This window comes from Paenibacillus sp. Y859, assembly GCF_056786405.1.
The window spans coordinates 1-115,343 of sequence record NZ_JBXCIZ010000005.1; the positions used below are offsets into that span (position 1 = coordinate 1).

Consider the following 115,343-nt stretch of genomic DNA (forward strand, 5'->3'; position numbering starts at 1 on the left):
GCCAGCTCTGCTCAAGTTGTGGCTACAAAAACATAGATGTTAAAAATCTCAGACTACGTGAATGGGACTGCCCAGAGTGCCATACCCATCATCAAAGAGATATTAACGCAGGAATCAATATTAAAAATGAAGCCATCAGGCTTCTAACCGCAGGGACTGTGGGGCTAGCCTAATTCAAAACCGACCGTTAGGTTGGTGTTCGTAGGAATCTCCCACTTCAAACAGACCGTAAGGTCGGTTAAGTGGTGAGTAGTTCAATATTAGGACGGATTGTTAAACTGATTTTAATACACCACGCCAAGTTGAAAAATCATGTTTAGTGTAACTTAAAGAATGGAAAAATACAAAGTTAGTAGTGAACATCTCAGACTTATAAGTATGGACTAAGATACACTAAATAGTAACTGAGATGCCTTACAAAATTACAACTAATGCTGATTATAGAGGAAAGAAAAACAGGCCTCGGTAAGATGGCCTGTTTTCTCAAAATATAAGAAAGTATAAGTTTCACTTGATACTCTTTTCCTTTTGTGAAATGCACTCAAACGATAGTTCGATAGCTTGATAGTTTAGCCGTTCATGACGCTGCCGCCATTGGCTCCAAGAACCTGTCCAGTGTAAATGCTACCATCGTCTGAAGTAAGGAATAGAATGGATCTAGCGATTTCTTGCGGGAATGCTAGTCTATTTAATAATTGGCGTGAATCGTTCCTATCATGGGTATCTTCAAGAGAGGATCGAACGTCGGTGAAAGTACCACCAGGTGCGACAGCATTAACTAATACGTATGGGGCTAGTTCTCTTGCAAGTGATTTAGTAAATGCTGTAATGCCGCCTTTGGCCGCTGCGTAATGTGCCAGTTCAGCACCTCCCTGACCGGCGAGATCGGACGTAACATTAATGATTCGTCCAGACTTCTGCTCCGACATTATGCGAGCTGCTTCACGAGAAGTGTAGAATGTACCATACATATGTATTTTGATCATTCGATCCCATTGCTCGTCTGTCATCTCTTTGACTGTTACCGTTTGAGCAATTCCAGCATTATTAACTAGAATATCCAATCTTCCGAATATGTTGTCGATCGCTGCGAACAAATCCTTTACTTGAACGGGATCGCTAACATCCGCATGAAATATTTCTGCTTGAACTCCATAAGTTTCTGCTTGATGTTTAACATCCAACGCTTCTTTGTCGTCACCGAAATAGTTAATCATGACATGGATACCTGCCTTAGCGAATTCCAAGACAACGGCTTTCCCGATCCCTCTACTTCCACCTGTAACTAAAGCACATTTGACGGTTGATTCAATAGCCATTGTGTAATTTCTCCTTTATGATGAAAATGATGAAGTTAATATACCAAATAATAGAATAAAAAACTATAGTGTTTTGTGTTTTAATGTTGAATGGCATTAGTGAATGCTCGTATCCTGAATGAGTTGAATGACTTGATCAATTGTATTCGTATGATCGTATTGAGCCATAGTTTCAATGATTTGAGCCTGTTTAGAGACAAGTACATGAAGTGAGATCATAAATGATTCATTGGTTAACTCTTCTTCTAATAGAAGCTCAGCATATCCAGCTTTTTTAAAAGATTGAGCATTTAAAATTTGGTCACCACGACTCGCCGCCTTCGATAATGGGATTAAGAGCATCGGTTTGCGAAGTGCTAGAAATTCAAAGATCGAATTAGAACCTGCTCTTGTTATGACAATATCTGCGGAGGCAATGACATCTGGAAGCTCATTATGGATATACTCAAATTGTTGATATCCATCTATACGAATAGAAGCGTCTACTTGGTTCTTTCCACAAATATGCACCACTTGGAACTGATCAAGAAGAAAGGTTAGATTGTTACGAATCGTCTCATTGATCTTTCTCGCTCCTAAGCTACCGCCCATAATGAGAACGACTGGCTTGCTGTTGGTGAACTGAAGGAATTGTAATCCACGGGTAGCATCGCCAGCTCGCAGCTCATCACGAATAATAGCCCCGACATAAGTGGCTTTGTCACTCTTGATATGATCTATCGTCTCAGGGAAAGTTACGCATACCTTCGTAGCTAAAGGAAGTGCGATTCGATTAGCGAGCCCGGGAGTAAGGTCGGATTCATGAATAACAATCGGAACCTTGTTTAATTTAGCGCCGATCACGACAGGGACAGATACAAATCCACCCTTGGAGAACACGACATCAGGCTTGATTTTTCGTATTAATTGAGTTGCTTCAAACACACCTTTGACGATGCGGAAAGGATCTTTGAAATTCTCCACACTCATATAACGTCGAAGTTTGCCTGTTGAAATACTATGATACTCGACATGATCGATGTTCTTGATCAGCTCAGACTCAATACCCTTTATCGAGCCTATATATGAAACATCCCATCCTTGTTCCACAAATCGTGGAATAAGCGCTACATTAACTGTGACATGACCTGCTGATCCGCCACCTGTAAATAAAATACGTTTGGACATATGTTTAACCTCGCAATGTTCTGGTTACTTATGTTGCGTAAACCAGTTAATATAACGCCTATTCTATAAAGGATCTACCTGAACCATCGCTTGTTTTCCACTGAGTTGAATCCCGGTATGCTTGCTGCCCACTTCTGTAAGGTCCTTAAGTAGTAGCTCTAGCAACTCTTTTGCTTTGGGACCTTCTTTACCTTGTATACGTACGACGAGTACGACTGCTTTTCCTGATTTCAAAAGCTTATGAGCCTGATTCTTCTTCGTATCGTAATCATGGTCTTCGATTTGGGGAGTAAGACGAATTTCCTTTACCTTGGTATTGGGATCTAGTTTGCGGTCTTTTTGTTTAGATTGCTGTACTTCCTGTTTAGCAGCTCCGGCTCCCATTAACCGACAGGGTGGGGGGCTACTCAAGAGAGAAGTGCAGATTAGATCGACTTTGAGCTTTTTGGCCATTGCTAGAGCATCGACAGTAGAGACAATGCCTAAGTCCTCGCCATGAATTCCGGTTAACTGAACTTCGGAGGCTTTAATCTTTTCGTTCTTGATCATATATGAACACCTGGACTTTCGCATGGGATAATGATCCAATGTTAGCGTGTGGGAGGAGAAATATCAACTGTTCTACGCTAGAAATAGGTTGTTATACAACGCTATAAGGTGTGCAACAAAAAAAGAGATAAAAATTACTTTTACTCAGCCTTGCGTTTAATCAATCCACATGTTACAATGATCTCAGTTAGGAAATATTGATCGCTTTCACGTATTGAAAAGCGGCTTCAAGTTATATTGGAACTCTTTTCAATGTGTGAAACTTTTTTATATGTAAGTGTAAAAAAAGATCAGCATTAAATTAAACTTTTTGGAGGAATTACAAATGCAAACAGGTACAGTAAAATGGTTTAACGCAGACAAAGGTTTCGGTTTCATCGAAGTTGAAGGCGGAAGCGACGTTTTCGTTCACTTCTCAGCTATCACTGGCGACGGGTTCAAGACTTTGGACGAAGGACAACGTGTTCAGTTCAACGTAGTTGAAGGAAACCGCGGACCACAAGCAGAAAACGTAGTTAAGCTTTAATACAAACAAGACTGCCCTTAACGTCTGTTAAGGGCAGTTTTTTTAATACTATCAGACATATGACGTTAAGGTATGATCTATCTTGCGGATGCCACTTTTTTTTGGGTTCGGTATCCGTCTTTACTTGTTTGGTTTTTTAAAGTCTAATGAGGAGGTTGAGTATGAACTATCGCAAAAAATCGTTAGAGGAAATTCCAGAGGAAAATACTTCAATTTGGGCCTGTACAGATGAGAATTGTAAGGGATGGATGCGTGATAATTTCGCATTCGAACATGAACCGACTTGTCGGTTGTGCAACTCCCCTATGGTTCGAGATGACAAGATGCTTCCTATACTTAACAATTCCAATGGTGACTTGAAGGCAATCAAGAAGGGCGTTCAAATCGAATAAGGTAATACGAACGAGAAACAGACCGTAATCCATATGGATTACGGTCTGTTTTGTGCTTATGATATAAAGAGATATCTTCTGAAGTTATTGCTTTTTATTCCTAAGGGATCTAAGTAAGGCGATGATTGAAAGAACTAAGGCGGCAATAGATATAACTAGTGTCATGATATCCATGGTCGAGGTGGAACTCGTTGAACTGGAAGTGTCCGATGTGTTAGTAGTAGGTTCTTGATCTGCTTCCGATGGAGTGGTAGGTGCTGCTGTACTGTGATCATGTTCATTTGCTGCGCTGTTATTAGTTTCCTCGGATGATGTAGCAGATGTAATTAAGGTGATGGCATGAGGTAAATCGGAGCCTTCCTCGCCCGTCCATTCTACAATACTTCCATCTGAATAGTATTGATAAGCGTCCCATGCTATCGATGCATCCTCTTTCGGATTCACGGCTACGAAGTCAAATGTTTGAAATTCTCCGGCTGAGATCCCTTCCCCTGTAGCGGTCCAAGTAATGGAACTAACTTTGCCTGAAGCGTCTTTCTCGGTACTAGTCTGCCAATCGGGTGTGGGCTGATATTGTTTGAACTCTACTTCAGCTGGAATCTTCAGCGATACTTTCGTAGTTGCAATATCCTTTTCAACGGGTACTTTAATGGTATAAGTTTCCCAAGCACCAGGGGTGGATGTCGTTGGTTTCACGGTGACATGAGCACTTGCGATACCAGCGAATAGCATTGAGCTTGCAACAACTGAGATGAATAAGATAGATAATTTAGACTTTTTAAACAAGATAAATTCCTTCTTTCGTGATTAGATTGTGGTTGAACTATTTAGTACCTACTCTGATGGTGAAGTCTGTATCCCAAGCGTCCAGCGATGCTGATAGGATATGGACTTGAATATTCCATCGCCCAGCCATGCTGATTAGATCTTTTGCCATAAATGTAGAATTGGGTTCGTGGGGAACGATGATCTCATACTTACCCATGTCCATATCTAGTGAGGTGAGCGTAAGTTTCACTTGTTGAATATTGTGGATACCTTGACCTTTAGCATCCCGAACATATATTTCAAACTGATTATTGCCGACAATATTAGGGCTAATGCGGAGTGAAATCACTTCTCCGTTGTCTAAAGTATTCGATACATGAACAGGACCTGGTGTAGATGTAGCTGTAGGTAAATTGGTTAAAATAGCTGCAAGTACAAGTGTGATGACACCCATGCTTAATTCGATCCATACACTACGTCCAATGGGCTTGTTCCTTCTTCCACGAAGGAAATTGATTGCTGCAAGTACTAGCATAATGAGTACAAGACCACATTTGAGCAACAGTACTTGACCATATAACGTATTAAATAACGAATATAGTGTAGGTACATACTTTAGGCTGGCATAGATTCCACTCAGTATGACGATGGCGACAAGTCCGAATCCCCAACAGGAGAACGTGCGAATAACACGGAAAATGGTCCCTTTGCGTTCCTCGGTAGAAGTGGGAAGTGAAGCCTCACCCGGAAGAACAATAGCTAGCGCAAGTAATGAACCGATCCATACGCATATGGCGGCTAAGTGAAGGAAGTTCATTGTTATGGACAGAGCCTTCAACTCAGAAGCAGCTGGATGACCTATGAATGATTTGGATAAGAGAATACCCAGTGCGAGAGACAGAGCTAAGGAATAACCAATGATTCTCAAGCGACTTCCCCCTGATGTCCGATGGGCAGCATAGATTACCCCTCCTAGAACAACTGCTAATCCCAATTGGATCAACCATATGAGACCGAAGTTCGTCTGGAACATTTGAGTGAACCATGGAGTTATCCATAATTCAGTCCACTGAATACGTGCATCAATCGTCGCTTGTAGTGGCAGACTTAGCAGAATGCTCACAAGTATACCGCCATAGGTTATCCATAATAACGTACGGCTACGCTGGGGCAATGGGAGTGCTCCTTTGGGATTCGCAGGATACATAAAGCGATAGAAGCAGAGAATGCCCATGAAGAAGGACATGCTTAAGTAAAGTAGCCACCGAATTGTAATCAAGTCTAATCCAGGAAAGGTGCTTGTGGATTTCGCAGAAGGGATATTAATAGAACTATTATCGCCTCCAACTTGAAAAGGAATACTACCTTCAATGCGATGACCATCCCCTGAAATCACATTCCACGTAATGAGATACACATCATCTGGCAGATTAGGTCTGACATTACCTTCAAGAATATTCATTTGGCTATCTGGAATGTAGCTATCCTCAAGATCAACCCGTTCTCCAGCTGAATTCATGACTTGAATGTCGTGAAATGCAGGTTGGATAGATTCATTGAACTGAAGCGTAATCTTTGAGGGTGACTGACGGACGACTTCGTTCGCAGCGGGTGTTGATTTCTGAAGATACGCATGCGCATAGGTGAAGGTTGGATATAGCAACAAGCATAGAAAGGATAGGACTATTCCAAGTCCAAGTACTTTGTGGAGAATTCTCAATGTGCGTTCACCTTTGACTGTATAGTATTTTACTCATCCTATCATGGGGGTGTTTAAATTGTAATGACTCCAATGGGCTATATGTAATTTGGAAAAGTCATTGTAGCTCTTATGGATGAATGATATCATTAGCGGCGGATATAAAAATAATAATTAGAATAACTATGTCCAATTGAACTTAGGAGTAGAGAAATTTGGCATCTTTAAAAAGCAATGACACCTATTCTCTGTATAATTTAGCATGGCCAATTATGTTGGAAATGTCTCTGCAATTTATGATTGGGACAGTTGATACAATTATGGTGAGCAAAATATCAGATGAAGCTGTTGCGGCAGTAGGGATTTGCAATCAGTTTTTTGCAGCTTTGTTCGTATTGTTCGCGATGATTAGTAGTGGATCAGGTATATTAGTTGCTCAGAAGCTTGGATCGGGCAATGAGTTAGAAGCTCGCAAGGCGGCGTCTTTGGCTTTTTCATTTAATGTCATGATTGGAATTGTAGTCAGTCTAGTTATACATTTCAATACAGATGCAATACTCGCTCTACTGCAGGTACCTATGGAAATTAGACCTTTGGCACAGCAATATCTTTATATCGTAGGAAGTGGTGCACTTATGATGGCACTCCTTCAAACTTGTAGTACGATTATTCGGAATACAGGTAATACAAAAGCAACGATGATGATTGCTGTAGGGATGAATTTAATACATATATTATTTAATTATGTATTTATATTTGGTGCATTTGGATTTCCTGAATTGGGTATGGTGGGAGTGGGTATCTCAACCGTTCTAAGTAGGTCTATTGCTGTGATTATGCTGTTTATAATTTTATTGAATAGCTTTAGTTCGCGCCTTACGTTCGGTGAGTTTGTGAAATGGAATAAGAAGATTGTGAAAGAGATAGCGAAGATAGGTATACCTCTTTCCTTAAGTGGGGGCTCTTATTCGATTACTCAGCTAGTCATTGCCTCATTAATAGGGACGATGGGTGCTATGGAATTAGCAACACGCTCATATCTGACAACTGTGGAGTCATTTGCCTTTCTATTTGGGATGGCTATAGCGATGGCTGTTCAGATTCGTACTGCGCATCTGTATGGTTCAGGGAAACGTGAAGAAGCCTACTCAGATGCGTGGAAGGCTGTCAAATGGGGAATCTTGCTTGTGGTAGTGAATACGTTAATTCTCGTCATATGTGGTAAATATATATTGGGCTGGTTCACGTCGGACGAGTCGATTATAGCAACCGGTGTATTTCTATTGATCGTTAATATTGTTCTTCAACCGGGTAAGATGATTAATATGACGATGGGTAATGCTCTGAATGCAGTGGGACAAACCCGTTATGTTATGACAATAAGCGTCATCTCAATGTGGATTGTATCTGTTGGATTAGCTTATTTATTAGGAATTGTGTTAGAGATGGGACTATTTGGTGTATATATCGCAATGATTGCAGATGAATATCTACGTGGAATTCTGGTCGCTTTAAGGTGGAGGAAGAGGAAGGGACATATGAGGGATATTTCTGTTCAGTCTCCTGAGGGAATAGCGTTTTAAGGGCTGAGTAGCTACGCTTAGGTAGGAACATGGCGCATAGGGGAGGATATGTATGGCTCAGTCGGGTCAGCTCCTCTGCTCAAGCCTTAGCCTGATTTTCAAGGGGATAATCATTTTCAGTAAGTTTTCAATAATGTTCATAGTTCTTTATACTTAATGAAGGACTTCATCTGCAAGTTCAAAGACAAGTCAGGAGTGATTTAGTTAATGAACCATGCTATGTTGGAACGTCGTAGTGAGATACTGAAGAGGAATATCCACCAAATGATCATCCAAGATAACCAATCTGGAATTAGTGATCAGCAAAGTATGATTATGCAACATATGATTAAGGAGCTTCATCAAACGGTCTATGAGATGAATGCAGCTGATAAAGACTGAAATGATATCACTTCTAGGATAGACTGTAGTATATGTGAAATGGAGTGAAGTGAATAACCCGTTGCACGGATATTTCCGTACAGCGGGTTATTTATGTTGTCAAAGAGGAATATTAGTTGGGAAAATGAGCAACTTTACATACCCTTGGGGGGTATGGTAAGGTAGTGTAAGGAATAATATATGTTCTATATATGAATAGGGGGAGAACACCCATGGCGGATCATAAATTAGACGGTTCAGTTGAAGAGTTAAGCTCATCTGATTCTGGTACGGTTGCTAACCAGTGTCATACAGACACTCATTCAAGGAAGAGTCATCACTCGGAACAGACGAAGAAGCAACTAGTGACTCGCTTGAATCGCATTGAAGGTCAGATTCGTGGAGTTAAAGGAATGATCGAGAAAGATACGTATTGTGATGATGTTCTGAACCAGATTGCAGCGATTCAATCGGCTATGAATGGCGTGGGCAAGCTATTATTGGAAGGACATATGAAGAGTTGTGTTGTGGAACGTATTGAAGCGGGAGAGCATGATGTCATTGATGAACTATTGATTACAGTCAATAAATTAATGAGATAAGCAAAAGATGCAGCAATCTGGCAAGGTCATCGCCTTGGTTGGAGATAGTATTAATGATAACAATACAAGGAGCGGTGCTTATGAATGCCACGATATCTCAGTTGTTAAATCATCGGTCGATCCGACGATTTACAGATCAGCCAGTTACTGAGGAGCAATTGAAACTCATCGTTTCTAGCGCACAAATGGCCTCTACTTCAAGTAATGTGCAAGCTTATAGTGTTATTGCAATAACAGAGCCGGAATTGAAGAGAAGGCTCGCTACACTTGCAGGAAATCAATCCTATGTGGAGCAATGTCCTGTATTCCTAGTTTGGTGTGCAGATTTATATCGCCTGCAGCAATTGACGGCACCGCAATTAGTTGATCAACCATCCTATGAAGATTCTATGGAGAACCTCATTGTAGCCACAACAGATGTGGCCCTAGCGGCTCAGAATGCAGCGGTGGCTGCAGAGTCGATGGGGCTTGGAATTGTATATATTGGTGGTGTACGCAATCATATTGCAGAGGTCTCTGATCTACTTGGCCTACCAGAATTGGTATATCCTGTATTCGGCATGTGTGTTGGATATCCGGATCAAGATACCGGCATACGACCTCGCTTACCTATGGATGCCGTGCTCCACAGAAATAGATATTCCAAAGAACAGATCGTAGAGCAGGTGAAGGCCTATGATGAAACCACGAAGCAATATATGTTAGAAAGAACAACTGGGAAGAACGATACTCCGTGGTCACAAATGATGGCTAATCGCTTGGCGCAGCCAAGTCGATTGCATATGAAGGAATTTCTGTTGAGTAAAGGGTTTATGAAAAAGTAAGCTATGACACACACAGACGCTTTGCCGTCCTTGCAAGAGGGATGGCAAAGCGTCTTTATTATTAGCTAGAAACTCTTTAGATCCCATAAAATCTCTTAGTATTGGAGTAGATCACGCTACGGGCTGATTCTACGCTAATATGATGGATTTGACTCCAAGCTTCAATGACATCAGACACCATCCGTGGATGGGTCATTTGTCCAGAGAAGGGTCCTTCAAAGGGCCAGGGTCCATCGGTTTCCGCCATGACCTGCTCTTTCGGATAGAGGCGGGCTAATTCTTGAATTTCAGCTTCATAAAGAATATCTGGCGTGAAGGATATATAATAACCGTTATTCGCCATACGCTCTATAGTATCCGCGGAACCTTTGAACCAGTGAAAATGCGCTTGGGTTACGCCATACTTTTCAAGTAAGTTACATGCTATATTTGCATCGTCATATACGGCATGTAGTATAATGGGCTTATCGTATATGGCGGCGAAAGAAATAAATTGTTCCAGCAGGGCGATGTAAGGTGTTTGGTCAAAAGGTTGTCCAGTTTCCTGCGCTTCTAGCTGTGAATAATAGGGAAGACCAACTTCCCCTACAGCGATCATGTCATGATGATGATCCTTCATCCATGACAACAGTTCGGCAACCTCTTCTGATGTCGGCAGAGGTTGCTCAGGATGGAATCCAAAGGCAGGATGAACGAGAGTAGGATGTAATTTAGCAATCTCCAGATTGCGGATGCTGGATTGGAGATTCATGGATACAGCGATAACCCCAGTCACACCATCATTGGACAACTCTGCAAGGTGCAATGCTTGCTCCTCACTATAGGAATCAAGGTGAATATGGGCATCAATGATTGGAATGTAAGTTGGAATGTTCATGATAAATGACCTCCTAAGAGAAATATTGAAATGGAGTCGGTCTGTATTTATGACAAATATGATAGATCAAGCGATTGATTGGCTTTTAAACTTTACAGGATTAGAGGGGATTGCCATTATCCTTCTAACGCTCATACTAGCGATTATTCAGAACTTTCTAGGTATCTTTCCATTTGCTACATTGATTGTGCTTCACATATCGATACTAGGAGTTAAGGCGGGATTGATGGCTAGCTGGCTAGTAGGCTCAGTGGCCGCGATCGTTGTGTTTATTATCTGCAAATATTTCTTTCATGATTGGTTTAACCAAAGATGGGGCAAGCGGCTAAAGAGATACGAGAAATGGCAGTATGGCTTTGATAAATATGGAGCATGGGCGATTATATTTCTTCGTACTTTACCCGTCATGCCCAACAACATCATCGCTTTTATGTCTGCTTTATCACCCATCAAGGTGTCTACGTATACCTGGTCCTCTATTGTAGGAGTACTCTCGCATATATGGTTATTCGGTATCATTAGTTCCTCGCTCGTTTTCCCCGACATGGACTTGCGAAAGTTGATCATATCATATGTCATTTTTTGTAGTGCCCTTATTATGGCTTTTGTAGTTACTCATTATAGAAGCTTAAGCAAAATACGTGGACAGAGATAGGGATGCGAATAGTTCGTAAATCCTATCTTTTTTGCTCTTCTTTCATCAACTGCGACAATTCCCGTTTCAGCTTTAGAAAGGTAGGATCATCAGTAAGCTCTTCTCGTCGTGGTCGAGGGAGCGGTACATCTACAACTTGCAATACAGATCCAGGTCGATTGGAGAATACATAAATGCGGTCGGATAGTAGCAAGGCCTCCTCGATATTGTGAGTGATGAATAAGACAGAGCGCTGATTCTCTTCCCAAATATTAAGGAGCCAACGTTGCATATCACTTCGGGTCAAGGCATCCAAGGCACTGAAGGGTTCATCTAGGCATATTAGTTCTTCTGGGCTGAGAAGTGCTCGCAGGAATGCAACTCGTTGTTGCATGCCACCAGATAGTGTATGGGGATATGCCTGTTCGAATCCGGACAGCCCCACCTTAGCAATCCACTCCCGAGCTTCCTTACGAGCGTCTTTCTTGGAAGTGCCCTTTATTTCTTGTGCAAGAATGACATTATCTTCAATGGTCCGCCAAGGAAATAGAGCAGGTTGTTGCGGCATGAAGCTAATGTGGCCTCGTTCTCCTGTGACCTCGCGTCCTTTCATCCATACTTCGCCAGAATCGGGTTGTACTAATCCTCCAATAGTATGGAACAGCGTACTTTTTCCACATCCTGAAGGTCCGACGATAGAGACAAATTCTCCATGTTCCACGGTAAGGGAAACACCATTTAGCACAGATAGTTCTTGACCTTGTTTGCTGAAGCTTTTGTGTATATTAGTAACTTGCAATGCTTGTGATGCTGAATGGACATTAATGAGAAACACATCCTTCATAAGTTAGTAATGTTAGGCTTATTTGTGTTCTTGACGTGGCTTCCAGCGGACTAGCCACTTCTCTAGCAGACCTATAATGGCGAACATCAGGAGGCTAAGAACAATAATAATGGAGATTGCAATAAACATGCGGTCCGTACGATAACTAGCTTTCTGTAGCATCATATAATAACCGATTCCTTTATCGGATCCGATCCATTCTGCAATGACTGCACCCATCACACTATACGTCGCTGCGATCTTAATTCCTGAGAAGAGAGCAGGGAGTGAATGGGGAAGCTCTAATTTTAAGAAGATTTGTCTCTTGCTTGCTCCAATCATACGCATATAGCTAAGCATGGTTGGATCCGTTTGTCTCAGTCCACCCATCATCGCGATAGCTATCGGGAAGAAGCAGACGAGCGTAATGACGATGATCTTGGGAAGCAGACCGAATCCAAACCAGATCATCAGTAGTGGAGCAAGAGCGATGGTCGGTACATTCTGACTGAGAATCAGTAGAGGATATAAGGCCGACTTTAGAAAAGGAATCATATGCAATACAATGGCGACAAACAGACCTACCGATGATCCAATGAGGAATCCAACACCAGTTAACCTTGTTGTTGCTATAGTATGTTCCCACAATCCAGCTGATTGAGAGAAAGTCTCACGAACAATATCAGTTGGAGAGGGAAGAATCCATTTCTCAATTTCAAAGAAAGTTGTACATAGCTGCCATATCAGCAATAACAAGAAGACCGCCATGAAGGGCGGCCAGATTTTGTTCCACCACAATCTCATGAACGATATTTCTCCGTTAACTTATCCATGCTGATCCCGTTTGGATTGTGTGCGATCTTAATCTGAGAAATGACACTTGGACTCCCTGCCGCAACAAGGGCCTCGTGCATATTCTTCACAATGTCTAACAACTCGCTAAGCTCACCTTCCATTGTCGTCTCTAGAGGGTGAACTTCATGTTTCACTCCGGATTGTTGGATGACCTCAATTGCACGATCTACATAAGGAATGGAATCTTCATTTCCAGGTGTCTTGGGAATAACTTGAATGCTCAATAATGTGTTTGCCATAATATAAGTTCAATCCTTTCGAATACGGTTCACGGTAATCTTCGTGCTGAAAAGCTGACTTTTTGAACTCGCACTTATAGGTTACTCAGGTAAAAACTCATTCGTATATGCCTGTTTAATTTCAATCTGTTTATCCAGAAGATTATGACTTAGCATCCAATCGGTATAGCCCTGCCATACTTCGACTTTTTGTTCACCCCAACGAGGGGCATCGTCTGTGTAACGTGGACTAAGCCACTTCTGACTTGCGAGAACAAGATCCTTATCTAACTCAGGAACTGCGTTACTAAGTATATTAGCAGCCTCTTCTGGTTTATCAATGGTTAGCTGATAGCCTTTCGTTGTTGCTCTGAGGAAAGCTTTGACTAATTCAGGATCATCCTTGATCTGCTTCTCATTCGTTACAATGACAGGCGTGTAATAGTCTAGTTCCGCAGCATAATCTTTAACATATAACATGTCGATTGGATCATTGCGGAGCTCTGCTTCAATACCTGTCCATGCATAGAAGATCCATGCGAAATCGATATCACGCTTAACCGCCGTGAAGAAATCGGCATCACCCATATTGATCATCTTAACCTTCTTAACATCCGCCTTTTCGTTCTCCATGATGGAGCCCATGATAGCCTCTTCTACAGGCGAACCCCAACCTCCATAACTTTTACCTTCAAAGTCCATGGGTGATTTAATGTTTCGATCTACGGGTGCGGCGAAACCGGACGTATTATGTTGAATGACTGCGGCAATAGAGACGAGCGGGACGTCCTGTGTTCTAGCTAGTGTCACACTTTCTTGATAGCTTATTCCAAAAGGTACGGCCCCTGAAGCGACCATCGTATCGGCTCCGCCTGCACCTGGTTGGACTATCTCAACATTAAGACCTTCTTCTTCATAATATCCTTGATCTTTCGCTACATATAGACCTGTATGATTAGTATTAGGAGTCCAGTCTAAGACAATTTTGACGTCTTGTAGTTTCTTACTAGTCTGTGCATTTTGTTCATTCTTATTTCCTCCACAACCCGCTATTACGAGTATTAGTAAGAATGTAAATAGTAACGACATTGCTCTTTTCTTGCTCATTCTGCTCTCTCCTCTATTGGACTGGTTGTTCCATGTCCTATTCGTATACAAAAAAGCGCCCCGTAATCGGGACGCATGTAGGCGCAAGATAGATATGGATATAATCATATCAGATACGTTCCTACGCTGGCATTATCCAGATCAGGTATAAGGGTCAGTGTCTAGTGGGACACAATCTCAGCCGGCCAATTCCAGCACCCCTGTACTTATGAAGTTAAGGCATTCTACGTCATTATAATCGACTATGCTGGGGGTGTCCAGCTAGGAATTGTTCAAATCTTGATTCGTATTTTAATAGGTGGGTACAATAAATCATATGGTTTAAGTACATTCAACAAGAGGAAGGGGAATACCATTCATGATGGACAACAAGATAATAGAGCAGGATATAACGAAGATCTTAGACAACAATAGGATTTGTTCTCTGGCAACTATTGAAGGCAATAAGCCAAAGCAGAGATATATGATGTTGTATAATGAAGGATTGAGCATTCATTTGGTAAGCGATCGGAGAACGCATAAGGTAGAGGAGTTGAAGGATAATCCAAACGTATCTTTGCTGATAGGATATGAAATCGGAGGGACTAAAGAGGTAGTTGAGATGGAAGGAACCTGTTCAATTAGCACAGATGATAGTTTGAAGCGAAAATGTTGGAATGATGATTTAAAGGAATGGTTTGACGGACCAAGTGACCCTAATTATGTCATTCTTGATATCCAACTCGCAGATATTCTGTATACGGATAAGGATGGAAAGCAAAGAAAGTGGATTGCCTGAAGTAGTAAAAGACCCCCACATCCGGGCTGCGGATTGTGGAGGTCTCTTCATATATATTATAGATCGACTTGGATATGACTCAATCCATTGACGGTGTAATCCTTACCGTAAACATTCACACTAGCAGGAACTTCCGTCTCATTCGTAACGGTCACATCATGCTCGCTAACGGTTACTTTTAGGAGCGAATGACGGAACATGACTTTGAACGAGAATGACTTCCAATGTCCAGGGTTGAATGGGTTTAAGTGTAGAACACCATTCCGTACACGCAATCCTCCAAATCCATGAACAACAGACATCCAAGTACCAGCCATGCTCGTCGTATGACAACCATCTTCGGTATCATTGTTATAATTGTCTAGATCTAAGCGAGAGGTACGAAGATACATTTCGTAGGCTTTCTCTTTATATCCTAGTTCGCAAGCAAGAATCGAATGCACACAAGGAGATAAGGAAGACTCATGCACGGTAAGAGGCTCATAGAAATCGAAGTTACGTTTCACCGTATCTAGATCGAATTGGTCTCTTAGAGTGAATATTCCTTGCAATACGTCAGCTTGCTTAATGTAAACAGAACGAAGGATACGATCCCAAGACCATTGTTGATTCAATGGCAAGTTAGACGGATCTAATTCGCTAACTGGTGTAAGGTCTTTATCCAAGAATCCATCCTGTTGTAAGAAGACTTGGCGTTCTTCATCATATGGATAGTACATTTTAGCAATAATATCGTTCCACTTAGTTGTTTCGTCTTCAGTTAACTGTAACTTAGTTATAACTTCTTCATAAACGGTCGGATCATTCTTTTGCAGGTCATTCAGTACTTCCAACGTGTATTTCAACGTCCATACTGCGATACTATTCGTATACCAGTTATTATTGACATTGTTCTCGTATTCATTAGGTCCAGTAACACCTAACATCATATATTGGTCTTTGGCAGGAACATAATTGACACGTTCTTCCCAGAATCGCGAAATTTCAGCAAGAACTTCAAGACCATATTGGCCAAGATAAGCAGTATCCCCTGTATAATTGACATAGTTGTAAATAGCATAAGCTATAGCGCCATTACGGTGGATTTCTTCAAAAGTAATTTCCCATTCGTTATGGCACTCTTCTCCATTCATAGTTACCATAGGATATAAGGCACCTTTGCTGAAGCCGAGTTTCTTGGCATTTTCCTTCGCCTTTTCTAAGTGCTTGTAACGATAGACCAACAGATTCCGAGCAATGGATTCGTCAGCAGTACTTAAATAGAAGGGGAGGCAGTAAGCTTCGGTATCCCAATAAGTACTTCCACCGTATTTCTCACCTGTGAACCCTTTAGGCCCGATATTGAGTCGATCATCTTCTCCGTTATAAGTCTGATTAAGTTGGAAAATATTGAATCGAATCGCCTGTTGTGCTGCAACATCACCCTCAATAACGATGTCACTCTCACTCCATTTTTCAGCCCAAGCCGTAATATGCTCTTCAAGTAGAACTTGGAATCCCGCCCCCATGGCAGATTGAAGAACGTTCCGCGCTACGCTAAGTAATTGATCCTGATCATGATCGCGGGAAGTGACATTCGCTACATATTTATATAGGACAATCTGTTCTTTCTCCTGGACATCCAGTTTAAAAGAATGAGCAACATATTTTTCTTTATCGATTGTTTCCGGTGTGATCGTAACAGGAGTACCATTCTTGAGTACTGTATATGCCATGACAGAGGTAACGTGGAAATCAAGCTTCTTTGTTTTGATCGTTAGTGTTGCATCTGCTGTTGTCACTTCTTTGGACACTTCTAACCAGAACTTCTCATCGTAGTTAGAGTCTTTGTTAGACACGTCACCATCAAGATACGGTGTTAAAGAAATAGAACCACTGAAATTCAAAGGTGTCACGGCATATCGGATGGCTCCGATCTCTCGACGAGCAATGCTGGTGAATCGAATCGCCGCAATCTGCACTTCTTTACCATCTGGAAGTTCAGCGATGAAGCTTCTTGAGAGTGTGCCTTCCTTCATATTGAGTTCGCGTACGAAATCCTTCACTTTGCATACAGCTAGGTCAAGGGCTACTCCATCTATGAGGACATCAATACCAATCCAATTCGTACAATTTAATACCTTTGCAAAGTATTCAGGATAGCCATTCTTCCACCATCCAACACGTGTTTTATCAGGATAGTATACGCCGGCCATATAGCTGCCTTGAAGGGAGGAGCCACTATATTTCTCTTCGAAATTAGCTCGTTGTCCCATGTAACCGTTCCCAATACTGAATATACTTTCTGATATTTCATGATTCTGTGGGTCGAAACCTTCTTCAATAATGCTCCATGGGTCTAATTGTAAATATTGCTTCATGCGAATCGTCTCCTTCAAAATATGATGGTAAATAGAAATATTTATAATCGTTGTAATTTCTCAACAGACATTTCTTCGAGAGAAGATACGACATATTCTGCTTGGGTGAGTGAGCCTACTGGGCCAATACCTATGCTGCGCATTCCTGCACGTAAAGCCGCTTCGATTCCTGCTTCGGCATCCTCAAATACAACACAATGCTCTGGGGCAATTTGTACGGCCTTTGCACCGAGTATGAATACTTCTGGATCAGGTTTAGCATTCGATGTGTGGGTACCATCAATAATGGCATCGAAGTAAGGAACTAAATTAGCATTGTTCAATATCGTCATAGCATTTTTGCTCGCAGAACCTAAGGCGATTTTAATTCCATGTTGTTTCAATTCTTGAAGAAAGGCGAGAGATCCCGGTAAAATTTCCGAGTCATCCATTTTCGAAATATAGTCAACATACCAGTTGTTTTTCTTGTCAGCGAGTATAAGCTTGGTTTCTTCATCGAGTTGAAGATGGCCTATTGCGAGTAAGATATCTAGCGAAGCCATGCGGCTTACACCTTTTAGTCTTTCATTATCTTCCTCAGTAAATATAAAGCCCAACTCATCAGCGAGCCGTTTCCAAGCTAAAAAGTGATATTTAGCTGTGTCAACAAGTACACCGTCTAGGTCAAATAAACAAGCTTGAATGGGGTGATTATTAGGTTTCATGAGCTGTTCTCCTCCATTGTGCAAACGTTTGTATTTATATTTAAAAATATAATGAAGCAAGAGTGTGCTTCACTATATTATGGTATCCGTGACGAACCAGTATTTAACAACTTCATAAGAACATTATAGCAGAAATCATGTTTTTGCATAGGTATGTTAATTATTTAATTCAGTGACAGATAACATAGAAGATTCTCGAACGACAAGGCGATGAGATATAATATGTCTTTTTTGAAAATCCTTCTCCCCGTCCTGTTGAATCGATTGAATTAAGGCTTGAGAAGCGGTGTAACCTAAATTATAAATACCGATATCGACGCTACTTATGGGTGGTGTAGAGAGTTCAGCGATAGCAATATTATTAAAGCTGACGATGCTTAGATCATCAGGAACTTTGTATCCAAGTTCATGTAAGCCACGCAGTACACCGAAGGATACAAGGTCGTCAACCACAACTAAGGCTGTAGGCCGTTGCGGTAAATTCATGAAGAACGACATTGCTCGATAGCCACTTTCTTGCAGAAATTCCCCTTCAACAATCCAATCTTTCCGCATCTCAAGTCCGGCTTCTTCGAGAGCCCTTTGGTACCCCTTAAGTCGGTCCATGGATACGACATGATGGGGGGGGCCACTAACGAAACCGATTCGTTTATGACCGAAGGAAATCAAATGCTTGGTAGCATCATAGGCTGCCTGAATATTATCATTATCAACGGATAGCAGATCCGGATATTTATCGCTACGACCAATTAAGACAAAGGGATGATGATTACTGTGTAGAAATTCGACAACAGGATCATCTTTACGTGAATATAGCAAAATAGCTCCGTCGACTCTTTTCCCATTGATGAGTCGAGAAACAACTTCGATTTCTTCTTGCTCACTACCTCCCGAACTAAGTACAACATCGTATCCTGACCGATTCGCTTGTGTGACAATCCCCCGAACTAATTCCATGAAGAATGAATTGAGGAACAGTTCTTCAGCAGACTTCGGTAGAATAACACAAATACTATTCGTTGTTTTGGAAACAAGGCTTTGAGCCATAATATTGGGGTAATACCCCATTTCGTCAAGAATAATTTTTACTTTTCGAGAAGTTTCAAGGCTTATTCTAGGATGATTGGATAGTACTCGTGACACCGTGGAGGGAGATACGCCAGCCTTCCGCGCGACATCTTTAATTGTTACAGACATAATAACCTCCGATGATACCGTTTGCATGAATCATTAAATCATACAAACGAAATATTCTCTTTTACAATTGATATCTTAATCTAATGTCTACGGCTTGTAAATAACAAACCTATCATAAACATATTGACTAATATGAATCCTCCGTTATTATATACCCATAAAGCGCATGAATGCGCAAATGAAGGGGGATGACATATTGACGAATGCGACATTAACTAGATACTACAAACGATTTGCTTTTGGATTTATGGGGATATCTGTATTCAGTATGCTGTTAATGGGATGCAATGATGCAGATAATGTTACATTAACACAAATAGAACCGAATAACACAAACACCACCGTACCTGCTACCGAGGCACAACGAAATGAGTTAGCTATTTCACAGAGGAAGGATCTGATTGATGAACAACCTTCAACAGTCTACTATGAAATTTTTGTGCGTTCTTTCTATGATTCGGATGGTGATGGTATAGGGGATTTACGGGGGGTTATCGAGAAGCTTGATTATCTGAATGATGGGGATCCCTCTACAACTGACGATTTGGGTGTAGGTGGGATTTGGCTCATGCCGATTCAACCTTCTCCAAGCTATCACGGATATGATGTAACCGATTATAGAACTGTGAATCCTGACTATGGAACAATAGAAGATCTGACAATATTGATTGATGAAGCTCATAAACGTGGCATTAAAGTTATTATGGATCTGGTTGTAAACCATACGAGTAAAGAACATCCGTGGTTTAAGGATTCAGTAGAAGGGGAGCAGAGTTCATATCGGGATTGGTATGTGTGGGCTGAGGATCAGAATAGAGATCGAAGTGGTATTAGTGCTGCATCAGGTGACAATCCTTGGTATGAGGCGAATGGGAATCATTATATGGGGATATTCTGGGATGGGATGCCTGATCTGAACTTCGACAATGTTGCTATACGAACAGAAATGAAGGAGATTGGTCAGTACTGGCTGAAGCTAGGAATGGATGGCTTTCGACTGGATGCAGCCAAGCATATTTTCGAAGATTTAGTGTCGGATAAAGACAAGGAAATAGAAGCCAAGAATATTGCTTGGTGGCAGGAGTTCCGAAGTAGTATGAATGAGATTAATCCGGAAGCCTATATTGTCGGTGAAGTATGGGAGAATTCAGTGGCTTCAGTGGCACCTTATTTGGATAAGGCATTTGATTCTGGTTTTAATTTCAGTCTAGCAGAATCTATTATGAATAGTGTCAAAAGTGAACGTGATAATAGCTTAGCATTTACACTAGAACGGACGCATAAACTGTTTAACACGAAATCGGAAGGGAAATTTGTTGATGCTATATTCTTAACGAATCATGATCAGAACCGGGTGATGAGTCAGCTTGACGGCAATGTAGATCATGCGAGAATGGTGGCCTCGATTTTGTTGACATTACCAGGGAATCCCTTTATATATTATGGTGAAGAAATCGGTATGTTAGGTGCGAAGCCAGATGAGCAAATTCGTGAACCTATGATCTGGTATGAAGGTGGAGTGCAAGGCAATGGACAGACGACCTGGGAAGAGCTGATCTATAATACTGGTGATAATTCAGCCAGTGTTGAATTACAAACGAAGGATGAGAATTCATTACTGGCCCATTATCGTAAATTGGTAACATGGAGAAATGAAATCGGAGAACTTCATAATGGGGATATCCATTATTATGATACGGGTAATAAGCAAATATTATCCTATATTCGGAGAACTCAATCTAACCAAGTGCTAATTATGCATAATGTATCAGGTAAAGAGCAGCAAATAAAAATAGCTTGGGATCAAGCAGATTATTTATTTACTGAAATCATAAAAAAAGACAGTAATGGCACGGGTCTTGACAGCGATATGCTGGTAATAGCTCCTTATTCTACGGTGATAATGAAGTAATGCCTAAAGATATAGAGTAATCATGCGATATATACAGATATAGAGTTATAACAATACCTATATGGACGTTTTCGGCTGAAATAGGTATATGCAAACGTTTTTACAAAACAAATTCTATTGTGTATGATGAACCTATAAATAAAGCGCTTACCTCAAATGAATGAGACGAACAATCACACATTTAGGGATTTGAGCGCTTCATTTTTACTCGTTTGTGAAATCGTTTGCACACCATGATAAACATACATAAGTTAAAAGCATAAGTTAAAAGAATAACCAATTAGAGAGGGGATTAAATTTGTATGAAAATGAATAAATTATTGACGTTATTAGCAACCGTTACTTTGGCAGTCTCGATAACTGCTTGTGGGTCCAACAACGCAACGACGAATAACGCGGAGCCTGCACCAGCACCAACCAATACAGTGACGGACACACCTGCACCAGAAGAAGTGGTTGTTGAAGAGGGACTTCAAGCAGAGGATGGCGCTACGTTGATTGTATGGGAGAGCAGAGAAGAAAGAGCCTTTACAGATGAAATTGCCAAGAGATTTACAGAGAAATATGGTGTCCCTGTTAAAGTCGAAGAAGTGGCAGCAGTAGATCAAGTTACGAAGTTGACTCAAGATGGTCCTTCTGGATTAGCAGGAGATGTTGTTATGTTCCCGCATGATAACTTGGGAAGAGCAGCAGAAGCGGGTCTATTGTTAACTAATGAGTTATTAGCTGAAGATACAATAGCTAACAATACACCAGCATCAATTCAAGGTGTAACTTTCGATGGTGAATTGTATGGTTACCCAAGAGCAGCTGAGACATATGCTCTCTTCTATAACAAAGAATTATTGCCAGAAGCTCCGAAATCATTCGATGAAGTGATCGAGTTCAGTAAAACATTCACCGATAAATCAAAGAACAGATTCGGGATTATGTGGGAAACGGGCAATTTGTACTTCAACTATCCGTTTATTGCTAGCGGAGGCGGATACGTATATGGAGATAATGGTACGAATAAAGATGACATTGGAGTCAATTCGGAAGGTGCAATTGTAGGATTGCAGACATATGTAAAATTAAAAGAAGCACTCCCTATTAAGAGTGGGGATATATCGCCAGATATCAAACGTAGTTTATTCAACGAAGGTGATGTAGCAATGGATATTACGGGCCCTTGGGAACTTGCAGGTTATAAAGAAGCGCTAGGAGATAAGCTTGGAATTGCACCGATTCCAACGATTGATGGTAAACCTGCCATCTCATTTTCTGGAATTAAAGCATTCTATATAAACTCTTTCACTGAGTATCCCAATGCTGCGCAATTGTTCGCTCAATTCGCATCGAATGAAGAAGCACAACTTCTTCTAAACGAATTAGTTGGTTCTATACCGACTAACAATGCAGCGTTGGCATCTGATCAAATCCAGAGTGATCCGTTTGTTGCAGGCTTCGCTCAACAAGTTATCAACTCTCAGCCAATGCCTACTATTCCTGAAATGGGGAATGTATGGAGTCCTGTAAATGCTGCTCTTCCAGAAATTTGGGATAATGACAAAGATCCAAAAGAAGCAATGGATAAGGCAGCTCAACAAATTAAAGACTTAAATGGTGGTACAACGGAGTAAAAGTAAAATGGACTAATAGTAGGATACTAAATTGAAGATACCCGTCACATCATGTGGCGGGTAAATCCTCATTTTTCTAGGGAGAGGAGAGGGCTTGTGGACAGATATCGCAACAAAGCCACAATACTGTCGCTTATAAGCATGGGGCTGGGACAAATATATAACCGTCAGTTTATAAAAGGTTTTATATTTCTGCTAATTGAGGCCTATGCGATTATTTATTTCAATAGTAATTTGGCTAGAGCTTTGTGGGGCGTTGTATCACTTGGAGATACGCCAAGAATGAAGGTCGATGGGAAGTGGGTTGCAGGAGACCATTCGATCTTTATTCTAATACAAAGTTTAATAACGATATTAATTTTAATTATCTTTATTATTATTTATGTCATGAATGTCAGAGATGCGCGTAAAACAGCAGAGCTAAGAGAACAGGGAAAAGAAGCGAACAGTTTCAAGCAATCCATTCGGTATGTTTTGGATTATAAATTCGCTCAAGCCTTTTTGACCTTACCGGCAATGGGTATTTTATTTTTTACAGTTATGCCTATCATCTTTATGGTTATGCTAGCATTTACGAATTACTCTGCTCCGAACCATATTCCGCCAGCTAAGCTCGTCGATTGGGTTGGATTTGATACATTTAGAGATTTAGTTTCACTCAAAACGTGGAGCCACACATTCTATGGAGTCCTGACTTGGACCCTTATTTGGGCAGTACTATCAACGGTAACTACTTATTTTGGCGGTCTACTAGTAGCGCTACTTATTAACCAAAAAGGTATTAAATTCAAAGGATTGTGGAGAACGATTCTAATTATTCCTTATGCCATTCCGCAGCTCATCTCGCTACTTGTTATGAGGAATATGTTCAATGGTCAATTCGGTCCTGTTAATCAGTACCTCCAATATTTTGGCTTAAGTGGACTTCCATGGTTAACAGATCCGTTCTGGGCGAAGGTGACGGTTATCGTGGTTAATATGTGGGTTGGGATTCCAGTCTCGATGATATTGATTATGGGTGTCTTAACGACAATTCCACGCGATATGTATGAAGCGGCCGAAGTTGATGGCGCAACGAACTATCAGAAGTTCCGAATCGTTACGATGCCGATGATACTTTTCTCGACAGCACCAATACTCATTACGCAATTTGCTGGAAATATCAATAACTTTAATGCGATTTTCCTACTAACAAGCGGAAATCCAGTCGTGGGCGATTACCAATATGCTGGAGCGACCGACCTACTCGTGACTTGGTTGTACAAGTTAACGTTAGATCAGAATAAATATAATATGGCTTCTGCTGTAGGGATCATTATTTTCCTAATCATCGCCTCGTTCTCCATTTATAATTACCGCCGAACGAAGTCATTCAAAGAGGAGGATATGATCCAATGAGTGGACGGAAAGCAAAGAATAGTTTGCGTTTGGTGCTAAGTTATATTGTTCTTGTTATGTTAGCGATCACTGCCGTATATCCTGCATTGTGGGTCGTTCTCGGTTCGTTTCGGCCGGGGAAATCATTGTACAGTAAGACGTTGATTCCTAGTAGCTTTACTTTGGATCATTATAGAGAATTATTCACATCGAAAAGTTACTTGTTTGGTAATTGGTACATGAATACATTGAAGATATCGATTCTTTCGATGTTAATCGGTATTTTTCTCACACTGTTAACTAGCTATGCTGTATCACGTTTTCGTTTCCGTGGACGGAAGACGGCACTCTCTACCGTATTGGTTCTGGGGATGTTCCCAGGATTTATGAGCATGATCGCTATTTATTTGCTTCTTAAAGAATTCAACATGCTTGATACACATCTCGCCTTAATTGTTGTGTATGCAGCGGGTGCCCCTCTAGGAGGAACCTTTATTGCCAAAGGATTCTTGGATACGATCCCACGCTCATTGGATGAAGCGGCGAGGATAGATGGAGCGAGTAATTTCAGAATTTTCACACGAATCATTCTGCCACTTTCTAGACCAATGCTCACTTATATGGGGCTAACGCAATTCGTTGGTCCATGGGTCGACTTTATCTTTGCGAAGATGATATTGCGATCTAAGGAGAAATGGACAGTAGCTGTCGGACTATATGAAATGGTGAGCTCCAACACGAATACCAACTTTACCCTGTTCGCAGCAGGAGCAGTACTGATTGCCGTTCCGATTACGATTCTATTTATGTTCCTGCAAAGGCTTCTTGTGGAAGGCTTAACATCTGGAGCGAGTAAGGGATAACAGTAGTTAGGTAAGTGATGAATGTTGAAACATAGTTGATTAGAACTTTAACAAGGTACAGTTCTCGTAAGGATAGAGGCTGTACCTTTTTGAAATGATGAAAGGAGACTGGCGATTTTGAAATGGATACATAGAATACATCCAAGAACAATCGGGATGAAATTATTCATGTTATTGTTTGCTGGTATTGTCGTATTATCTGCGTCCATCACTTCTATAAGTGCCGTAGTCCAAGAGACAAGTGCATCGACGGAGGAGGTTGCTTCAATGTCCAATGAGCAATATATTGTAAGCGAGAAGTTAGTAGGTTTATCGAAGCGGCTTGAAGAAATGTCTGAGAAGTTCAATCAAACATTAGTTATATTTATAACTTAAGATGAATTCGTAAATTCTGAATGAACGCGATGTTAATAGCTAAAGAGGGTATTCCATGGCCGGATGATAGGCTGGTGGAATACCCTTTTTATTATTTTCGAGTGTCTATTTACGCACAGCTTTTAATATCAAACATTCGTAAGGAAGCAATTCTATGTTCAGTGAACCATTATTGACACTATGCGATTGAGCTGAGCGGATATCCTCGAATTGGGATTCCTCTAAAGTGATTTTAGTGGATTGAGGTTGGCTACTATTATTCATAATAATGACGAATTTCTCATTCTCATCCTCACGTGCATAAGCAATGATCGCACTATCTGCAGCAGAAGATAGGAATGTAAATGAACCTGTACGAAGTGCACGATGATTCAAACGAAACGCTATCAATTGTTGGTAGAATTTGAATAGATCCTGATCCTGTTTAGCAGGATCCCACTCCATGCATTTACGACACTCAGGATCATGCCCACCGGTTAGACCTATTTCATCACCGTAGTAAATACAAGGTGTGCCTGTAAAGGTGAATAAGAATGTGACAGCGAGCTTCATTGTGCGCTTATCACCCTTACAGAGTGTTATTAGACGCGCTGTATCATGGCTATCAAGCAAGTTAAAAGCGACCTCATTTGCTTGACGAGGATGATGAGCTAGCTGTTTGCCGATGGCATGTGAGAATCCTTCTGCATCCGTGGAACCTTCTACGAAGAAATCAAGGATCGCATTGGTGGAAGGATAATTCATGACCGCATCAAATTGATCACCTTGTAGCCAATTTGAGGAATCATGCCATATTTCACCTAGTATATAAGCATCGGGTTTCGCTTTCTTAACGGCTTGGCGGAATTCTCTCCAGAATTGATGATCTACCTCATTGGCGACATCAAGCCGCCAACCGTCAATACCAACCTCTGTAATCCAATATTCTGCCACATGGAGTAGATAGGCTTTGACTTCAGGATTCTCGGTATTAAGCTTAGGCATCAAAGGCTCGAAGGCAAAGGTGTCGTATGTTGGAATGCCATTCTCTACTGTGATCGGGAATTTGGACACATGGAACCAATCACGGTAGCGGGACTGTTCCCCATTCTTCTGAACATCGACAAATGGTGCGAATGTTCTGCCAGAATGATTAAATACAGCATCCATGACGACACGTATTCCACGTTCATGACAGATAGATACTAGCTTCTTCAGCAAGTCAATATCACCGAATTGAGGATCAAGCTGTAAATAATCTTCGGTATCGTATTTATGGTTCGTAGTTGCTATAAACAATGGTGTGAAATAGAGTGCATTGATTCCTAAGTTGCTCAGATAATCAATGTGATTAATAACGCCTTGTAAATCTCCACCGAAGAAATTATCAGGTCTTGGTGTTCCGCCCCATGGGAGTGTTCCTACAGGGTTGATGCTAGGATCGCCATTTGCAAATCTTTCCGGAAATATCTGATAGAACACCGCATCCTTGACCCACTCAGGTGTTGTAAATACATCGATTAAATTGATATATGGAAATTCAAAGAGACGATTCGGATCCGCAGGAGGCTCATCCAAGAAAGTGTACTCCGTCATCCATAATTTCTGATCGCCTTCTTGCAATAAGAATCCATATTTTAAGCGGCGGTACGGCGGTATAACTTCACACTCCCAATAATCAAACATTTCGTCAGACGACAAAATGGTCATAGGGATGTAGACCATTGTCTGATCCCATGCATATTTGTCACCGGCCATAGCATGAACAGCATCAACGTCATTTCGTTTGGTGCGAATTCTAATATGTATGGTGCGCTCATCGTAAGCGTAGCACCAGTTTTGTTTCGGACGATGGTAAATAGCTTCTAATAACATGATAATCTCCTCTCATAACTACCAAAAAAGGGCACAACACAAGACTAAAATATAGCCGAGGTTGTACCCAATTATTAAGGTAGCATTGCCTATTAATTTTATTGTAATACATGGAGCATTAGCAATCAGATAATTCGAATATACCATAAAGCTGTTGGACTGTATATTGCTATCCATAGGAAAAGATTGAAACTATATTAACCTTCTTAAATTATGTCAACAATATGACTGACAAAACGAAGTTATCCTTTTGTTGTTCTAAAGCAATGTACGACCTACCATAGACATATACTGAATTGAATGGGTGAGCTAGGCTGATTCGGTAAAAGAAAATGATTATATATTTAGGAGGAACCGAATATGGGAGAAGTTAAGGACAAAGCTTCAACTGGGAGCATTCGAGTCGGAGTTCAAAAGTTCGGTCGATTCCTGAGCGGGATGGTTATGCCGAATATTGGCGCGTTCATTGCTTGGGGACTCATTACAGCGATGTTTATACCTACGGGATGGTTTCCAAATGCATACTTAGCAAACCTTGTTGATCCAAGTATTAAATATTTACTTCCGCTGCTGATCGGTTATACGGGCGGTACGATGATACACAAACAACGCGGTGGAGTCATCGGCGCCTTGATGACGCTAGGGGTTATCGTCGGAACAGACATTCCAATGTTCTTGGGAGCGATGATTTGTGGTCCACTGGCTGCATGGATACTGAAGCGATTTGATAACGCGGTTGAAGGGAAAATTAAGTCAGGCTTCGAAATGCTTGTTAACAATTTCTCGCTCGGTATTATCGGTGGAGCTCTGACCTTGGCTTCTTTCTCCGGCGTTGGTCCTATTATTGAGGTGTTGACCAAAGGGCTGACCGCTGGTGTGGAAGTTTTGGTTAACCAAAACTTAATCCCTTTGGTGAATATCCTTATTGAACCGGCCAAAATTTTGTTCCTAAACAATGCGATTAACCATGGTGTGCTCAGTCCGATTGCGTTAGATGAAGCTGCCAGAACCGGGAGATCCATTTTATTCATGTTGGAATCTAATCCAGGTCCGGGCCTTGGTATTCTGCTCGCTTATATGATTGTGGGGCGGGGTTCCGTGAGACAATCGGCTCCTGGAGCGGCGATTATCCACTTCTTCGGTGGTATTCATGAAATCTACTTTCCGTATATCTTAATGAACCCTCGTCTGATTCTAGCTGCAATAGCAGGTGGGGTCACAGGGACCTTTACGTTCATGCTATTTGGGGCCGGTCTTGTCTCACCACCATCTCCTGGCAGTATCATCGCTTACATTATCATGGCGCCTAAAGGTGGTATTCTGCAGGCGCTAAGCGGTGTCGTGACAGCAACGATTGCCTCGTTTGTTGTCGCTGCTCTACTGCTCAGAACGTCTAAAAAGGATGGTGCAGATACTGATGATCTAGAACAGGCAACTTCGAAATTGAAAGATATGAAGGCCGCTGGGGCACCTGCAGCAGCAAGAGAAGCTGTTAAAGATACGGGGCTTCAGGAAGTGGTCGAATCTACCGAAGCTGACAACGAAGTGCTTAAACCGGTAGAGGATGTTCATAAGATCGTCTTTTCTTGCGACGCAGGTATGGGTTCAAGCGCAATGGGCGCTTCGATCTTGCGCAAAAAGATGAAAGCTGCGGGTTCGGAAATTACAGTCATCAACACAGCAATAAGTGAAATTCCGGATGATGCAGATATCGTCATCACACATAAGTCATTGACCGATCGGGCTAAAGTCAAGGCACCGAAGGCGGAGCATATCTCCATTGACAACTTTCTGAAAAGCCCTGAGTATGAAAAACTCGTGGAACGATTCAGCTGATAGTCAATCTCACCACAATAGGCTCTAGCGCTGGCGACTTATCGCCAGCGTTTGAGTCATTATGCTGTTATAAGGAGGTTGCGAATGAATGTTTCCAGTAGAACTCGTCAAATACTAGAACTATTACTTCGGAGCGACCGTGATCTTACAACATCAGAAATTGCGACTGACATTCATGTCAGTTCAAGAACTGTACATCGCGAATTAGTAGCGGTTGAGGATGTATTGCGTTCGAGTGGGATTATGTTAGTGAGGAAATCAGGCATTGGCATCCGTCTGCAAGGTGAGACGGCGAGACTAGAGGAGCTACGGCGCACTGTCTCTACCTCGGAACATACCGACTTCTCCCCTGGTGAAAGACAAATATATATATTGATTTTTCTTTTGGAGAACAATGAGCCAGTCAAGCTATTTACGTTGGCTCACGAGTTGAAAGTGACTGTCCCTACTGTGGTTAGTGATCTTGATGAACTTGCCAGTTGGGTTAAGAAATTTGGTGTAACTCTGATTCGAAGAAGAGGATATGGTGTCGAACTATCAGCTAAGGAAGAGTCGCTACGGGAGACGATACGGCAGCTAATTAAGCTGAGACTTGACGACGCAGAGTTAATTAGCTTCGATGACGAGCGATCGAATCATTCACTTGACAGGGAATTATTGATGATTGCAGGGAAAAAAGAGATGGCGGATGTCGAGGGCATCTTATGGAATTGGGAGGGGCACTGGGCCGAACGCTTAAGCGAGAATGCGTATACTGATTTGTTGATTCGGCTGTCCATTGCACTGCAGCGGATTCGCGCGGGTAAGACCGTTGATGCTCAATATGAAACGAAGCGGATAGAGAACCGCGTACCGCAGGACGAAACCGAGATACGCGTGCTGACGGAAATGCTGTCCAAACATATGGGTGCATCACTACCACCTGCTGAGATGTCCTATATATTAGGACTCTTGGAACATGCACAGCGTGAAGGTATGATGCTTCTGCCTGGGGATGATTTGGCACTAGCGGAAACGGTACGTTCTCTTATCCGACATATACAGCAGGTGATGGGAGTAGACTTCAGTGAAGATCGTTCTCTTCGGGAAGGGTTATTTGATCATATGAAAGTAGCTATTCAGAGGTTGCATGATGGCCTGAATATACGCAATCCACTTCTGGATCAGATAATAAGGGATTATGCCAGATTGTTTGGGATCGTACGCGAATCAACGAATAGCGTACTTCCCGAACTGGATGTGCCAAATGAGGAAATAGGATTCCTTGTCATGCACTTCGGGGCGTCGCTTGAGCGACTCAAACAGCTGCAGCGAGAAGTACGCGCCATATTGGTATGTACTAGCGGCATAGGTTCTTCCAAGCTACTGCAGATTCGACTTCAGAAGGAGCTTCCACAGATATACATTGTTGATCGGGTGTCATGGTATGAGGCATCCAGAATTCCGGAGAAGACGTATGATCTGATTATCTCTACGATTGATTTACCGCTTGATCCTGGGCAATATATGAAGGTTAGCCCACTCCTCACGTCTGGGGAATCAGAACGATTGCGATCCTTTATAAGGGAACAGACGCTGGATAGTATTGGTGCTAGCGTATCCATTGGTAAGGAAAAGATGACTTCGCAGCCCGCATTCGTTCATCTGCAAAGTTTGAATAATACGTTAAATGAAATCGTGCGATTGACCGAACAATTCAAAGTCATTCAGATCCAAGAGGGAAGTTATGAACTACGCGAGATACTAGAAGAGGCATGCCGATATGTGGAGGAGGAGGGCTTTATTATAAGCGCTTCTACTGTCACGAAACAATTGCTTGAACGTGAGCAAAGTGGAAGCCAAATGATTCCCGGCACTGCCCTTGCTCTGTTTCATACTCGGAGCCCTGAAGTGAAACAGTCATCTTTGTCGCTTTTTCGATTGGTTGGTTCGCTTCAGGTTGCGACGGTACCACCTTCGCAACTAAACCAGTTCTTGTTGATGCTTGCACCTCAGACGATGTCGCGAGAAAGCCTAGAAGTACTCAGCGAGATTAGCGCAATGCTACTTGATAGTGACATGATTGCACTGCTAGAAGCAGGTGAGGAAACAACGATTCGTAACTATTTGACAGTCCACTTAAAAATATTCTTCAATACAAAAATAGAAAGAGAGTGAAGATAAATGAATATACTTTCCCCGAATAAAGTGAAATTGAACGCAGTTGTTAACGATAAATACGAGGCGATTCGTATAGCTGGTGAACTGTTAGTGCAGGCTGGACACGTAGAGCTAAATTATATTGACAGTATGATTGAACGTGAAGACTCTCTTTCCACATATATGGGTGGTGGCCTTGCTATCCCGCACGGTACAAGCCAATCCAAGGGGTTCGTTAAATCCACAGGACTTTCTATTGTGCAGCTTCCTGAAGGTGTGGACTTCGGTGAGGGCGACATTGCGCATTTGGTCATCGGGATTGCGGCCATTGGGGATGATCACCTAGATATTCTGACCAACGTTGCAATGATTTGCTCAGATGATGAAAGTATTGAGCGGATTCTGAAAGCTTCAACTCCAGAAGAAATGATCGAAATTTTTGAAAAAGGAATGGAAGAAGAATGAAAGCCGTACATTTCGGAGCAGGTAACATTGGACGTGGTTTTATCGGAGTACTACTTTCACAATCTGGTTATGAGGTCATTTTCTCTGATGTGAATCAGACGCTCGTTGAAGAATTACAAAAGCGAGGTGAATATACAGTGACGCTGGCTGATGACGACAAAGAGCAACTGCATGTCGAAGGGGTAACCGCGATTGATGGGACGAATCTGGATGCAGTCGTTACGGCTGTTGCGGAAGCAGACTTGGTCACAACGGCCGTTGGTGTCAATATTCTAAAGCACATCGCTGCTGGGATTGCTCTTGGTATTGAGAAACGGATTGCCAATGGAGCAGGGAAATTGCATATCATTGCCTGTGAAAATACCATTGGTGGTAGCACTCAACTGAAGGAACATGTATATAGTCATCTAGATGAAGCATCTAAGTTGAAAGCTGCCGAATTTGTAGCGTTTCCAGATGCTGCTGTAGACCGAATCGTACCAATTCAGCATAATGCTGATCCGCTTGCGGTCATAGTTGAGCCATTCTATGAGTGGGTGGTCGATTCTTCTGCTATGTTTGAAGGCTATAAGCCAATTAAAGGTATCCACTACGTCGATAATCTTACTCCATTTATTGAACGCAAGTTGTTTACGGTCAATACAGGTCACTGTGCTGCGGCTTACATCGGCAACCTGAAAGGGTATGAGACGATCCAGCAAGCCATGGCCGATGACAGTGTTGTTGATGAAATAAAGGAAACATTGAGCGAGACAGGAGCTGTTCTTGTAGGTCAATATGGCTTTGACAAAGTAGAACATGGCAAATACATTGAAACCATTATTGGGCGTTTCCGTAATCCTCATCTAACCGATGAAGTGACACGGGTGGGCCGTTCACCGATCCGCAAGCTGTCACCGAATGACCGGCTTGTTAAGCCAGCTCTGCAAGCGCATGAAATGGGGATAGAGCCGAAACAGCTAGCTATGGTAATGGCTGCGGCTCTCCGCTTCGTTAATGAGGAAGACCCAGAATCGCTTATCCTTCAACAATCGATTAAGGATCAAGGTATCGGTCCAACAATCACAGAATACACATCCATTCCAGAAGGACATCCTGTGTATCGTCTCGTGATCGACAGTTACGATCAAATTTCTGCCCCGCGGGCATAACCAATGGATGGAGAGGAGTCAACATCATGACAAATATACTGACGGGTGTCGCTGCTTCCCCGGGAATTTCCATAGCTAAGGCATTCCGATATGCCAATACAGAACATATTCCGCAGAAGCAGAGTATTACCAATGTTGAATCGGAAGCTGAACGTTTTCGCCAAGCTGTAAAGGAATCAATAAGCGAGATTGACGAAATCCGTAAGCTCACAGAACAAAGGTTGGGTGCACAAAAAGCTGAAATTTTTGAAGCCCATATGTTCTTGTTGGAAGACCCTGATCTTATTGATGCATCACTGGACAAAATGGCTGAAGATCAATTAAATGCCGAATATGCATTGTACGAAGTGACTACTGGAGTCGTTGAAATGCTCCGAGAAATGGATAATGCTCTACTCCGCGAGCGAGCGATCGACGTGAAGGATGTATCGGGAAGGGTAATGAGTCATCTGATCGGTAAGCCGTACGCTACGCTATCCGGTATTTCTGAGGAAACAATCATCATTACAGAAGACTTAACACCTTCGGATACGGCACAGCTTGATCTAAATTATGTGCGGGGCTTTGTAACGGAAGTGGGAAGCCGCACTTCGCATTCTGCCATTATGGCGCGTTCACTGGAAGTTCCGGCTGTTGTCGGTGTGGGTATAGCGGCAGCCTCCATTGCCGATGGTACAATGATTATTATCGATGCGACGGAAGGCAATGTTATTGTAGATCCCTCTGAAGAAGAGTTATTAGAATATCGTGAGAAGAAGCAACGTTATGAAGAACGCAGAGTACAGTTGAAACTTTTAGCTGAGCAGCCTTCTGTATCCAAGGATGGACAGCATCTTGAGCTAGCGGCTAACATCGGTAGCATTGAAGATTTGGCGAAGGTACTTGAGAATGGTGCCGATGGCGTTGGTCTATTTCGTACAGAATTTATATATATGGGACGAAGTTCGTTTCCGACTGAAGAAGAACAGTATCAAATATATAAGCATGTTCTTGAAAAAATGAATGGCAAACGTGTTGTCATCCGAACACTAGATATCGGCGGCGACAAAGAGCTTCCTTATCTGGAGTTGCCCAAGGAAAGCAATCCGTTTCTCGGTCTTCGCGCTTTGCGGTTATGTTTGGAGCGTCAGGATCTATTCCGTACCCAATTGCGTGCCCTGCTACGGGCCAGTACGGCAGGTAAGCTGAACATCATGTTCCCTATGATTGCAGTACTGAGCGAACTGCGTGAGGCGAAGCATATTCTGGAAGAGGAGCGAGTCAAGCTTCAACAGGAAGGAATTGCTGTATCCGACAATATTGAGGTGGGCATGATGATTGAGATTCCAGCTGCTGCGCTGAATGCTGATCATTTCGCCAAAGAAGTCGACTTCTTCAGTATTGGAACGAATGATCTAATCCAATACACGATGGCGGCGGATCGGATGAATAAATCCGTAGCTTATCTTTATCAGCCTTATCATCCTTCGATCCTGCGACTTGTAAATATGGTCATCAAAGCGGCCGAGAGAGCTGGCAAATGGACCGGTATGTGCGGTGAGATGGCGGGCGAACTAACGGCGATTCCGCTATTGCTCGGCATGGGACTGAATGAATTCAGTATGAGTGCTGGTTCTGTTCTGTCTGCACGTGAGTTGATCGGTCAATTGTCCAAGAGTGAGTGGGCGGATCTCGCAGAAGAAGCACTAGTTATGGGAACGCAGGAAGAAGTTAAACAATTCGTAGAACAAAGGAGACATTTATAATGCTATCACAAACGTATACTATCATTCATCCATCTGGGTTCCATGCTCGTCCAACTAAAATGTTCGTTCAAGCTGCGACTCAGTTTCCATGCAAGGTAAGCTTGATCAAAGGCATAAAGAAGGTCAACGGAAAGAGCTCACTTAGTATGTTGGCGTTGGGTTTGGCAAAAGGTGATGATGTAACACTAGAAGTCGATGGTGAGCGCGAGGAAGAAGCGCTTCAGGAACTCGGTGGCCTGCTGACGAAGATTTACGAGGAATAAGGTGAATAGATTTATTGCAATATATCGTGTTATGAAAAGCAACGATTAACCCGAGAATAATGAAGAAATGCACCCCTTAGAATAGATAGTGGAGAAACCCTCAGGTTTAGCCGATAAAATTCTATGGAGTGCATTTCTATATGAGATTTTTTCGCATGAAATTATCCTTCTTTTTCGAACTTTAGTATGCCTTTTGGAAGAAATACGTCTTCTTGTTGTGCCGTCTTGATAACTCTAATAATTCCACGTGCTACTCCTAAGGTATAACCTAATACGATTCCTAATCCTACACCAATGAATAATACTGTTGGAGAAGATAATGTAGTGATATGTATCAAATTCTGCGAAATAAGATATCCTCCACCCATCCCTCCTAAAATGATAGCACCGAACACGAGAGTTCTTATCAATGGAGAACGGCTAAGTGCATTTTGTTTGCGATTCAATTGAATAACCTCCTCAACGAATAGTAGTAATCTTGTATCGAGTGCATTTAAGATGATGTCAGCCACATCTTTAAAAGAAAGATTTCTCTTCTCCAGAAGAAATAAGAATTCATCACCATAACGATCTCTCCACTTTTTCGGATATAGCTTCAACAGAAAATTCACGCTAATCCCAACCTTTTGAATCCTAGTGTTGAAACGGTCTGTAGTTCGTGTAATCTCTCTTTTAAGAACTCTCTACCTAACTCCGTAATACAATAGGGCTGAGTTCTATCACTGGTAGGAACGGCCTCAATTAAGCCCATCTTTTCCATTCTGCTAATGGCTCCATATAAAGTGCCTGGTCCAATACTGACATTATAGGAGGTCTTGATATCTTCCATGATGGCGTAACCATGCATATTGTTCTCCGCTACACTAATCAGAATGAATAGGGTAGGTTCTGAAAAGCGACCTAAAGATTTGACACTCACATTAACCATCTCCTGTTATTACGTTTGGCGGTATATCGTACAACGTAATAATAACTCATGTATATAATAACGTCAACTATATTATTCAATCATTTTAACAAACCGCCCAACGAATGACGTTGGACGGTTTGTTTTAAATTATTAAGAAAGTATAAGTTATTTGGAGGACGGTCTACTCTAACCTTTATGATATTTAAAAGTCTATCTATTTTTGCAGAGAGTGGCGATGTGAGAGTGACGAACAATGCTTCGTGATGAAGGTAGTGAAGGTGAGACAAGAATAGATGCATAAACTGCATTTAATTAGAAGGGAAAGTAGGAAACGAAGGAATTAGTTGTAAAAACCACAGTTAAAAATGGCGATAACGGTGAAAAGTGAGGATTCCAGTAATCTAGATGTACTCCATGCAACTAAAGTTAGCTTCAGAGGGATTGGCTTGAATTTAGATGTATTTAATGTACCTAATAGTGAATGGTGAAGGCGATTATTGGTGTTGTAGCTCCTACCTGTTAGAGATACAATGTACCACTGGCATAGGAAATGTAAACATCCTCACTATATGAAATCTTTAACTAAGAGCGCCGATCGGCGTTTTTCTTGATAGCGTTATTTTATTCAACAGGTTCGCTTAACTGGGTTAATTTTTTGTATTCTTTCACCATAAATACACGCCAACGCACGATCATTCCAAAAGCTAAGATGAAGAATATGGCGCCGGTCTGTGGAATGGTAACGTATTGTTCAATAATTTGGTGCAGGAACATACGAATCGTGAGCATTCCAAGTAAGATGAAAGTGAAGCTTCGTGATTGATCAGAGTAGATCTGACCATCCATGATTTTGAAACGAGTGCTGCGGATAAGTGGGTAGGAGAACACAAACCAACCGATCACAAAAGATATAGCAGCCCATAGCAGGGGAATATGCGTAAAAGGTGCAACGAACATGAGAAATCCCGTAGACATCCCAAGGGGTGGTATAATAATCTTTCTCATTGTGATAGGTGAACTGCTTGCTTTGGATCGAATGAATATAGCGAGTAGCGCTATAACAGCAGCTCCCAGAGTTGTTCCAAGCTGAAGAAGTGAGGGACTAATATTGAACAATTTGAGAACCCCTCCAATTAGTTTATAAGTATGTTTATTATATCATAAGGATAACTATTTTCAATTTGAAATGAATTGGAAGCTTGACAACTATAACTGTTATGCATACAATTACAGATGATAGGGAGCGATGAAATGAATAGTGAGTTTAATATTGCCGTCCATTGTTTAACCCTTCTTAGCTTAAGGAAAGATCAGATGGCTAATAGTGATGTCATTGCTAAGAGTGTATGTACTCATCCAGCACGTGTTCGCAAAGTACTTGGTTTGCTTCGGAAGCAAGGGTATGTAACGACGAAGGAAGGTGTTGGCGGTGGGTATCTGTTGAACATTGACAGTGCTGAGGTAACCCTTGGAGATCTGTATCGTCTACTTGCTCGTGGTTCACTGCAACCGAGTTGGTGTTCTGGAGGAGGGGAATCACCCTGCGTAGTATCTGAACACATTCAGGATATTATGGATCGAATTTATAGTGGTGGAGAATCGGCGCTAGAGCGTCATTACGATAAGATCACATTATTAGATGTAACGCGAGATATTCAATCGGTGACTAAATGATGGAATTCATAGTTATGACTTAGATAAGTCCTGCAAATCCGCAGGGCTATTTTTGTACATGAAATAATTCATATTGAATACATAGGAATAATGGCACTATTTTTAGATCATCATCGTCATCATTTTATTAGAAAAGGACGGTGGATCAAATGAAGGAAATCCCAGAAGCCTATGTAAAAGTGAATCAGACCGGTATCGTACTTTGTATTATATTAACAGCTGTGCTTAATCCTATTTAGGTCGCAGATTAATTTCACTAAACATTAACTTCAGTACATAAATATTTCACCACCTAATCCATCCATATTCCATGAAACATCTTAAATTTCGGATGTAATTCAGTGGAATAGGTATAGAGTGGCAATGTTAAAGTGACGAACAATGCTTCGCGCATGAAGGTAGTGAAGGTGGGACAGAACTATGCTTGAGTCTGTTGAGTTTCCTGCGTGTAATAGAGCTTGAATAGAATATCCTGATTGTAGTTACCGAATCCTGTACCGAACAGTGTGACACCGCCGATATGTTGAGCATCGTCAAGCACAGCAATGCGGAAGGACCATTGCTTATTTTCGATAGATAACTGATCTAGCTTCACATTGGAAATGAGGTGACCATCCATGAAGGTACCTTCATGTGTTACTCTAAGGCGCTTTAGAAGGCCATATTGGTTAACAACACTTGGCCACCATGTAGGTGTATGCTTACCGGGCTTATCTCCGAAATCTCCAGGGCTTGTCCAGCTACCAAGGAGAGTATCATTTAAATAAAAAGATAGGTCAGAAGGCCAATTATCATTCGTAAAGGGAGCCTCAGAGGATACTTCCAATGAAATTTCAAGCTCTTCTGGTTTTTGACTTGCGAGTAGGAAATTAGGTGCTTTATACTCGATGAAGCCCTGTCCGAACCATAATATTTTGGCGTGTACCCTTTCCGGATCTAAGAAATAGCGAGGCTCGTCAAATTCGCCTATGATATGATCTACAGTGGCTAGACCGCATGTAGGTGCAACATTGAAATCGGTATAGTGCCCTACAGACACAACTGTTTGATGGAATTCACGAACTTGATCTAGTGGTAAAGGCATCATAATTTCTAATTTGTCAGTAGCCAGTGAGCATATCTTCTGCACACCACCCTTACCAGGGACCATACGAGTCGAGATCAACTTAGCCTTTTCCAATTTTTTAACGTGCATAGTCATAATAGCACTACTAAGTCCTAGTGCTTCTGCTAACTCACGAATGTTCATATGTTGTTTGGCTAACAATTGAATCATATTTAATCTGACCTTACTTGCTAAAGCTTCATAGACAGGCAGAGAGTTCTCCGATATATCCAATTCCATCATAACTTCCAACCTCCATTCATTTATATATAATTGATTAACATATATATAAATATTATACACTGACAAATCGAAACTTAACAATTACATGTTTTATAACTTTTGGATATTGTTTCCTGAATTGTGGAGGTTAATAAAAAAGGATTGACACATGAGTCTATCCTCATTACAATATGATCATACCATACTAAACAGGTAGGAATAATAAAATATCGTTTCTTACCGTACAGACGGAGGAAATCACTTTCAAGGCTGCAATCACGGTTCAATGTGACCGGAATGACAGCATGTATAGGTGATATTTCTCTGTCTATTTTGTGTTCCTATTTGTAGAAGGTAGAGAAGAATAATGGGAGTGATAATGATGAAGAAAACGTTGAAACCAGGGATGATAATGGGACTACTACTACTACTACTACTACTGATGACTGTGGTGATAGCTGCATGTGGTAATAATACGACGAAGACAGATAATGCTGCAGCTCCAACTACTACGAATACACTGAAGACAGAAGAGGTAGAAAAATTGAAGGATGTAGAACTCCTGAACGTATCCTATGATCCAACACGTGAGTTATACGAAAGTTACAATAAAGCATTCGCCACCTATTGGGAGAAGGAACAGGGACAGAAGGTAACTATTAAGCAGTCACATGGCGGTTCAGGGAAACAAAGTAGAGCGGTTATTGATGGATTAGAAGCAGATGTGGTCACTTTAGCATTGGGATATGACATTGACGCTCTTCAAAAAGATGGTGTAATTAACGAAGGCTGGGAAAGTAAGTTCGAGCTGAATAGTTCACCTTATACTTCAACGATTGTGTTCTTAGTGAAAAAGGGAAATCCTAAAGATATTAAGGAATGGTCGGATTTAATCAAGGATGGTGTGGAAGTAATAACGCCTAACCCTAAGACTTCAGGTGGAGCACGCTGGAATTACCTTGCCGCATGGGGGTACGCTTTGCGTGAGAATGGAAATGATGAGGTCAAAGCGCAACAATTCGTCAAAAATCTATTCAAGAATGTTCCTGTATTAGATACTGGTGCACGCGGATCAACAACGACATTTGTAGAACGTGGTATAGGTGATGTATTACTTGCATGGGAGAACGAAGCTATTCTGTCAGTAAAAGAACTAGGTCCTGATAAGTTTGATATTGTGTATCCTTCCGTAAGTATTCAGGCTGAACCTCCAGTTGCTGTGGTCGATAAAGTGGTTGATAAACGGGGAACTCGAGAAGTGGCAGAGGCCTACTTGCAATATTTGTACACAGAAGAAGGGCAGACGATCGCAGCTGAGAACTATTACCGTCCTACACTCGATAGTGTGAAAGAGAAATATAAAGATAACTTCCCTAATGTTGAATTATTCACTTTAAAAGATGTGTTCGGTACATGGGAAGAAACCCAGGAGAAGCATTTCAATGACGGAGGCGTATTTGATCAAATATACGTGCCTGGTAAATAGCTTGAAGCTGAACAACCTCATAAAGTCGAAGGTAAGGAAAGGAACATAGAAATGAGTCATGTTAAAAGGTCTCAGCGTAAAGTCATTCCCGGATTTGGACTGACTATGGGGTTTAGCGTCTTTTATCTTAGTATGGTGGTGCTTATCCCTTTAGCCGCGCTACTCTTTAACTCTACGGGGCTCACTTGGGATAAATTCTGGCAGGTAGCGACTGATCCCCGTGTATTAGCATCTTATCGAATTAGTTTCACGACTGCGGCAGTAGCTGCACTACTGGATGCTATACTTGGCTTGCTTCTAGCATGGGTACTGGTACGATACGAATTTCCTGGTAAATCCGTGTTCGATGCCCTCATTGATCTTCCCTTTGCATTGCCTACAGCAGTAGCAGGTGTATCTCTAACCGCTCTATATTCGCAGAATGGATGGATAGGTTCGTACTTAGAGCCTTTAGGGTTAAAAGTAGCGTTTACTCCCGTAGGGATCACTCTAGCTCTGATGTTTATTGGTATTCCTTTCGTGGTTCGTACCGTGCAGCCCGTGCTTGAGGATATGGAAAAAGATGCTGAAGAAGCAGCGGCAACATTGGGTGCGGGACGTTTACGTACATTCTGCACAGTATTATTGCCCCATTTGTTACCGCCGCTACTGACTGGCTTTGCTTTAGCTTTTGCACGGGGGATAGGGGAATATGGTTCGGTCGTATTTATCTCTGGAAATATGCCTATGAGAACGGAAATTGCCCCGCTTCTGATCATGTCAAAGCTCGAGCAGTATGATTATGCTGGTGCTACCGCAGTCGCTATACTTTTATTGCTTATTTCATTCTTATTGCTATTGATGATTAATACATTACAACGTTGGGTGCGGCGGACCTCCCGCTGATCAAGAGAGAAATAGTCACTAATTTGATAAAAGGAGGGTGGGATCATGGTGGGAATTGCACCCGTAATCGCTACACCTACTGTAAAAGGGATCACCTCTCCGGCAACAACCGAAGCGGGTTGGGTTAAATGGCTTCTGATCATTTCGGCAGGATTGGTATTAATATGGTTAATTGTATTGCCACTTGTTATGGTACTAACAGAAGCTTTGAAAAAGGGATGGTCGGTCTATGCAGCCGCACTTACGGACCCAGATGCGATGTCTGCTTTAAGGCTCACATTGGTTGTTGCATTGATTACTGTACCATTGAATACCGTGTTTGGCGTTGTTGCTGCATGGGCAGTAACGAAGTTTAAATTTCGAGGCAAGGGGCTTTTAATAACGTTGATTGATCTTCCATTTGCTGTTTCACCTGTTATAGGGGGATTGATCTACGTCTTGGTATTTGGCGCGCATGGCTGGTTCGGACCGTGGCTTAGCGCTCATGATATCAAAGTTATATTTGCTGTACCTGGCATTGTCTTGGCGACACTATTCGTAACTTTTCCCTTTGTGGCTAGAGAACTAATTCCACTTATGGAGGATCAAGGACAACAGGAAGAAGAGGCTGCTGTTACATTGGGTGCAGGAGGATGGACGATCTTTTTCAAAGTGACGTTGCCTAATATTAAATGGGGGCTGCTCTATGGAATTATACTGTGTAATGCTAGAGCGATGGGAGAATTCGGTGCCGTCTCGGTTGTTTCGGGACATATTCGCGGAGAGACGAATACGTTGCCGCTACATGTTGAAATTCTGTACAATGAATATCAATTCTCTGCCTCATTTGCAGTCGCATCATTATTGCTTCTATTAGCTATGGTGACGTTACTATTGAAGGGATGGTTTTCCCGGAAGAATGTCTATTGACAACACTTTACAGCCCATGATAAAGTTAATTCATACTAAACAGGTTGGATAAGAATGATATTAAATTCAAATGAATATAAGTAATAATTATGTAGATTCACTACCCTGGGGAGGAGGCAACACGATGGCAAAACCACTTCAAATCGATGAGGTATGGCTGGGACGTATTACGGAACTGCTGAATGATATGGAATTCGGATCACTCCAGATCGTAGTGCATGAAGGACAGATCGTACAGATGGAACGAACGGAACGAAAGCGCTTTGAGAATAAGCCCTCAGGGGTTGTCAGAACTAGTACTGTTCATCGTCAAGGTTCTCGGCACCCTAGAAAATCTAGTTCTAGCTAATGGATACTTGAAGATAAGGTTCTAACCAACCTCCTTAAGATAATAGCCCCGTTGTCGAAGGCGAAAGCTTCCTAGTTATAGAAGCGTTCGAACGGCAACGGGGCTATTTAAGATTGTTCAAGATAATGGGATTCGTAGGATCAGTTATTCACCCTTCGATCGTGATTCAACTTCAATGACAAGATCACGACCAGCGTAGGGTCTGTCCCTGCGGGTGCGTGTTGTGGTAAGGCTAAAACCTGCCACATAGAGGATCCCCTGTGCAGCAACAATATAAAGTGCTGAATTCAATCCAAACAGGTGAAATAAGGTAGCTGCAGAGATCAATATATACAGAATGGTATGGACAATAACATTTGTCTTTCGTCGAGTATACATGAACACGAGGTAAAGGGAAGCTGTTGCTACAAGGCAAGAGATAAAGCGGGCCCATGCATTAACGATATCCCAGGGCGAGGAGTCCCAGCTTGATAATTTAGAGAGAGTATCTGAAAGCTGTAAGCTCCACAATAGAATAGCAACCACGGTCATAAAAGGAAGAGCGGGCTTCAATAATATCCAGAAGCTAAAGCCCCAGCTCGGACGTTCCCATTTACGCAAGAGAGTGCTTTGTTCCTCAATCCGTCGATTGACCTCGCGCACCCAAGTTTTATAAAGCATTGATAAACGAGACTGATCTCGCTCTCTTATGTAAGCATCCATCTGTTCTTGGAGATTGCTTGTAAGTAGTGGTGCTGCCTTACATTCTTCCAGTAGAAATATCAGATGACTTATTTCCTCGTGGCTAGGATTCTCACGCTCCATCATTTCTCCAAGAGGACCGGTTACACGGCTATACAACAACAAAGATTGTTGTAGTCGTTCTAATTGTTCTTTGCCTGCCATTCTTAAATGTAGAGCTGTACGTATATACATCCATATAAATAGAATAATAGCTATACCAGCAGCTATCATGGCTTCAATTGAATTTGAGAAAGTATTAATGATTTCCTTAACCGTAAGGGACAACTTGATTCCCCCTTCATTATTCTATATTCACTATTACACAAGAACATTGATATTACAAGGCGATGAAGGCTCTAGTTGAGAGTTTATATTCTCTATAACCTAAGTCTATTCTACGAGCCGATCATGACTTCTATACAATATATATAACCTATTTATGGGCATTTGTGAATATGGAGAGCTGATGTAAAGAGGTGTAACCTCGCTCCCAAAGTGGTAAGATAATAGGATGAATCTTAAGATAGGTGTTCGAAAGAGAACCTTTTGAACAACCACTTAAAATAGATGGCTCGTAGTATGGCCTGATTAATAGTAGGAAGAAGGAATATATGATGAATTCAAAAGTGGTGTTGTTCGGAGCCAATGGGACAATAGGACAGCTTATTATGAAAGAAGCGCTTGATCGCGGATATGAAGTTACTGCTGTGGTACGAGATCGTACGTTGCTGACAGAGTTATATGAGAATCTACATGTAGTAGAAGGAAACGTGATGGATTGTGATGATGTTACAGCTATTTGTGAAGGACATCAGGCTGTCATCAGCGCATTTGGTCCTGTACGTGGAGAGGAAGATGGATTAGTGAAAGCGGCTCATTCACTACTTGAGGGTGTGCGTCGTTCGGGTGTATCCAGACTTCTTGTAGTAGGTGAAGCAGGAAGCCTCAAGGTTGCATCGGGTATCCAGTGGATGAATACGGAAGAATATCCTGTAGAATCGAAACCGTTAGCCATTGCCCATGAGCAGGCTTATGAAATATATAGTAACTCTGACGTGGACTGGACGTATTGTAGCCCTCCGGCTCATATGACTTATGGACGCCGCGTCGGTCAATTTAGAATTGGTATGGACATGCTTATTCTGGATGAAGGCGATAGAAGTTCTATCTCCGCAGCAGATTATGCTGTAGCGTTGATTGATGAGCTAGAAGATCCTTATTTCGTGCGTGCTCGATTTACAGTGGCATACTAAGGAGTCACGATAATGATATGTTTAATTCATGCAACATAGTTAATGGAATAAAGGTGGCTACGAAATGATACTTGAATCAGCTGTTTTGCATATAAAGCCAGGGTTAGGAGAAGACTTCGAGTATAACTTCAGACAAGCATCTAAGATTATTTCAAGTATGAAGGGATACATCCATCATGAATTGCAGAAATGTATGGAGCAAGACAATAAGTACATTCTGTTAGTACGCTGGGAAACCCTAGAAGACCATACGGTTGGATTTAGAGAATCTGCGGAGTATCAGGATTGGAAAAGCCTATTACATCATTTCTATGATCCGTTCCCAGTAGTGGAGCATTATATCGATATTGATTTAGACAAGTAGAAACGGCTATGCCGTCCTTTTTTCAAGAAGGTTATTGCTTTCTTATATTTTTAAATAATAGCTTCTTAAGACTTAGAAAAGTCTAAAGAAGCTATTATTTATGTGATGTCATGTTTGGGGATTAGTCTATCCAAGCCACCCATGTATGGGCGCAGTGCCTTGGGAATATATATTGAGCCATCCTCTAATTGGTGGTTCTCCAACAGTGGAATCAGAATACGCGGGGATGCAACGGCTGTATTATTTAGCGTGTGGCAATATTGTAGCTTCCCGTCGGCATCTCGGTATCTTATATTTGAACGACGAGCCTGGAAATCTAAAACATTGGAAGATGAATGCGTCTCCCCGTAGGCTTGACGGCTGGGCATCCATGTCTCGATATCATATTGCTTATACGTTTTTTGCGACATATCTCCTGTGCATACGGACATCACCCGATAAGGAAGCTCTAATAATTGAAGAATTTCCTCCGCATGACCTGTAATTTCCTGCAATATTCGCTCCGATACTTCAGCATTATTTTCACAGAGCACGACTTGCTCCACTTTGGCGAACTGATGCACTCGGTATAGACCTCGAACATCTCGCCCTGCTGATCCAATCTCTTTACGGAAGCAGGCCGACATACCAGCAAGTTTGATCGGTTCTGTCACATCAATGATCTCATCGCTATAATACGATACTAACGATACTTCAGAGGTTCCTACTAACCACTTGTCCTCGCCTGAGATCTCAAACGTCTGATCCTGTCCTGTTGGGAAGAAACCTGTCTTTGTAAGTGCTTCGGGCCGAACCATCACTGGAACGTCCATCGCTGTGAATCCATATGACGTAAGTAGGTCCAATGCCAAACGCTGAACGGCTAGATGTAAATACAGACCTGAGCCCTTGAGGAAATAATTCCGGCTCCCAGCAGTCTTCACACCCCGTGGAATATCAATAAGATCATGGAGTTCTCCTAATTGAACGTGATCTTGTGTCTGAAAGGAGAATGATGGTGGAGTTCCGACTTGTCTTATCTCCATATTGTCGCTATCATCTCTGCCGAAGGGTGTGTCAGGAGAGACGATGTTAGGTACTAACGTCATGCGTTCTTCACATTGTTGAGCGGCATGAGTTAATTCAGATTCAATTACACTCAACTGCATATTGATCTCTTTTACTTGTTCTTTAAGAGGTTCAGAATCTGGCTGCCTTCCTTGTTGCATAGCTGTAGCGACAGCTTGAGTCAGTCGGTTACGATGAGCTCTTAAATCTTCAGTCTGCTTCAATAGATCGCGTCTCTTCAGATCCCAGTTCAGTAAATCGGTGACTGAAAGATCTATTCTTTTCTGTTCAGCCGTTCTTTGTACCAAGTCCGGATTGTCCCGGATAAATCGGATGTCTAGCATGTCTCACGAGCTCCTTTGTTAGTAAAATGCACAAAAACGCCCTCATCCTTTGGGACGAGGAGCGTCTGCTCGCGGTGCCACCCAACTTGATCGAATCTGTCTATGACAGTATTCGATCCTCTTTTGGTTCCGCGGTAACGGACGGATGCCGGTTAACTTAGGGAGAGGAAATACGTTCTCCGGTCGCTAACGCCTCACAGTTGGATGCTGATCATAGGCGCAATATCACTGTTCAATTCTTTGTGGATTATTATAGCGTATCCGAGGAATAAGTACAATATGCATTTGCTAATTCAGACCATAATTGAAATACATTTTGTCTAAAGAAGGAAACCAAATCCATATTTATACGTTAGTGTAAGAGAGGAGGGATTTATTATGAAGAAAAAGACCAAAGTGATGACAAAGGCGATCATCGCGGGTTCAGTGATACTAACCTGTTCTCTATTATTAATGGCTTCAGGCTGTTCACCAGAAAGTGATGAGACGGCTGCGATAAACGTAGGTAAGAGTTTAAAAATGATGCAATACCAGGTTAAAGTTGTGGATATCGAAACGGAGACAGAAGATATGTTGGAGGCAATAGAGGCAAAATTGAAGGTAGAAGAAGCATTCAAGCCATTATTGACAGAAAGGGGATACGAAGGTTTCGTAGCCAACAGACAAAGCGCAATAGCTTCACAGTATGCAAGTAGGAATATGGTTAATATGCAAGTGAAACAAATTCAATTCGAAAATATGAAACAAGATAATATGGAAAAGGATACATTCTCCTTTAGCTATAGCATAGATATTGAAATAAGCCCCTCAGAACTAACTTCGTCCCGTGGCCATAGTGTAATCACCAAAACAGGACATATGACAGTCGTGAAAGAGGATAACCAATGGAAAGTATTAAAAGACCTAGACAAGGGGTTCTTCGGGGATGAATTAATGATAGATGAATGAAAATATAATGGTGTGTGTAATAACGTAAGTATTCTAACGGAAGCAGAAGACCTTATTGGGCTGAAAACAGTACTTTTGAATTTCTAAGGGAACTGAGTGACCTTATATGGCCATTTCCTCTGGATTTAGGTCGTTTATTTGCATATAGAGGCGTGTATTTCCGTTAGAATTTCATAGAGGCGTTGTTTCACGAAATAGTGTCTGTGGGTGCCGTTAGAAATCCAATTATAAAAGAAGAGGATGGGTATGGAGCATAAGCCCCTTCCCACCCTCGCTAGTTACTATAATCATACTTATTACAGATCGTCAAACCCGTTATCGTCGCCCACTTTACCGTAGTTACGAGATTTAGCTTCGAAGAAATCCGTCTTCGTTGAATTCAGAGCGTCATCAGAGAAAGGCTTAATCCAAGGCATACAATTCACATCCACACCTTCATAAGCTTTGTCCATCCCCATTAAAGTAAGACGCTTATTCGCTGTATATTTGATGTAATCCTCCAATTCATTCAAGTCAATTCCACGAATATTGCTAAGAGTATAATGTGCCCAATTGATCTCTAATTGAACAGCTTCGTCAATCGTTTTGTATACATAAGCGATGTTCTCTTTCGTGTTAAGCTCTGGGAAATCAAGAAGAAGTTGCTTGAACACCTCAGCAAAGAAATAGCAATGCTGATTCTCATCACGTTGAATATAAGAGATCATTTGGCTAGTACCCATCATTTTTTGATCGCGAGCCAAGTTATAGAAGAAAGCAAACGTACTATAGAAGAAGATACCTTCCAAAATCAAATCCGCAACCATAGCGTGGAAGAACGTTTGTGGAGACTGCTCATCCCGGAAGGTTTGATAAATATTTGAAATAAAACGATTGCGTTCTAGAAGAACCGGATCATGCTTCCAATACTCAAAAATCTCCTTCTGCTCTTGATCAGAAACAATCGAAGAAAGAACATACGAATAAGATTGGTTATGGACAACTTCTTGTTGAGCAATAATAGCTGAGATCGCTTCTAATGAGGAATCAGTAAAATATCTTTTTACATCCCCGACAAACATCGTCTGCATAGAATCCAATACAGCAAGTAATGAAATATTAATCTTGAATACGCGTTGCTCTTCAGGATCCAATCCTGCAAACTGCTGTGCATCCTTAGACATCGGAATTTCATCGGCAATCCAGTGATTTAACAATAGGACCTTATATAATTTATACATATGAGGCATACGAATATCGTTCCAGTTCAGAATACCCGAGCATTCACCTTGAATAATTTTTGTAGATTGGTTTGGTGCTTCCGTGTTGAAAATTTGTTGCAATTTCATTTCTATTACTCCTTTTATTAAAAGTACTTTTAATCTTCCGTATTTGCGTAGCAAACAGGTGCAGAGAAAGTTACTTCTGCATTTTCTTGGGGTTATGCCCTTCCGCATTTGCGGAGCAAACAGGACATGTAGCTCGCGAAGCCAGAGCTACTTCACTTCACTCGTAGTGGAGCGGGTCCCCACCGCATTCGCGAAGCGAACAGGGAGGACGATAAGCGCTCCTAGCACGAAACGTTCCTCACAGATAAGCACCCCATCCTCTCACTCCGCCAAAGAGTTTCGGGTGTCCAGAGGGCAGAGCCCTTGGGGCCCTCCTGAAAGCTTCCCTTGGGAAGCTCACTTCGGAAGCATATGCTTGGAAGGGAGGGTGGGGTGGGATCGAAGGTTATGACGAGCAGCTCTCACATTCATCAATCGTCAACGCCCGGCTACGTACATAGTAAGTTGTTTTCATGCCGGAACTCCAAGCATGAAGATGCAGCGATAGGAAATCGGTCGCTTTAATGTCAGGACGAACGTACAGATTGAAGCTTTGGCCTTGATCCACATGACGTTGGCGAGCAGCGGCCATGTTGATGGACCAATGTTGGTCTAGGTTAAACGCTGTTTTATAGAACCAGATCGTCTTATCAGATAGATCCGGTGCTGGGTTAGCAATCTTATACGTTGTTTTCTCTTCATAAGATAGCAATTCATACAATGGATCGATGCTGGCTGTGGAGCCGGCGATAATGGAAGTGGAACCATTAGGTGCAATAGCGAACATCCAAGCGTTCCGTACACCATTCTGTTGCACCTCTTGTTGCAGTTCCTGCCACTGTGAAGTCGTTACGTACTTACCTTCACGTTGGCCATCTGTGTAGCCACGTTGTGTAAAGTACTGACCACTTTCCCAATCAGAGCCCTTAAACTTCGGATACTGACCTTTTTCCTTGGAAAGTTCCATACTTGAACGAACGAGCAGGTAGTTGATTTTCTCATAAAGATTATCATTATAAGTGACAGCCTCATCGGATTCCCAACGAATACCTTCGAGAGCTAATAGATGATGAAGTCCGAAAGTTCCTAAGCCGATGGCACGATATTGACTATTCGTATATTGAGCTTGAAGCACTTCAATATTGTTAATATCGATGACATTATCAAGCATCCGTACTTGAATAGGAACGAGTCGATCTAGCACACCCGCTGGAACAGCGCGAGCCAAGTGGATGGAGTTTAAGTTACACACGACGAAATCACCAGGAATTTTCGAGATGATGATTCTTGTTTGTCCGTCCTTCGTAACGAGTTCTTCCTTTTCTACAACGGTTGCCGATTGGTTCTGCATAATTTCCGTACACAGGTTAGAGGAATAGACCATACCATGTGCACTATTCGGGTTAGCCCGGTTGACTGTATCACGGTAGAACATATATGGCGTACCTGTCTCAAGCTGCGACTTCATAACACGCTTCATAATATCGATCGCTGGAACGGTAATACGAGACAACACAGGATGATCAACGGCTTCGGCATATTTATCACTGAAGGAACCTTGACCAAGCGTTTCGTCATAGAAATCTTCAAGTCCAAGTGGACGACCGTTGCTATCTTTCCAGCCCATAACCTTTTTGACTTCATGAGGACAGAATAGATTCCACATCCCACGATTCTCTACAGCACTCATGAATAGGTCAGGAATACAAATGCCGTGGAATACGTCATGTGCTCTCATACGCTCGTCACCATTATTTAATTTGAGATCAAGGAACGCGAGAATATCTTTATGGAACACATCGATATAGACTGCAATGGCACCTTTACGTGTACCTAATTGGTCTACGCTAACGGCGGTATTGTTGAGCTGACGGATCCAAGGGATGACACCTGAACTCGTATTTTTATGTCCACGAATATCTGAACCACGGGCACGTACTTTGCCGAGATAGACACCGATTCCACCGCCCATTTTACTAAGACGAGCCGTATCGGTGTTAGAATCGAAGATGCCTTCCAAAGAGTCATCAACGGTGTCGATGAAGCAACTGGAGAGTTGTCCAGCAACTTTCTTGCCAGCATTAGACAACGTCGGGGTAGCTGCGGTCATATATAAATTACTCATCGCCCAATAGGACTCCTTCACAAGCTCCATGCGTCTCTCAGCAGGCTCTTTATGCATAAGGAACATAGCGATGATCATGTAACGTTCTTGTGGAAGCTCCATAATATGTCCATCGAAATCTGTCGTAAGGTAGCGCTCTGTAAGCGTTAAAAGACCGATGTAATCGAATAAAAGATCACGTTTATAATCAATGAGTTCACCAAGTTCTTGGATCTGCTCTTTCGTATAGTATTCAAGTAATTCTTCTCTATATATACCTTTGTGTACCAAATCTGTGATCAGTGGGTAAAGTGCACCATAAGGCTCATCGGCATACGATTTATAACGGCGGTGATGAGCAGCTTTTTTATATAAAGTAGTAAGTAAAGAACGAGCTGCAGCAAACTTCCAGTTAGGTTCCTCTTTCGTAACTAACTCTAATGCAGACATGGTAAAGGCGTTACTAATATCTTCTCCTGTAACTTCATCACGGCGAAGCTTGGATAATACACCGCGGATCAATTGATCCTTATTAAGCATGTCCAATCCTTCAAGAAGGCGATCAGTATAGATGGAGAGACGCTTCTCATCAAAAGCGAGCTGGCGGTTATTCGGTTTTACTACGAAATGTGGCATGAATGTCTTCCTTTCAACATGAGTATTTCAATTTGTGATATTTAAATTTACAACAGTATGGCATCGTTGTAAATCAAACTTGCCTGAATGTCTATAATACGCTGATTTGAACTCCCACGGAAGGGGAGACTGGTATTCTTTAAAGATTGTACAAAAGGACCATCGATGACGACTTGGCATTTCTGAAGCAGACGGTACTCTGCCGAATGAACGGAGGCCATGAGATCCTCATATATATAGCCGGTATAGATCCATACAGAGAAGTTAGGGAGGCTTAGTCGGACCTTATCAATGAAATCAGCCGCCTCATCAGCTGAGAAGAAAGGATCTCCCCCAGCAAGCGTCAATCCTTCAAGTAAGGGGTTATTAGCCATGTCATTGATAATTTCTTGTTGACGCTGTTCCGTAAAAGGTTCTCCGTAGTTGAAATTCCACGTTGCCGGATTGAAACAACCTGGACAGCGGTGACGGCAACCACTAAGAAAGATGACGGCCCGCAGGCCATCACCTTCGTTAATGGATTCAGGATAGTAGCCACAAATATTCATCGATGTTTGACCCGATCTCGTACCTCAGCTTGCTTAGCAGCATTAAAGCGCGTCTGATAATCACCTGTTAGGTAACCGGTCACTCGCCGTAGACGGTACATGGGTACGTCGGATTCGAGTGTTCCACACTGTGGGCACGTATCCCCGATAATACCTTCGTAATGGCAAGAACCACAACGATCAATAGGATGGTTAATGCTGAAATAGCCAATATTTTGTGATAATGCAAACTGAACTATTTTGAGAAAGGCAGTTTGATTACTACGCACATTTCCATCTAATTCAATATAAGAGATAGCTCCTGCATTGCACAATTCATGAAAAGGAGCCTCAAGCGAAATTTTACGCGCAGCTGGCAGATTATAATATACCGGTATATGAAAAGAATTAGTATAATATTCGCGGTCTGTTACACCGGGAATGGAACCGAATATTTCTCGATCCTTTTTCGTGAACTTACCCGATAGACCTTCAGCTGGTGTAGCCATCAATGTAATGTTAAGATCATACTCGTCACTCTTCCGATCACAGTAACGACGCATGGAGGAGATAAGTTCCAAAGCTTTGGCATAGACTACATCACTTTCAGCATGATGTTTACCGTACATGGCCTTCATACATTCACCTAGACCGATGAAGCCTATAGATAAGCTACCATGTTTCAAGATTTGTTCTACCTTGTCGTCAGGACCTAGTAGTTCTCCACCTTCCCAGACTCCTTCGCGCATCATAAAGTCTGAAGCTTTGGCAGGCTGACGGGCTTGGATTTTGTAACGGTGTAATAGTCCATGTAGTGCGATATCCAGGAAGTGGTTGAGATCTTGTTGGAACCCCTCCTCATTAGGCGTGATATTACCATTAACTACACCGTGTTTGATACCTAATTTAACAAGATTAATCGTATTGAAGGATAAGTTCCCTTTACCGGATAGACGATTGCGACCATGTCGATCGGCAAGAACACGAGTACGACAACCCATCGTAGCGAATTCAGTATTGGGATCTGTTGGATCATAATACTGTAAGTTGAAGGGAGCATCTATGTTGGCGAAATTAGGATATAACCGTTTGGATGAGCATTCTACGGCCTTCAAGAAAAGATCATAGTTAGCATCCCCTGGTGATTGATTGATACCACGCTTACATTTGAAGATTTGAATGGGGAAGACAGGTGTTTCGCCACTTCCAAGTCCATTCATAGTTGCACTAAGCAAGCTATCAATGATCATTTGGCCTTCAAGTGAGGTGCATGTCCCATAATTGATGCTAGTGAAGGGGATCTGACCTCCAGCACGGCTGGACATCGTATTTAGGTTATGGATTAAGCTCTCAGCAGCTTGAAGGCATTCTGTCCTAGTTTCTTGCATAGCAAAAGAATAAGAACGTGGATGAGAGTTAGGTAACGATAAGTTACCTAGATGGATGTTACACTCTTCGACCACAGAAGTCTCATTAAAGTAGTGTACCCCTTTTTGAAAATGCTTCGCAAATGACTTGGCGACATATGGAGCTAAATCATGATCCAGTTTGCTCCCGGAAACGCCGCCGTATTGAGAATTTTGCTGACATTGAAATATTATCGCAACTAATGCCATCGCAGTTGAAATGGATTGTGGTGTGCGAACACTACCACTGCCAGTGCTGAAGCCCCGTGCTAGGAGTTTGTCGAATGGAATGAAGATGCAATTCGTGCTACCCACCGCATATTGATCAAGATCATGTACATATAAATCATTGTGATCCACGGCAGCCATGAGTTGTTTGGGGATTATGTAATATCTTGCGTACCATTTAGCATATTCACTGCCGAATTTTCCTATTTTTCCTGAAAAGCTTTCGCCATTTAGATTGGCATTCTCACGTAGCATTTCCACGTTGAGACTCTCTGTAATATCGTGTCCAAGACCTGATACCTCATGTAGCATTTTCTCTTCCAAGGAGAAGCTACTTCTAGGTTCCATAAGTACCATGATTATATTCCACCTTTCCTATTTCACCGTAGGATGTATTGTGTATGTCGAACAGGCAGGTCTCCTGACTTCCCAAGCAAACGAATTCGTGCTTCATATGTAGATGAAGTTCGTTTATTCAGCAACTAGCGCCTTCCCATAAACTTATGCTCACAGTGGCAATGGCTGTGCCTATTCGACTGCGATATGCAGCTCGAATCTTGGGTTACAGTGGCGGGACCGTGATGGAATTGCACCATACTTCCCTTTTAAGATCCGGATTTGATGTAGTAGCCGAATCACCTGTTTTCACTATATTTAGTGTCGCTATATAAATCTAACTCAATATATGGTGTTTGTAAACATGTATTAATGAAATATTCTATGAAAAAAATCATGAAAACCCTGCCAAGCCTTCTATGACTTGCGTTTGGGGGAGGAATAAATATTTATGTTATCTTGTGAGTTCAAAAAGCCAGATTTTGCGAAAAAAATACGAAATAGCTACAATAGATTAAGAAGTGTAAGAGGAGGAAATAAACATGGCGATTGCAGAAGTAACAGTTATCCCGATAGGGACGCAAACAACAAGTCTAAGTGCTTACGTTGCAGATATGCAGCGAGTTCTGAAAGATCAGCAGGGAATAACGTATCAATTAACATCGATGAGTACGATTATTGAAGGGCCTCTTGAATTCGTATGGAGTGCTATTGCCGCTTTGCATGAATCACCATTTCTATCGGGGGCAGAGAGAGTCTCTACGTCTGTTAAACTGGATGATCGTCGGGATAAGACTTCCTCTAGTGCACAGAAAATACAGTCGGTTCAAGAAAAATTAAAGTAATCTCAAATCTGCCAAAGAGTGACCATTGCTTTTTGGTAGATTAGAGTTATAATCCATGTGACGCGGATTCTCATAACTGAGAATTCGCGTTTTTTTGCTAGAGTAGAAAGTATAACCTTTCTGTACCATGACAAGAAAGACGCATCTAACCCATGCTAATAACCCTTTAACTAAAGACACGGACTGGCGATTTTCATATGTGAAAACGTATCTTTTAAGAGATTAGTTAAAAGCCGTTTCGAATCTTGTTTTTTACCATTTAATAATACAAGAATATAAAAGAAGATTTTCAAAATGAATGGGGTGAAGAAGTTGAATGATAAAGATGTAAGAGTGCTTATGATTTTGGATACCTTTGACATAGGTGGAACAGAGACGCATGTTCTTTCTCTTACAAGAGAATTATTAAAACAAGGAGTGACAGTTTTTGTAGCAGGGAACTCAGGGCCTTTGGAAAGTAAATTTAGAATGCTGTCATGTGAAGTCTATAATTATACAAAAAATAAGGAAGAATTTGTTGAATGGATACGAATCAATGAAATAAACTTGATCCACGCCCATTTAGAGAAAAGTGCCAAATATGCAGTACAGTTATCTCGGAAGTTAAATATTCCGTTGATTTATACGATTCACGGAACTTACTACGAAAACTCGATATTGCTCGAGGCAATCAATAAATGCTCAATTAAACCTACTTTTATTAGTGTCAGTAAACCTGTTAAGAAGTGGTTGGAGAAGAAAGGCATATATTCGATCCATGTCCCTAATGGGATTGATATGAATGAATTTACTGTAAAGAAATCAGATCTTAAGGAAGAATTAAATATCCCTAAAAAATCTAGAGTTTTACTGTACGCTAGTAGACTGGAAGATGAGAAATATGAGATATGCAAATTGTTGTTAAAGGCATGTGATAATAAATTGTTTAAAAAGTTTCCAGATATGCATCTTCTTATTGCCGGTGACGGTATGAAGACCGAAAAAATAAAAACGCGTATTAACGAAACAATCAAATCAAATCGTATCCAGTATATAGGGAATCGATTGGATATGCCTGATTTGTATTCAATAAGTAATTATGTTGTGGGAACTGGAAGAGTTGCTTTGGAAGCCATATTTTGTGAGAGACCAGTAATAGCGATTGGTGCAGCTGGAACCTTCGGATTGGTAACATTAGATAATTTTGATAAGGCCTTGCAGTATTACTTTTGTGATCATAAAATGCTTCTTCCCTTGAACCAAGATAATATTACAAACGCTGTAAAAGATGCATTGCTTTTGGGAAACAAGAACTTACTTGGTAGCAACGTACTGAGACAACAGGCCGAACAAATATTTGAAATTTCTGTTGTATCCAATCATATATGCAAAATATATAAGAAAAGAATAAGGAAGGAGGAAGGGCTATGACTTACAATAAGTTAATGATTGTTGCACATCCGGATGATGAAACTATTTTTGGCGGAGCTCAGCTGATACAAGAAAAGGGATGGAAGGTCATTTGTGTGACAAACGGTGATAACAAGGTAAGGTGCAAGGAATTCAAAAAAGTAATGAAAGAGGTAGGTGCAGAGTATGAAATATGGCAATATGAGGATAAATGGGGCGGTGATTTTGACCAGTCTCGTTTAAAGTCAGATTTGGAAGAGATGTTAGCAAGGCAACCATTCGACAAAGTTGTAACTCATAACCTAGAGGGAGAATATGGTCACACGCAGCATCAAGTCTTATCGAAACTACTTCATGAATTAATAGACAAAAATATATATGTATTTCATACTTCAAATATAAAATTAGATGACGAGATATTAAAGAAGAAAAGAAAAATACTCAAATACTTTAAGAGTCAGGATATCAAATGGTTGAAGAAATATATTCAGTTTGAAGAAATTAAGAAAGTACGCTAAGGAAAGAATTCGCTAGAATTCACACAGAATATCTCCCCGCCTCAAGTCCAGTATTTCACTAGTCCGCGGACTAGTGCTAATATTTCCCTAATATTGTATGATAAATAAATCAGAACACTGAATTGGAGGAGTTACTTTATATGCGCGGAAAACATAGGTCAATCATGATGGTGGCAGTCGTTTCGATAATAATACTGGCTGGATGCACCAATAAATTTGAGGATTCGATCTCGGATTGGACTGAGGAATTAAAGAAAGATGGTATTCAGAAGGAGATATCTCTCACACAAGAGATAGGTTCTGCCTCAGATCTGTTGCTGGAAAATGAGGTTGGAAGCATCGAGGTAACAGCGACCACGGGTGATCAGATGACGGTGACCGCAACGTTCTCATTTCCTAACAAGTCATCACGCGAATCTAAATACCAGGAAATCCTTGATCAGGCTGAAATCTCCGTAGTTACACGTGGAGAGCAAATGGAGATTAGCACACACCCTAAGGGGAACGTGAAGATGGATATGTGGAAATGGATAAAGAAGGAATATGGGTTCTCAGATTTCAGCATCGATTATAAGGTGGAACTTCCGGATTCAGTGAATCACTTCAAGATCGAAACAAATGTGGGTCAAATTAAACTCGATCATTTGCAGGGGACCTATGATGTTCGTAATGATGTTGGCACGATTCATATCGAAGGTGCTCATATTCAAGGGAAATCTAAGATAACGTCAAATGTTGGTAGTCTTCAATTTGGGATTAATCAAATGGACAGCAAGAGTAGTCTCACAGCAAAGACGGATGTTGGGAGTATCAAGGCAACACTCGCAGAGGAACTTCAAAGTAGTTTACAAGTGAGCAGCGAGGTCGGTCGAGTAATTGGAGTACCCAAAGGAAAAAGTGATCTGAATGGCGGTGGACCATTAATATCTCTGACCTCCGATGTGGGATCTATTACGGTAGAGTAGGCGACATATATTACAAAAAGAGACCACTGGAAATAGGCATTTTTATGCCATTACCAGTGGTCTCTTTTGATTCGAAAATTTCGGGTTTTATTTTAGAATCCTTTATATTGAGGCTCTTCATTCTCTAATTGCTGCACACGCGTTTCTACCTGTTGAACGATTTGTTGCGTTTGTTCAGCCGCGTTAGTAAACGTTGTTTTTGCTTCTTGATTTTGCGTTTCTATTGCAAATTGTTCAAGACTGGCTTGAGCCCCTTTTAAAGAGGCAAGGCATGTTTTTACTTGAGCACCAACGGTCATCTAAGTTCACCTCTTTTAATTACACGTATTTTGTTATAAAGCAACGAACATAATATATCCGTCTTGAGTTAAGGCTATACTTCACATCAGAAAATAAGTTGTATTCGGTTAAAAGAGGACATTTGGGGACATCTTACTTGTATCAACCTTTGGGAGGTAAGTCCATATGCAGGATTGGATGTTAGTTACTATACGTACGATCTTAACGCTTGTCGTTCTTTTTCTTATGACGAAGCTTCTTGGGAAGAGACAAGTGTCTCAGCTGTCTCTGTTTGAATACATAACGGGAATTACGATCGGAAGCCTTGCAGCAACAATACCGATTGAAGTTGATGGAACCTGGCATTTGGGCCTCATATCGATGTTAGTGTGGGTCGCTTGTTCTTTGGGGATCGAATTTTTAACGATAAAGAGTAAAAAGGCTAGGGATATTATAGATAGTAAAGGAACAATCCTCATAAAGGACGGTAAAATTCTCGAGGATAATTTGAAGAAGGAACGACTTACTTTGGATGAATTAATGGAACAACTGAGAAGCAAGAATGTGTTCAGGGTGGCAGATGCCGAATTTGCTGTGATGGAGCCGAGTGGAGAGGTCAATGTTCTATCAGTGAAAGAAAATCAGCCCATTACACCGAGTTCACTGGGCATTACAGTAGCGCCAGAACAAGAGCCGCAAACTGTTGTCATGGACGGGAATATTATGGATGAGCCACTTGCTACCATCGGATTAAACCGCGAATGGTTAGATGTAGAGTTGGAGAAAATAGGTGTGGCAGTCGAGAATATATTTCTTGCTCAGGTTGATTCTTATGGACAGTTATTCGTGGATTTGTTCGATGATCAGATTATTGTACCCAAACCGCAGAACAAGGCAACCTTATATGCGACATTGAAGAAATGTGAAGCTGATCTAGAAATGTTCGGCCTATCGACTAACAATAAGCAGGTAAAGCAAATGTATGAGCAATGCTCAGTTGAACTAGAAAAGGTCATCGACAACGTTAGGCCAGTACTCACTCGTTAACGGCATCATGATCATTTGAATAATGGAGGTTATGCCCATGGCAAACAATAAAAAGAAAAATTTAACCCCTACGCAACAGGAATACCAGGAATTAGCTCTGAAAGTTCAACCGCGAAGACCCGTTATTAAAAATTGCATACGTGCGTTTATTGCAGGTGGAACCATTTGTCTGATCGGGCAAGCGGTTCAGGAAATGTTTGTTCATTGGGCAGGTTTTACGGAGAAAACAGCGGCAGATCCTACAGTTGCGGTCATGATTCTCATATCTGTTATATTGACCAGTTTTGGTGTATACGACAAAATCGCGCAATGGGCAGGGGCTGGTTCTGCGGTACCTGTTACAGGATTTGCGAACTCGATGGCTTCTGCAGCGATTGAGCACCGAAGTGAGGGAATTGTCTTAGGTGTGGGTGGTCAGATGTTTAAACTTGCGGGTCCAGTTATCGTATTCGGTACGGTCGCTGCTTTCGTTGTTGGAATTTTGACATGGCTATTTCAAGGTGGGGGAGGATCATAATATGTTAAAGGGACATCAAAGCTGGGTGTTTGAGAATAAGCCAGTTATTCTTGGAAAAGCGACGGTTGTGGGACCATTTGAAGGAAGAGGACCGCTGTCTAAGGATTTCGACATTGTACATGGTGATTCTATGTTGGAGGAAGAGAGTTGGGAAAAGGCTGAGAAAGTGTTGATTGAAGAAGCGGCTAAATTGGCTATTGAGAATGCCGGATTAACGAAGGAACAAGTACAGTTTTATGTTGGTGGTGATTTGATGAATCAGATTATAAGTAGCAGCTTTGCGGCACGAACATTATCGATTCCTTACTTGGGTGTGTTCGGTGCTTGTTCCACATCCATGGAGAGTCTGGCTATCGCTTCGATGATCGTGAATTCTGGAAACGGTCAATACGCTCTTGCTGGAACTTGTAGTCATAATGCAAGCGTTGAGAAGCAGTTCCGCTACCCGACGGAATATGGATCGCAGAAACCACCAACGGCTCAATACACGGTAACGGGAGCGGGCGCCGTGATCGTATCGGCCGTCGGAGATGGACCAGTCGTTACTTCTGCAACCATTGGTAGGGTTATCGATATGGGGATCACAGATCCGTTTAATATGGGAGCGGCTATGGCTCCTGCTGCAGTAGATACGATGGAGGCACATTTCCGTGATTTGAATATTGAGCCAGGTCATTACGATCTAATCGTAACAGGCGATCTATCCAAGGTAGGCTATGAAATCGCCTGCAAATTGTTGGAGAAGCATAATATCCCAATTCACCAAACGGAGTATAAAGACTGCGGGATGATGATTTATGATTATGACACACAAATGGTTCAATCCGGAGCAAGCGGCTGCGGTTGTTCGGCAGTTGTTACCTACGGACATTTACTTAATCGTATGCGCAAAGGGGAGCTTAAGCGGATTCTCGTTGTTGCAACGGGGGCGTTACTTTCCCCGCTTAGCTTTCAACAAGGGGAGAGTATTCCTTGTATCGCTCACGCAGTATCCATCGAAGCCGGGGGGAGTATATCATGATATTTCTATGGGCATTTCTGGTTGGAGGCGCTATATGTGTGTTTGGACAAATATGTTTCGATGTGTTTAAGCTGGATCCTGCACATACGATGACCTTACTTGTGGTGATGGGCGCGGTCTTAGATGGATTGGGATGGTACGAGCCGCTAATTAGTTTTGCTGGAGCAGGAGCTTCGGTCCCGATTACGAGTTTTGGTAATGCACTGGTGCATGGAGCGCTAACGGAATTGAAGGAGGATGGAGTAATCGGTATTATAACCGGGATATTTAAAGTGACTAGTGCCGGGATATCAGCCGCGATTATATTCTCCTTCTTAGCCGCTTTATTTGTCAAACCGAAAGGATGATATCTCTTAGCCTATACATTTCTATTAACGCTGTGCTATCCGGGTCGTATAGAGTCTTCTTATCACAGCGTTTTGATAAATATGTATGTCCTAGTTCATGAGCCCTTCAATGTACAAATACTAGTGGCAATTCCGCCTGAAAAAATTGAAATGACCGAGTAGAAAAAGGTTTCCCATGAAATAAGTAGTCCCCCCATTCCAATAACTAGTCCATCAATTAGAAAAATGATGACGCCAATATTCAATGGAGTATATTTGGTCAATAGTTTGGCTATGAGATCAGTTCCCCCGGTGCTTGCCTCGTACCGAAGCATGAGACCGAGTCCGGTTCCGAGAAGGAATCCTCCGAACATAGAACTTGTGAGAGGGCCTAATTCAATATAATAAAGAAAATGGTATTGAAATGGTACCAGCAACTCTATGAGTATCGAAGAAATAAGCATACCAGATAAGCTATTATAAAAAAAAATGCGGTTTTTGACCCAAGCTATAATGAAGATGGGAATGCTACAAACGATAATAACCAGACCAGTTTTGAAACCAAACATATAATTCATAATTAGCGCAATCCCAATAAATCCGCCATCTAATACTTTGAAGGGGATGAGATAGAAGTCTGTACCGATCGCAATTAACAAACTACCAAATACAATGATTCCAAATTTTCGAAAAAATAACATAGTGGACATCTCCCTAGAAGGCATGTCTAATTTATATGTTAGTTTTTTCTAATACATGATTTGTATTAGAAAATAGTTGGTTATCACGGCACTGATTTACAATTCATCATATGTGAATAAGTACAGGCAATCACTAGCGAATCAACATCTAATGTATGAAGAGGTGATGATATGCAGAAGCGAAGCTTAGACCATGCACAGGGAATTGATATTTCGCATTGGCAGGGAATAATTAACTGGGAACAAGTTCGAGCAGAGGGTAAAGTCTTTACGTTTATTAAAGCTAGCGAGGGCACTACAGTGAAGGATAAGCAATTTCTAACGAACGTACAAAAGGCCACGGCAGCAGGCTTGTTGGTAGGGGCGTATCACTTTTCAAGAGCAGCCAGTCCAACAAGTGTGAAAGCTGAGGTTGATCATTTTCTTTCAGTGGTATCTCCCGTAATAACACATATGAAACTACCTTTGGTACTTGATATTGAAACGAAGGAAGCGGGCAGTAAAGCGAATGTCGTAAGGACGGTGCGGGCATGGGTTGAATATTTCAAACAGCGAACAGGCAAGTATCCGATGATATATACATTTCCGAACTTTATAGATACGTCATTAGACGCGTCATTCGGAGATATTAAATTGTGGTATGCCTATTATAATAGCGACGGCAGCCCAATAAATCGAGGTGGTTGGAAGGAGTGGGAATTCCTGCAGTATTCTAGTTCGGGAAAGGTTAATGGAATATCAGGCGATGTGGATATGAATGAATATCGTGGGTCCGAAAAGCAACTAAGAGACAAGTACGATCCCACAATGGTGACCCCTCCACCAATAGAAACGGATGCTAAATCACCGTTGTGGAAAGAAACGGGCCGACAATGGTTGATCGATGAATTAGGAATTTCGGAGGATTGGAAGGCAACAGATGGGATAGATATTGGCACATTGGGTACAATTCTTAGTAGAGCTATGAACAATAAAAAATAAAGTAAGTGTGGTACCTCTATCGAATGCAGAAGAGGGCCTTTTTTTTTAAACTTACTTCGTAAATTCATGACCTAAGTCGTGAGGAGTTCAAGGTGTGCATCTAGGGTGAATATATTGTATGATGAATTAATCGTACACTAAATCAGAGGTAGCTGTAACTACAAGACAGCTATGAACGTTGGAAAGGAAGTGGAGTTATGAAAGAGAATGCGACATTACTTAAAGATGCTACTAAAGTACTAGCACAAACCAGCAGAACATTTATTATACCCATTAGCCACTTAGGTGCTGGACTTCAAGAGGCTGTTACAGCGGGATACCTTAGTATGAGAGCGATTGATGAGATTGAAGATCACGAGAATCTAGCTAAAGAAGATAAAGTGTCTCTTTTGCAATCGGTTTCTTCATTGTTGAAGACGAATTATACAGATGATCAATTCACATCATTATTTGAGCCGTATAAGAAGGATCTTCCAGAAGTAAGTCTGCGGCTGACAGATTGGGTTAAGCTAGCACCTGCACAAACCAAAGAAATGATATGTCACTATACTTCCATTATGGCAGAAGGAATGGCTATATGGGCTTTGAAGAACTGGAACATTCAGAATAAAGAGGATTTAGATGACTATACTTATTATGTTGCCGGATTAGTTGGAATTATGTTATCTGATTTGTGGACCTTGTACGGAGAAAGTGACGTAAATAAGGATCAAAGTGTCGCATTTGGACGCGGATTACAATTGGTGAATATTATTAGTAATCGTTCTGAGGATTCCGAGCGTGGAGTGAACTTTCATCCTCCAGGATGGAGTTTTGATGAAATGCTAGATTATGCTCGGCAGAACTTGAAGATTGCTGACTCTTATACGAGTCGAATTAAGTTAGATCCCATATATAATTTCTGCAAAATTCCTCTTGCACTTGCCAACGGAACATTAGATGCTATCGTCGCTGGTAAGTCCAAACTTAATCGTATTTCTGTACTCAAAATCGTAAGCGGAGCGGTCAGATAACCTATTCAAGGGCGAATCGTTACACGCGTGTGTATGGGAACAAGTGAAGATAGCGTAAGAACATCACTATTAAACATTCGAATACATCCGTGGGATACTGCCTTCCCAATGGATGAAGGGTCGTTCGTCCCATGAATGCCATAGTGGGGTTTGGATAACCCCATCCATAGCACGCCGAATGGACCACCCGGATTCATTTGCTTGTTAATAATGGTGAATTCACCTTGTGGAGTTTGGGTTAGCATTTTTCCGATTCCTACGGGAAAGCCCCTAATGACACGATTAGAGTCGTCGAGTAAATACAAACTTCGATCTGAGAGATCTACAATGATTCGATTCGGCATATACCTGAACACTCCTTTGATATGAATTCGAGATCAAAAAGTCTTCCTGCTATACTTCGTGATCAAAAGATGACTCCTCTATAAGGGTATGTGATAGGTGAGTTGGATGTGAATATGTAGATAAATAAGAAAGGCGCCGATCGGCGCCTTTGGTTTAGGAGTTTCTCTTTATCTCATCTTTGCGGATGAAATAACTTCACTTTCTGCAGCTGATTGCACGCGTTATCTTATATTGCTATTGCTATAGCGAGGGATCACGCAGTTAGTTGCAAATTTGTCCTCTAAATTCACCACTATTGCTCTTTCCCACACTTTAATTGCTCAAATGCATCTAATTTCTCGGAAAACCCACTTTTTTGCGATTCTCCCGATTTTAACTGTCATCTGGACATTTAATTCTCACAAGCCAGCATATTCTGCTAATTTAGCTGTTGTTTAAGCGCTTATTCCGTTCCTGTGGATCTATCTACATAGCTATTCTGCTGTGCGCTACCTCCCCCCAACGAAATAGCTGCGAAAAGTGCACTTAAAATAGAGTGAAAGGTACGGAAGCGGGAAATAGTTGCACAACCTACAGTTAAAAGTGGCGATAACGATGTAAAGTGGGAATTAGAGTAATCTAGATGTACTCTGTGCAGCTAAACTTAGCGTTAGAGGGAATTGGTCGGATTTAGATGTACTTTGTGCATCTGTTGATTAACAAAAAGGTGGAATACATCTAAAGGTCTCCCAAAAACTTATACTCTCTACTATGCTGAAAAAGCCCCCAGAATATACATTCTGGGGGCTTTGTTAAAATATAAGAAAGTATAAGTTTGACTTTATACTCTATCTTTTATATTTCCACAGAGACGGGTACCGTCCTTGAAAAAGGACAGCACAGCCATTTCTGCTTGGCTTGCAGCATAACAAGCTATATATTTAACCCCTGTCAACCAAGTTAAGATGGTTACAGTTGGTCCCTTTAGCACAGATGGGTTACAGAATAAATGACTTCCAACACAACAAAAGCCCTACCTCTCTTTTGTCCTTACGGCTCCAATGACCGCGCCAGTGTGAATCAGATACGTCCTTAAAACTCTACTTCATTAGGGTTTGTTAAAATAGAAATTTCAAACTTCATTAGGTGAAGGGTTATTCTTCTTGCGAGGAACGCTATGGGGTTAAATTTCAAAATACAAATCTAATCATAGCACAAATAAATTCGGATAGCAACCTATTTGTGCTACAAATTAAAATAAGGATTACGCCATATCCAAAACGCCATAACGTTAGAGTTCAATGATCTTTGTAGCGATGTTGTTATAAAAATTACTGTCATGCTCTACAAAAAGAATGGTTGGTGAGTATTCAAGTAGTAATTCTTCAATTTGCATGCGAGAAATAATATCGATAAAATTAAGCGGTTCATCCCAAATATGCAAATGAACGTTCTCACAAAGGCTTTTTGCAATCAGCACCTTTTTCTTTTGACCGCCGCTAAAATCTGAAATATCCTTCTCAAACTGAACTCTGGAAAAATCAAGTTTTCTTAAAATAGATTTAAAAAGGCTTTCATCAATTCCACTGTTTCTAGCGAAGTCCGTTAAATTGCCCTGTAAATGTGAGGTGTCCTGTGAAACATAGGATATTTTAAGCTGACTTCCCATCCTGAAGGTGCCAGTATAGTTGATATGATCACCGCAAATAAGTTTGATAATACTTGATTTACCGGAGCCATTTATACCTGAAAGTGCAATTCGTTCACCTTGTTCAATCGTAAAACTTATATCTGTGCATACCATCTTATCACCGTAATAAATCGAGACATGTTCAAATTCCGCAAGTTGGCTTTTATGAAAAGAAAGTTGTGAGATCTTTAAGCTGTCAGAGTCTTCAATGTTTTTAAGCAGCATAGACCTTTCATCAATTGCAGATTGCTGTCTTTGCTCAATTGTTTTAGAGCGCGTCATCATTTTAGCAGCCTTATGACCAACATACCCTTTATCTAGCTTGGAACCGGAATTTCTTGTGCCGTTTTTAGTATTTTCCACTTCGTGTGACCAGTTGCCCGTTCGTTTAGCAGCATCCGACAAGCGTTTAATGTCCTTTTTTAGTTTTTCGTTCTCTGCAAGCTCAAAGTTATCTTGTCTCTTTTTATTCTCCCACCAATCAGAGAAATGCCCCTTTTGAATTTCTATGTTCGTTTTATTAATTGAAAGTATGTGATCTACGCAATTATCAAGAAATGATCTGTCATGGGATACTAGAATAAACCCGCTTTTGGTACTGAGATAATCACTGACAAGTTTTCTTGCACTCATGTCAAGATGATTAGTTGGTTCATCAATTAATAGAAAATGATTCTCCTTAAGAAATAATGTAGCCAATAGCACTTTCGTTTGCTCTCCGTTGGACAATGAATCAAAGGGCCGATATAAAACATCCTCAGAAACCTTTAGCAATGAAAGTTCACGCATTAATTGCCAGTGAAGATAGTCTGGAACAATGTCGTTGATCACATCGAGAGTATTACTTTCCTTGTTTTCGACAGGGAAAGGGAAATATTCAAAACTAACATGAGCAGAAATATGTCCACTGTATTCATATTTACCAAGCAACAAGCTGAGGAATGTTGTCTTCCCTCTGCCATTTCTCCCCGTAAAACCTAATTTCCAATTCGTATCGATTTGAAAACTTACGTTCTCAAATATGTTATCGTAACTGCCATCATAGGCAAAAGATAAGTTTGTAACATTGATTAATGACATAATATTATCCTCCTGTATACAAAAATAAGAGCTACAAGAAAGTAACCTTCTTGTAGCTCAAATAAATACAGCAAACCCAACCCGCGCTAGGGTTAGATATGGATATATCGATTGAGTGAAAAGAAGAAGTAACTTTCTTGCATATAAAGAATAAAACATGCGAAATAAGTCGCATACATTGTTTTATCAATTTACATGTTAGCAAGAAATATACATTCTACTTTTCAACTCCAATTCATTCATTTGCAAATATTCTATCATAGTCATTTCTTAATTTCAATAAGTAAAACCGGCTACTATTACTCTTCTTTCGAGACTAAAGTGTAATTGTCATTCGTAATTGTAAGCAAATCTTGTATACCTGAAGATGCAATGATTTTCTTATCGTTAGTAATAAATAAGGCATGAGTATGCTCTAAACTCTCAATGAATGCTAGACCTTCCTCAATACCTAAGGCGAACAAAGTGGTAGATAGCCCATCGGCATCGATGGATTTATCAGTTAAGATTGTGACACTATTAATATTATTTTCAACCGGAAAACCTGTATTGTAGTCTAGAATATGGTGATAGTGCTTACCATTCTCTACGAAATAACGTTCATACACACCTGAGGTTACAATGGTCATATTGTCTACATGGATGTTGCCGATTGGGTTCCCACGAGATTCATCTGGATCTTGAATACCGATGGTCCATAATTTATCTCCCGGCTTCTTCCCCATAGCAAACACATTTCCTCCAAGGTCAACGATAGCGCTGCTAAACCCTTCTGATTGTAAATATTCAACGATTTTATCTGCTGCGAACCCCTTGGCTATAGAGCCAAGGTCAAGAGACATCCCTTTTTCAGTGAGATACACTTCACGCTTGTCCGGATAGAGATTTACGTTCTTATAATTGCTAAGTAGTATCGCCTCATTGATCTTATCGGTTGGGGGTACTTTGGCACCTTCATTACCAATATTCCATAGTGAAACTAGGGGGCCGATGGCCATATTGAACCGACCTTCAGAGCGTTCGGAATATTCATAAGCTGCAGATATGACATGGAAGGTATCCTCAGAGACTTGCACAGGCTTTACGCCCGCGTTACGATTAACGTCGGCGACTTCGCTCTTGTCATTACTACGGTTCATTTGAATCTCAATCGTATCGAGAATATTCTGAATATCATCGAAATTCTTCTCTGTCGTTTTATCATCGTACACTTTCACTTGAACAATCGTATCAAATACATAGAAGGATTTGGCTACAGGCTCAACCTTTGAGTTAGAGGATGATTTGGAATTTCCACACCCTGCTAAGACGATCATCAGGCATAGCATTAGCAGCCATGGTGCATGTTTGAATGGTTTCATAATGTTCCCTCATTTTCAGCGCATTTTCGAGATGGATTATAACAAAAATAACGAGGAAAGGAAAGGATTAGCATCATTTTGACAAATAGATATAGAACGAATACGAATAAGACATTGAAGCTTTTTCAGAAGATAGGTATAATTAAGACGTGTCCATTTTAAACAATTAAAATATAAGGGAGTTATCCATGAAACGCGGAGACCTACTGATTATTACGATCATTGCTGCTGTGGCTTTATTCTTCCTAGTTCCAAGATGGTTCCCCGGAGATGCTAGTGAAAATAATCACATTGGAAATTTGACGGCCGACATTACTTTGAATGGTAAGCTTTTTCAGACGATTGAGTTGACGAAAGAAGAACAAATCATCGAGATTAAATCAACGAATGGAACGAATGTTATTAAAGTGCATGACTATGGTGTGGAAATGTATGATACGGATTGCCCAGATAAAGTATGTCAAACCTTTGGATTTATTGACCGACCTAAACAGAGTATCATTTGTTTGCCCCACCGGGTTATGGTTGAAATCAATGGCGTGCAAGATGTAGGAGATGAGCCAGATGTCATTGTCAACTGAGGAATCTACTCGTATGTTGAAAAGAATAGTGATTGTAGCGATATTTGCTGCAGTAGCTGTTGTTCTCAGTATAGTAGAATCTATTATCCCTGTTAATCTTCAAATTCCAGGTGCCAAATTAGGACTAGCGAACATCATGATTCTGACCTGTTTATTTTTTTTAAGAGGTAGAGATGCACTTATGTTAGTTATATTAAAGACTATTATTACAGCTTTTATCTTTGGAACATTCTCTAGCATGTTGTTCAGCCTATTCGGCTCACTATTTAGCTTTATCGTCATGTTCATGGTGATTAAGTTAGGTCGTAATCAAGTCAGTTTAATTGGAGTAAGTGTTATAGGCGGCGTCGGACATAATTTCGGACAAATTACAGCGGCGTCGATTGTTTTCCAAACATCGAATATTTATTATTATATGCCATTGCTATTGTTGACAGGTCTTGTTACTGGTGTGTTGATTGGAATTGCAGTCAAATACCTAGTACCTTCTTTAACGAAGCTATCTTTATTTGAGGAGTTTCAGGGTGATGGTTTAGGCAAGCGCCAGTATACAGGAGATGAACCTGAAGCTGTAAATCTAGAGCATAGAGACTCGATCACCATGCAAGGACAGAACGGTTCAGCTCTTGAACTTCAAGATGTAACCTATGGATACGCGAAAGATCAGCTCGTTATAGACGGTGTATCATTAAGCATTCCACAAGGACAATGGGTGACTTTGGTCGGAGCGAATGGCTCTGGCAAATCAACACTCGTCAAGCTCTTGAATGGTCTTCTTCCGAAAAGCGCAGGATCCATCGTGGTGAAGGGACTAGAACTGCAATCAGATACAATCGGGAGAATTAGGCAGACGATAGGAATGGTCTTCCAGAATCCAGATAATCAATTTGTCGGTACGACGGTTGAAGATGATATTGTTTTTGGTCTTGAGAGCCAATGCCTTCCTATAGAAGTGATGGAGGAAAGGGTGGAAACCTACGCCGCAAAGTTTGGAATTGCCGACTTGTTACACAAGCACCCGAGTGAGTTATCAGGGGGGCAGAAGCAACGTGTAGCCATTGCATCTATATTAAGCATGGAGCCGGAAGTGGTTATTTTTGATGAAGCCTCTTCCATGCTAGATGAGAAGACTCGAAATGATCTGATGATTATTTTGTCTGATATGCATAAGAGTGGACGGTATACAATTGTTTCGATTACGCATGATGCGCAGGAGATTGCGGCTTCAGAGCGAGTGCTCATATTGCACGAAGGTAAGCTTATTGCAGATAGAACACCAACGGAACTATTTCGGGATGAGTCTATGCTAGAGATGTGTCATTTGACAGCTCCATTTGCCTTTAGGCTAAGAAATGAGTTGTATAGGCATGGAGTAGACATTCCGGTTCCTAGTGATGAAGAGGAGCTTATAGAGGCGCTATGGCCATTACATTCAAACAAGTGAATTATGAGTATGATGCTAACAGTATGTGGAGTCAAGCCGCCCTCGAAGGGGTCGATTTGCATTTAGAGGCAGGTAAGTTAGTAGGCATAGTTGGTGCGACAGGTTCTGGCAAATCGACATTGTTGCAGATGTTCAATGGAATATTGAAACCGACCTCAGGAACTGTTCAGGTACTTGATCTTACGATGGTAGCCGGAGAGAAATCTCCAAAGCTTCAGCAATTGCGTAAAAGAGTCGGGCTTGTCTTTCAATTTCCTGAACAGCAATTATTTGAAGATACGGTGGAGAAGGACCTATGCTTCGGCCCTATGAACTTCGGATTAAGTTTGGAAGAAGCAAAGGAACGCGCACATGTAGCGATGGAAAGAATGGGATTAGACTTGGACTTACTCTCTCGTAATCCGTTTCAGCTGAGTGGCGGACAAATGCGCAAGGTAGCGATTGCTTCGGTACTCGCTATGGACCCTGATATATTAGTGCTCGATGAACCGACAGCTACGCTCGATCCAGTCAGTAGAGCAGAACTTATTCAATTGTTATATCGTTTGTGTCGGGAGGAAGGTAGAACGATCATAATAGTCACGCATCGGATGGATGAGTTACTTCCTTTTGCAGATCAGTGGATAGTTCTACACGAAGGTAGAACGGTATTTCAAGGGGGCGTACGAGCCTTCGTTGCACAGGCGGATCAAATGGAGAACTACGGAATAGCTATTCCAGAGTCTATCCGTTATTGGCGTGCGCTGTCTGAGAAGTTCGGATGGAGTGAAGAAGAACCTTGCTTGAGTGCAGAGGCTATGTCCAATAGGATTGCGCAATCGGTTGACTCAGAGGATGTACAAGGGGAAGAGGGATCGGTATGAGCGAGAAATTGCTAATCGGCCGAACTATTGATACAGGATCATGGGTGCATAGCCTGGATCCTCGTGCGAAGATGATTGCGATGCTTCTGTATGTTGTTATGATCATTATGTCTAACACATGGATAGAAATGGTTTGTATGCTTCTGTTCTCGATGACAGTCATAGCTTCAACGCGTATTCATATAAAGTATTATGTTCGAGCTGCTAAGCCATTATGGATATTGATGGTCTTTATATTTATTGTTCAGTGTATAAAAGTTGTGGATAAGAATGGAATCGTACTCATAAGTATTGGTTCATGGGATTTATATCTAGAAGGATTTCGCTTAGGACTATTTGCTGTCTTAAGGATGGTGTTCCTTGTGTCTTTCACAGCGATCCTAACATTCACAACGACACCGGGACGCCTTAACCAGGGGCTTGAGGGTGTGCTAAAGCCACTTCACTGGATTAAGATATCTCCTGACCGTCTTACGCTTATGATTAGCATCGCCCTTCGATTTATTCCAAGTATTCTAGAGGAAACGGAGATTATACTCAAGGCCCAAGCCTCAAGAGGAGCAGATTTAAAGGAACTCCCGTGGAAAGAGAAGGGGAAAATGTTGGTTTCTTTGCTTGTACCTGTAACGGTAGGTGCATTTAGAAGGGCGGAGGATCTAGTTCACTCCATGGAATCAAGAGGATTTCGTATAAGAGAGCCACGAACAAAGTATCACCGTTTGGTATGGAGGAAGAGAGACACCCTATTTATTAGTTTATTTATCATCATGGTCATTGTTGTTGGATGGATATCAAGTTCTGTAAGTGGAGATATTTGGACGCTCTAAAAAGTCGTGGAGATGAAAGAAGCAGATGGATTTTAAAAAGGTGATTTATAAAGGTAAGCAATTTGGCGAACTAGTGATGTTCTCGCATACATTATTTTCACTACCTTTTGCGGTTATTTCAATGGTATGGGCTGCGAGCGGCTGGCCTTCTTGGTGGGTTATGATCTGGGGGTTAATTGCCCTAGTCGCTGCTCGAAACGGAGCCAACGCCTTCAATAGATTGGCTGATCGTTGGTTTGATGAACAGAACCCGCGGACGGCATCAAGGCATCTGCCGCAGAAGTTATTGCAGACGAGAGAAGTTTCTATTTTTGTTATTATTAATTACATTTTATTTGTATTCGCGGCATGTATGTTAAACCCGTTATGTATGATATTATCACCTGTAGCGATTCTTCTGATTACCGTGTATTCATACACGAAGCGGTTTACATGGCTCAGCCATCTATATCTCGGGTTCGTGATCGCATCCGCTCCTATAGGAGCATGGTTTGCCGTAACAGGGCAGTTCGCCTTTACACCCTTTGTGTTAGGAACGGTTGTCATGCTCTGGATTGCTGGGTTTGATGTTATATATGGAACACAGGATATTGAGTTCGACCGTACTCATGGGTTATGGTCTATCCCTAGCTTCTTCGGTCTGAAGTCAGCGCTTTGGATGGCCAAAGGAATGCATGCCATTATGGTGTTGTTGTTATTGAGCCTCTATTTCTTCAGAGATTTGAGTTGGATGTATCTGATTGGATTAGGCATTGCGGCCATACTGCTCATGGTGGAGCATGGCATTATACAACCGAACAAACCTACATTAATGAAAGTTGCCTCGTATCATTTAAATCAAGTCATCAGTATGGTTATTGTGGCTTGTACTTTATTAGATTTCTTTCTAGTGTCTTGATTAAACCGTTCATTATATATCGAAAGATGGGCTATCCCATAAGGAGCCACTGAAAAAGCCAGTTCACATTTGTGTGGGAGGCCGCGACGATGACGGATTGTCCTTACGATCGCAGAATAAGAATAAGACAATTCTCCCGGTTTTAACTGTCATCCGTGCACTTATTTCTTGCAAGCCAACCTATTTTGCTAATATAAGTGTTGTTTAGTCACTTATTCAGTTCCCGTGGATCTTACTCCCTCCGCAACCGCACGGAATTCACCTTAAAGGTCTCCGTAGAAACTTATACTTTTCCTATGTTAAAAAAGACAAAGATTGTGAACCCTTTGTCTTCTTTATCCGGTATATTAGGTTAGCTTTCTTAAGTTACTTGGTTACTTTTAACTGAATGCTGTTGGATTGGTAGATCAATTCTACTTTGTACTGGCTTGGCAAACCAACGGTTTCAACAGAAGAGAATGCGCCATTCCGTTCATTAAACGTGATAATCGTGTTACCATTAACGGGAATATAATTTTCCGTGAAATTTAGGCGTAATTTTCCGTTGAGTGTAGCCTCTTTATTGATTTTGAGCAGATCAGTTTTACTACCGATGTTAAGCTCGAGTGTACCTTGCGCAGATTGTTTATAATGTTCACCGATAATCAGTTGTCCGGCGACATCTTCCCGGATAGTTCCTCCGTTGTTCGTCACACTCGCTGTTCCGAAAGCTGTCTTCGAATGACCTTCTAGTGTACCTTCCTCAATCTGTGTTCCTCCAGAATACGTATTGTTGCCTTCGAGCTTCAATTCGCCGGTTCCCTTTTTCGTCAAACTTCCAATGCCAGAAATATCGTTACGCCAGCTATCTAATGCATGGAACCCGCCCTTTTTAGAATCCATGGTCACTGTTACGTTATTAGCAAATGCGCCATAACCATCTGCAGCCGCAAAGAGATTAAGCCGTCCCCATCCCTCTGCATCATCAAGCACGGGGTAACCTGAGGGAAGACCCGTAGTAGCTAGTACCCAACGGCGCTGGATGTTATCAAGGTAAGGAAGACGTGTTTCAAGCAGTACTTCAGCTCCTTTAGGAACGACCATTGGCGAATTTATAGAGTCAACCTTGCTGAAGCCATATGTTAAACGTTCGGTATAGCTTTTTTTGTTCATGGCGTAATCGCTGTATAGATCCGTGCTTGTACCGGTTTGCGTTAATAGTTCACTGTGTGCTTCCTGATAAGCGGCCTGTTTCAAACTATCATTGTCTGGATCAGATAGGATAGCGGCGGACACCGCAGTTGCCATGACGCGTCCTCCGATGACATCAAGCGGTGAATGCATCCCGGCAACAATACGATTGTTACCAACCTCTGAAGCGCGAGTTAGTAGTTCCTGATAACGCTCTGGCACGGCATAGGCTAGCGCGTAAGCACTGAGATATGCGGCATTCGTATGACCGCTAGGAAATCCGCCATCCTTACTTGGGTCAGAATTTTGCACAGGAATGAGTGTCGAAACTACGAGAGAGTTGTCGACCCAACGGAACGGGCGGGGATAATTAAAGTACGCCTTAGCTGGATTCGTCGTGGAAAATTCACCGCGTAAAGTATTAACCAACCCTACCATGTTACCCAGACTAGAGTCTGTGCTACCTGCGTTGTTGCCTTCATCACTGTATTTTTGCGTTGTGGCATCTGCTGCGACATCATTGATCGTTGTGGTAGCTTCTGCTTTAGCTCGGTATGTATCAGCATGCGAACCCAGACCGTCGATCACGCTGTAGCTCTGCTTTCTGCGGTCATCCAAGTATGCTGCATCAGCCTCAGCGGCAGTGCGGCGAGTATACGTGTTAAACACTTTTAGAATATTGAGATTCAGGACGCTATCGTTCAGCTTGGTACCCGTATTCCAGGTCGATCCCGCAGTCCACAGCTTATTAAATCCGGATAGTAAGTTGATTGTCGGATTTGAATCTACTGTTGAATTATCCGCTTTATTATTTTTGTAATTATCTACAAAATACCCCGCAGACGGTGCTGCTGGTAAAGTAACTGTTGTGGGAGGTGTTGCCGCATTAGCGTAACTTCCCCCTAGGGAACTTAGAAGTAAGGGTACAGATAGCACAGCTACGGTTACTTGTTTCTTTATTAATTTCATTCTTGAATCATATCCTCTCTAGTTGACAATCTAGATATGAATTATATATCTCGATTGTTAACTGGAGAGCATACTTTTGTTAATTTAAAAATTAATGAGAAGAAAGGGGTAGAATCAAGGGGAACAATGTATAAATAAGAAAATATATGTTTAAATGGTATCAAAAAAACTGGAAGAGTCGCAAAAGTAGGACTTTCCAGTAATTTGGATACATCTATTAATGATCGCGTCGAGCGAAGTAATGTAGCAAGGATTGAAGATCCCGATGTGCGGGAAAAGAGGTTAACTGGTCAATAATACATTGGGCTTTCTCCAAATAATGTTGACTGAGCTGTTCTGTCTGTTCCAGTGCTCCAGAGGAGCGAATGGCATCCATAGCATTATTAATCTCTTCTGTGGTAGAAGTGGCATTTATAGACCGTATAGTAACCGCCAGCTCAGCTCTTTGCAGAGCATATATGACTGGTAAAGTGACTTGTCCCTGAATGAGATCGCTACCCACCGGTTTACCTAGAAGTTCAGGGCTCTGGGTGAAGTCAAGTAGATCGTCTTGAATCTGAAACGACAACCCAAGGTACTCGCCAAATAGATATAATAGTTCCGCGACTTCAGGTTCAGTTTCTGTAGATAAAGCGCCAACACGTAGACAGGTAGCCATTAACTGAGCAGTCTTATTACGTGATTTCTCTAAATACTGTTCCAATGTGAAATCATAGTTATATCTATGTTCAAGTTGCTCATATTCACCTAGGCAAAGCTGGGCGGTGGCGATTGCTGACAAGTCATGGACATAATGATTTCTTTGAGAGGAACCTTCAGAGAGAAGTTCGATAATTCGTGCAGACATATAGCTGCCAATATAAACGGCTTCTGATACACCTGTATTGATATGCATAGCGGGTTGCCCCCTGCGCATATCAGATCGATCGATGATATCATCATGAACAAGTGAAGCTGCATGAATAAATTCTGCTGCTGCAGCTAATTGAATCTGTCGATGTCCAGATGTTGTGGTGCCAAATCTACTTCCTACAATGACCATCAAAGGTCGGATCCTTTTACCGCCTGAACGAATAAGTGTAAGGATACTTTTAGATATAATGGAGGAAGAAGGTACATCTTTATCTGATCTGACGATATGCTCAATGGTCCTGTTGATGCGAGGTAGATTAATATTTAGACTCTCATGTAGTTTCATCTTTACCCTACCTGTTCAACGGCTGTACAGTTCGCATGACGTTGAAATTCAATATTTAAGAACTGTTCCAAGCAGGTGGATAACAACTCAACTTCGGAATGTCCCTCAGCCCATTTGATTTGCCATTTCTTGATGTGGGGCGCCAGGAATGAGATCAGATCGTATTCTTTATACTGGAGGGCTAGTTGAATATAAAGGCTGTATAAATAATCTCCATCCAACACCTTGCGGGTTAGATTAGGATCAGAATAGTGGCAGTCTTTATGACGGCTTGTGGCAAGCTTCAACACGGTGTAAAGTGCTAGAAGATGAACTTTGCGCTCATAAGCTAGGTCATAACTATTCAATAGTGATTCCACAACCGGCATGTCCGTCCAATCGATGTCCAACGTAATTCCAGCTTTAGGTGAACATTCAGCCTGGAGTAAACGGATGGTTTCATTCATAAGTTGTGTGTGCATATGCTTCACCCCTTGGAATCGGTTTTGTAGTCGTAATTTGTAGTTCAAAATCATCTAGAAATAATTAGAGTAATGTGCGAATAGCACATTACTCTAATTTACCTATATTGGTAATTTATCAATGAATACTAGCTTCAGTCTGTGAATAAGTACCAACGTCTAACGAGAGGAATCCTCTTCCACTGTTTCTTTAACCATGGTAGTACATAGTAGTCAAGACCGAACACGCTTCCTGAGCCACCAATTGTAGCGATACCTGCGGATGCATACCAGAGCATTTCATAAGGTGCCATGCCTGAAGTCCAGATCATAACGCCCATACCGATCGTTGCAATCGATGAGAATGCTGTGAATAGACCCAACATAAGAAGTGCACCGAAGGTGATCTCTGCAAGAACCATTCCGATTTGGAATATTTCAGCTAGTACAGTGTAACCTCCATCGGAAGTATAGAAGAATATATCCATAAAGGTATTCATAATGCTAGTAATAAAACCAGGGACAGGTAGAGCTGTTAGCGTCTCGCCTGTACTAGCAACGGCAGAAGCAGCTGTTTGAGCATCTACAACTTCAGCGACATTAGATACAGCTTCACTTGCAGCTGAAGTGGCATCAGATATTGGAGATGGAGGGATTAAGAATATCCGTGAAGGATCTTCGATAATATTCCCAATCTTATTCCAACCCTCTTTGAACCACATAAATCCTACGAAGAGACGAAGTGGCACAATCCAGAAATTCGGTGAACGCTTGGAGAAGTGACCACCTAGGAAGCTTCTACGGTTCTCTACATGGAAGAATTCATGCATCATGTAGGACCATACTTTATTGAATCCAGCAACAGTAGATAGATAGAATAAGTTGATGAAGTGCTTGGATAACATAGCCATGAATCCAGTAAGCATGAACATTTTATTAGGAAGACCTACATTGGCAACGCCATATCGACTACCAATCGAAACCATCGTACCGTGAAAGGCAGGCTTGTAGGATTTCTTCGTTGTACCCATGACATCGGCATGTATATTATGTGCAATAAGTGGAGCGGCATGCTCGGCATTCTCTACCATTTGTGGTACAGGGCGTGTCTCGCCTTCAGGAATAAAGAAAATGTTATCTCCGACAACGTACACGTTCTCGTGATCTAAGCTTTGCAATTTATCATTCGTTTCAATACGTTTGCGACCTTGTTGCTTCACATCTAGTGAACCTACGATTTCGGAGCCTTCTACACCAGCTGTCCAAACAATCGTACTTGCTGCAACTTCCATATCTCCCAGCTTGACAGCTGCAGGATCAACACCTGTAATTTTGGCATTTGTAATGATCTCAACACCAATTTTACGTAGGTATTTCTCGGATTTAGCGATCAACTTATCTGGTAGGATAGGTAGAATCTTAGGGGCCATATCTGCGACAACTAAACGAACATCTTGTTGATCAATATAGAACTCTTTACACAATTCATCACGATACTCAGCCATTTCACCGATTAATTCAACACCGGTGAATCCAGCGCCTACAACTACGAAGGAAAGCTTCGTCTTACGGATGATAGGGTCACTTTCTTTCGCAGCTTCAGTGAACATATTGCGAATTTGTTTCTTTAACCGAACAGCATCGTCATGTGACCATAATGTGAAAGTATTCTCTTCCGCACCTGGGATTCCGAAGAAGGTTGGTTTACTACCCGTTCCGATGACTAGATAATCATAGTCATATGTTGCTGTGTCGGACGTTAATTGTTTGGCATCAAAATCGATGTTCTTGATTTCATCAAGAACGACATCGACCTTTTGATTGGCAAAGATTTTCTTGAGATCAATCTTAACCGCATCTTCAGGCGTACGGTTAGCCGCTACTTCATGTAATTCTGTTAATAGGGTGTGATAGGGATTACGGTCAATTAGCTGAATTTCAACTTCGTTATTCTTCTTGAATTTCTTGGCTAATTTCTTAGCGGTGAGAACACCACCGTAACCTCCGCCCAAAAGGACAATTTTCTTCACAATTAAAGTTCACCTCAATGGTTTCTAATGTATTTCAATGTCTAATAATACCAAGCTTTATTAAAGATTAACAGTTATTATTTGGCACCTTCAAGAGCTTGTTGAGATAATGTTACAAAGTCGGATACAGTGATGGTTACACCTGATACCGCATCTGTTTTTCCTTCTGCATTTATAGTGATTGCTGCAGGGTCTTGTTTCTCAATTAAGAAGTCTTGAGCTGCTTGAGCTTGTTCATGCCATTCAGATAAAGATCCACCATTGGCTTTCATGCCGTATTTACCTTCAATAGAGTTAGCTTGTTTGTCTTCGCCAGCTTCATTCACACCACTGAAGAAAGCGTTAATGATGTTACCATTCGCGATTGTAAGATCAGCAGTACCTTTCCAACCGGAAGCAGAATCGAATTCTGCAGCTTCAGCATGGTATGATCCATCTTTATAAGCACCTGTTTCAGTAGGACCAGCATTCAATGCTTGTTGCGCTAGAACAGCTAGGTCATTAACATGAATAGATACGCCTGTAATGGCATCCGTTTTGCCTTCGCCATCTAGAGTGATTGCTGCAGGGTCTTGCTTCTCGATCAAGAATTGTTCAGCTTTCTCTGCTTGCTCATACCATTCAGCTTGGGCATTACCTTTTTCCTTCATACCGTAATTACCTGCTTTATCTACAGACTTCTTATCAGGCCCTCCCTTGGAACTTACGAAGTTCCAATCAACGGTAGCGATGGCGCCATCTTTCACTGAAAGAACGACATAAGGTTTCCAACCACTGCTCTCATCCAATGTACCTTCAGCATAATAAGCTCCATCTTGATACTTGTCTTCCCCTTCAGTTACTGCTGGTGTAACGGCTTCGTTCGTTGGTTCAGTAGTAGGTGGTGTAGCATCCTTATCGTTTCCACATGCTGCTAATACTCCGACTAACATCACACTGCATAGTAGTAACGTCCATTTCTTTCTCATCGTTAAATCCCCCCCTAGTTGTTTATTATGAATTGGATCATATATTTAAAATGTGAACCGTGTTGATGACGGGCACATTCAATAGCTACTTCTTTTCAAATATGATGTCTACGAAGAGGTTAGCATGATAAATGTCTCAATGTATGTGAAATTAATCACTTGAGAGGTATTGAATATCTACAATTAGATTTAAATCGTCCTGTTGCTTATAAACTATATCAGCTTAGGTCGAATTAGGGAAGAGGTAAATTGGAAGAATTTTAAATAATATTTAAAATATAAGGAAGTATAGGTTCCGCTTGATACTCTATTCCTCATATTAACGAAGTTATTTGAGTCGTTTCATATATGAATGTAATTGTCGAATAAATAGGATTGACAGATGTTTACTTGAGTGTAGAATGGGGACAAAAGAGAGAGTTTTTTAATAGATGGATATGAAAAGGAGTGCATCCTCATACGTGCGGCATCTAAGTTAAAACAAAGACGGAAGTTTTCGTTACAACGAAGGAATTTATTTATTGCAACAGCGGAAGGAATACCTTCTACTATGTTCCAAACGTTGCTTGGAGGACCGTTTCTTACAGGATATTTATTGTATTTGGGTGCAGGTTCTAGCGTTATCGGTTTGGTTCTTGCAATTACAACGCTAGTAAACGTCTTTCAAGTGTTTATCGCTTTTATGATTCAGAAATTACAAAGTCGTAAGTGGACGCTGGTTATATTCATTGCGATTCATAGATTACTCTGGAGCTCTACAGGTCTCATTCCTTTTATATTTGATAAAGAATGGTGGGTACCTGTCTTTATTATTGTTTATACCTCCGCATTTATTGCCAATGCTGTAAGTGGTGTATTATGGGCGTCAGTTATTAGTGATATCGTTCCTGCTGGGGTAAGGGGAAGATATTTTGGAATTAGAAATACGTTCTTAAATGCGCTTGGTAGTATCATGCTGTTTGTTGGTGGTAAAATACTTGATAGTAATCCTGAGAGTACAGGGTTTAAAATATTATTTATTCTTATATTTATTTGTGCAATTGCTAATATTGTTACGTTTTGTTTCTATCCAGATATGCCTTTCGAACGATCCCATGAGAACAAATTATTACCTATGATGAAGAAGCCGTTTCATGATAAACCTTTTATGAAATCAACATTGTTCCTAGCGTTGTGGCTACTTCTTCAGACGATGGTCGTTCCGTTGTTCTCCTATGTAATGCTAGACATATGGCATATTAATTACCAGACAATCTCATTGCTTACTATTGTTCAGACGGTATCCATGATGGCTAGTTTCTACGTATGGGGTAATCTAAATGCTAAATTTAGCAATAAGACACTATTATTTTGGACGCTCCCGATTATAGCTGGATCTTGTATGGTTTGGGGACTCCTTTCATTTCTACCACTGCTACTTGTATTAATGATCTCGCATATATTGTTAGGAGCGGGTATCGGTGGATTCAACCAATTAGTATTCAACTTTACGATTGGAGATACCCCCAAGAGCGAGCGACCTATGTTCATAGCAATGTATGCTGCAATCACGGGTATTACTTCTTTCCTAGGGCCGATGATTGGTGGACAAATATTTAATATGATAAAAGAACTTCCAGATTGGGTTCAACAGTATGGCTTGCAAAGTGTAGTGGGGACGATTATGTTAATTGTAGCGTTGACGTTCGGACGAAGAATTCTTAAAGATTCATAGGAGGGAACTATGGGAGTTCAGGCTGTTGTATTAGGTGCCACAGGATTGGTTGGAGGATTCGTAGTTGCGCAATTGCTACAACGGAAAGAATATGATGTAGTTAAGGTGCTTGTCAGGACGCCATTGAACATGCAGCATCCGAAACTTACGCAGATTGTAGTGGAATGGGATAAACTAGATCAATGTCGCGAGGTCTTTACGGATGTGAGAGATGTGTATTGTTGTTTGGGAACAACAATTAAAAAGGCTGGATCACAGGAACAATTTCGCAAAGTAGATTTTGAATATCCTGTTCATGCGGCTCAATTAGCACATGCTCAGGGTGTTAGTCAGTTTCTAGCTGTATCAGCAATGGGGGCCGATTCTTCATCTCGTGTGTTCTATAGTAGAACCAAAGGAGAAGCGGAGGCTGCTCTTTCGGCTGTTGGAATTCCCTCAGTACAATTATTTCGTCCATCCCTTCTTCTAGGGAAGCGTAACGAGAAACGTTGGGGTGAAGAGGTGGCTGCTAAATTCATGACCGCTTTCGACTTTCTCTTGCGTGGAAAGGGTGCCGTTTATCGTGCGATTCCTGCTGAAGTAGTAGCTCGAGCGATGGTGAATATCGCATTAACGGGATCGTCGGGCCTTCATATTTATCCGAATGAGGTCATTCATATTGTGGGATTGGCTTAATAACTGCGTTAGTAATGTGGTGTTCGGTTGTTATTGGTTCTGTTCATATGGTATGATATACAGTGGTAAATGGAGTTTAATGTCATTGATATAATGAAAAAAAAGTCCCGATTTTATGAAACAAGACTATTAAACTCACCTTTGGAAAGTAAGATTTAGGTGGGTTTTTTCACATGATAAGTTCGATTGTTGCAACAAAAATATGTAAGCAGTGAAACGACAGGAGACAACGATGACTCAACCGCTATATGGCGTATGGTTAGGCGATGTATTTTTTTGTTTTTCAGGTGAGGTATCTGAGCCAAGGGTGGATGCTTGGAGTCGAGTAGTGAAACAGTTTGAATGGAAGGATGGAACTCGTCCTTTTGCTAATGGGGTGTTACGGTTAGCGGAACTTCGATATCCATCCACTACCGCGAACCCTAAAACAAGCAACAGAAGAGGGGAAAGACGTCAACTAATGGGCAGGACATTAGAAGGTCTTGCACTTTCTCCGCAAGATGCATTCTTCATGCTCCTAGCTTGGGATGATGAGACTTGTATAGCACATGGAATACAACCTGGTGCTGAAATGAGTTACTGGGTGAAAGTAGCACGATTTGCATTGGAGCTAATGCTTCGTGGTCGGGTTGCACCTGGGACAGCGCCACTCGTTACAACGGGTTCACGCAGACGTACGAGTGAGCAGATTGTGACCGCTCGATGGAAACCTAAATTGAAGGGCAAACGAGAAGCAGAACGCTTCTTACAATTGGCAGCTTCGATGCCCCCACTTGCATTTGGTGTTCCTGCATTCGTGGGTTCAGAGACGAAGGAGGAAGCGGGCGCTGCCGTGCTGCATTCCTTCTTAAGTGCGATTATTCATATGGAAATTAAAGATGTGATACAGGGATTAGATGCTAAGCTTTCCCGGTATATGGCGAATTATCGGAGAGGTTACTCACCGATTGCTGAATTATGGTGGGATGGGCTCTTGACGGTAAGTCGCGATATTTCAATTCAAGGAACGCCTAGTGAGGTGGGAGAGCTAGCGAAGACGGTATCTCTCATCGGAGGCACTTCTGTTCCTGTAAGTGGAAACGGTGAAGATGAAGAGCATGCTCAGCAGAAGGGACGCCTGAATTTAGGACTACGGATGGAGCCGAGGATGCTAGACGATGTACAGCAATGGCATGTGTCTTTTTGGGGTGAGATCCAAGATGATTACGGGACGTGGCTGCCTGCAAGCTTTATATGGGGCAGAGCTCCTTCGGATTTGGAAGTCAGAGGGAGACATTATGAAGCGGTTCAAGAACAACTTTTGATAGCATTGGGTGAAGCTTCTTTCGTATCCTCTGAAATTCGTGATGCTTTGAATTTCCCGGCACCAGAAGGAATGGAGCTTACACCTGAACAGTTATTCACCTTTGTTCGCGAATCGGTTCCATTGCTAACGGCTGCGGGGGTGAGCGTCCAGCTTCCTTCTCGTTGGAGTAGGGATCGTCGTCGTGTGGGCCTATCACTTAGAATGGTACAGCCTGAAACGATTGAGAGTAGAGAGGGTGTGCCGGCGGCTTTAGGCATGGGGCACTTAATTTCCTTTGAGGTTGAAGCTGCGCTTGGTGGAATGACACTTACGCTAGAAGAGATGGCTAAGTTGGCAGAAGCGGATGTTCCATATACAGAATTTCGTGGTGAATGGATTGAAGTGGATCTCAAAGAAATCCGTCAGGTGTTGCGATATATTAAGCGTCACGAGAAAGGTCAGATGGAAGTATCTGATTGGATGCACTTAACTGCCGAAGATGGCGATGAGCGGATGTGGAAGGGTCTTACCGTCATGGGTATGCAGACGGTGGGAATGTTGTCATCTCTTCTCGAAGGAACAAGTTCGCGGCGTGTGCCAATCCGACCTGTGCCTGAATCGTTGCACGGCGTGTTGCGTCCATATCAGGAGCGAGGTTATCAATGGCTTGCTGCCATGCGGGACCTTGGCTTCGGTGTATGTCTAGCTGATGATATGGGACTTGGAAAGACCGTTCAGGTTATCACTTGTTTACTTGAACGGTTGGCTGAGCAGACTCAGCCTGTACTGATTGTTTGCCCTACATCGTTACTGGGGAATTGGCAACGTGAATTACAGCGTTTCGCACCGGATATGTCTATTTATATCCATCACGGGAATAAGCGACTGCATGGTGAAGAGTTCCTCCAAAAGGTTACACAACATAACATCATCCTTACAACGTACCATTTATGTGGTAGGGATGGCGTAGATTTGGCACAGGTATTATGGGCAACCATCGTGTTGGATGAAGCGCAATATATTAAGAATTACCGAACGAAGCAAGCTCAAAGTGTGATGAAATTGTCTGCTGCACATCGAATTGCGATGACGGGCACACCTGTAGAGAATCGCTTGGGAGAACTATGGTCGATTTTTCAATTTCTAAATCCCGGATATTTAGGGACGTCATCTTCATTCCGTCAACGTTATACTGGGGATGTAGATCAGGAACGTTTGCAGGAATTGCATAGATTGGTTGCGCCTTTCATGCTCCGCAGGCTCAAGAGTGATCCGGATATTGCGAAGGATCTACCCGAGAAGATTGAACTGAAATCTTACTGTACGCTAACCGATGTGCAGGGAGCGATGTATCAAGCTGTTGTTGATCAAATGTTGGTGCAGATTGAACAGCGCACAGGTATCGCGAGGAAGGGTCTCGTGTTATCTTCATTGACCAAATTGAAGCAGATTTGCGATCATCCCCAGCTATTAGGCAAAGAGGAAACTAGGGTGACGAAACAGGAAGCTTCTGGAAAAATGGAGCGCTTGTTAGAGTTACTTGACAGTATTGAAGAGATTGGCGAATCTGCGCTTATTTTCACGCAATACGTGGCTATGGGGCATTTGCTTGTATCACGTCTAGCTGCAAGGTATGGTAAGGCTCCGGCATTCCTGCATGGAGGTGTACTGAAGCAAGAACGCGATGAGATGGTTCGTAATTTCCAAGAGGGAGAGGGCACCTCGTTCTTTGTACTCTCGCTAAAGGCGGGTGGAGTAGGTCTCAATTTAACCCGTGCCAACCATGTGCTTCATTATGATCGCTGGTGGAATCCAGCCGTTGAGAATCAAGCGACGGATCGTGTATTCCGTATTGGACAACATAGGAATGTGCAGGTACACAAGCTCATCTGCCAAGGGACTTTGGAAGAGCGAATTGATGAACTTATTGAGAATAAAAAGTCACTGTCTGAACAAGTAGTAGGTTCGGGTGAGACCTGGTTGACGGAGATGTCAGATACTGATCTAAAGGACCTAATCGCCCTACAAGGCGAAGACTGGATGTGAGAGGAAGTTCAAAAAGTCATCTTTTGATCACGAAGGTTACCAGGAAGCGTATTCGGCATCGAATATTGAATTCACCCGGTCCTTCCGGTGCTCACGTAGGTACTGCCTACGCTCCGCTCCTCAGTCCCTAGCTTCATCCAATCTTCTCGGTGCTGAAAACCTGACTTTTTGAACTGGCATTGTAAATAATAAGAGGAGGGATGAGGGTGACAGATGTAGCGAAAGTCTTACTTGATGCGCGTCCGGGCATATTGATAGGGACGTTTACCAAATCCCTTGACGAACAGACTGAAGATAACAACCACGAGGTGAAGATACCTGTGGAGATATGTTCTCCTCAAGTTCAAGAGGGGATTCTCTCGGAACTAACGGGGAACCCTCATGATTTGTACCTTCTTCTCAGCGGAGAGGCTCCGGTATGGCTTCGTGATGTATTGCCTTCATCAGCAAATATCATGTTGACAGAAGCAACTTGTCATTGCGGAGATTCGACTTGTCCAAGGTTGTTATCTGTGCGTGAATATGCTTCTGAGCAGTTGGCTACTGATCCGATGATTGGGTTAGCCCTTATAGGATTGCCTCGTAAAGAACTGTTGTTCAGGGTTTTTGGTACATGGTCTACTTCAACGACCTCTCAGGCAAAGGAGATAGCGGCAGTAGAGTCATCACTACTCGAAGAGAAAGAGAAGCTTGGGCCTACTCCAGGAGATTGGCTAGCAGAGGCTGCTGAGCAAGGAAGACTGCATGAGCCAGGTCCTCTATTTCGAGATGTAACCGTATATCTTTCGCGAGCAGAGGATTCGGAACTACATGCAGATGACTGGACTCCATTGTTGGATGGGGTTCCCGGGGTTCAAAAGGCGCTACGAATGATTCTGAAGAAAACAGCCGACACAGCTGAGAAGCGCCGTAGGGTATGGTTTAAGGAATGAGTGGACCGTGCACATAAACCTAATGTTGTGTATTATAAATAGTAAAGTGAAGTAAGGAGAGTTTAGAATGAAATTACAGACATGGCAAACGAAGCATTGGATTCGTCTGTTTGCTCCAGTTCTTTTATTGTCCAGCATACTTCTTGCTGGTTGCGGATCTGAAACAGGGGGTTCCGCTCAAGGAGAAGGACAAGCGTTGCAGGCATCACCTGCTGGTCAAGGGGATCAGCAGGAAGTAGTAAAGGATGGACAAGCTATCGATCCGGTTATGGCGATGCGTAATGAAAATGCACTTCAGGCTACCATTCAAGAAGTGGACGGTCATGATGTAGTGACGAATCCAGAAGCGGTAACGGTGATTGTGAATAAACAACGGCGTCTTCCTGAAGGCTACGAGCCAAAGGATCTAGTGGAGCCGAATGTTCCTTTTTCTTTCGATGGACCACATGAGAAACGAATGATGCGTAAAGAAGCTGCGGAAGCGTTGGAAAAGCTATTTGCTAGAGCAGAATCCGAAGGTATTGAATTGCGAGCCGTCTCGGGATACCGTTCCTATGCACGTCAGAAGGTGATCTATGAAACTAATGTTCGTAATAGGGGAGAGGAAGAAGCTTCTCGCGTTAGTTCTGCACCAGGTAATAGTGAACATCAGACGGGTCTTACAATTGATGTCTCCAGCCCAAGTGTAGGTAATGCACTTGAAGAGTCATTTGGACAGACTAGAGAAGGCAAGTGGCTGGCGGAGCATGCACCAGAGTATGGTTTCGTTATCCGATACCTAGAAGATGCTGAGGATAAGACAGGCTATGTATATGAACCATGGCATATTCGGTATTTCGGTACTGATTTGGCACCAGGACTTGCTGCTAGTGGACTAACGGTGGAAGAATATTTTGATGAGAGCAATATTAAACTCTAGTTATGTTGTGTACTTATACATTGAAGAGAATGATGCGCAAAGAAATAGCAGATCAGGGTTATCCTTGGTCTGCTATTTCTATTTATTAGTTGCGGATTCCTATTTAATTACTTGCTAGCGTTAGTTTGACGGCGAAGCACACCAAAGGCTTCGAGTAGGAAGCGAGATGGCTCGACAGCTTTGCCATGGTAATGAAGTGGTGAAGTAATGTAAAGTCGCTCCTTAGCCCGAGTAACAGCTACATACGCTAGACGCCGTTCTTCCTCAAGTGCAGCAGCCTTAGCAAGTTTGGCATCCATCGTCTGTGGACGAGTGGCCTTCATTTCTTGGGGAAGCTGTTCTTTCAACACGGTACTATGAGGAAGAATTCCCTCACTTGCACCGATCCAGTAGACTTGGCGGAACTCCATCCCTTTGGCCCGGTGAATGGTTAATAGCTGTACTGCTTGACCAGCACCATCATCACGGAGGGCTTCCATTTGCTGATGTCGCAACGTTAATTCATCAGCATGAGCTATGAATAGTTCGACCGTATCGAACCGTGCCGCAGCACTCTCAAGCTCATCTAGGTTATCAGTCAGCGTTTCTTTATATTGGGTATGAAGAAGCGGGTCCCCGGCTTCTAAATATTTATCGTAGAATAATCTTCTCATTTCCTGAATAGCGTACAGCGGCTTGAGAGATGCCAGTTTCTTAATTAATTTGATCCGCTCTTTGACAGCGACCTGCTGGAAAGGCTGAAGACGATCCCATCGCGTGAGGTGAATGAGTGGATATTTCTTCGACTGCTTCTTCTCTTCATTCATTAAATAGCTCATGCCATCTTCACGCGGGATATAGAGTGGACCAAGTGCGCTCTGATAAGCTTCTTTACAGCGTGGATTCACAGATAATCTAAGATGATCCATCAAGGTCTTAATGACCGTCTGATCATAGAACACCGTGTTACTTCCATATTGAACAAAAGGAATTCCTCGAAGTAATAGTTGTTCTAACATAGAGCGACTACTACCTGCAGTTCGATGAAGAATAGCGATGTCTGAGTAAGTAACTTCTCCCAGTCGTACTTGCTCTTCTAAGTGATCCGCAACAAAGGCGGCCTCGTCCTCTACAGTAGCGGGAGAAGCATAGTAAGGAGCGTCACCTTCAGATCCTGCGGCCACAAGTTGCTTATGACGTCGGAATTCATTGTGAGCAATGAGGGCTGTACCTAGGCCAAGAATTCTAGAGTCGCTTCGATAATTGATCGGAAGTGTAATGATTGTGGCATCCGAGTAGATTTGATCGAACTGTAGAACAGATTCCTGTCGTGCACCATTAAAAGAATAGATCGTTTGATCATCATCTCCTACAACCATGAGATTGCGTTGTTCAGCAGATAATTTCTGCACGATTTCATATTGGACTGTATTGGTATCCTGAAATTCATCGACCATCAAATAGGTGAATCGCGATTGCAATTGAGTTAATCGAGAGGGATCATTCAATAATGATGTTGTATGTAACAATATATCATCGAAATCCCATTGATTACGTCCTTGTTTCCATTCTTCATACGTAAGCAGGATATTCTTGATCTTTCTTTCTTCCTCTGTGTTAGAGGGGAGTTCAGAGGGCCGTTTGCCGCTCATCTTCCATGATGAAAGTGCTGCTAAGAGTGTTTCTGGTTGATAGGTTTCACCTAATTTTAGGCGACGAAGTATGATTTTCATGATCGTATGTTTGGTTGAGAAATCACTAAGTATTTGCTCTTGTTGCCCAGACTGACGTAATAGAGATAATCCGAAAGAGTGGAAGGTACGAGCTTGTACAGATCGTGCTGCAACAGGTGAAATACAAGGGATGTTGGCAATTCGCTCCTTAATCTCTGATGCTGCTTTACTTGTGAAAGTTACTAATAGTATTTGGGAAGCTGGAACATTACGAACGGCGATTAAATATCCTGTCCGTGCGGCTAAAACCGTTGTTTTACCACAACCAGCTCCAGCAAGTGTAAGTAAAGGTCCCTGACCGTGGCGCACGGCATCAATCTGTGGTCCATTGAGATGAATTCCTTCTTGCTCTAGTGCGCGGAAGTAGAAAGCATCTTCCATAGGTTGAAGAACGAGTTCTTTACTGGTGGTTGTTGGAGCAGATCGCGTCTGTGGTAAGGGGGTGGATATAGGCACGCCTGTCGGGTGTGATTGATATTTAGTAGTTAATTGTGGCAATTACGGCCTACCTTTCTGAACTGTACAGGATATACCTTTTCACAATCCATATATAAATTTGTTATGATAGAGTCAGAGTCACTTGTTTTGGTTTAAAAAGTATCGATAGTTATCATTATAACGCTAATGACAAGTTTAAAGACAATATAGTAATGAAAGTAGAATAATCGCGATCTAAATAATCGCGATCTAATCGAGAAGGAGAATAATGATGAATATTATGCAACGAATCAAAAGTGGAGCGAATCGCGTAACCCAAAAGGCTCAAGATATGGTGGAAATTAATAAAATTAAAACTCAAATTACTGAAGTTGAAAGAGAAATGGATATTCACTTCTTGCAGATGGGTAAAGTATTCTATGTGGGGTATCAAACGGAAGATATGAGCGTGGCTGAGATAGAAATGGTTAAATTGTCAAAAGCTTGTGATACACTGTGGGAAGCTGTAGAGGAACTTCGTGGACGTATTGCAGAATTGCAGAACGAAAGGTTATGTCATTGTGGTCATGTTGTGGAACTGAAGGTTAACTTTTGTCCACATTGTGGCACAAAGATGTCAGGAAGTGAGTCTAAAAGTAGGAAGGAAAAGATGGTTCCTACCGAGAAGCAATCTATACAACCAGAAGAATTGGAGATACTAAACCCGAACTACACTGAAACGAATGAAAAGGAAGATCAGGTGGAGAGCGTGGATATGCAAGTACAGAGTTTAGAACGCGAACGTAGACAAGTAGAGGAACTAGAACGTGAGCGTGAGAGACAATTAGAGCTTGATCGTCGAATTCGGTATTGGAAAGGGCAAGATGACGGTGAGTCGAGTATTAAGGATGAAGAGGAAATCCCGGAAGAAACATTTAATTGTCAGATTTGTGCGGTTGATTTGCCTTTAGGATCTAAGTGGTGTCCGCGGTGTGGTGCGGAACAAATTTAATAATCTAGCCAAACATTGGTTTTTAGAAAAAATGGAATACGTTCATGCAGCTTGGGAGGACAGAAGAATGGAACAATTATTACATCATCTTCGGAATCTAGGGTTTACGGAGATGGAAGCCAAAGTCATGGTCGAATTGGCAGGAAAAGGCCCCTCATCAGGATATGAGGTAGCTAAAAGATTAGGTGTATCGCGTTCTAATGTATACACTACGTTACAACGGTTGTCCCTGCAGGGATTCCTTCATCATAGTTCTGGGGAGCCTATCCGCTATAGTATGATTAGTACGGAAGAGTTAACGCACATGATCTCAGGACAAATGCGCGAATCTCTTTCCTATATCGAGAATCAAATGCCAAGAATAGAGCCAGAACAGCCTCCTTTCCTTTCTGTAGAGGGCGACCATCATGTCCTAGCAGCGTTAGTACAGAGGTTGGAGAGGGCAGAAAAGGAAATTGTCATTGATGTATCGCATGAAGAAGCTACGCTGTTACGGGATGAATTGGAGCGTGCTGAGAGCAGAGGAGTAAAGCTGCTCTGGTCTACGGATGGTGGGGAAACGTCCCTAAGCCGTCATATGTTATGGCCAGGATGGAACTTATCATTCACACAGACCTCAGTAAATGTAGGGCGTAAATTCTCATTTGTTATCGATCGGACGTGGTGTATGCTCGGCATGCGCGGAGAGGATTTGCCAACGAGTGCTATGGTGAGTGTTCACCCGGCGATGTCGGAGTTACTGCTTAGTCATTTCACACAGGAGATGGTTCTTTATGAAATGGAGCAAGATATCGGAGATACTCTAACAGAACGCTATGGTCATCACTATGAACAAATTTACAAGAAGTATGTAGGCGTAGATAACAACATTAAGGGGGAATGAAGACATGCAGGAGTGTCTCGTTCATTTCGAAGTGAAGTATAAAGAAGAAATCAAACATTTGCGGGGAATTATTTTTCTTGATGAGAAGCAACAGCCAGGTGATGAACAGCTTTTGGATATGCTTAAAGATATGAATTACAACGTCGTAATTGCTGATCGTGAAACATTATTGTTTAAATCAGTTGATCCCTCGTCGGAATACATTTCCATTAGGATTACTGAGTTAGATATGGGGGAAGAAAAGTACACTGAGGATAGAGATCTTAAGTCTATTCTGAGTAATCTACTGTAGTGGAATGCTAGTATTCACATCATTCTATTATTTTCCCCTTTATTTAATGATGTGCTATGCGTTATAATACTTGAGTTACATTTCATTTCATACTAACATTGTCATATGACTCCGTATATGTGCAGGAATAGGCCTGCATGTCTCTACCTGATCACCGGAATGATTGGTCTACGGGTTAACTGCAACATGCCCAATCCATCCTTCTATTCAGAGAACTTGACTGAGAAGCATAGTACGATTAGGTATGTCTGTTAATCTAAAGCCCTGGATTCCCTGCTGCAAGTTGGCGGTGATGAAAGGGTTGTTTTGCGCAAGTATAGGAAAAAAGTATCGCCATGTATATAACTAGAGGGGGAATTAATATGCAATTGCTAAGAAAGAAAGTCATCAACGAAGGTATCGTACTAAGTAACCAAGTATTGAAGGTTGATTCTTTTTTGAATCATCAGATGGATCCAGAATTAATGAAAGAAGTAGGTAAGGAATTCACACGCAGATTTGTTGATCAGAAAATTACACGGGTGTTGACCATTGAATCGTCAGGAATCGCACCAGGGATTATGACGGCGCTAGAGTTAAATGTCCCGATGATCTTTGCCCGTAAACATAAATCATTGACGCTTAAACAAGATATCTACGTGGAGAAGGTATTCTCATTCACGAAACAAGAGACCAATGAAATTACAGTCTCTAAGAAATTTATTGATCCTACAGATCGCGTATTGATTATCGATGATTTCCTCGCGAATGGTGAAGCGGCATTCGGATTAGCTCGGATCGTGGAGCAGGCAGGAGCAGAGGTTGTAGGAATTGGGATCGTTATCGAGAAATCCTTCCAACCAGGTCGTCGACTATTGTTAGAAGCAGGGTATCGTGTAGAATCCCTTGTACGTATTGCTGCGTTGGACAATGGGACTGTGACCTTTGTAGAAGAGGATATGTAAGATAGTTTTACTATGAACTAGGGGGAAGAAACAGCATATGCAACAGCAAGAACAGGGTCATGAACCTATTTTTCAGAAAAACAGAAATCCAGTCCATACATTATCTTTAGGACTTCAGCATGTGTTAGCGATGTATGCGGGTGCAGTTATTGTTCCGCTCATTGTGGCGGGGCAATTAGGTCTTACAACGGAACAATTAACCTACCTCATCTCTATTGATTTACTTGCTTGTGGTGTGGCGACATTGCTACAGGTATTTGGGAATCGATTCTTCGGGATCGGTCTTCCTGTGATGTTAGGATGTGCCTTTCAAGCTGTATCTCCAATGATCGCGATCGGACAGAGTCATGGCGTGTCTGCCATATACGGAGCGATCATCGCTTCGGGTATCTTTGTCATTCTATTCTCGGGTTTATTTGGCAAGCTTATAGCCTTATTTCCACCTGTTGTAACAGGATCAGTCGTGACGATCATTGGTGTGACGCTTATTCCGGTTGCATTAACGGATATAGGAGGCGGACAGGGAGCGGTAGATTTCGGAAGTTCCTTGAATCTGTCTCTTGGATTCGGCGTGTTATTGTTTATTATTTTGATGAACCGCTTTACTAAAGGGTTCATACGCTCTATATCTGTTCTAATAGGATTAATTGCGGGTACTGTCGTAGCGGGTATGTTAGGTCATGTTGATCTAGCCCCGTTGAGAGATGCGAGTTGGTTCCAAGCCGTACAACCATTCTATTTCGGGAAGCCGACATTTCATGCCTCAGCTATTATTACGATGATCTTGGTAGCTATCGTGAGTGTCGCGGAATCGACGGGCGTGTTCATGGCACTCAGTAAAATTGTTGGTAAAGAGCTTACCTCGAAGGATCTGACTCGTGGGTATCGTGCGGAAGGAATCGCTATCGTTGTTGGGGGAATATTCAACTCTTTTCCTTACACGACGTATTCTCAAAATGTAGGGCTCGTACAAATGAGTCGTGTTAAGACGAGGGATGTCATCGTCGTTGCAGGTGGAATATTAGTGGTGATCGGCTTCGTACCGAAGATTGCTGCATTAACACAGCTCGTGCCAACTCCTGTGTTGGGCGGGGCGATGGTTGCTTTATTCGGAATGGTTGTCTCATCAGGAATCCGGATGCTTGGTGATCAAGTGGATCTGAATCGGTATGAGAACTTGTTCATCATTGCTTGTTCTGTAGGTATGGGACTTGGAGTAACCGTAGTACCGGAAGTATTTATACAATTGCCAGCATGGCTTCGTATTCTCGTTGACAATGGTATTGTGGCTGGTAGTGTTACTGCTATTGTCATGAATCTTATTTTTAATGGTCTCAAAGGGAATGACGCTGTTCAATCGGAATAAGGCTATCCAAGTACAATGAGATCGTGATAGATCAGGGGCTGCTCCACTCGTAGATGACAATCAACGAGTAGAGCAGCCCCTTTGTCTTTGAAGATATGGGAATTAATTTATTATGCGCCTCTAGGGATCATTAATTGTAAGCCGCTAGGGGATACTGTGGAATCGTAAGGACGGTTAGGCATAGTCTCTCCATCGCCAAGTGCCAATCTCTTTTGCTCAGTATGAAATGAAATAGAACGACCTCGAAGCATGGTGACGAATGGAAGATTGACATGATTCCCGGTTAGCGCTCTTGGAAATAGGCGAAGTAGCTGCAAGCGAGTGCAACCATGGACGACACATATGTCCAAGAGACCATCATTCGGCTGGGCCTGAGGTGAAATTTTGAATCCACCTCCGTAAGAGACAGCATTGGAAATGGCAGTCATCCAAGTGTTATCGTAAGTCGTTGTATTATTATCGCAAGTGACACTGACCTTTGTAGGTTTGTATGTAAGCACCGTATGGAGAATGCCGATGATATAGGCGACCTTACCTACTCGAAGCATATTACACCATTTCTTATACTTGCTTTGGTTCACATTCTCTGCGACCTGGGCATCGAAACCTATAGCGAGCGCTGTTAATGTTAGGACCCCTGAAGTTGAGATCAGATCAACAGCCTGAATCTTCCCTCTGAAAATAACTTCTAGCGCGCTTTTTGTATCAAAGGGTATACCAAAACTTCGAGCTGTATCGTTACCTGAACCGGCTGGAATAACGGCTAAGGGTATACCGGTCTTGTGTAGAACGGGCAGAGTGCTGTGAATTGTACCATCGCCACCGATGATGGCAACAGCTTGCCATGACTCCGGTTGCTGAAGCATTTCAGAGAGAAAGCTTGCGGCTTGAGCGGAACTTTCTGTAAAGATATGACGATGTGGAATCTTACGATCTTGTAGGATGGTGTGTACTTTGTTCCATGTTCGGAGCCCATTTCCACTTCCTGACTTCTTGTTAATAAGAAATAGATACATCGATTTACCTCCAAAAATTCAATAATAATGTAATAAAAATATAATCATGTGTTCTAACTACTGTAACCTGTGGCGAAGTATGATACAATAGGAATGAGTGATTCAGCTGCACTGGTTTTCGGGTAACTCGTTTGTCAAATACTCGAGCGGTGATCGAAGAGCTTTCTATCCACACATAATTCATATTACTCCACGATGTTTCAAGGAAGATCTTTTCGGCATTCTCTTAACCCGAGCTTTTCATTCAGCGATTTGGGAGGGAACAATTATGGCAACTAAAGGTCATAACGAAGTCAAGGAAAGTCTAAGGGAAATGACACGTATTTTCCAGCCTAAGGATCCAAAGAAGTTTGTGAAGGATTACGTCAGGAAATATCATATTATGGGAGGATACGAAGAGGAATTAACCTCTGTGGTAGAGCATGAACTAGGACGGATGAATTCTTCTACGTTATAATGCAATGATTATTGAATTTTATGAAAGATCCTTATAAACTGTCTTCTGCGGTATTTACCGCGGAACTCGGTTTTTTTGTTATGGGTTATAAGAATGACATGTGACAGATATGTTTCAGATGACACAATGTTGGCAAATATAGAAAGAGTAGTCTAGCGACGTATTTTTCAGGTATATTTTATAAACCTTATTGTTTATTAAAACTCTTTTCTTTATATGAAACCGATTACAAAGCTTAGTCTCATGCTATTTTTTGAAGATTTGAACAATTTGTGAACTAGGCGCCAATCATTGACAAAGTGGTACCTTAAACTTATATTAAAATAGGTGATACTTTTAATTGACAAATACATATTTTTCGTTATTTTAAAGGTGTTTTTAGTGATCGATGTTTGAAAAAATATATTAAATTGCATAAAAAGTGGGGTAGATTATGATGAAAAGATGGCAGGCCATGAAGAAACTCCTTCCTATGCTAGCGATGTTCACCTTGCTGTTGGCAGGTTGTGGCCGTGAGGACTTGTCGGTGCTGAGACCGCAAGGGCCTGTGGCACAGGGGCAGTACAATTTAATATTGCTGTCCATCTCAATTATGTTCGTTGTATTGGTTATTGTTTTTGCGATTTCAGCGTTTGTACTTATTAAATTCCGTAGAAAACCAGAACACACAGAAATGCCTGAACAAGTTGAGGGTAATTTCAAGTTGGAAATCATTTGGACAGTTATTCCATTGATATTAGTACTTGTTCTTGCAGTACCTACTGTTAAAGAGGTATTTGCTTTCGGAAACGATCATTCTAATGACAAGGATGCTATACAAGTGAAAGTTACGGGACATCAATACTGGTGGGAGTTTGAATATCCTCAGTATGGCATTACTACAGCACAAGATCTGATTATTCCAACGAATAAGCATATTGCGTTTGAACTGAAGACAGCAGACGTAATCCACTCATTCTGGGTACCATCCCTATCAGGGAAGCTGGATACTAACCCAGATGGAACCTTGAACAAGTTCAGTTTCGTTGCTCCTAATGAAGGTGTATATCTAGGTAAATGTGCGGAATTATGTGGGCCTTCACATGGATTTATGGAGTTTAAAGTGAAATCGGTAAGTCAGGAATCTTTTGATCAATGGATTACGGCTATGGAAGCACCGATGGTAGCTTTGGAGGATGAAGCACTTGCAGATACATTCAAGAACCAATGTTTAACATGCCATGCCGTAGGTGATCAAGGTGGTCTGTCTGGCCCGAGTCTAACGGGAATTGGTTCGCGTGAAGCGGTTGCAGGTATATTATTGAACTCCGAGACGCCTGGAGAATATACGAACACCGTTGAGGAGAACTTGAAAGAATGGCTCCATGATCCTCAGTCAGTGAAGCCAGGTAATAAAATGCCTGCACCAAAAGACTTAGGGCTTACCGATGCAGAAATTGATGGTATTGCAGCATACTTAGCCAATTACAAATTAGATTATTAACTAGTGTGTGTTCAAAAAGTCGAGTAGTCCTCTTGATATACTTCGTGACCCAAAGATGACTTTTTGAACAACCTCTAAATAACAGCAAGGACTCTAAAGGGGGTACAAACCTTGGCTCACGCTCATAGTGTCAAGCGCTACAAGGGCTTAATGGACTGGTTGACGACTGTTGACCACAAGAAAATCGCTGTCCTATATTTACTTGGTGGAGGATTGTTTTTTGGGATTGGTGGTATTGAAGCGATTCTCATTCGTCTTCAGTTAATTAAGCCAATGAATAATTTGATAGACGCACAAACATTTAATGAATTAATTACAATGCACGGAACAACGATGATCTTTTTAGGTGTCATGCCAATTGTTTTTGCTCTGATGAATGCTCTTATTCCTCTTCAAATTGGTGCGCGTGATGTAGCATTTCCATTTCTGAATTCTTTAGGTTTCTGGACATTCTTGTTCGGGGGAATTTTATTGAATCTTAGTTGGGTTCTAGGTGGAGCGCCTGATGCAGGTTGGACTTCCTATACACCACTGTCTGGTGCTGAATATAGTACCACACATGGAGTGGATTTCTATACGGTAGGTTTACAGATTGCGGGGTTAGGTACGTTAATTGGGGGTATTAACTTCCTAGCAACTATTATTACAATGAGAGCACCAGGGATGTCGTTTATGCGTATGCCTATGTTTACGTGGACTTCATTCATTACTTCAGCGATGATTTTGTTTGCTTTCCCGGCTATAACAGTTGGTCTCGTATTGTTATCCTTTGACCGGATACTAGGCGCGAACTTCTTCGATGTAGCAGGTGGCGGGAATCCGATCCTTTGGCAACATATATTCTGGATCTTCGGGCATCCGGAAGTTTATATTCTGATATTGCCTGCATTTGGTATCATTTCAGAAATTATACCTACATTCTCACGTAAACGTCTCTTCGGTTATAGTTCGATGGTGTTCGCTACGATTTTGATTGCCTTTTTGGGATTCATGGTCTGGGCGCATCATATGTTTACAACTGGGCTTGGTCCAGTAGCTAACGCTTTATTCTCAATATCTACGATGTTAATTGCTGTTCCGACTGGAATTAAGATCTTTAACTGGTTGTTTACGATGTGGGGAGGTCAAGTGTCCTTTACGACACCTAATCTATTCGCAGTTGGATTTATCCCAACATTTACAATGGGTGGAGTTACGGGTGTGATGCTTGCGTCTGCTCCTGCAGACTTTCAATTCCACGATACGTATTTCGTGGTAGCCCATTTCCACTATGTTATTGTCGGTGGTATGGTATTCGGATTATTCGCAGGACTTCATTATTGGTGGCCTAAGATGTTCGGGCGGATGTTAAGTGAACCACTAGGCAAGTGGACCTTCTGGACCTTTGCAATTGGTTTCCATATGACATTCTTCATTCAGCATTTCCTTGGACTGATTGGAATGCAACGTCGCGTATTCACGTATTTACCGAATCAAGGATTTGATACGATGAATTTTGTCAGTACCATTGGTGCGCTCTTAATGGGTGTGGGTGTGATGATATTCCTAGCGAATATTTACATTACATCGAGAAAACCTATTGGTGTGGCTAATGACCCTTGGAAAGATGGACGTACATTAGAATGGACGATTCCTTCACCTCCACCGGAGTATAACTTTAAACAAATACCACTTGTACGTGGTCTTGATGCTTACTGGAAGGAAAAAGAGGCTGGTAATACGGAGATGACACCTGCCGAGCCAGTAGGACCTATCCATATGCCTTCACCTACTATACTTCCTTTTGTAATGTCTCTTGGGATTTTTATAGCAGGACTTGGTTTCATGTTCAGCAATGAGAAATTCTCTAATTCCTTTATGAGCTTCATATTTAATAACTGGGTTGTGTGTGGATTGGGGCTTCTCATCACGTTCGGATCTATGTTGCTTCGATCTCACTTTGATGATCATGGCTGGCATATTGAACCAGAGGAACTGGAAGAGGAGGGGGTATAAGGATGGCTTCAGCACATGTAGAACAGGTAGACGGCCAATTGCCTCATCATCCTGAGAAGGCAACACTTGAAGGTCGTAATAAGATTCTTGGTTTTTGGCTCTTTCTTGGTGGCGAGGCCGTACTCTTTGGTACTCTTTTCGCAACATTCCTTACATTACGCAATCAGACTAATGATGGTCCATCGGGGTTTGAACTTTTCAGTTTACCGCTGACGGGAGTGGCAACGTTAATCTTACTATTGAGTAGTTTGACAAGTGTGTTTGCCATCCAGGCTATGCATCGTCATAATATAGGCTCACTGAAGAAGTGGTTAATGTTGACTGTGCTGCTGGGACTTGGATTTCTAGTTATTGAAATTTATGAGTTCTATGAGTATATGATGCATAATGATTTCAGTATGACGACAAGTGCATTTAGCTCGGCATTTTACACGTTAGTCGGATTCCACGGTGCTCACGTTATATTTGGAATTTGTTGGATCGCGTTTCTGATAAGACAGTTATACACCAAGGGATTAACCGTTGTAACGGCACCGAAGGTTTATGTGTCAGCTATGTATTGGCACTTTGTCGATGTTGTATGGGTATTTGTCTTTACGGTCGTTTACTTGCTTGGAAAGGTGGGCTAAAGCATGACTGCGGATGAACAGATCAAGCACAAATTGGTTAATCGCCGCCCTCGACACGAGGGGCCTCAGAAACATATTGTAGTGTTTATCTTTTCCATAGTACTGACTCTAATCGCATTTGCAGCAGTAGCCGCAGGAGGAGTAAACAAAGGCTTCACGATTACCTTATTATTGGTAATGGCCGTGTTACAAGTGTTTGTTCAAATGGGATATTGGATGCATTTGAAGGATAAGGGACATCTGTTACCGATTGTGTTTATGCTAGGTGGTTTTTTCGTAGCAGGGACGGCAGTTATTACAGCAATATTCTGGATGTGGTGGTAAGATAAGAAGAGGTGGCTTAAGCCACCTCTTTTTTAAAATATAAGAAGGTATAAGTTATTTGGAGGAATGTCTACTCTAACCTTTATGATATTTAAAAGTCTATCTATTTTTGCAGAGAGTTGCGATGTTAGAGTGACGAACAAAGCTTCGTGATGATGGTAGTGAGGATGAGACAAGAATAGATGCATAAACTGCATTTAATTAGAAGTAAAGGTAGGGAACGAAGGAATTAGTTGTAAAAACCACAGTTAAAAATGGCGATAACGGTGAAAAGTGAGGATTCCAGTAATCTAGATGTACTCCATGCAACTAAATTTAGCTTCAGAGGGATTGGGTTGAATTTAGATGTATTTAATGCAGCTAAATCGAGTCGCGTAATTATGAAATTGATTCTTGATACTCTATTCCTTATATTTCCGCCGAAACGGGTGCCGTCTTTGAAAAAGGACGGCATTGCCGTTTCTACTTGATGAAAGAATGTTGAAGAAACATGTTAAGTTAGGAGGTTATCAGATGTTAGGCTTGGAATACTTTAGTTTTGCTGACTTATGGAGCCCATTGTTCATGGTGTTCATGCTGCTCATATTAGCTGGTTATTTACTTGTGATAGGTCCATTCAGTGAGAAGTTTGCAGCAGGAGAACCGCCAGTCTCGTGGGGTAAGAAGACGATGTTTATTATAGGAATATTTATGCTCTATCTAGCTCAGGGCGGTCCAGTAAGTCTATTAGGTCATATGATGTTCACATTTCATATGTTGACGATGGCTCTTTCGTATTTAGTCGCACCACCGTTAATTATTTTGGGTATGCCCACTTGGCTCTGGCGTGCATTGTTGAGGGTGAATCCATTTCGACGGTTAAGAGTTTTGGCCAATCCAATTGTTGCTGCTGTTCTATTTAATGGTTTGTTCTCCTTCTATCATATTCCGGCTATTCATGATTACGTGATGTTGCATTTTAACGTTCACCGTTTGTATTATATTGTATTGTTCGTGAGTGCTATGCTCATGTGGTGGACGCTATTGAATCCACTACCTGAGAAGATGAAAGGATCAAGTCTTGGTAAAATGGGCTATATCTTTTTGAATATGATATTATTGACTCCAGCATGTGGTTTAATTATCTTCGCAGCTCAGCCTATGTATGCTACATATAGTGACCCAGATATTTGGGCGAAGGCAATGGGATATTGTTTTTCCGGGGATACATCTGTATTGTTAGAGAATTTCGGTGGACCTACATTTTTTAACTTGATGAGTCCGTTGGTTGATCAGCAGGTGGGAGCGATTCTGATGAAGTTTGTGCAGGAGATCACTTTTGTTTCTATGCTAGCTTATATATTCTATCACTGGTATAGGAATGAGAACCGCGAAGATGATGATATATTGCTAAAAAACATTTAGGTATATGCTTCCGATGCAAGTTTTTTCGAAGTATTGCCTGTATGTAACTCAAAAAAACTCAAGTATATGCTTTCGATGCAAGTTTTTCCGAAGTATTGCCTGTGTGTAACTCAAAAAAACTCTTAGGAGGATATTCATGGATTTATATTTCTTGTTACCAACGTTAAGCACCACTTTTATAGTGATCAGTGCAGTATTAGTAGCCATTGGCTGGAATCTTATTATTAAGGGCAAGAAGGAAGCGCATAAGAAGGTTATGATCAGTGCAGCGATTGCAGCATTGTTATTCTTCATTATTTACATGTCCCGTACGATATTCGTAGGTAATACTGAATGGGGTGGCCCAGAGAACCTTCGAGTGTATTATCAAATTTTCTTAATTATGCATATTATTCTTGCTACCGTTGCGGCTGTTTTCGGGCTTACGACGCTGACGCTTGGATTTAAGTCCAAGTTCGCGAAACATCGCAAATGGGGGAAAGTGACATCGATTATGTGGTTCTTCACAGCGATTACAGGTGCCACGGTATATGCTCTCTTGTATCTTCTGTATCCAGGTGGACATACGAAGCCTGTATGGGAAGTCATCCTCGGGATCTAGTACAACAGAATAAATGCTTTATAGGTAAGCTAATGATGAGCATGATGAGAGATCCGTCAGTATAACTGCGGGTCTTTTTTTGTTTGGGAAAAATGTGAAATTAAAGGTTGACGTAGAATGTTACAGACATTATACTGTGTATATTGATATATACAGTGAGCACAGTGATCGGACAATGAATAATAATATTTTTTAAAAGTGAGGCGAAATGATTGAAGATATTAATAAGAGATGCTTGGATGATTTTCAAAAAAGATATAAAAATTGAGAAATACATGTTCATCGTTTCAATAATATTCATGAGTTATATAGGTATAATGGTTAGCACGCTTATAGCGGGGCAATACGAACATCAGAATGAATTAAATCCAATGTCGGATATGCTACTACTTACACTGATTCCGATGCTAGGCTTTTATTACTCAAAGAAGTCATTTAAATATCTCACAGAGGACTCATACACACAGATGTTGATCTATTTACGTACGTTGCCCATCTCTCCTCAAGTCATTATGTGTTATAGGTACATCCAGATGTTCATAGCATTGACGATGAATAGTGTGATTGTGTTCAGTATCATATATGGAGTTAACTATCAAATGAGATCGGAAATGTCTGTAGGAGCTTACATCTGTTTCGCACTAACATGGATTGGATATGGTCTAGCTTTTACAGGGATTTATATTCATCTCGAATTGACATGTAGTGGTAGGAAATATTTCTGGTTAACGATGGTGATCACGGGAGTGACGTTTATTGTAGGAATTATCATTTGGTTATTTGATGGCAACCTGCTGTTATATACGGTGAGAATGAGCCAAGAGTGGGGGATATTATCGCCAGTCATGTGGGGGGCTTTAGTAGTTGGAGTGATAAGCCTGGCTTTAATGGGTAAGTTAACTCTCCGCAGATTACAACACAGAGATCTTCTGTAATTAGTTATATATGAGTTGAGGAGTGAGGTGTGAAAGGTGTGGATACCAATTCAAATTAACGAGAATAGTGCAGAGCCCCTGTATCATCAGATAGAGACTCAACTAAGATCGCTTATCATAAATGGTCAGATCGAGGAGAATACACTTTTGCCATCGATCAGGGAATTTGCCAGCTGGTTAAATTGCAGTGTTATTACTATTCGGAGAGTATATCAGGATCTTGAGGGTGAAGGTCTTCTAAGGACGAAACAAGGAACTGGAACGTTTGTTGCTAAAGTAGGAGTGTCTCAAATGGAAGCATTCAGAAGAGAGTCTGTAGAGGAAGCACTAAATAAAGCTGTTGACATCGGGATATCCGTTCAGTGTAGTGAAGAGGAGATTAAGAGGTTATTTCTAGATATAGTAACGCGTAAATACGATCCTGAGCATGGGAAGGAGTAATCGTTAAATGGAGCAGAGCGTCGTTAATATGGTTGGTGTTAAAAAAAAGCGAAGAAATAAAATGATAGGTCCCCTTAATCTCTCTATTCCACAAGGGTATATCGTTGTTATCGTAGGAGAGAATGGGTCAGGAAAAAGCACGATGATCAATATGCTGATGCAGACGGTGATACCCGATGAAGGAGAGGTCACATGGTTCGGCCAGTCCTATCCTAATGGTATTCCACCTGAGATTAAGCAACAAATAGGATATGTGTCAGAGAAATCTAACGTCGAAGAGGACCATCTTACGGCGGAGGAAGTCGCAGCATTTCGTTCACACTGGTACAAAGGTTGGGATCATGCGTTATTCGAGAAATTAATGATAGGTTTTAATATCCCTCGGAACACCAAGCTAACGAAGATGTCCAAGGGAGAAAGACGGAAGTTGGAAATTGCGGTGGCATTGGCGCCGCGTCCTAAGTTACTGCTGCTAGACGAACCTTCTTCGGGGCTTGACCCTTTTGCTTGGAAGAGAATGATTGATGAACTGCAGGAATATATGCAACAAGGAGATACAACGATTCTATTGTCCACTCATATTGTAGATGAGATTAAGAAACTAGCCGATTTCATTATACTAGTACATCAAGGTCAAGTCCTCGGGATGGTTGAAAAAGATAGTCTTATGGATAACTGGAAGGAAGTATGGATCAGAGGCGATAGCGCGATGGTAGAGAATTTACCAGGAATTGTTCAAGTTGAGCAGGAACCAGCGAATATATTACGAATGATAACAACTGAGTGTAAGAAATTGGAGAATGTTCTACAGGCTTCAGGTATACAATTAGTGAAGACACGAGGGCTGGAGCTTGATGAAATATTAAGTCTATGGATACAAAGAGATGAGGCTGTCGTTGGGCAGTCAGAGAGGGGAGTATAATATGGAAGCTTTGAAGTTGGAGAAAGTGGTTAAGCAATTCGGAGACAAGACGGCAGTGAATGAATTATCTCTTCAAGTTGGGGAGGGCGAAATCTACGGATTGCTAGGGGCCAATGGAGCTGGAAAAACAACGACGATGCGGATGGTCCTAGGACTTATATATCCCGATAATGGAAGTATTATGTACAATGGGAAAGCTCATAGCAATGAGCTCCGACAAATCATGGGTTATTTACCCGAAGAGCGGGGTCTATATCCGAAGATTAAAGTGAGTGACCAACTGACTTATTTAGCTCAGCTCCGGGGCATGGGACGTAAGGATGCAGATAAGAGTCTGCGCTATTGGTTGGAGCGTTTCGAAGTTCCGGACTATTATGATAAAAGAGTTGAAGAGTTATCCAAAGGTAATCAACAGAAGATTGGATTCATCGCGGCTGTCGTACATAAGCCACAGATCCTCATCCTAGATGAAGCATTCAGTGGATTGGATCCGGTCAATGTAGAATTGTTGAAATCAACAGTGAAGGAACTTCGCGATCAAGGTACGAGCATATTATTCTCGACTCACCGTATGGAGCATGTAGAGGAACTATGTAGAAATATTACGATTATGGATCGTTCTAATCCGATTATTCAGGGAAGCCTGAAAGAAATTAAAGGTAGATATCCACGTGAACAAGTAGCGCTTGTAACAACGAGTGAGGTATCTGGACTAAAGGATATTGTTGGAGTAAGTCATGTGGAAATACAAGAGCAAGGGACGTATCTGATCACGATTTCAGATGTTTCTGCTGCACAACAGATTTTGCAGACAGCGATGCAACAAAGTGTTGTCGAGAAATTTGAATTGAAGGAACCGACACTGAATCAAATCTTTATTAAAGAGGTAGGTGAATCTAATGAATAATATAAAAACTGTCATTGGTTTTACATTTCGTAATAAGGTGAAGACGAAGGCTTTTATCATTACCACATTAGTATTAGCTATCATTATGTCTATTGCGATTAATATTCCGTACTTCATTCAGTTGTTTACGGGTGAAGATTTGAAGGAGAATACGGGGACTACACGGGTAGGTCTGGTCTATGGACAGCAGGCTGAATTGGCTGGACAGCTAGAAGACTATTGGAAAGCGCAGAATAATGAAGATTTCACATTTGTGAAATATGATACTGCGGACATGGAAGTTTTACAGAAGGATATTGAAGAGGGAAACATTGAAGGGTATCTACAGTTCGCAGAAGATCAAGCTGGGATATTCCCCGCAGTGACTTATTCTTCGAAGGATGGAGAGTATCTGAATCCAGTTGCTCACGCTGATCTTGTTGGTGCATTGCAGACTGTCAAAACACAAAGTATTGTGAAGGATTCACTCACAACGGAGCAAGTCGCGGAGTTAGGAACTCCAGTGCAGTTTAATACTCAAAGCGTCACTCCAGAGACTTCTACGGATGATAAAACGGTTAAAGAAGATGGACCAGACAATATGTTGAATTTCGCTGTAGTCTATCTCTTGATGATTCTATTCTTCTTCACCACTATGACAACTGGGAATATGATCGCTGCCGAAGTAACAACAGAGAAAAGCTCACGGATTATGGAAATTCTAATTACGAGCGTGTCACCGTTGACTCAAATGTTCGGTAAAATTATCGGAATGTTCCTCGTTGGCTTGACCCAGATTGGAATCTTCGGACTGGTGCTTGTAGCGAACGTACTCATGCCGCAGAATAAACAAATACTGGCAGATTTCGACTTGAATCTATCACAGGTTAGTCTAGACGTATTGATCTATGGATTCATATTCTACGTGTTAGGATACTTCTTATATGCGGTCTTGTTCGCTGCTGTTGGCTCGATCGTTAGCCGTACAGAGGATCTAGGTCAAGCGGTCATGCCAATTACGATGTTATCACTAGCTGCCTTTTATATCGGAACTTTCAGCATTAGTGTTCCTAACTCAATCTTGATGAAAGTATCTTCATTCATCCCGTTCTTCTCACCAACGACGATGATTGTACGGATTGGGATTGGGGAAGTAGCGGCTTGGGAAATATGGTTGTCACTACTCGCGTTAATCATATTCATTCTTTTCTTCGGCTGGTTATCCGCCAAGATCTATCGTACAGGTGTACTCATGTATGGTAAGCGTCCAACGATGAAAGAGATTCGTAAGGCGATGAAGGCTTATAAAATTTAAAAGAATCTAAGGAACTGTTGTGAGTAACGGTTATAGTTGAGTCAAATTACGGGAATAAATGAGACAAATTAGAGAACCTTGGTGGCCAGATTGATTGGTCTATCAAGGTTTTTTTTGCTATTGGCCAAAATACCATGAGTGATAGAATCGAATAATAGACTATAATAATAGAATGGATACGAATCCTGAAGCAAATACATAACGCACGATCAAAGGAGCATTAAGTTAATATGAACTATGATTGTTTAATTGTGGATGACGAGACTGTTCTTGCGGAAGCAACGAGTGAGTACTTTAATATGTTCGAAGTCAAAACGACTTATGTGACTAGCGAAGATGCGTGTGTGCAATTTTTGCGAGAAAATGAAACATCACTGATTCTCCTGGATATCAATCTCGGGGATACATCCGGATTTGATCTATGCAAAAGGCTACGGCAAACAACGCAGATTCCTATTCTGTTTATTAGCGCTCGTTCTAGCGATGATGATATTCTCATTGCACTCAACATAGGCGGGGACGATTATATTCAGAAACCATATACGCTCAGCATATTGCTTGCCAAAGTTAAGGTGGTGCTCAAAAGATATGGCAATAACAGTTCGGCTGAAATTTTGGAGTTTGGCCAGGTCAAAATCGACTGTTTGCTTTGCCGTGTCCGCGTGAATGATATAGAAATCAAACTCAAAACGCTGGAATACAAACTGCTCTGTTATTTGGCAATAAATAAAAACAGGGTGGTTACAAAAGAAGAGCTGTTTAACAATGTGTGGGGTGACTCCATTACTGGTGACGGAACGCTCAATGTCCATATCCGCCATTTGCGTGAAAAAATTGAAGTTAATCCTAACGAACCGCAATATATCAAAACTGTATGGGGAACGGGATATGTCTTAGAGGATGGCAGGATATGAAGGTGAAATGGTTAATCATAATGATTCTTGCTATTTTTATTACAGGCATCGTTTTCTCTACTTTAGTGATCGAGTCTAAGGTGAATACCGACGTGGATGTTGTAACAGTGAATGAAATAGTAAATAAGGTTGAAAACCATTGGGAGCATATCGAACAAGGAGATTACAGTACCATCAAGCTGCAATTTGCCGTTCTTGATAATAGTGGGAAAGTGCTTTACCGAACGTTGGACGGGCCTTCCGCAACTTTAAATGATGCCATTAGAAATAGAAGCACAATCATAGACGTGACAGTAAAGGGCAGCCTCGTAGGTAAGCTTATTATTCAGAATGATTATAAACAAGTTATACAGCATAACAAGGAACAACTTGTAATCGTGATTGTCGCGACATTTTCCACTTTAATGGTGCTGTGTATCCTTTATGTTTTATTTTTGAACCATACCGTATTTAAACCGTTCAACAAGCTGCAAAGTTTTGCTGTTAATGTGGCGCGAGGCAATCTGGATATTCCTTTGAAAATGGACAAGAATAACCCGTTCGGCGCTTTTAGCGAAAGCTTCGACATCATGCGCGAGGAATTAGCTTCAGCACGTCAGAGTGAATATGTAGCGAACCGCAGTAAGAAGGAGCTTGTTGCCAGCTTGAGCCATGATATTAAGACACCGGTTGCCTCCATTAAAGCGGTGAGCGAATTGATGCTTTTGCGGGCTGATGATGAGAAAGTGATCAAGCAGTTAAACACGATTTATTCAAAGGCAGAGCAGATTAATCTGTTGGTGACGGATATGTTCCATGCCACTTTAGAAGAACTTCAGGAATTGAAGGTAACGGTTACGGAGGAATTAAGCGATGTCCTAAAAGGGGTAATTGCAAATGTAAATTTCGATGATCAAATTAGTTATGAGCCTATTCCGGAGTGTATTATTGTAACGGATGTCACACGTCTACAGCAAGTATTTGATAATATTCTGAGCAATTCCTATAAATATGCGGGCACTTCTGTCACGATTGCTTCTCATATCACACATACGCATTTAGAGATTAACATAATGGATTATGGGAATGGCATTCATAAGGATGAACTGCCCTTATTGTTCAATAAATTTTATCGAGGAAATAACGTAGAGGGACAAAGTGGTTCAGGGCTTGGGCTGTTCATATCCAAATATCTCATGCAGAAAATGCTGGGGGATATTGAGTGCCATAACCGAGATGACGGTTTTACCGTTACCCTTAAAATTAAGCTTGCCTAAAAGATTAAGAAACAGTTAAGGATTGGACAAAGATTAACTAAGAATTGCTCTCGTATGATAGGACTGTAATCTTTATTGCAGTCTTATTTGAGTTATAGGTCAGTATAAGTTCTGTTACTTATACTGACCTATAATTCCGGACAAACGCACCTTTCTCCTTCGGAAAGAAGGCGTAGCCGTTTATCCTTGTTTGGCAGGGAATACATACCATTATAAATTCGAATAAAAGGGGTGGTTAAGTTATGGAAAACGGGTTATTAAGAACAGAGAAATTATGTAAAACCTTTTCCAATGGTGGCGTTCAACAGCATGTGCTGAAAAATCTGGATATCAGCCTCATGGAGGGTGATTTTACGGTTATAATGGGCAGCTCAGGTTCGGGGAAATCCACCTTGCTCTATGCGCTTAGTGGTATGGATAAACCGACATTAGGAGAGATCTATTATGAGGAGAGGAATATCTCGAAGTTAAATAACGATCAGCTTGCGATTTTTAGAAGAAATAATTGCGGGTTTGTGTTCCAGCAGGTCTATTTACTGGACAATATGAGCGTACTGGATAATGTGCTTGCGAGCGGTCTGCTGGTGAGTAAAAACAAGCGGGCCATTGTTGAGAAAGCAAAGAATTTGCTGACCCAAGTCGGATTAAATGAAGCTGCATGGAACAAATTCCCCACACAGCTTTCCGGCGGTGAAGCACAGCGCGCAGGTATCGTGCGCGCACTGATCAACAGTCCGAGAGTCGTGTTCGCAGATGAGCCAACAGGTGCCCTCAACTCTGCGGCAAGCGACAGTGTGCTGGATGTTTTAACCGCGGTCAACCAAAATGGACAAAGCATTGTGATGGTCACACATGACATCAAGACGGCTTTGCGCGGGAACAGAGTGCTTTACTTGCGTGATGGCGTTATTTGTGGGGATCTCAAGCTGGATGCTTTCCATTTGGAACACAACCTTGCACGGCATAAGAAGCTTAAAGCCTTTCTCGCCGAAATGGGGTGGTAAGATGAAGATCGGTAATCTTGCCCTAGCTAACATAAAAAAAGCTAAAAGTGCAGCTCTTTCCCTGTTTATTTTGATTTTTATGGCTGGACTGCTGCTCAATGTAGGGATGACGGTTCTCTTCAAAATGAATACCTTTTATGATGATAAGGTTGAAGAATTACATGATCCGCATATAAGCATACTTATGAAAAAAACCGATTACAAACAACCCTATGTGGATTTCATCAAGAGCTATTCTGGTGTAAAAGGAACAGAAATGGAACCGATTATTCTGATGAACGGAGCCAAGTTCCGTTATGGCGATAGCGATTTGAGCAGTGGCGCTGCGCTGCTTAACGCAGATACCAGCCGGGAATTTTCGCCTCTGAAGCTGATTGGGAAGCTGGATACTATCCAAGACAATGATATCTATGTGTCCTATAGCTTTATAGCAAGTGCTGGTTACAAACTAGGGGATACCTTAACAATAACCTATCAGGAGAAGGCTTATATCTATCGTATCGCAGGATTCTTTGAAGTAACCATGCTGGGTACGCCCAGTACAGGCCTAATGAAATTCTTTTTACCGGATGCAGCTTATCGTCAGTTGTCGGATCAGCTGGGTGACACAGCGGGGGGAATCATTTTGTCTGCGGTCCTTAAGGATAGCAAGCAATCGACAAAATTGCTTAATGATTACAATAGGAAATTCTCGGATTCAAGTGGGAATGCGAATTTCCTAATACTCTGGGAGATGGATATTGAAACAGTGAAAAGCATTGGAGCGATTACGATCAAGCTCGTCGCTATGATCCTAGTCGCGTTCTCAGCGGTGATTGTACTTGTCTCCCTGATTGTCATTAAGTTTCGTGTGGAGAACAGTATTGATGATGGCATCGTTAATATTGGAGTCCTCAAAGCGGTGGGCTACACGAGCAGGCAGATTCTCGCCTCCATTATTTTGCAGTTTATGCTCATCACACTTTCTGGAGGTATTCTTGGAGTTGCAGTATCATATGCGATGATTCCCGTATTTGGTGGAATTATCAGTTCATTATCGGGACTGCTGTGGCCCCAGAGCTTCGATGTTGTTATTAATCTTGCTAGTGTTCTCATAGTTGCCCTATTGGTGCTGACAGTGACACTTCTCTCTTCCAGACGCATACGGAAAATTCACCCTGTGGAAGCATTGCGCGGCGGCATTACGACACACAGCTTCAGAAAGAATCCTTTTCCGCTTGAGAAAGCCAAGGGTGGACTCCAATTCTTGCTTGCTTGCAAAACGATAATGATGAACAGTAAGCAGAATATCATGATTGCCTTTATTATCGTCGCCGTTACCTTTGCTTCTGTCTTCTCCGTTGTGCTGTATTACAATGTGGCATTAGATAAGACAGCGTTCATTCATCTGGTAGGCTCAGAGACGTCGAATGTAATGGTTCAGTCTAAATCCGCAACGGATAGTAAAAAGCTACTTGCTGCTATCGAACAAATGGATGACGTAGCAAAGACCGCAATCCTAGATATGATTTCAACGAATCTTGACGGACATAGCATTTATACGAATGTTTCGGATGATTACAGCAAGCTGGAAAACCAAACGGTTTATAAGGGGCGATATCCGCTGTACGACAATGAAATTGCTGTATCCTGGGCGGTAGCCAAACTGCTTCATAAAGACATCGGCGATACCGTTGAGGTGGAAATCGGGGGGGCTTCCTATCCGTATTTAATTACGGGGCTAAGCCAGGCTATAAGCAATTTGGGGCTAGCCTCTTATTTAACACTGCCCGGTATACAGCATTTAATTCCTGACTACACAGCTACTATGATCAATGTTTATCTGAGAGGAATAGATAATACGAGCTTTATCCAAAGCCTCAAAGAGCATTACGGGAGTATGACGGAGTATATTATGGATGTAGATGAGACGATAGAAAGCCAAAGTAGCTTATATATATCAGCTGTTTTTACTATTATGATCATGATTATTGCGATAACGGTGTTGGTTGTCGTACTGATTCTATATCTAGTCATCAAGACGATGATTCTCAAGCGTAAGAGGGAATTTGGGATCTTAAAAGCGACGGGATATACCACTTTCCAGTTGATGATTCAGATTATGCTAAGCTTTGTACCTATTGTAGTAGCGGGTGTCATTATCGGCGGTGTACTTGGCGGTCTATACACCAATTCGATGCTTACGCTGCTGTTCTCTGGTGCCGGCATTCATAATGTACAGTTTATTGTGAAGATTCCGCTTATCGTCATGCTTTGCGTCGGTATTGTTGTGCTAGCTTATTTCGTATCGATGTTAGTGGCATCGAGGATCAAGCGGATAACAGCCTATGTGTTGATTACGGAATAAACCATGCATGGAAGAAAATACGGAATAGGAGCTGAAATCATGGCAGAACATCGTAAAAGTAAGGTGATCATGAGAAAGATTGTGAAGATAACAGGCTTAGGTATAGCGGGAATTATTGGAATTTTGTTCATAGCTATTTTAGTCAGCGTTATTAATCATAATATCAAATTGAATCAAGAGGCTGAATTATTTAAGCCATTGGGTAAAATGGTTACAGTAAACGGACATTCTATGAGCGTATACACGGAAGGCAAGGGTGAAGACACTTTAGTATTTATGGCAGGAGGAGGAACTGTGTCCCCAAGCTTAGATTTCAAAAGCCTATATTCTCGATTAAGTGATGAGTATAAAATTGCAGTAGTAGAGAGAGTAGGATATGGTTTCAGTGAAATTGCAGATGTTCCAAGAGACATAGATACCGTTCTAGAAGAAACGAGAAAAGCCTTAAATCTAGCTGGCGAGAACGCTCCATATGTATTGTTTCCTCATTCTATGGCTGGATTGGAGGCGCTATATTGGGCACAAAAGTATCCAAATGAAGTTTCGGCGATTGTAGGATTAGATTCAGCTGTTCCAGCTGCCTATAAAAACGTCCAATTGCCAAGCAAGGTTATATTCGACTTGTTTTCATTAGGTGCTAAAATGGGTATCACACGATTTATTCCCTCTTTTGTCAACGGTGAATCCGCAATTAAAGGGGGGACACTAACGGATCACGAAAAAGATATATATAAAGCAGTGTTCTATAGAAGAACAGAAACAAGACCCATGATAAATGAAATTCAAATTGTTAAAGATAATGCCCAAAAGGTTAATGAAAAACCAGCACCGCAGATTCCTATGTTGTTTTTCACATCGAATGGTGATGGGACGGGAATTGATAAGAAGGAATGGCAACAATATCAAAAAGACTTTCTTGAAAATGTGAATGACAGCCAACAGGTTATGCTAGATAGCGGGCACTATGTCCAAGATTTTAAGTATGAAACTATTGCAATTCAAAGTGAGAAATTTATAAATAACCTTAAGTAAAATGAGTATCATATGATCAAGAAATAAACTTACCGAACCATTTCTTGATGTTACAGTTATAATCCCTTATAAAACACTTTATCTCATTTATAATCGAAATTTATCTCTAGTAGACGAAACCGGACAGGGACAGTGGCTACAGCCCTATTGATAGAATTAGGTCTAGCATCTAATTTGGAAGAAGCAGAACAATTAGCCAAAGCTAAAAGACCTGATATCAATATTAAGCAAGAAATGCGTGAGGTTTTGAAGGGTTTTTACACATTTCATATATTTTATGATCATACGTGAATATCTTCCCGATTACATCAGTTGGACAACTTTGCATGAAAAGTAAGTCTGTAAAGGGATCTTTATATGTAACCATCGCACGTACCCTATTTAGGCATATGGCTTACCAAATCGTCGGAATCCTCATAGTGACGTCGTTAGTATCAGAATGTAAGATAAAATACAGGTACCAGTATACAAAAGGCCATCCTCCGAAGAAGATGGCTTTCCCTTATTTTGACCGCTTAAGACGGTCAGGTAATATCTTTTGGGCCGCACTACAGGTAAATCTGCACAGGCACTCTTTACTCAATTATTCACCAGTCACCACATCAGATAGTATTGGGAATGAAAGCTCTTTATTTAACAATCGTGACTGGACAACTCGCATGCTTCATGACCTAGACTCTCCGGACTTAGCGCTAACAGGTATTCATCTTTAGCTTTATTATAATCAGCTACATAGATAATTTTTAAATGCGCCTCCGGTAAATGTTAAGCAAGCATAATTGCATGTTTTGTTGCGCGTAATGCATTGTCCGATCCATCAACTGCTACAGCGATTTTCATTTAAATTCCCCCATTATGTTAATTGTTTGTACAATTGTTCACTTGAAGAATTTAACCCTTGAATCTGTACCTTCACACCTTTTTGCTCAAGCTTCTGTTTCACTTTAAATATTGCCCCGACTGCCGATTCATCCCACAGCTGACTATCTTCAAAATTAATGATAATATCGCTTTCTGTCACGTTATCAAATGTCTGGATAAACTTTGTAGTCGATGCAAAAAATAAAGGACCTTTCACCCTGTACCCTTCTTTGCTATGCGTTACTGTCACACGCGAAATCTGGGCAACAAATAAAAGTGCACTTAAGATAACTCCAACGACAACACCGATTGCTAAATTATGTGTATATAAAATAATCGCAACCGTAATGAGCATAACAAGTGATTCAGACTTAGGCGCTTGTTTCAGAAACTTAAACGAACCCCAATTAAATGTTGTAAAACTAATCATAATCATCACCCCAGCAAGAACGGGCATTGGAATTTTGATAACAACATCACCAAAAACGAGAATTAAAACCATTAAAAATACACCCGCGGTAAATGTCGATAAGCGTCCTCGTCCACCTGATTTAATATTGATGATTGATTGACCAATCAGAGCACAACCTGCCATCCCACCGAAAAAACCATTGATAAAGTTGGCGATTCCTTGTCCACGTGCTTCTTTATTTTTATCACTCGGCGTATCAGTCATATCATCCAATACCTGGGATGTAAGTAATGATTCCAATAAACCGACAATCGATAAAGCCAAAGAATAAGGTAAAATAATTTTTAGCGTTTCAAAGTTAAGTGGAATATCTGGAAGGAAAAAAACCGGTAATGAAGTTGGCATCGTGCCCATATCACCTACTGTCTGTAACTTCACACCACTTATGAGCGCAATACCCGTCATCACGACAATCGCAATAAGAGGTGCAGGAATAGCAGTGAAAAATCGCGGAATCGCATACACTAAAATCAATGTAGCAATCGCAAATATATAGGTTATACTGTTTGCCCCAAGTAAATAAGGCATTTGCGTCATAAAAATCATAATCCCTAGTGCATTCAAAAATCCAAGAATGACGGAGTTTGGGATGAAGCGCATTAAATTCGAAACACCAAATATTCCGAGTATTAATTGAATAATTCCTGTTAAAATTGTGGCTGCAAGTACATATTGTAGGCCATGATTCGCCATTAAGCTGACGAGCACTAGAGCCATCGCACCTGTCGCAGCTGAAATTAAACCCGTTCGACCACCTACAAACGAAATAACGACCGCAATTGTAAACGAAGCATATAGCGCGACACGCGGATCTACACCCAAGATGAACGCAAAAGCTAATGCTTCAGGAATGAGCGCCAACCCGGCTACGATCCCTGCTAAAATGTCAGCGCGTATATTCCCAAACCACTGTTGTTTAAAAGTATGCATACTGTTCCCCTTTCATTAAGACCAAACTATTATAATAAAGCTTAATCAAATGTTATAATGTTTGTATCATATCATTTTTATTCCTATAAGTATATAATTTTGGGAAGAGAGGAGTGAACAAATGAAATACGGATATACCCGTCCGATTGTAAGTGATCAACAATGCGCCCATCAATTAAATGAACTTTTCATTGATAAATTATTTAAAGAGACACATGGACTTTCCGGGAAAAGAACAGAACTTGAACACTTATTAATGATTGTCCAAAAAGATGACGAACTATTCATCCAAAATATTGTAGTATTAGCCGATTCCCTGCAGCAGCTTTTAGATATTTTACGACTAGCAGAACGAGATCAAATCACCATCCACTTTATCGATGAACAAGTGACCAATCAAACGATTCAAAAATCCTCACTACTTCAAAGTGCTACTTTTTTTGCGGATTTACAATCTAAATTTCTAAGCCATTCTTCTACATTTACGCTACAAGCTGCTAAAGAGAGGGGCAAATTGATTGGTCGTCCACGAAAATCAGATAACAATTTACAGCTGGCTTTTGAAATGTATGACAGTAAGACTTATACGCTATATGACATAAAAGAAGCGACTGGAATTAGTAAGTCTACTTTATATCGTTATTTGGATGATCGCTCTTCATCGTTATCCGATGAGAAAGATTAGTAGAATCAAAGCAAAAGCATCGCTTATATAGAAATGAAACCAGGAATACAGCTGTCTTCTTTTCTCCGACACGTTCAAGTTTATG

General features: G+C 41.6%; 110 protein-coding genes, 1 pseudogene and 3 riboswitches. Of the genes and pseudogenes, 74 read left to right on the forward strand and 37 right to left on the reverse strand.

Annotation, left to right across the window (positions count from 1 at the left end):
• A partial coding sequence (locus tag AC1TO8_RS12565) for a zinc ribbon domain-containing protein (RefSeq protein WP_482056250.1) occupies window positions 1–173 on the forward strand: 173 nt, incomplete at its 5' end.
• Between the two features lie 396 nt (window positions 174–569).
• Here AC1TO8_RS12565 and AC1TO8_RS12570 read toward each other — a convergent pair.
• The 3 genes from AC1TO8_RS12570 to infC form a co-directional block, all read right to left on the reverse strand.
• The gene (locus tag AC1TO8_RS12570; protein ID WP_482055969.1) at window positions 570–1,319 is read right to left on the reverse strand and encodes an SDR family NAD(P)-dependent oxidoreductase; all 750 of its coding nucleotides are present in this window, start codon (window positions 1,317–1,319) and stop codon (window positions 570–572) included.
• A 96-nt stretch (window positions 1,320–1,415) separates the two neighbouring features.
• On the reverse strand, window positions 1,416–2,486 hold the full coding sequence (locus AC1TO8_RS12575; protein WP_482055970.1) for an undecaprenyldiphospho-muramoylpentapeptide beta-N-acetylglucosaminyltransferase: 1,071 nt from the start codon (window positions 2,484–2,486) through the stop codon (window positions 1,416–1,418).
• Window positions 2,487–2,549: 63 nt separating this feature from the next.
• Window positions 2,550–3,035, reverse strand: a complete 486-nt coding sequence (gene infC, locus AC1TO8_RS12580) for a translation initiation factor IF-3 (RefSeq protein ID WP_482055971.1) — start codon at window positions 3,033–3,035, stop codon at window positions 2,550–2,552.
• Window positions 3,036–3,360: 325 nt separating this feature from the next.
• On the opposite strand from infC, the gene AC1TO8_RS12585 reads away from it, so the two are divergent.
• Entirely contained in the window at window positions 3,361–3,561 is a 201-nt protein-coding gene (locus AC1TO8_RS12585; RefSeq protein WP_036651712.1) for a cold-shock protein, read from the forward strand.
• Between the two features lie 161 nt (window positions 3,562–3,722).
• Window positions 3,723–3,953, forward strand: a complete 231-nt coding sequence (locus tag AC1TO8_RS12590; RefSeq protein WP_482055972.1) for a cold-shock protein — start codon at window positions 3,723–3,725, stop codon at window positions 3,951–3,953.
• A gap of 84 nt (window positions 3,954–4,037) precedes the next feature.
• On the opposite strand, the gene AC1TO8_RS12595 is transcribed toward AC1TO8_RS12590, so the two are convergent.
• Complete coding sequence (locus tag AC1TO8_RS12595) at window positions 4,038–4,739, reverse strand: YcnI family copper-binding membrane protein (RefSeq protein ID WP_482055973.1); 702 nt, start codon at window positions 4,737–4,739, stop codon at window positions 4,038–4,040.
• 37 nt (window positions 4,740–4,776) lie between these two features.
• Complete coding sequence (locus tag AC1TO8_RS12600) at window positions 4,777–6,441, reverse strand: copper resistance protein CopC (RefSeq protein ID WP_482055974.1); 1,665 nt, start codon at window positions 6,439–6,441, stop codon at window positions 4,777–4,779.
• Between the two features lie 194 nt (window positions 6,442–6,635).
• Here AC1TO8_RS12600 and AC1TO8_RS12605 point away from each other — a divergent pair, with 194 nt between their 5' ends.
• The 4 genes from AC1TO8_RS12605 to nfsA all read left to right on the forward strand — a co-directional run bounded on the left by AC1TO8_RS12605 (window position 6,636) and on the right by nfsA (window position 9,789).
• Window positions 6,636–8,003 (forward strand): MATE family efflux transporter, encoded by a 1,368-nt coding sequence (locus AC1TO8_RS12605; RefSeq protein ID WP_482055975.1) that lies wholly within the window; start codon window positions 6,636–6,638, stop codon window positions 8,001–8,003.
• Between the two features lie 207 nt (window positions 8,004–8,210).
• Window positions 8,211–8,384, forward strand: coding sequence for a hypothetical protein (locus AC1TO8_RS12610; RefSeq protein ID WP_482055976.1), 174 nt, complete (start codon window positions 8,211–8,213; stop codon window positions 8,382–8,384).
• 212 nt (window positions 8,385–8,596) lie between these two features.
• On the forward strand, window positions 8,597–8,965 hold the full coding sequence (locus tag AC1TO8_RS12615; RefSeq protein ID WP_482055977.1) for a metal-sensitive transcriptional regulator: 369 nt from the start codon (window positions 8,597–8,599) through the stop codon (window positions 8,963–8,965).
• Between the two features lie 80 nt (window positions 8,966–9,045).
• Window positions 9,046–9,789 (forward strand): oxygen-insensitive NADPH nitroreductase, encoded by a 744-nt coding sequence (gene nfsA, locus AC1TO8_RS12620; RefSeq protein ID WP_482056251.1) that lies wholly within the window; start codon window positions 9,046–9,048, stop codon window positions 9,787–9,789.
• Between the two features lie 76 nt (window positions 9,790–9,865).
• On the opposite strand, the gene AC1TO8_RS12625 is transcribed toward nfsA, so the two are convergent.
• Complete coding sequence (locus tag AC1TO8_RS12625) at window positions 9,866–10,666, reverse strand: TatD family hydrolase (protein ID WP_482055978.1); 801 nt, start codon at window positions 10,664–10,666, stop codon at window positions 9,866–9,868.
• A gap of 49 nt (window positions 10,667–10,715) precedes the next feature.
• Between AC1TO8_RS12625 and AC1TO8_RS12630 the strand changes: the two genes are divergently transcribed.
• Window positions 10,716–11,321, forward strand: a complete 606-nt coding sequence (locus tag AC1TO8_RS12630) for a TVP38/TMEM64 family protein (RefSeq protein WP_482055979.1) — start codon at window positions 10,716–10,718, stop codon at window positions 11,319–11,321.
• Between the two features lie 22 nt (window positions 11,322–11,343).
• Here AC1TO8_RS12630 and AC1TO8_RS12635 read toward each other — a convergent pair whose 3' ends face one another.
• From AC1TO8_RS12635 to AC1TO8_RS12650, 4 genes are all read right to left on the reverse strand, one after another.
• Window positions 11,344–12,144 (reverse strand): ABC transporter ATP-binding protein, encoded by an 801-nt coding sequence (locus AC1TO8_RS12635; RefSeq protein ID WP_482055980.1) that lies wholly within the window; start codon window positions 12,142–12,144, stop codon window positions 11,344–11,346.
• An 18-nt stretch (window positions 12,145–12,162) separates the two neighbouring features.
• Window positions 12,163–12,927 (reverse strand): ABC transporter permease, encoded by a 765-nt coding sequence (locus AC1TO8_RS12640; protein ID WP_482055981.1) that lies wholly within the window; start codon window positions 12,925–12,927, stop codon window positions 12,163–12,165.
• On the reverse strand, window positions 12,924–13,217 hold the full coding sequence (locus AC1TO8_RS12645) for a thiamine-binding protein (protein WP_482055982.1): 294 nt from the start codon (window positions 13,215–13,217) through the stop codon (window positions 12,924–12,926). Before AC1TO8_RS12645 ends, AC1TO8_RS12640 begins: the two co-directional genes overlap by 4 nt.
• A gap of 81 nt (window positions 13,218–13,298) precedes the next feature.
• On the reverse strand, window positions 13,299–14,303 hold the full coding sequence (locus AC1TO8_RS12650; RefSeq protein WP_482055983.1) for an ABC transporter substrate-binding protein: 1,005 nt from the start codon (window positions 14,301–14,303) through the stop codon (window positions 13,299–13,301).
• 100 nt (window positions 14,304–14,403) lie between these two features.
• A riboswitch (TPP riboswitch) is annotated at window positions 14,404–14,515 on the reverse strand.
• A gap of 146 nt (window positions 14,516–14,661) precedes the next feature.
• On the opposite strand from AC1TO8_RS12650, the gene AC1TO8_RS12655 reads away from it, so the two are divergent.
• Window positions 14,662–15,081, forward strand: a complete 420-nt coding sequence (locus tag AC1TO8_RS12655) for a pyridoxamine 5'-phosphate oxidase family protein (protein WP_482055984.1) — start codon at window positions 14,662–14,664, stop codon at window positions 15,079–15,081.
• A 56-nt stretch (window positions 15,082–15,137) separates the two neighbouring features.
• On the opposite strand, the gene AC1TO8_RS12660 is transcribed toward AC1TO8_RS12655, so the two are convergent.
• From AC1TO8_RS12660 to AC1TO8_RS12670, 3 genes are all read right to left on the reverse strand, one after another.
• The gene (locus AC1TO8_RS12660; RefSeq protein WP_482055985.1) at window positions 15,138–17,441 is read right to left on the reverse strand and encodes a glycoside hydrolase family 65 protein; all 2,304 of its coding nucleotides are present in this window, start codon (window positions 17,439–17,441) and stop codon (window positions 15,138–15,140) included.
• Window positions 17,442–17,482: 41 nt separating this feature from the next.
• The gene (gene pgmB, locus AC1TO8_RS12665; RefSeq protein WP_482055986.1) at window positions 17,483–18,145 is read right to left on the reverse strand and encodes a beta-phosphoglucomutase; all 663 of its coding nucleotides are present in this window, start codon (window positions 18,143–18,145) and stop codon (window positions 17,483–17,485) included.
• A 156-nt stretch (window positions 18,146–18,301) separates the two neighbouring features.
• Window positions 18,302–19,342: a LacI family DNA-binding transcriptional regulator gene (locus tag AC1TO8_RS12670; RefSeq protein ID WP_482055987.1), complete on the reverse strand. Its 1,041-nt coding sequence runs from the start codon at window positions 19,340–19,342 to the stop codon at window positions 18,302–18,304.
• A 196-nt stretch (window positions 19,343–19,538) separates the two neighbouring features.
• On the opposite strand from AC1TO8_RS12670, the gene AC1TO8_RS12675 reads away from it, so the two are divergent.
• The 5 genes from AC1TO8_RS12675 (at window position 19,539) to AC1TO8_RS12695 (ending at window position 25,491) form a co-directional block, all read left to right on the forward strand.
• Window positions 19,539–21,254: an alpha-amylase family glycosyl hydrolase gene (locus AC1TO8_RS12675; RefSeq protein ID WP_482055988.1), complete on the forward strand. Its 1,716-nt coding sequence runs from the start codon at window positions 19,539–19,541 to the stop codon at window positions 21,252–21,254.
• Window positions 21,255–21,556: 302 nt separating this feature from the next.
• Entirely contained in the window at window positions 21,557–22,876 is a 1,320-nt protein-coding gene (locus AC1TO8_RS12680; protein WP_482055989.1) for a sugar ABC transporter substrate-binding protein, read from the forward strand.
• 96 nt (window positions 22,877–22,972) lie between these two features.
• The gene (locus tag AC1TO8_RS12685; protein WP_482055990.1) at window positions 22,973–24,274 is read left to right on the forward strand and encodes a carbohydrate ABC transporter permease; all 1,302 of its coding nucleotides are present in this window, start codon (window positions 22,973–22,975) and stop codon (window positions 24,272–24,274) included.
• The gene (locus tag AC1TO8_RS12690; RefSeq protein WP_482055991.1) at window positions 24,271–25,116 is read left to right on the forward strand and encodes a sugar ABC transporter permease; all 846 of its coding nucleotides are present in this window, start codon (window positions 24,271–24,273) and stop codon (window positions 25,114–25,116) included. The genes AC1TO8_RS12685 and AC1TO8_RS12690 overlap by 4 nt, the downstream gene beginning before the upstream one ends.
• Before the next feature lie 117 nt (window positions 25,117–25,233).
• On the forward strand, window positions 25,234–25,491 hold the full coding sequence (locus tag AC1TO8_RS12695) for a hypothetical protein (protein WP_482055992.1): 258 nt from the start codon (window positions 25,234–25,236) through the stop codon (window positions 25,489–25,491).
• A gap of 105 nt (window positions 25,492–25,596) precedes the next feature.
• Here AC1TO8_RS12695 and AC1TO8_RS12700 read toward each other — a convergent pair whose 3' ends face one another.
• Complete coding sequence (locus tag AC1TO8_RS12700) at window positions 25,597–27,345, reverse strand: alpha-glycosidase (protein WP_482055993.1); 1,749 nt, start codon at window positions 27,343–27,345, stop codon at window positions 25,597–25,599.
• 360 nt (window positions 27,346–27,705) lie between these two features.
• On the opposite strand from AC1TO8_RS12700, the gene AC1TO8_RS12705 reads away from it, so the two are divergent.
• The 6 genes from AC1TO8_RS12705 (at window position 27,706) to AC1TO8_RS12730 (ending at window position 34,944) form a co-directional block, all read left to right on the forward strand.
• Window positions 27,706–29,181: a PTS mannitol transporter subunit IIBC gene (locus tag AC1TO8_RS12705; protein ID WP_482055994.1), complete on the forward strand. Its 1,476-nt coding sequence runs from the start codon at window positions 27,706–27,708 to the stop codon at window positions 29,179–29,181.
• An 84-nt stretch (window positions 29,182–29,265) separates the two neighbouring features.
• The gene (locus tag AC1TO8_RS12710) at window positions 29,266–31,338 is read left to right on the forward strand and encodes a BglG family transcription antiterminator (protein ID WP_482055995.1); all 2,073 of its coding nucleotides are present in this window, start codon (window positions 29,266–29,268) and stop codon (window positions 31,336–31,338) included.
• Between the two features lie 6 nt (window positions 31,339–31,344).
• The gene (locus AC1TO8_RS12715) at window positions 31,345–31,785 is read left to right on the forward strand and encodes a PTS mannitol transporter subunit IIA (RefSeq protein ID WP_482055996.1); all 441 of its coding nucleotides are present in this window, start codon (window positions 31,345–31,347) and stop codon (window positions 31,783–31,785) included.
• Complete coding sequence (locus AC1TO8_RS12720) at window positions 31,782–32,936, forward strand: mannitol-1-phosphate 5-dehydrogenase (protein WP_482055997.1); 1,155 nt, start codon at window positions 31,782–31,784, stop codon at window positions 32,934–32,936. Before AC1TO8_RS12715 ends, AC1TO8_RS12720 begins: the two co-directional genes overlap by 4 nt.
• A gap of 26 nt (window positions 32,937–32,962) precedes the next feature.
• Window positions 32,963–34,681, forward strand: coding sequence for a phosphoenolpyruvate--protein phosphotransferase (ptsP, locus tag AC1TO8_RS12725; RefSeq protein WP_482055998.1), 1,719 nt, complete (start codon window positions 32,963–32,965; stop codon window positions 34,679–34,681).
• On the forward strand, window positions 34,681–34,944 hold the full coding sequence (locus tag AC1TO8_RS12730; protein ID WP_482055999.1) for an HPr family phosphocarrier protein: 264 nt from the start codon (window positions 34,681–34,683) through the stop codon (window positions 34,942–34,944). The genes ptsP and AC1TO8_RS12730 overlap by 1 nt, the downstream gene beginning before the upstream one ends.
• Before the next feature lie 161 nt (window positions 34,945–35,105).
• Here the strand turns inward: AC1TO8_RS12730 and AC1TO8_RS12735 are convergent, their stop codons facing one another.
• Entirely contained in the window at window positions 35,106–35,555 is a 450-nt protein-coding gene (locus tag AC1TO8_RS12735; protein ID WP_482056000.1) for a hypothetical protein, read from the reverse strand.
• Window positions 35,552–35,863, reverse strand: coding sequence for a PadR family transcriptional regulator (locus tag AC1TO8_RS12740; protein WP_482056001.1), 312 nt, complete (start codon window positions 35,861–35,863; stop codon window positions 35,552–35,554). The genes AC1TO8_RS12735 and AC1TO8_RS12740 overlap by 4 nt, the downstream gene beginning before the upstream one ends.
• Window positions 35,864–36,219: 356 nt before the next feature.
• On the opposite strand from AC1TO8_RS12740, the gene AC1TO8_RS12745 reads away from it, so the two are divergent.
• Window positions 36,220–36,342, forward strand: a complete 123-nt coding sequence (locus AC1TO8_RS12745) for a hypothetical protein (RefSeq protein ID WP_482056002.1) — start codon at window positions 36,220–36,222, stop codon at window positions 36,340–36,342.
• 133 nt (window positions 36,343–36,475) lie between these two features.
• Here AC1TO8_RS12745 and AC1TO8_RS12750 read toward each other — a convergent pair whose 3' ends face one another.
• Window positions 36,476–36,970: a CcdC family protein gene (locus tag AC1TO8_RS12750; protein WP_482056003.1), complete on the reverse strand. Its 495-nt coding sequence runs from the start codon at window positions 36,968–36,970 to the stop codon at window positions 36,476–36,478.
• 135 nt (window positions 36,971–37,105) lie between these two features.
• Here AC1TO8_RS12750 and AC1TO8_RS12755 point away from each other — a divergent pair, with 135 nt between their 5' ends.
• Entirely contained in the window at window positions 37,106–37,528 is a 423-nt protein-coding gene (locus AC1TO8_RS12755; protein WP_482056004.1) for an Rrf2 family transcriptional regulator, read from the forward strand.
• Window positions 37,529–37,946: 418 nt separating this feature from the next.
• Here AC1TO8_RS12755 and AC1TO8_RS12760 read toward each other — a convergent pair whose 3' ends face one another.
• Window positions 37,947–38,873 (reverse strand): ArsR/SmtB family transcription factor, encoded by a 927-nt coding sequence (locus AC1TO8_RS12760; protein WP_482056252.1) that lies wholly within the window; start codon window positions 38,871–38,873, stop codon window positions 37,947–37,949.
• 364 nt (window positions 38,874–39,237) lie between these two features.
• On the opposite strand from AC1TO8_RS12760, the gene AC1TO8_RS12765 reads away from it, so the two are divergent.
• The 4 genes from AC1TO8_RS12765 to AC1TO8_RS12780 all read left to right on the forward strand — a co-directional run bounded on the left by AC1TO8_RS12765 (window position 39,238) and on the right by AC1TO8_RS12780 (window position 42,484).
• Window positions 39,238–40,341: a sulfate ABC transporter substrate-binding protein gene (locus tag AC1TO8_RS12765; protein ID WP_482056253.1), complete on the forward strand. Its 1,104-nt coding sequence runs from the start codon at window positions 39,238–39,240 to the stop codon at window positions 40,339–40,341.
• A 51-nt stretch (window positions 40,342–40,392) separates the two neighbouring features.
• A complete protein-coding gene (gene cysT, locus AC1TO8_RS12770) occupies window positions 40,393–41,226 on the forward strand; it encodes a sulfate ABC transporter permease subunit CysT (RefSeq protein WP_482056005.1) in 834 nt (277 codons plus the stop codon).
• 45 nt (window positions 41,227–41,271) lie between these two features.
• Complete coding sequence (gene cysW / locus AC1TO8_RS12775; RefSeq protein WP_482056006.1) at window positions 41,272–42,135, forward strand: sulfate ABC transporter permease subunit CysW; 864 nt, start codon at window positions 41,272–41,274, stop codon at window positions 42,133–42,135.
• Window positions 42,136–42,259: 124 nt separating this feature from the next.
• The gene (locus tag AC1TO8_RS12780) at window positions 42,260–42,484 is read left to right on the forward strand and encodes a YezD family protein (RefSeq protein WP_482056007.1); all 225 of its coding nucleotides are present in this window, start codon (window positions 42,260–42,262) and stop codon (window positions 42,482–42,484) included.
• Between the two features lie 144 nt (window positions 42,485–42,628).
• Here AC1TO8_RS12780 and AC1TO8_RS12785 read toward each other — a convergent pair whose 3' ends face one another.
• Window positions 42,629–43,492, reverse strand: a complete 864-nt coding sequence (locus AC1TO8_RS12785; protein WP_482056008.1) for a hypothetical protein — start codon at window positions 43,490–43,492, stop codon at window positions 42,629–42,631.
• A gap of 326 nt (window positions 43,493–43,818) precedes the next feature.
• Here AC1TO8_RS12785 and AC1TO8_RS12790 point away from each other — a divergent pair, with 326 nt between their 5' ends.
• Window positions 43,819–44,460, forward strand: coding sequence for an NAD(P)-dependent oxidoreductase (locus AC1TO8_RS12790; protein ID WP_482056009.1), 642 nt, complete (start codon window positions 43,819–43,821; stop codon window positions 44,458–44,460).
• Window positions 44,461–44,524: 64 nt separating this feature from the next.
• Window positions 44,525–44,824, forward strand: a complete 300-nt coding sequence (locus AC1TO8_RS12795) for an antibiotic biosynthesis monooxygenase family protein (protein ID WP_482056010.1) — start codon at window positions 44,525–44,527, stop codon at window positions 44,822–44,824.
• Window positions 44,825–44,922: 98 nt separating this feature from the next.
• Here AC1TO8_RS12795 and serS read toward each other — a convergent pair whose 3' ends face one another.
• Entirely contained in the window at window positions 44,923–46,215 is a 1,293-nt protein-coding gene (gene serS / locus AC1TO8_RS12800; protein WP_482056011.1) for a serine--tRNA ligase, read from the reverse strand.
• A 378-nt stretch (window positions 46,216–46,593) separates the two neighbouring features.
• Between serS and AC1TO8_RS12805 the strand changes: the two genes are divergently transcribed.
• Window positions 46,594–47,163 carry a hypothetical protein gene (locus AC1TO8_RS12805; protein WP_482056012.1) on the forward strand — a complete coding sequence of 190 codons (570 nt, stop codon included), beginning with the start codon at window positions 46,594–46,596 and terminating at the stop codon, window positions 47,161–47,163.
• A 296-nt stretch (window positions 47,164–47,459) separates the two neighbouring features.
• Here the strand turns inward: AC1TO8_RS12805 and AC1TO8_RS12810 are convergent, their stop codons facing one another.
• The 4 genes from AC1TO8_RS12810 to AC1TO8_RS12825 all read right to left on the reverse strand — a co-directional run bounded on the left by AC1TO8_RS12810 (window position 47,460) and on the right by AC1TO8_RS12825 (window position 53,728).
• A complete protein-coding gene (locus tag AC1TO8_RS12810; protein WP_482056013.1) occupies window positions 47,460–48,491 on the reverse strand; it encodes a ribonucleotide-diphosphate reductase subunit beta in 1,032 nt (343 codons plus the stop codon).
• 385 nt (window positions 48,492–48,876) lie between these two features.
• Window positions 48,877–51,210, reverse strand: coding sequence for a ribonucleoside-diphosphate reductase subunit alpha (locus tag AC1TO8_RS12815; protein WP_482056014.1), 2,334 nt, complete (start codon window positions 51,208–51,210; stop codon window positions 48,877–48,879).
• A 47-nt stretch (window positions 51,211–51,257) separates the two neighbouring features.
• Window positions 51,258–51,758 carry an anaerobic ribonucleoside-triphosphate reductase activating protein gene (gene nrdG, locus AC1TO8_RS12820; RefSeq protein WP_482056015.1) on the reverse strand — a complete coding sequence of 167 codons (501 nt, stop codon included), beginning with the start codon at window positions 51,756–51,758 and terminating at the stop codon, window positions 51,258–51,260.
• Entirely contained in the window at window positions 51,755–53,728 is a 1,974-nt protein-coding gene (locus tag AC1TO8_RS12825; RefSeq protein WP_482056016.1) for an anaerobic ribonucleoside triphosphate reductase, read from the reverse strand. The genes nrdG and AC1TO8_RS12825 overlap by 4 nt, the downstream gene beginning before the upstream one ends.
• A 37-nt stretch (window positions 53,729–53,765) precedes the next feature.
• Window positions 53,766–54,029: riboswitch (cobalamin riboswitch) on the reverse strand.
• A 220-nt stretch (window positions 54,030–54,249) separates the two neighbouring features.
• On the opposite strand from AC1TO8_RS12825, the gene AC1TO8_RS12830 reads away from it, so the two are divergent.
• The 4 genes from AC1TO8_RS12830 (at window position 54,250) to AC1TO8_RS12845 (ending at window position 57,424) form a co-directional block, all read left to right on the forward strand.
• Complete coding sequence (locus tag AC1TO8_RS12830) at window positions 54,250–54,552, forward strand: MTH1187 family thiamine-binding protein (protein WP_482056017.1); 303 nt, start codon at window positions 54,250–54,252, stop codon at window positions 54,550–54,552.
• Between the two features lie 312 nt (window positions 54,553–54,864).
• On the forward strand, window positions 54,865–55,962 hold the full coding sequence (locus tag AC1TO8_RS12835; protein ID WP_482056018.1) for a glycosyltransferase: 1,098 nt from the start codon (window positions 54,865–54,867) through the stop codon (window positions 55,960–55,962).
• Window positions 55,959–56,459, forward strand: a complete 501-nt coding sequence (locus tag AC1TO8_RS12840) for a PIG-L family deacetylase (protein WP_482056019.1) — start codon at window positions 55,959–55,961, stop codon at window positions 56,457–56,459. The genes AC1TO8_RS12835 and AC1TO8_RS12840 overlap by 4 nt, the downstream gene beginning before the upstream one ends.
• A 140-nt stretch (window positions 56,460–56,599) precedes the next feature.
• Window positions 56,600–57,424 carry a hypothetical protein gene (locus AC1TO8_RS12845; RefSeq protein ID WP_482056020.1) on the forward strand — a complete coding sequence of 275 codons (825 nt, stop codon included), beginning with the start codon at window positions 56,600–56,602 and terminating at the stop codon, window positions 57,422–57,424.
• A 92-nt stretch (window positions 57,425–57,516) separates the two neighbouring features.
• Here AC1TO8_RS12845 and AC1TO8_RS12850 read toward each other — a convergent pair whose 3' ends face one another.
• Window positions 57,517–57,723 (reverse strand): DUF1657 domain-containing protein, encoded by a 207-nt coding sequence (locus AC1TO8_RS12850; protein ID WP_482056021.1) that lies wholly within the window; start codon window positions 57,721–57,723, stop codon window positions 57,517–57,519.
• 166 nt (window positions 57,724–57,889) lie between these two features.
• On the opposite strand from AC1TO8_RS12850, the gene AC1TO8_RS12855 reads away from it, so the two are divergent.
• From AC1TO8_RS12855 to spoVAE, 4 genes are read left to right on the forward strand one after another with little or no spacing between them, the layout of a single operon-like run.
• Window positions 57,890–58,750 carry a DUF421 domain-containing protein gene (locus AC1TO8_RS12855; protein WP_482056022.1) on the forward strand — a complete coding sequence of 287 codons (861 nt, stop codon included), beginning with the start codon at window positions 57,890–57,892 and terminating at the stop codon, window positions 58,748–58,750.
• 37 nt (window positions 58,751–58,787) lie between these two features.
• Window positions 58,788–59,267: a stage V sporulation protein AC gene (gene spoVAC, locus AC1TO8_RS12860; protein ID WP_482056023.1), complete on the forward strand. Its 480-nt coding sequence runs from the start codon at window positions 58,788–58,790 to the stop codon at window positions 59,265–59,267.
• A 1-nt stretch (window position 59,268) separates the two neighbouring features.
• A complete protein-coding gene (gene spoVAD, locus AC1TO8_RS12865) occupies window positions 59,269–60,288 on the forward strand; it encodes a stage V sporulation protein AD (RefSeq protein ID WP_482056024.1) in 1,020 nt (339 codons plus the stop codon).
• A complete protein-coding gene (spoVAE, locus tag AC1TO8_RS12870; protein WP_482056025.1) occupies window positions 60,285–60,635 on the forward strand; it encodes a stage V sporulation protein AE in 351 nt (116 codons plus the stop codon). Before spoVAD ends, spoVAE begins: the two co-directional genes overlap by 4 nt.
• 95 nt (window positions 60,636–60,730) lie before the next feature.
• On the opposite strand, the gene AC1TO8_RS12875 is transcribed toward spoVAE, so the two are convergent.
• Window positions 60,731–61,315 (reverse strand): YitT family protein, encoded by a 585-nt coding sequence (locus AC1TO8_RS12875; RefSeq protein ID WP_482056026.1) that lies wholly within the window; start codon window positions 61,313–61,315, stop codon window positions 60,731–60,733.
• A gap of 171 nt (window positions 61,316–61,486) precedes the next feature.
• Here AC1TO8_RS12875 and AC1TO8_RS12880 point away from each other — a divergent pair, with 171 nt between their 5' ends.
• Together AC1TO8_RS12880 and AC1TO8_RS12885 are read left to right on the forward strand one after the other, a co-directional pair.
• Window positions 61,487–62,296, forward strand: a complete 810-nt coding sequence (locus tag AC1TO8_RS12880) for a glycoside hydrolase family 25 protein (RefSeq protein ID WP_482056027.1) — start codon at window positions 61,487–61,489, stop codon at window positions 62,294–62,296.
• A 197-nt stretch (window positions 62,297–62,493) separates the two neighbouring features.
• Complete coding sequence (locus AC1TO8_RS12885; protein WP_482056028.1) at window positions 62,494–63,309, forward strand: squalene/phytoene synthase family protein; 816 nt, start codon at window positions 62,494–62,496, stop codon at window positions 63,307–63,309.
• 5 nt (window positions 63,310–63,314) lie between these two features.
• Here AC1TO8_RS12885 and AC1TO8_RS12890 read toward each other — a convergent pair whose 3' ends face one another.
• From AC1TO8_RS12890 to AC1TO8_RS12900, 3 genes are all read right to left on the reverse strand, one after another.
• Window positions 63,315–63,653, reverse strand: coding sequence for a L,D-transpeptidase (locus tag AC1TO8_RS12890; RefSeq protein WP_482056029.1), 339 nt, complete (start codon window positions 63,651–63,653; stop codon window positions 63,315–63,317).
• 1,271 nt (window positions 63,654–64,924) lie between these two features.
• Window positions 64,925–66,403 carry an Lsa family ABC-F type ribosomal protection protein gene (locus AC1TO8_RS12895; protein ID WP_482056030.1) on the reverse strand — a complete coding sequence of 493 codons (1,479 nt, stop codon included), beginning with the start codon at window positions 66,401–66,403 and terminating at the stop codon, window positions 64,925–64,927.
• Between the two features lie 299 nt (window positions 66,404–66,702).
• Entirely contained in the window at window positions 66,703–67,764 is a 1,062-nt protein-coding gene (locus AC1TO8_RS12900; RefSeq protein WP_482056031.1) for an FAD:protein FMN transferase, read from the reverse strand.
• Window positions 67,765–67,952: 188 nt separating this feature from the next.
• Here AC1TO8_RS12900 and AC1TO8_RS12905 point away from each other — a divergent pair, with 188 nt between their 5' ends.
• The 5 genes from AC1TO8_RS12905 to AC1TO8_RS12925 are packed head-to-tail and all read left to right on the forward strand — an operon-like array spanning window position 67,953 to window position 72,377.
• Window positions 67,953–68,345: a NusG domain II-containing protein gene (locus AC1TO8_RS12905; protein ID WP_482056032.1), complete on the forward strand. Its 393-nt coding sequence runs from the start codon at window positions 67,953–67,955 to the stop codon at window positions 68,343–68,345.
• Window positions 68,329–69,789 (forward strand): energy-coupling factor transporter ATPase, encoded by a 1,461-nt coding sequence (locus AC1TO8_RS12910; RefSeq protein WP_482056033.1) that lies wholly within the window; start codon window positions 68,329–68,331, stop codon window positions 69,787–69,789. The genes AC1TO8_RS12905 and AC1TO8_RS12910 overlap by 17 nt, the downstream gene beginning before the upstream one ends.
• Complete coding sequence (locus AC1TO8_RS12915; RefSeq protein WP_482056034.1) at window positions 69,765–70,652, forward strand: energy-coupling factor transporter ATPase; 888 nt, start codon at window positions 69,765–69,767, stop codon at window positions 70,650–70,652. The genes AC1TO8_RS12910 and AC1TO8_RS12915 overlap by 25 nt, the downstream gene beginning before the upstream one ends.
• On the forward strand, window positions 70,649–71,479 hold the full coding sequence (locus AC1TO8_RS12920) for an energy-coupling factor transporter transmembrane component T family protein (RefSeq protein ID WP_482056035.1): 831 nt from the start codon (window positions 70,649–70,651) through the stop codon (window positions 71,477–71,479). The genes AC1TO8_RS12915 and AC1TO8_RS12920 overlap by 4 nt, the downstream gene beginning before the upstream one ends.
• Before the next feature lie 25 nt (window positions 71,480–71,504).
• Window positions 71,505–72,377 (forward strand): UbiA-like polyprenyltransferase, encoded by an 873-nt coding sequence (locus AC1TO8_RS12925; protein WP_482056036.1) that lies wholly within the window; start codon window positions 71,505–71,507, stop codon window positions 72,375–72,377.
• A gap of 366 nt (window positions 72,378–72,743) precedes the next feature.
• Here the strand turns inward: AC1TO8_RS12925 and AC1TO8_RS12930 are convergent, their stop codons facing one another.
• The 5 genes from AC1TO8_RS12930 to AC1TO8_RS12950 form a co-directional block, all read right to left on the reverse strand.
• The gene (locus AC1TO8_RS12930) at window positions 72,744–74,516 is read right to left on the reverse strand and encodes an acid phosphatase (RefSeq protein ID WP_482056037.1); all 1,773 of its coding nucleotides are present in this window, start codon (window positions 74,514–74,516) and stop codon (window positions 72,744–72,746) included.
• 217 nt (window positions 74,517–74,733) lie between these two features.
• Complete coding sequence (locus AC1TO8_RS12935) at window positions 74,734–75,714, reverse strand: polyprenyl synthetase family protein (RefSeq protein ID WP_482056038.1); 981 nt, start codon at window positions 75,712–75,714, stop codon at window positions 74,734–74,736.
• A gap of 2 nt (window positions 75,715–75,716) precedes the next feature.
• Window positions 75,717–76,175 (reverse strand): hypothetical protein, encoded by a 459-nt coding sequence (locus AC1TO8_RS12940; protein ID WP_482056039.1) that lies wholly within the window; start codon window positions 76,173–76,175, stop codon window positions 75,717–75,719.
• Window positions 76,176–76,309: 134 nt separating this feature from the next.
• On the reverse strand, window positions 76,310–78,184 hold the full coding sequence (locus tag AC1TO8_RS12945; RefSeq protein WP_482056040.1) for an FAD-dependent oxidoreductase: 1,875 nt from the start codon (window positions 78,182–78,184) through the stop codon (window positions 76,310–76,312).
• A gap of 77 nt (window positions 78,185–78,261) precedes the next feature.
• A complete protein-coding gene (locus AC1TO8_RS12950) occupies window positions 78,262–79,152 on the reverse strand; it encodes an FMN-binding protein (RefSeq protein ID WP_482056041.1) in 891 nt (296 codons plus the stop codon).
• A 550-nt stretch (window positions 79,153–79,702) separates the two neighbouring features.
• Here AC1TO8_RS12950 and AC1TO8_RS12955 point away from each other — a divergent pair.
• The 5 genes from AC1TO8_RS12955 to AC1TO8_RS12975 all read left to right on the forward strand — a co-directional run bounded on the left by AC1TO8_RS12955 (window position 79,703) and on the right by AC1TO8_RS12975 (window position 86,723).
• Complete coding sequence (locus tag AC1TO8_RS12955) at window positions 79,703–80,866, forward strand: MFS transporter (protein ID WP_482056042.1); 1,164 nt, start codon at window positions 79,703–79,705, stop codon at window positions 80,864–80,866.
• Between the two features lie 9 nt (window positions 80,867–80,875).
• A complete protein-coding gene (locus AC1TO8_RS12960) occupies window positions 80,876–81,541 on the forward strand; it encodes an oxidoreductase (RefSeq protein ID WP_482056043.1) in 666 nt (221 codons plus the stop codon).
• A gap of 232 nt (window positions 81,542–81,773) precedes the next feature.
• Window positions 81,774–84,872 (forward strand): DEAD/DEAH box helicase, encoded by a 3,099-nt coding sequence (locus AC1TO8_RS12965; protein WP_482056044.1) that lies wholly within the window; start codon window positions 81,774–81,776, stop codon window positions 84,870–84,872.
• A gap of 206 nt (window positions 84,873–85,078) precedes the next feature.
• Complete coding sequence (locus AC1TO8_RS12970; RefSeq protein ID WP_482056045.1) at window positions 85,079–85,804, forward strand: hypothetical protein; 726 nt, start codon at window positions 85,079–85,081, stop codon at window positions 85,802–85,804.
• Window positions 85,805–85,871: 67 nt separating this feature from the next.
• Window positions 85,872–86,723: a M15 family metallopeptidase gene (locus AC1TO8_RS12975; protein ID WP_482056046.1), complete on the forward strand. Its 852-nt coding sequence runs from the start codon at window positions 85,872–85,874 to the stop codon at window positions 86,721–86,723.
• A 107-nt stretch (window positions 86,724–86,830) separates the two neighbouring features.
• Here AC1TO8_RS12975 and AC1TO8_RS12980 read toward each other — a convergent pair whose 3' ends face one another.
• Window positions 86,831–88,933 carry an ATP-dependent helicase gene (locus tag AC1TO8_RS12980; RefSeq protein ID WP_482056047.1) on the reverse strand — a complete coding sequence of 701 codons (2,103 nt, stop codon included), beginning with the start codon at window positions 88,931–88,933 and terminating at the stop codon, window positions 86,831–86,833.
• A 208-nt stretch (window positions 88,934–89,141) separates the two neighbouring features.
• Between AC1TO8_RS12980 and AC1TO8_RS12985 the strand changes: the two genes are divergently transcribed.
• From AC1TO8_RS12985 to AC1TO8_RS13005, 5 genes are all read left to right on the forward strand, one after another.
• On the forward strand, window positions 89,142–89,864 hold the full coding sequence (locus AC1TO8_RS12985; RefSeq protein WP_482056048.1) for a zinc ribbon domain-containing protein: 723 nt from the start codon (window positions 89,142–89,144) through the stop codon (window positions 89,862–89,864).
• A gap of 67 nt (window positions 89,865–89,931) precedes the next feature.
• Window positions 89,932–90,747, forward strand: a complete 816-nt coding sequence (locus tag AC1TO8_RS12990) for a TrmB family transcriptional regulator (protein ID WP_482056049.1) — start codon at window positions 89,932–89,934, stop codon at window positions 90,745–90,747.
• Between the two features lie 4 nt (window positions 90,748–90,751).
• The gene (locus tag AC1TO8_RS12995) at window positions 90,752–91,039 is read left to right on the forward strand and encodes a hypothetical protein (RefSeq protein WP_482056050.1); all 288 of its coding nucleotides are present in this window, start codon (window positions 90,752–90,754) and stop codon (window positions 91,037–91,039) included.
• Window positions 91,040–91,130: 91 nt separating this feature from the next.
• A riboswitch (purine riboswitch) is annotated at window positions 91,131–91,230 on the forward strand.
• A gap of 171 nt (window positions 91,231–91,401) precedes the next feature.
• A complete protein-coding gene (locus AC1TO8_RS13000; RefSeq protein WP_482056051.1) occupies window positions 91,402–91,983 on the forward strand; it encodes a xanthine phosphoribosyltransferase in 582 nt (193 codons plus the stop codon).
• 37 nt (window positions 91,984–92,020) lie between these two features.
• Entirely contained in the window at window positions 92,021–93,349 is a 1,329-nt protein-coding gene (locus tag AC1TO8_RS13005) for a nucleobase:cation symporter-2 family protein (RefSeq protein WP_482056052.1), read from the forward strand.
• A gap of 110 nt (window positions 93,350–93,459) precedes the next feature.
• Here AC1TO8_RS13005 and AC1TO8_RS13010 read toward each other — a convergent pair whose 3' ends face one another.
• On the reverse strand, window positions 93,460–94,365 hold the full coding sequence (locus AC1TO8_RS13010; protein WP_482056053.1) for a diacylglycerol/lipid kinase family protein: 906 nt from the start codon (window positions 94,363–94,365) through the stop codon (window positions 93,460–93,462).
• A 268-nt stretch (window positions 94,366–94,633) separates the two neighbouring features.
• Between AC1TO8_RS13010 and AC1TO8_RS13015 the strand changes: the two genes are divergently transcribed.
• From AC1TO8_RS13015 to AC1TO8_RS13105, 19 genes and pseudogenes are all read left to right on the forward strand, one after another.
• Window positions 94,634–94,822, forward strand: coding sequence for a hypothetical protein (locus AC1TO8_RS13015; RefSeq protein WP_482056054.1), 189 nt, complete (start codon window positions 94,634–94,636; stop codon window positions 94,820–94,822).
• A 433-nt stretch (window positions 94,823–95,255) separates the two neighbouring features.
• Window positions 95,256–96,305, forward strand: a complete 1,050-nt coding sequence (gene coxB / locus AC1TO8_RS13020; protein ID WP_482056055.1) for a cytochrome c oxidase subunit II — start codon at window positions 95,256–95,258, stop codon at window positions 96,303–96,305.
• A 150-nt stretch (window positions 96,306–96,455) separates the two neighbouring features.
• Complete coding sequence (ctaD, locus tag AC1TO8_RS13025; protein WP_482056254.1) at window positions 96,456–98,300, forward strand: cytochrome c oxidase subunit I; 1,845 nt, start codon at window positions 96,456–96,458, stop codon at window positions 98,298–98,300.
• A gap of 2 nt (window positions 98,301–98,302) precedes the next feature.
• A complete protein-coding gene (locus AC1TO8_RS13030; protein ID WP_482056056.1) occupies window positions 98,303–98,929 on the forward strand; it encodes a cytochrome c oxidase subunit 3 in 627 nt (208 codons plus the stop codon).
• Between the two features lie 3 nt (window positions 98,930–98,932).
• Entirely contained in the window at window positions 98,933–99,253 is a 321-nt protein-coding gene (locus AC1TO8_RS13035; RefSeq protein WP_482056057.1) for a cytochrome C oxidase subunit IV family protein, read from the forward strand.
• Window positions 99,254–99,507: 254 nt separating this feature from the next.
• On the forward strand, window positions 99,508–99,723 hold the full coding sequence (locus AC1TO8_RS13040) for a hypothetical protein (protein WP_482056058.1): 216 nt from the start codon (window positions 99,508–99,510) through the stop codon (window positions 99,721–99,723).
• Window positions 99,724–99,766: 43 nt separating this feature from the next.
• On the forward strand, window positions 99,767–100,657 hold the full coding sequence (gene ctaG, locus AC1TO8_RS13045; protein ID WP_482056059.1) for a cytochrome c oxidase assembly factor CtaG: 891 nt from the start codon (window positions 99,767–99,769) through the stop codon (window positions 100,655–100,657).
• Window positions 100,658–100,793: 136 nt separating this feature from the next.
• Complete coding sequence (locus AC1TO8_RS13050) at window positions 100,794–101,258, forward strand: DUF420 domain-containing protein (protein ID WP_482056060.1); 465 nt, start codon at window positions 100,794–100,796, stop codon at window positions 101,256–101,258.
• A 239-nt stretch (window positions 101,259–101,497) separates the two neighbouring features.
• Window positions 101,498–102,193: a hypothetical protein gene (locus AC1TO8_RS13055; RefSeq protein ID WP_482056061.1), complete on the forward strand. Its 696-nt coding sequence runs from the start codon at window positions 101,498–101,500 to the stop codon at window positions 102,191–102,193.
• A gap of 36 nt (window positions 102,194–102,229) precedes the next feature.
• The gene (locus tag AC1TO8_RS13060) at window positions 102,230–102,634 is read left to right on the forward strand and encodes a GntR family transcriptional regulator (protein ID WP_482056062.1); all 405 of its coding nucleotides are present in this window, start codon (window positions 102,230–102,232) and stop codon (window positions 102,632–102,634) included.
• 7 nt (window positions 102,635–102,641) lie between these two features.
• Complete coding sequence (locus tag AC1TO8_RS13065) at window positions 102,642–103,556, forward strand: ABC transporter ATP-binding protein (protein ID WP_482056063.1); 915 nt, start codon at window positions 102,642–102,644, stop codon at window positions 103,554–103,556.
• A gap of 1 nt (window position 103,557) precedes the next feature.
• Window positions 103,558–104,463, forward strand: a complete 906-nt coding sequence (locus AC1TO8_RS13070) for an ABC transporter ATP-binding protein (protein WP_482056064.1) — start codon at window positions 103,558–103,560, stop codon at window positions 104,461–104,463.
• Window positions 104,456–105,757, forward strand: a complete 1,302-nt coding sequence (locus tag AC1TO8_RS13075) for an ABC transporter permease (RefSeq protein WP_482056065.1) — start codon at window positions 104,456–104,458, stop codon at window positions 105,755–105,757. Before AC1TO8_RS13070 ends, AC1TO8_RS13075 begins: the two co-directional genes overlap by 8 nt.
• A 230-nt stretch (window positions 105,758–105,987) precedes the next feature.
• Window positions 105,988–106,671, forward strand: a complete 684-nt coding sequence (locus AC1TO8_RS13080) for a response regulator transcription factor (RefSeq protein ID WP_482056066.1) — start codon at window positions 105,988–105,990, stop codon at window positions 106,669–106,671.
• Window positions 106,668–107,927, forward strand: a complete 1,260-nt coding sequence (locus tag AC1TO8_RS13085; RefSeq protein WP_482056067.1) for a HAMP domain-containing sensor histidine kinase — start codon at window positions 106,668–106,670, stop codon at window positions 107,925–107,927. Before AC1TO8_RS13080 ends, AC1TO8_RS13085 begins: the two co-directional genes overlap by 4 nt.
• Before the next feature lie 242 nt (window positions 107,928–108,169).
• Window positions 108,170–108,931, forward strand: coding sequence for an ABC transporter ATP-binding protein (locus tag AC1TO8_RS13090; protein ID WP_482056068.1), 762 nt, complete (start codon window positions 108,170–108,172; stop codon window positions 108,929–108,931).
• A 1-nt stretch (window position 108,932) separates the two neighbouring features.
• Window positions 108,933–111,278: an ABC transporter permease gene (locus AC1TO8_RS13095; RefSeq protein ID WP_482056069.1), complete on the forward strand. Its 2,346-nt coding sequence runs from the start codon at window positions 108,933–108,935 to the stop codon at window positions 111,276–111,278.
• A 69-nt stretch (window positions 111,279–111,347) separates the two neighbouring features.
• On the forward strand, window positions 111,348–112,310 hold the full coding sequence (locus AC1TO8_RS13100; RefSeq protein WP_482056070.1) for an alpha/beta hydrolase: 963 nt from the start codon (window positions 111,348–111,350) through the stop codon (window positions 112,308–112,310).
• Between the two features lie 105 nt (window positions 112,311–112,415).
• Window positions 112,416–112,601: pseudogene (locus AC1TO8_RS13105) on the forward strand (hypothetical protein); the annotation flags it as partial.
• Between the two features lie 562 nt (window positions 112,602–113,163).
• Here the strand turns inward: AC1TO8_RS13105 and AC1TO8_RS13110 are convergent.
• On the reverse strand, window positions 113,164–114,573 hold the full coding sequence (locus tag AC1TO8_RS13110; RefSeq protein ID WP_482056071.1) for a SulP family inorganic anion transporter: 1,410 nt from the start codon (window positions 114,571–114,573) through the stop codon (window positions 113,164–113,166).
• A 121-nt stretch (window positions 114,574–114,694) separates the two neighbouring features.
• Between AC1TO8_RS13110 and AC1TO8_RS13115 the strand changes: the two genes are divergently transcribed.
• Window positions 114,695–115,258: a recombinase family protein gene (locus AC1TO8_RS13115; protein ID WP_482056072.1), complete on the forward strand. Its 564-nt coding sequence runs from the start codon at window positions 114,695–114,697 to the stop codon at window positions 115,256–115,258.
• Window positions 115,259–115,343: the final 85 nt, after the last annotated feature.

Excerpts from the sequence above, each read along its gene's own strand:
- AC1TO8_RS12985 (WP_482056048.1), top strand. The coding sequence starts at position 89,142 with ATGATGAATATTATGCAACGAATCAAAAGTGGAGCGAATCGCGTAACC.
- AC1TO8_RS13095 (WP_482056069.1), top strand. The coding sequence starts at position 108,933 with ATGAAGATCGGTAATCTTGCCCTAGCTAACATAAAAAAAGCTAAAAGT.
- ctaD (WP_482056254.1), top strand. The coding sequence starts at position 96,456 with ATGGACTGGTTGACGACTGTTGACCACAAGAAAATCGCTGTCCTATAT.
- AC1TO8_RS12960 (WP_482056043.1), top strand. The coding sequence starts at position 80,876 with ATGGGAGTTCAGGCTGTTGTATTAGGTGCCACAGGATTGGTTGGAGGA.
- AC1TO8_RS12875 (WP_482056026.1), bottom strand. The coding sequence starts at position 61,315 with ATGTTATTTTTTCGAAAATTTGGAATCATTGTATTTGGTAGTTTGTTA.
- AC1TO8_RS12815 (WP_482056014.1), bottom strand. The coding sequence starts at position 51,210 with ATGCCACATTTCGTAGTAAAACCGAATAACCGCCAGCTCGCTTTTGAT.
- AC1TO8_RS12710 (WP_482055995.1), top strand. The coding sequence starts at position 29,266 with ATGAATGTTTCCAGTAGAACTCGTCAAATACTAGAACTATTACTTCGG.
- pgmB (WP_482055986.1), bottom strand. The coding sequence starts at position 18,145 with ATGAAACCTAATAATCACCCCATTCAAGCTTGTTTATTTGACCTAGAC.
- AC1TO8_RS12610 (WP_482055976.1), top strand. The coding sequence starts at position 8,211 with ATGAACCATGCTATGTTGGAACGTCGTAGTGAGATACTGAAGAGGAAT.
- AC1TO8_RS12655 (WP_482055984.1), top strand. The coding sequence starts at position 14,662 with ATGATGGACAACAAGATAATAGAGCAGGATATAACGAAGATCTTAGAC.
- AC1TO8_RS12915 (WP_482056034.1), top strand. The coding sequence starts at position 69,765 with ATGGCCATTACATTCAAACAAGTGAATTATGAGTATGATGCTAACAGT.
- AC1TO8_RS12625 (WP_482055978.1), bottom strand. The coding sequence starts at position 10,666 with ATGAACATTCCAACTTACATTCCAATCATTGATGCCCATATTCACCTT.
- AC1TO8_RS12615 (WP_482055977.1), top strand. The coding sequence starts at position 8,597 with ATGGCGGATCATAAATTAGACGGTTCAGTTGAAGAGTTAAGCTCATCT.
- AC1TO8_RS12905 (WP_482056032.1), top strand. The coding sequence starts at position 67,953 with ATGAAACGCGGAGACCTACTGATTATTACGATCATTGCTGCTGTGGCT.
- AC1TO8_RS12795 (WP_482056010.1), top strand. The coding sequence starts at position 44,525 with ATGATACTTGAATCAGCTGTTTTGCATATAAAGCCAGGGTTAGGAGAA.
- AC1TO8_RS12925 (WP_482056036.1), top strand. The coding sequence starts at position 71,505 with ATGGATTTTAAAAAGGTGATTTATAAAGGTAAGCAATTTGGCGAACTA.
- AC1TO8_RS13015 (WP_482056054.1), top strand. The coding sequence starts at position 94,634 with ATGGCAACTAAAGGTCATAACGAAGTCAAGGAAAGTCTAAGGGAAATG.
- AC1TO8_RS12715 (WP_482055996.1), top strand. The coding sequence starts at position 31,345 with ATGAATATACTTTCCCCGAATAAAGTGAAATTGAACGCAGTTGTTAAC.
- AC1TO8_RS13055 (WP_482056061.1), top strand. The coding sequence starts at position 101,498 with ATGATTTTCAAAAAAGATATAAAAATTGAGAAATACATGTTCATCGTT.
- AC1TO8_RS12645 (WP_482055982.1), bottom strand. The coding sequence starts at position 13,217 with ATGGCAAACACATTATTGAGCATTCAAGTTATTCCCAAGACACCTGGA.
- AC1TO8_RS12890 (WP_482056029.1), bottom strand. The coding sequence starts at position 63,653 with ATGCCGAATCGAATCATTGTAGATCTCTCAGATCGAAGTTTGTATTTA.
- AC1TO8_RS12705 (WP_482055994.1), top strand. The coding sequence starts at position 27,706 with ATGGGAGAAGTTAAGGACAAAGCTTCAACTGGGAGCATTCGAGTCGGA.
- AC1TO8_RS12790 (WP_482056009.1), top strand. The coding sequence starts at position 43,819 with ATGATGAATTCAAAAGTGGTGTTGTTCGGAGCCAATGGGACAATAGGA.
- AC1TO8_RS12965 (WP_482056044.1), top strand. The coding sequence starts at position 81,774 with ATGACTCAACCGCTATATGGCGTATGGTTAGGCGATGTATTTTTTTGT.
- AC1TO8_RS12880 (WP_482056027.1), top strand. The coding sequence starts at position 61,487 with ATGCAGAAGCGAAGCTTAGACCATGCACAGGGAATTGATATTTCGCAT.
- spoVAE (WP_482056025.1), top strand. The coding sequence starts at position 60,285 with ATGATATTTCTATGGGCATTTCTGGTTGGAGGCGCTATATGTGTGTTT.
- AC1TO8_RS13110 (WP_482056071.1), bottom strand. The coding sequence starts at position 114,573 with ATGCATACTTTTAAACAACAGTGGTTTGGGAATATACGCGCTGACATT.
- AC1TO8_RS12635 (WP_482055980.1), bottom strand. The coding sequence starts at position 12,144 with ATGAAGGATGTGTTTCTCATTAATGTCCATTCAGCATCACAAGCATTG.
- AC1TO8_RS12825 (WP_482056016.1), bottom strand. The coding sequence starts at position 53,728 with ATGGTACTTATGGAACCTAGAAGTAGCTTCTCCTTGGAAGAGAAAATG.
- AC1TO8_RS13085 (WP_482056067.1), top strand. The coding sequence starts at position 106,668 with ATGAAGGTGAAATGGTTAATCATAATGATTCTTGCTATTTTTATTACA.
- ptsP (WP_482055998.1), top strand. The coding sequence starts at position 32,963 with ATGACAAATATACTGACGGGTGTCGCTGCTTCCCCGGGAATTTCCATA.
- AC1TO8_RS12680 (WP_482055989.1), top strand. The coding sequence starts at position 21,557 with ATGAAAATGAATAAATTATTGACGTTATTAGCAACCGTTACTTTGGCA.
- AC1TO8_RS13050 (WP_482056060.1), top strand. The coding sequence starts at position 100,794 with ATGGATTTATATTTCTTGTTACCAACGTTAAGCACCACTTTTATAGTG.
- AC1TO8_RS12650 (WP_482055983.1), bottom strand. The coding sequence starts at position 14,303 with ATGAGCAAGAAAAGAGCAATGTCGTTACTATTTACATTCTTACTAATA.
- AC1TO8_RS12805 (WP_482056012.1), top strand. The coding sequence starts at position 46,594 with ATGAAGAAAAAGACCAAAGTGATGACAAAGGCGATCATCGCGGGTTCA.
- AC1TO8_RS12660 (WP_482055985.1), bottom strand. The coding sequence starts at position 17,441 with ATGAAGCAATATTTACAATTAGACCCATGGAGCATTATTGAAGAAGGT.
- coxB (WP_482056055.1), top strand. The coding sequence starts at position 95,256 with ATGATGAAAAGATGGCAGGCCATGAAGAAACTCCTTCCTATGCTAGCG.
- nrdG (WP_482056015.1), bottom strand. The coding sequence starts at position 51,758 with ATGAATATTTGTGGCTACTATCCTGAATCCATTAACGAAGGTGATGGC.
- AC1TO8_RS12840 (WP_482056019.1), top strand. The coding sequence starts at position 55,959 with ATGACTTACAATAAGTTAATGATTGTTGCACATCCGGATGATGAAACT.
- cysT (WP_482056005.1), top strand. The coding sequence starts at position 40,393 with ATGAGTCATGTTAAAAGGTCTCAGCGTAAAGTCATTCCCGGATTTGGA.
- AC1TO8_RS13040 (WP_482056058.1), top strand. The coding sequence starts at position 99,508 with ATGGCGATAACGGTGAAAAGTGAGGATTCCAGTAATCTAGATGTACTC.
- AC1TO8_RS12850 (WP_482056021.1), bottom strand. The coding sequence starts at position 57,723 with ATGACCGTTGGTGCTCAAGTAAAAACATGCCTTGCCTCTTTAAAAGGG.
- ctaG (WP_482056059.1), top strand. The coding sequence starts at position 99,767 with ATGTTAGGCTTGGAATACTTTAGTTTTGCTGACTTATGGAGCCCATTG.
- AC1TO8_RS12780 (WP_482056007.1), top strand. The coding sequence starts at position 42,260 with ATGGCAAAACCACTTCAAATCGATGAGGTATGGCTGGGACGTATTACG.
- AC1TO8_RS13010 (WP_482056053.1), bottom strand. The coding sequence starts at position 94,365 with ATGTATCTATTTCTTATTAACAAGAAGTCAGGAAGTGGAAATGGGCTC.
- AC1TO8_RS12950 (WP_482056041.1), bottom strand. The coding sequence starts at position 79,152 with ATGAGAAAGAAATGGACGTTACTACTATGCAGTGTGATGTTAGTCGGA.
- AC1TO8_RS12765 (WP_482056253.1), top strand. The coding sequence starts at position 39,238 with ATGAAGAAAACGTTGAAACCAGGGATGATAATGGGACTACTACTACTA.
- nfsA (WP_482056251.1), top strand. The coding sequence starts at position 9,046 with ATGAATGCCACGATATCTCAGTTGTTAAATCATCGGTCGATCCGACGA.
- AC1TO8_RS12990 (WP_482056049.1), top strand. The coding sequence starts at position 89,932 with ATGGAACAATTATTACATCATCTTCGGAATCTAGGGTTTACGGAGATG.
- AC1TO8_RS12830 (WP_482056017.1), top strand. The coding sequence starts at position 54,250 with ATGGCGATTGCAGAAGTAACAGTTATCCCGATAGGGACGCAAACAACA.
- AC1TO8_RS12955 (WP_482056042.1), top strand. The coding sequence starts at position 79,703 with ATGTTCCAAACGTTGCTTGGAGGACCGTTTCTTACAGGATATTTATTG.
- AC1TO8_RS13000 (WP_482056051.1), top strand. The coding sequence starts at position 91,402 with ATGCAATTGCTAAGAAAGAAAGTCATCAACGAAGGTATCGTACTAAGT.
- AC1TO8_RS12760 (WP_482056252.1), bottom strand. The coding sequence starts at position 38,873 with ATGGAATTGGATATATCGGAGAACTCTCTGCCTGTCTATGAAGCTTTA.
- AC1TO8_RS12700 (WP_482055993.1), bottom strand. The coding sequence starts at position 27,345 with ATGTTATTAGAAGCTATTTACCATCGTCCGAAACAAAACTGGTGCTAC.
- AC1TO8_RS13065 (WP_482056063.1), top strand. The coding sequence starts at position 102,642 with ATGGAGCAGAGCGTCGTTAATATGGTTGGTGTTAAAAAAAAGCGAAGA.
- AC1TO8_RS12935 (WP_482056038.1), bottom strand. The coding sequence starts at position 75,714 with ATGAAACTACATGAGAGTCTAAATATTAATCTACCTCGCATCAACAGG.
- AC1TO8_RS12670 (WP_482055987.1), bottom strand. The coding sequence starts at position 19,342 with ATGTCTGTAACAATTAAAGATGTCGCGCGGAAGGCTGGCGTATCTCCC.
- AC1TO8_RS12900 (WP_482056031.1), bottom strand. The coding sequence starts at position 67,764 with ATGAAACCATTCAAACATGCACCATGGCTGCTAATGCTATGCCTGATG.
- infC (WP_482055971.1), bottom strand. The coding sequence starts at position 3,035 with ATGATCAAGAACGAAAAGATTAAAGCCTCCGAAGTTCAGTTAACCGGA.
- AC1TO8_RS12845 (WP_482056020.1), top strand. The coding sequence starts at position 56,600 with ATGCGCGGAAAACATAGGTCAATCATGATGGTGGCAGTCGTTTCGATA.
- AC1TO8_RS12640 (WP_482055981.1), bottom strand. The coding sequence starts at position 12,927 with ATGAGATTGTGGTGGAACAAAATCTGGCCGCCCTTCATGGCGGTCTTC.
- AC1TO8_RS12755 (WP_482056004.1), top strand. The coding sequence starts at position 37,106 with ATGAATAGTGAGTTTAATATTGCCGTCCATTGTTTAACCCTTCTTAGC.
- AC1TO8_RS12895 (WP_482056030.1), bottom strand. The coding sequence starts at position 66,403 with ATGTCATTAATCAATGTTACAAACTTATCTTTTGCCTATGATGGCAGT.
- AC1TO8_RS12575 (WP_482055970.1), bottom strand. The coding sequence starts at position 2,486 with ATGTCCAAACGTATTTTATTTACAGGTGGCGGATCAGCAGGTCATGTC.
- AC1TO8_RS13005 (WP_482056052.1), top strand. The coding sequence starts at position 92,021 with ATGCAACAGCAAGAACAGGGTCATGAACCTATTTTTCAGAAAAACAGA.
- AC1TO8_RS12855 (WP_482056022.1), top strand. The coding sequence starts at position 57,890 with ATGCAGGATTGGATGTTAGTTACTATACGTACGATCTTAACGCTTGTC.
- AC1TO8_RS12720 (WP_482055997.1), top strand. The coding sequence starts at position 31,782 with ATGAAAGCCGTACATTTCGGAGCAGGTAACATTGGACGTGGTTTTATC.
- AC1TO8_RS12585 (WP_036651712.1), top strand. The coding sequence starts at position 3,361 with ATGCAAACAGGTACAGTAAAATGGTTTAACGCAGACAAAGGTTTCGGT.
- AC1TO8_RS12745 (WP_482056002.1), top strand. The coding sequence starts at position 36,220 with ATGGCGATAACGGTGAAAAGTGAGGATTCCAGTAATCTAGATGTACTC.
- AC1TO8_RS13090 (WP_482056068.1), top strand. The coding sequence starts at position 108,170 with ATGGAAAACGGGTTATTAAGAACAGAGAAATTATGTAAAACCTTTTCC.
- AC1TO8_RS13100 (WP_482056070.1), top strand. The coding sequence starts at position 111,348 with ATGAGAAAGATTGTGAAGATAACAGGCTTAGGTATAGCGGGAATTATT.
- AC1TO8_RS12995 (WP_482056050.1), top strand. The coding sequence starts at position 90,752 with ATGCAGGAGTGTCTCGTTCATTTCGAAGTGAAGTATAAAGAAGAAATC.
- AC1TO8_RS12590 (WP_482055972.1), top strand. The coding sequence starts at position 3,723 with ATGAACTATCGCAAAAAATCGTTAGAGGAAATTCCAGAGGAAAATACT.
- spoVAC (WP_482056023.1), top strand. The coding sequence starts at position 58,788 with ATGGCAAACAATAAAAAGAAAAATTTAACCCCTACGCAACAGGAATAC.
- AC1TO8_RS12920 (WP_482056035.1), top strand. The coding sequence starts at position 70,649 with ATGAGCGAGAAATTGCTAATCGGCCGAACTATTGATACAGGATCATGG.
- serS (WP_482056011.1), bottom strand. The coding sequence starts at position 46,215 with ATGCTAGACATCCGATTTATCCGGGACAATCCGGACTTGGTACAAAGA.
- cysW (WP_482056006.1), top strand. The coding sequence starts at position 41,272 with ATGGTGGGAATTGCACCCGTAATCGCTACACCTACTGTAAAAGGGATC.
- AC1TO8_RS13035 (WP_482056057.1), top strand. The coding sequence starts at position 98,933 with ATGACTGCGGATGAACAGATCAAGCACAAATTGGTTAATCGCCGCCCT.
- AC1TO8_RS13075 (WP_482056065.1), top strand. The coding sequence starts at position 104,456 with ATGAATAATATAAAAACTGTCATTGGTTTTACATTTCGTAATAAGGTG.
- AC1TO8_RS12910 (WP_482056033.1), top strand. The coding sequence starts at position 68,329 with ATGTCATTGTCAACTGAGGAATCTACTCGTATGTTGAAAAGAATAGTG.
- AC1TO8_RS12730 (WP_482055999.1), top strand. The coding sequence starts at position 34,681 with ATGCTATCACAAACGTATACTATCATTCATCCATCTGGGTTCCATGCT.
- AC1TO8_RS12885 (WP_482056028.1), top strand. The coding sequence starts at position 62,494 with ATGAAAGAGAATGCGACATTACTTAAAGATGCTACTAAAGTACTAGCA.
- AC1TO8_RS12940 (WP_482056039.1), bottom strand. The coding sequence starts at position 76,175 with ATGCACACACAACTTATGAATGAAACCATCCGTTTACTCCAGGCTGAA.
- AC1TO8_RS13070 (WP_482056064.1), top strand. The coding sequence starts at position 103,558 with ATGGAAGCTTTGAAGTTGGAGAAAGTGGTTAAGCAATTCGGAGACAAG.
- AC1TO8_RS12630 (WP_482055979.1), top strand. The coding sequence starts at position 10,716 with ATGACAAATATGATAGATCAAGCGATTGATTGGCTTTTAAACTTTACA.
- AC1TO8_RS13080 (WP_482056066.1), top strand. The coding sequence starts at position 105,988 with ATGAACTATGATTGTTTAATTGTGGATGACGAGACTGTTCTTGCGGAA.
- AC1TO8_RS13030 (WP_482056056.1), top strand. The coding sequence starts at position 98,303 with ATGGCTTCAGCACATGTAGAACAGGTAGACGGCCAATTGCCTCATCAT.
- AC1TO8_RS12570 (WP_482055969.1), bottom strand. The coding sequence starts at position 1,319 with ATGGCTATTGAATCAACCGTCAAATGTGCTTTAGTTACAGGTGGAAGT.
- AC1TO8_RS12810 (WP_482056013.1), bottom strand. The coding sequence starts at position 48,491 with ATGAAATTGCAACAAATTTTCAACACGGAAGCACCAAACCAATCTACA.
- AC1TO8_RS12930 (WP_482056037.1), bottom strand. The coding sequence starts at position 74,516 with ATGAAATTAATAAAGAAACAAGTAACCGTAGCTGTGCTATCTGTACCC.
- spoVAD (WP_482056024.1), top strand. The coding sequence starts at position 59,269 with ATGTTAAAGGGACATCAAAGCTGGGTGTTTGAGAATAAGCCAGTTATT.
- AC1TO8_RS12690 (WP_482055991.1), top strand. The coding sequence starts at position 24,271 with ATGAGTGGACGGAAAGCAAAGAATAGTTTGCGTTTGGTGCTAAGTTAT.
- AC1TO8_RS12975 (WP_482056046.1), top strand. The coding sequence starts at position 85,872 with ATGAAATTACAGACATGGCAAACGAAGCATTGGATTCGTCTGTTTGCT.
- AC1TO8_RS13115 (WP_482056072.1), top strand. The coding sequence starts at position 114,695 with ATGAAATACGGATATACCCGTCCGATTGTAAGTGATCAACAATGCGCC.